Raw genomic sequence first — 115,343 nt, 5'->3', positions numbered from 1 at the left:
CGCGGTCCACGGGGTCGCGGTCCAGCCACGCCGCCACCTCGTCGGAGGTGCGGTAGCGGGTGGCGTCGTCGGCGTTGGTGTGCGCCTCGATGCGGTACGTCCGGGCTTCGATCAACGTCGGGCCACCCGATTCCAGCGCTTCCCGCACCACGGCGTACACGGCCGCCGCGTCGTTGCCGTCGACCAGCACCGACGGCACGCCGTAGCCGATGCCCTTGTGCGCCAGGGAAGGCGCGGCGTTCTGCTTGGACAGCGGCACGCTGATCGCGTAGCCGTTGTTCTGCACCAGGAAGACCACGGGTGCTTGCCACACCCCCGCGAAGTTCAGCGCTTCGTGCGTGTCGCCTTCCGAGGTGGCGCCGTCGCCGAGCATCACCAGCGCGGCCGTGTCCTCGCCCTTGAGGCGCGCGGCGTGCGCGAAGCCCACGGCGTGCAGGGTGTTCGTGGCCAGCGGCGTGCACTGCGGGCCCACGCGGTGCTCGTACGGGTCGTAACCGAGGTGCCAGCCGCCTTGGAGGAGGGTGAGCGTGCCGGCGGGGTCGACGCCCCGGGTCACGAGCGCGACCGAGTCGCGGTAGGTCGGGAACAGCCAGTCGTGGGCGCCCAGCGCGAGCACCGCCCCGACCTGGCACGCCTCCTGGCCGCGGGACGACGGGTAGACCGCCAGCCTGCCCTGCTTGGTGAGGGCGGTGGCCTGGGTGTCGAAGCGGCGGCCGATCACCATGCGGCGGTGCAGCTCCAGCAGGACCCCGTCGTCCGGCATCGCCAGCGGCGGGTCGGCCACCGGTGAGCCGTCCTTGTTCAGCAGCGACAGCGGCTCCGCGGTGGGCAGCAGCGAACGCTCCCTGGTGTGGACCATGGGCTCCTCCGGCGCTCGTGGTGGCGGGTGACGGCATGATCCGGCTCACACCGGCCAATGTTCCAGGTCCGGGGCGCAAACCTGGACGTTCGGCCGCGCAAGCGGGTTAACCTCGACCGCATGAAGTCCGGACCTGGACATTCGGCACCGCTGGACGAGACGGATCGGCGCATCGTGGAGGAGCTGCGCGCCGACGGCCGCCTGTCCATGCGCGCCCTCGCGGAACGGCTCCACATCTCGCGGGCGAGCGCGTACTCACGCGTGGAGCGCCTGCACCGCGACGGGGTCATCGCCGGGTACACGGCCGTCGTCGACCCGGAGCGGTACGGGTTCGGCATCTCGGCCTACGTGTACCTGAAGATCAGCCAGCACTCGTGGAAGGCCGTGCGGCAGCGCGTGCTGGAGATACCCGAGGTCTGGCACGGCGCGCTGGTGTCCGGTGACTACGACCTCGTGCTGCTGGTGCGCGCGCCCGACGCGCACAGCCTGCGCGACCTCGTGCTGTCGCGGCTCCAGACGATGCCGGACGTGACGTCCAGCCACACCGTGCTGATCCTGGACGAGCTGCCGACCGACGGCCACCAGCCGAGGTTCTGACTACCAGCCGAACGCCTGCGTCCAGTACACCCCGTACGCGCCGCCGCGGGCCATGCCCACACCCAGTGCCCGCAACCCGCAGTTGAGGATGTTGGCCCGGTGCCCGGGTGACGCCATCCACCCGCGCACGACCTCCTCGGCGGTCCGCTGCCCGGCCGCGATGTTCTCCGCGCCCGGCGAGGGGTGGCCGGCGGCCTTGAGCCGGGCGACGAAGTCCTGCCCGTCCTTGGAGGTGTGGTCGAAGTAGTTCCGGGTGGCCATGTCCTCGCTGTGCGCACGAGCCGCCCGCCCGAGCCGCTCGTCCGCCGCGAGCGCGGGACACCCGTTGGCAACCCGCTCGGCATTGGTCAGGTCGAACACCTCCCCTTCCACCGCCTCCACCGAGCCACGCACCCCTGCCGACCCGACATCGCCTTCCCCGGCTCCGGCCTCCGGCACCGGCAGACCGGTCGCCACGGTGGTCGTCGGAATACCCGATTGGGGAACGGCGCGGAATTCCATCTCCCCGCAGCCCGTCAGCACCAGGCAGCCGACAACGCAGCACAGGGCGAGGCGGACGAGGACACGGCTCTTGCGCGGCACGCGGTAACCCCTGCTCCAACGGCGGCGGATGGTGCTGGGCAATGCGGGGATGATGTGGTGACCGCCCGTGCTTGGCGCAGGGTAAGCACGGGCGGTCACCGCACCGATCGAGGAACCGGGCGGCCGGGCAGGAGGGGAGAGCGCTGCGGTCGACCTCAATTCCGAGAATCGACCTTAGCCACGTCACCACAATTGTCAACACACCGTTTATTTAAGGAACATTTAAAGTTCGCACAAGGTGGCCGAAAGAAATCGCGGGCTAGCCTTGCTGCTCCGGCAGCCGGGTCAGGTGCAGTTGGACCCGGGTGCCGCCGAGCGGGCCGCGGTCGACGACCAGCGAGCCCCCGGTGGACTCGGCCGCGCGGCGGGCGATGTCGAGTCCGAGACCGGTGGAGCCGGCGCTGCTGCTTCCACGGCGCAGCGCCGACTCCAGGTCCTCGATACCCGGCCCCGCGTCCTCGATGACGATCACCACGTACCCCGGCCGGTGGAACAACGCGACCGCGAAGCCCACGCCCTCGGGCGTGTGGCGGAAGACGTTGCCCAGCACCGCGTCCATCGCCGCCGCCAGGTCGGACCGGGTCAGCGGCACGTACGCGGGCCGTTCGGTGCCCCGCAGGTTCCAGAGCCGTTGCTGGTCGTCGGCGAGGGCCGACCAGAACACCAGCCGGTCGTGCACCACCTGCGCCGCGTCGCACCGCCCGCCCGCCGGGTCGTCCAGTTCCCGCCGGGCGGCCCGGATCAGCTCGTTGACCTCGCGCTCCAGCGCGTGCACGGCCTGCCGGACCCGGTTGGCGTTGCTGTCCGCCCCCAGGGTCTCCGAGTCCAGCCGCAACGCGGTCAACGGCGTCCGCAGCCGGTGCGACAGGTCGGCGAGCAGTTCCCGCTCGGCGGCCATCAACTGCCCGATCCGGTCGGCCATCCGGTTGAACGCGCCCCCGGCGTCCACCAGCTCCGGCGGCCCGGTGGGCGTCACCCGCGCGTCGAGGTCGCCCTGCTCCATCCGCAACGCGCCGTTCGCCAGCTCCTTCGACGCCTTGACCACCCGCGAGCCGAGGCGGTCGGCGACCAGCACGGAGCCCAGCACCAACGACACCGCAACACCGCTCAACGCCAACCACGCCGACGTCACGCCACGCGTCAGGTCGCCCTCCGGCACGTACGCCTCGACAACGACCACACGTCCCTTGTCCAACACCACGGGCTGCATGTGCACACGCCCATCCGTCACGGCCGCGGTGAACGACCGCCCTTCCTCCCGCGCCACCCTCAGCAGGTCGGGGGTGGCCTTCACCGCTCCGATCACGTCGCCGTCGGCCAGGTGCACGCCGACCCGGCCCCCGGTGGTGGCGATGGCCTGCTCCACCGCGGCGGCGTCCGAGGTGATCGCCAGCACCGGCACCAACGCCACCGCCTGCCGCTCCGCTTCGGTCAGCGCCCTGTCCTCGGCGAGCTGGCGCACCACCGTGGCCAGGGGGATCAGGAAGGCGAACGCCACCATCGACGTGACGGCGAGCGAGACCAGCGCAAGCGACCTCCTCACTCGGCCGCCGTCAACTTGAACCCGACGCCCCGCACCGTGTGCAGGTAGCGCGGCTGCGCGGCCCGTTCACCCAGCTTCCGGCGCAACCACGACAGGTGGACGTCCAACGTCTGGTCGTCGTGCCGACCGGGGAGGTTCCACAGGTTGGCCAGCAACTCGGCCCTCGGCACCACCTTCCCCGCACGCGCGGCCAGGTAGGCGAGCAGGTCGAACTCCTTGCGCGTCAGGTGCACCTCGCGCCCGGCCAGCCGCGCTTCGCGCCGGTCCAGGTCGATGGTCAACTCCCCGATCCGCAACGGCGCGGTGGACGACGCTTCCACCGCCCGCGCCCGCCGCAGGACCGCCGACAACCGGGCCGCCAGGTGCTCGCTGGAGAACGGCTTGACCAGGTAGTCGTCGGCACCGGCGTTCAACAGCCGGACGATCTCCGCCTCGTCGTCCCGCGCGGTGGCCACGATCACCGGCACGTCGCAGACCCCGCGCATCATCCGCAGGGCGTCCGCCCCATCCATGTCGGGCAAACCGAGGTCAAGCACGACAAGGTCGAACCTGGCGCCGGCAACCTCGCGCAACGCCTCAAGCGCAGTCCCCACAGGCAGCACCGCGTGCCCCAACCCGGTCAACGCGCGGGTCACCGCCGACCGCACCACCGGGTCGTCCTCGACGAGCAGCACCGACACCATGGCGCGCACCGTAACGCCCCACCCCACGACAGGGTGAACGCCACCCGCCACAGACAGCCAGACCGACCGCAAACAGACCGACCGCAAACAGACAGACCACAGACAGCCAGACCACAGATGGACAGACAGACCGGGGGCCTCGCTTCCTCCCGTATGACCTGCCCGCAGGGAACCGCATGTGTCAAGGGGGATCGCGCCGCACCGCCAACCCCGACGACCGCCGATCCCCCTTGACGCATGTGGTTGTCTTTGACCAGGTCATACGGGAGGAAGCGACGCCCTTCCCTCCCCGGAGACCTGCCGCGCGGCGAGCGCTCTCTTTTCTTTTTTCCCTTCCAGCAAGGTCATGCCACGTGCCGGGCCAATCACGACACGGGATGCCACCCACCCCGCGGCCAGGGGATGCCGCCACGGCACCCCCTAAACCACGAACCTCAGAAACCACGAACCTCAGACCACGCGCCTCAGACGACGGTCCGCCCGGCGTCCGCCATGATCAGCTCACCCGTGATGTAGCTGGACCTCTCCGACGCGAGGAACAGGATGATCTCCGCCATCTCGCGCACCTCGGCGAGCCTCTTGAGCGCGGTCGACTCGGCGACCACGTCCGCCACCGGGCCGAAGTCGTTGAGCACGCGGTCGGTCTTGGTGGCGCTGGGCGCGAGCGCGTTGACCCGGATGCCGCTGGGCCCGAACTCCGCGGCCCACGTCCGGGTCAACGACTCCAGCGCCGCCTTGGTCGCGCTGTACGCGGCGGAACCGGGCACGGCCGACACCGTGGCCGAAGTGGACACGTTGACGATGGTGCCCGCGCCCTTGGCGACCATGCCGGGCGCGAGGGCGGCGGTGAGGTGGAACGGCCCGAGGACGTTCAGCTCGAACATCTCCTGGAACCCCTCGCGCGACTGGTCGACGGTCGCCGCGAACGGGTAGATGCCCGCGTTGTTCACCAGGATGTCCACGGGACCGGCATCGGCGGCGAGGGCACGCGCACCGTCCAGAGTGGTCAGGTCGGCGGACACGAACCGGGCGCGGCCACCGTCGCCCTCGATCTCGGCGACCAGCTTCGCGCCGCGCTCGGCGTCGCGGCCGTGGACGACCACCGTCGCGCCCTGGCGGGCGAACAGCTTGGCGGTTTCGCGGCCGATCCCGGAGGTGGCACCGGTGATCAGGGCGAGCTTGTTGTGCAGTTCCACGAAGGTCCCCCAGGGGCTCGTCGGTGACATAGTTCGTATTTCGTAAAACTACGAACACCGTACCTTGATAGGGAACGTTCGCAAACTACATGAGGCGTCGCGCACCGAACTACGTGCAAACGCGGTTGTCGGCCCACTACGTCCGGTCCGAACGTCCCGACGATCTACACCGGACGGTCTACGGATCTTCGCCCGGACTGCCCACACCGCCCGCTCCGCCGCCGGCAGGATGAGCGAGGTGACCAGGGGCATCCGATACTTCGCGGCTTGGTCGGCCTCCACCGCCGTCGCCGTCGTGCTGTCCTACTGGGGCGTCCAGTCCGTGCTGGGCGCGGGCGTCCCGGAACGTCCGCAGCTGGTCGTCGGACCGCAAACGTCAACGGTCCCCACGACGACCACCGCCGCTCCCACGACCACGACAACACCCACCACGACAGAACCCACCACCACGACAACCACCACCACGACAACCACCACGACGACCACAACGGCAGCCATCCCACCGCTCCCCCCGGAGGAGGGCATGTGGACCGAAGAGGACGGCCAACGCGTCTACTTGCGCAGCTTCCGCCTCCAGGGCGGCATGGCGGCGATCCGCTTCGCCCCCCGCGCGATGGACTCGATCTCGGCGACGCCGCGCCAGGGTTACGCCGTCAACGTCGAGAAACCCGCCGACGCCGTCGTGGTCGACTTCGTCTCGGCCGGCCACCGGTCGCGGCTGGAGGCGAGCTGGATCAACGGGCCGCAGTGGCGGGTGATCGAGTCCTGACCCGGGCACGTCCGCCCGGGAGGTGGTTCGATCACGCTCATGGCGCACCCCGGTGAACCACACCACGAAGACCTGTCCGAACGCCTCAACTGGTTGCGCGCCGGGGTGCTCGGCGCGAACGACGGCATCGTCTCGACCGCCGGCCTCGTGGTCGGCGTGGCGGGCGCGACCGCGGACCGCACCACGATCTTCGCGGCGGGTGTGGCGGGGTTGGTCGCGGGTGCGTTGTCCATGGCGGGCGGGGAGTACGTGTCGGTCAGCACCCAGCGCGACACCGAGCGCGCGGCGCTGGAGCTGGAGCGGCGGGAGCTGCGGGAGATGCCGGACGAGGAGGAGCGCGAACTCGCCGACATCTACCAGGACAAGGGCTTGTCGCCCGACCTGGCCACGCGGGTCGCGCGGGAGCTGACCGAGCAGGACGCGCTGCGCGCCCACGCCGAAGCCGAACTCCAGATCAACCCCGACAGCCTGACCAGCCCGTGGCACGCGGCGTGGGCGTCGCTGGTGGCGTTCGCGGTCGGCGCGACCATCCCGCTGGTGGCGATCGTGCTGCCGCCGAACGACTTCCGGGTGTGGGCGTGCGGGCTGGCGGTCGTGGTCGGGTTGGCGCTCACCGGGGTGATCAGCTCGAAGCTGGGCGCGAGCAGGCCGTGGCCCGCGGTCCGGCGCAACGTCGTGGTCGGCGTGCTCACCATGGTCGTGACCTACTACGTCGGGCTCCTCTTCGGGGTGACCCTCGGCTGATTGACAGGTGTGAAACCCGCGCGAGCGGGGTAACCCGGGCCGACTCGTGCGCGTCGGGCGCGACGAGACCCCGGAGCGGAGGTGCCCCGCCATGGCCCCGACCACCTTCTTCGCCCCGCGGACCGTGCGTGCCGAGCGACGGCTCTGGGTGCTGCTGTCCGCGCTCTTCTCCCTGGTCGCCGGGGTCAACGCGGTGTTGGCGCTCCGCGAGGCCGAGTGGTGGCAGGGCGGGGTCGCCGCGTTGGCCGCCTTCGCCGCTGTCGGGTGCCTCAAGGTCCGGGGATAGGAACCCGCCGAGCACCCACCCGACACCTCCGGCACTCCCCCGGCACTGCTCCATCCGGCCGTAACCCGCTGGTCGGACGGATGTCAACCACCCGTGGGATTCGCCACGACGCCCTGTCGGACTAGAGCCATCACCGCGAATTCACATTATCGTCACAAGACCCCGGCAACCCCGGTGCACGGCCCCACGCGCTGACGGCCCCATCCAGGCCCCGGCGCGCGCTCTTGGAAGTGCAGTTTCCCGCACAACGGAGTGCGGTTCCCACGCCGTCGGTTCCCCGGCGTGGACCCACAGCAAGCCACGCAGGCCGCTGCCACGCGTCGACGAAGCGCGTCCCGGCAGTCGGCCATCTCCGTTTGCCCAGAAACGCCTACTCAGGCGCTGCCACGGGAGGGCCCGTCGTGACCCACCACCACAAGCCGCGGGGGCTTTACGACCCGCAGTTCGAGCACGACGCCTGCGGCGTCGCGTTCGTCGCCGACCTGGCCGGTCGGCGCAACCACGCGATCGTCGCGCAAGCGCTGGTCGCCCTGCGCAACCTGGAGCACCGGGGCGCACGCGGCGCCGAGCCGGACACCGGCGACGGCGCGGGCATCCTGATCCAGGTGCCGGACGCCTTCTACCGCGAGGTCGTCGGCTTCGAGCTGCCGGAACCCGGCGGGTACGCGGTCGGCACCGCGTTCCTCCCCCACGACCCCGGCGAGAACGCCCGCGTGCGGGCCGAGGTCGAGCGCATCGCCGCGGAGGAGGGCGCGACCGTCCTGGGTTGGCGCGAGCTGCCCGTGGACACCGCGCACGTCGGCCCGACCGCGAAGACCACGATGCCCGCGTTCGCCCAGCTCTTCCTCGGCGGCGAGGAGGGGCTGGAGCTGGAGCGCCTGGCGTTCGTGGTGCGCAAGCGCGCCGAGCACGCCACCGACGTGTACTTCCCGAGCCTTTCCGGGCGCACCGTCGTCTACAAGGGGATGCTCACCGAACCCCAGGTGGAGAAGTTCTTCCCCGACCTCACCGACGGGCGGGTGACCAGCTCCATCGGCCTGGTGCACTCCCGGTTCTCCACCAACACGTTCCCGTCGTGGCCGCTGGCCCACCCGTACCGGTACGTGGCGCACAACGGCGAGATCAACACGTTGCGCGGCAACCGGAACTGGATGGACGCGCGTGAGTCGACGTTGCGCACCGACCTGATCCCGGGCGACCTGGAGCGGATCTTCCCGGTGATCACGCGTGGCGCCAGCGATTCCGCCTCGTTCGACGAGGTGCTGGAGCTGCTGCACCTGTCCGGGCGGAGCCTGCCGCACGCGGTGCTGATGATGATCCCCGAGGCGTGGGAGAACCACACCGGGATGGACCCGCAGCGGCGGGCGTTCTACGAGTTCCACGCCACCCTCATGGAGCCGTGGGACGGACCGGCGCTGGTGTCGTTCACCGACGGCACCCTGATCGGCGCGGTGCTGGACCGCAACGGCCTGCGTCCCGCGCGTTACTGGGTCACCGAGGACGGCCTGGTGGTGCTCGGCTCCGAGGCGGGCGTGCTGGACCTCGACCCGGCGACCGTGGTCCGCAAGGGCCGCCTGGAACCGGGCCGGATGTTCCTGGTGGACACCGCGCGCGGCCGGATCGTCGACGACGAGGAGATCAAGGGCGAGCTGGCCGCCGAGCACCCGTACCGGGAGTGGGTGGCGGACGGCGTCCTGCACCTGGCCGACCTGCCCGCGCGGGAGCGCGAGGTGCCGACGCACGCGTCCCTGGTGCGCCGCCAGCAGGCGTTCGGCTACACCGAGGAGGAGCTGTCGCTGCTGCTGCGGCCGATGGCGCTGACCGGCGCCGAGCCGATCGGCTCGATGGGCAACGACGCGCCGTTCGCGCCGCTGTCGGACCGGCCGCGCCAGCTCTTCGACTACTTCACGCAGCTGTTCGCCCAGGTGACCAACCCGCCGCTGGACGCGATCCGCGAGGAGCTGGTGACCAGCCTGCACGCGACGCTGGGCGCGGAACCCAACCTGCTGGCCGCCGACGCGTCGTCGTGCCGCCGGATCGCGCTGCCGTTCCCGGTGCTGGACAACGACGAGCTGGCGAAGCTCGTGCACGTGGACGACGACGGCGAGCTGCCGGAGTTCCGGACGCACGTCGTGCGCGGCACCTACGAGGTGGCGGGCGGCGGTGACGCGTTGATCGGGCGGCTCGCCGAGATCAGGGTGGAGGTGTCGGCCGCGATCCGCGCCGGCGCGCGCCTGGTCGTGCTGTCCGACCGCGGTGTGGACGCCGCGCACGCGCCCATCCCGTCGCTGCTGCTGACCGGCGCGGTGCACCACCACCTGGTGCGGGAGAAGACCCGCACCCGGGTGGACCTGGTGGTGGAGGCGGGCGACGCCCGCGAGGTGCACCACGTGGCGCTGCTCATCGGGTACGGCGCGAAGGCCGTCAACCCGTACCTGGCGATGGCGTCCGTGGAGGAGATGCCGGAGCTGGACGCGAAGACCGCCACCCGCAACCTCATCAAGGCGCTCGGCAAGGGCGTGCGGAAGACGATGTCCAAGATGGGCGTGTCGACCGTCGCCTCCTACACCGGCGCGCAGATCTTCGAGGCCATCGGCCTGGGGTCCGAGGTGGTCGACTCGTGCTTCACCGGCACCACGTCGCGGCTCGGCGGCATCGGGTTCGACGTGATCGCCGAGGAGGTCGCGCGGCGGCACCGGCTCGCGTTCCCGCCGGACGGCGTCCGCGCGCACCACCGGGAGCTGGAGGTCGGCGGCGACTACCAGTGGCGGCGCGAGGGCGAGGCCCACCTGTTCAACCCGCGGACCATCTTCAAGCTCCAGCACGCCACCCGCAGCGGTCGGTACGAGGTCTTCAAGGAGTACACGAAGGCCGTCGACGACCAGTCCCGCAAGCTGATGACGCTGCGCGGCATGTTCGCGTTCAAGGAGACCACGCCCGTCCCGATCGAGGAGGTGGAGCCGGTTTCCGAGATCGTGCGGCGGTTCGCCACCGGCGCGATCTCCTACGGCTCGATCTCCCGCGAGATGCACGAGGTGCTCGCGATCGCCATGAACCGGTTGGGCGGCAAGTCCAACACCGGTGAGGGCGGCGAGGACGCCGAGCGGTTCACACCGGACGCCAACGGCGACTCGCGGCGTTCGGCGATCAAGCAGGTGGCGTCCGGCCGGTTCGGCGTCACCAGCGAGTACCTGGTGAACGCCGACGACATCCAGATCAAGGTGGCGCAGGGCGCGAAGCCCGGCGAGGGCGGGCAGCTCCCGGGCACCAAGGTGTACCCGTGGATCGCGCGGACGCGGCACTCCACGCCGGGCGTGGGCCTGATCTCGCCGCCGCCGCACCACGACATCTACTCCATCGAGGACCTGGCGCAGCTCATCCACGACCTGAAGAACGCCAACCCGGCGGCCCGCGTGCACGTGAAGCTGGTGTCCGAGGTCGGTGTCGGCACGGTCGCGGCGGGCGTGTCCAAGGCGCACGCCGACGTCGTGCTGATCTCCGGCCACGACGGCGGCACCGGCGCGTCGCCGCTGTCGTCGATCAAGCACGCGGGCGGGCCGTGGGAGCTGGGGCTCGCCGAGACGCAGCAGACGCTGCTGGCGAACCGGCTGCGCGACCGGATCGTGGTGCAGGCCGACGGCGGTCTCAAGACCGGGCGGGACGTGGTGATCGCCGCGCTGCTCGGCGCGGAGGAGTTCGGCTTCGCCACCGCTCCCCTGGTGGTGTCGGGTTGCGTGTTGATGCGCGTCTGCCACCTCGACACGTGCCCGGTGGGCGTGGCGACGCAGAACCCGGAGCTGCGCGCGCGGTTCGCGGGCCAGGCGGAGCACGTCGTCAACTTCTTCGAGTTCGTCGCGCAGGAGGTCCGGGAACACCTGGCGGCGCTGGGTTTCCGGACGCTCGCCGAGGCCGTCGGCCACGCCGAGCTGCTGGACACCGCTGCCGCGGTGGACCACTGGAAGGCGTCCGGGCTCGACCTGTCGCCGATCTTCCACGTGCCCGAGCTGCCCGCGGGCGCGGCGCGGTGCCGCACCACCACCCAGGACCACGGGCTGGCGAAGGCGTTGGACAACACGCTGATCCAGCTCGCGGAGGGCGCGATCGCGTCCGGCGACCGGGTGCGGCTGGAACTGCCGGTGCGCAACGTGAACCGCACCGTCGGCACCATGCTCGGCTCGGCCGTCACCAAGCGGTGGGGCGGCGCTGGGCTGCCGGACGACACCGTCGACATCACGTTCACCGGCACCGCCGGGCAGTCGTTCGGCGCGTTCCTGCCGCGGGGCGTCACGTTGCGGTTGGTCGGCGACGCCAACGACTACGTCGGCAAGGGCCTGTCCGGCGGGCGGATCACGGTGCGGCCCGCGCCGGGCGCGCAGTTCGCCGCCGAGCACCACGTGATCGCGGGCAACGTGATCGGCTACGGCGCGACCGGCGGCGAGGTCTTCCTGCGCGGCAAGGTGGGCGAGCGGTTCTGCGTGCGCAACTCCGGCGCGCTGGCCGTCGTCGAGGGCGTGGGCGACCACGGCTGCGAGTACATGACCGGCGGCCGGGTGGTCGTGCTCGGGCCGACCGGGCGCAACTTCGCGGCGGGCATGTCCGGCGGTGTCGCCTACGTGCTCGACCTGGTGGCGCGGCAGGTCAATCCGGACATGGTCGACGTCGACCCGCTGGACGAGGAGGACCGCGAGTTCCTGCGCTCGGTCGTGGAGCGGCACTACGCGGAGACGGAGTCGGCGGTCGCGCACGCGCTGCTGGCGGACTGGGACCTGAACGCGGACCGGTTCGCGAAGGTCATGCCCAAGGACTACAAGCGGGTGCTGGTGGCGCGGGCGAGGGCCGAGCGCGAGGGCCGGGACATCGACGAGGCGATCATGGAGGCCGCTCATGGCTGACCCGCGCGGTTTTCTCACCACGGAGCGGGCGACGCCCCGCAGCCGGCCGGTGTTCCTGCGGCTGCGGGACTGGCGGGAGGTGTACGAGGAGTTCGAGCGGCCCCGGCTGGAGGGTCAGGCCGGGCGCTGCATGGACTGCGGCGTCCCGTTCTGCCACCAGGGCTGCCCGCTGGGCAACCTGATTCCGGAGTGGAACGACCTGGTGTGGCGGCGGGACTGGCGGGCCGCCGCCGAGCGCCTGCACGCCACCAACAACTTCCCGGAGTTCACCGGGACGCTGTGCCCCGCGCCGTGCGAGGCGGCGTGCGTGGTCGGGATCAACGGCGACCCCGTCACGATCAAGCGGGTGGAGATCTCCATCGTGGACCGCGCCTGGGACGAGGGCTGGGTGACGCCCCAGCCGCCGGTCACCCGGACCGGCAAGCGCGTCGCCGTGGTGGGCTCCGGTCCCGCCGGGTTGGCCGCCGCGCAGCAGCTCACCCGCGCCGGGCACGACGTGGTGGTGCTGGAGCGGGCGGACGCGATCGGCGGCCTGCTCCGCTACGGCATCCCCGAGTTCAAGATGGAGAAGTGGCGGCTCGACCGCCGCCTGGAGCAGATGCGCGCCGAGGGCACCGAGTTCCGCACCAACGTCGACGTCGGCGTGGATCTGCCGGTGGAGGACCTGCGCGCGTCCTACGACGCCGTGGTGCTGGCGGGTGGCGCGACGGCGTGGCGCGAGCTGCCCGTGCCGGGGCGCGAGCTGGCCGGCGTGCACCAGGCGATGGAGTACCTGCCGTGGGGCAACCGGGTCGCGCGCGGCGAGGTCGACGTGCCGCCGATCACCGCGGCGGGCAAGCACGTGGTGGTGATCGGCGGCGGTGACACCGGCGCGGACTGCGTCGGCACCGCGCACCGCCAGGGCGCGTTGTCCGTGACGCAGCTGGAGATCATGCCCCGGCCGCCGCGGGTGCGCGCCGCGCAGCACCCGTGGCCGACCTACCCCGCGTTGTTCCGGGTGACCTCCGCGCACGAGGAGGGCGGCGACCGGCTGTACTCCGTGTCCACGGTGGAGTTCCTGGGTGACGGCGACGGCGCCGTGCGCGCGTTGAAGCTGGTCGAGGTGGACGACCGGTTCCAGCCGGTGCCGGGCACCGAGCGGGAGATCCCGGCGCAGCTCGTGACGCTCGCCATGGGCTTCGTCGGTCCGCAGCGGGCCGGGTTGCTCGCGGAGCTGGGCGTCGAGCTGGACGCGCGTGGCAACGTGGCGCGGGACGAGTCGTTCGCGACGTCCGCGGCCGGTGTGTTCGTGGCGGGCGACATGGGTCGCGGCCAGTCGCTGATCGTGTGGGCCATCGCGGAGGGCCGCTCGGCGGCGGCCGGCGTCGACGCGTACCTGACCGGTCGGCACGTGCTCCCGCGGCCGATCGAGCCGACGGACCGGCCGATCTCCTGAGACCCCCGGCGGGTGCGGACGACGGGGTCCGCGCCCGCCGGGTCCTCAGCCGGCGGCGGTGAGCCTGATGTCCACCACCCGCAGGGGTTTGCCGAGCAGGTCGTGCGCCGACCACCCCGGGTCCGCGCCGGTCCACGACACCGACCCGCAGCCGAGCACCACGCCGCCCACGTCGGGTGGCAGCGCGCCGGGGAACGCGACCGTGTGGCGCACCGCCGCGCCACCGCCCGGCACGTCCAGGAAGAACCGCTCCCGCACGACCTCGAACAACCCGTCCAGCCGCAGCTCCACGCCGTCCGTGCCCATCAGGCGGCAGGAGTCGACCACGCTGACCTTCGCCGCCAGCGCGCTGCGGTTCACCGCGGCCACGGTGACCTTGGTGAAGTGCGCCGTCACCGCGACCTGCTCGACGGTGACCACCAGCGGGCCGATGCCGCCGGTGGCGGGTGAGACGAGCCGGTCCGCGACGACCGCTTCCCGCGCCGTGACCCGGTCGACCGCGGCGGTGCCCAGGTAAGCGCCCGCGCCGCACACGAGCAGCAGCACGAGGGCCGCCCGCACCACCGGGGCACGCCGCTCGCGCAGCACGCGCACGAGCAGCGGCACCACGCCCATCGCCACCGCGCACCCCGCGGCGGTCAGCGGCGTCGCGGTGGGTTCGACGACCTCGACCACGGCCGTCACGACGAGGGACAGCACCAGGAAGCGCAGGGCCCGGCCCGTGGTGAGGAGCCGGCCACGCGGGCGGGGCGGCGGCCCGGTCCGGCGGGGCGCGCGGCGGGGTTCCCGACGCGGCTCCCGGAACGGTTCCCGGAGCGCTTCGCGGTGGGCGTCCCGGTAGGACTCCCACTGCCGCTCCCGGTAGTCCGGGTCCGCGACCTGGTGCGGCGGGTGCTTCGGGACCGATCCGCCCCGGGAAGTGCTCATCACGGCCCCCACGTCGTGTCCGCAACGGTGGCACCCCACAGCGTGCCGACCACCGCGGCCCGCGGGCCGACGCACACGCCGGGAACCACTCGGTCGTGGGAAGTCCCGCCCCCTGCCGCCCAGCACCCCGAGCCGTTCAACACACCGAGCCGTTCAACACACGTCGCGGAACGGCACAGGCCGCCGTTCAACGCGATCCGGTCGGGCAACCGGGCCGGGCAGCCGCGCGTCTGCCCGGCCCGCCGCGCCACGTCACCGGCCGGTCGGCCGGTCCGTCGCTAGCGGCAGACCTTCCACGCGAGGTGGTAGATGGTGTCGAAGTTGCCGTCGGTCGAGTCCATCGTGATGAAGCTCGTCGTGGTCGCGGGGTTGGAGGTGCCCGCGTTCGCCCGCAGTTCGGTGTTGATGTTGAAGTTCCGGCGCTCGCCGCACGGGTGGTAGACGATCGCCGCCAACTCGGTGGTGTCGGTCGCCTGCCAGTCGTCGCTCAGCGGGCCGTTGTAGGTGTGGGTCTTGTAGTTCGTCGGCGACATGCCCTGGAAGTAGTAGTTCGCCCGCTCCACCCCGGACGCGCCCTTCTCCAGGTGGGCGAACCCGCGGTAGTCGGCCTGCGCTATGCCGTAGGTGAACCCCGACGGCACGTTGACTCTCAGGTTCAGCTGGCAGTTCTTCCGGAAGTCGGTGGGCGACGCGCCGACTCCGACCTTGGCCGTGAACTCGCTGTAGGTGACGGTGAACGCCTTGTTGTCCGGCGAGACCGCCACGGCCGCGGTGCCCGTGGGACACCCCGAGCCGTTGACGGTCACGACGTCGATGGTGATGTGGTCGGTCGGCGGGGTGGTGCCGGGCGCGCCTCCCGGGGGAAAGACGATCACCGACGCCGCCAAGGCGGTCGCTGCCGCGAAGTTGAGCATGAAAGCACCTTCCGACTAGTTCTGCGCGACGGCGGCAACTGGTGGTGCTGTGCCCGCGGCGGCGGTTGTCGGGAAAGCGCTAGCAGCGCTTCCAGGAGAAGTGGTATCGAGTGCTGACGTTGCTGTCGGTCGAGTCCATCACCATGAAACTCGTCCCACGTGAACTGCCCGCCGAGACGCGCAGCTCGGTGTTGACGTTGAACAGGCGCCGCTCACCGCACGGTGCGTAGACGATGGCGTCCCACTGCGTGGTGTCGGTGGCCTGCCAGTTGTCGCTGAACGGGCCGTGGTACGAGTGGCTCTTGCGCGCGGTCGGCGACATGCCGGTGAAGTAGTAGTTGCCCTGCTCCAGCCCGGTCGCGCCCGACTGGAGGTGCGCGAAGCCCCGGTAGTCGGCCTGGGCGATGCCGAACGTGAAGCCCTGCGGGTAGCTCAGTTGCAGGGTGAGCTGGCAGTTCTTCCGGAAGTCGGTCGGTTCCGCGCCCGCGCCCGCCTGGGCGAGGTACTCGCTGTAGGTCACGGTGAACGACGTGCGGTCCTCCGACGCGGCGACCGCCGCGGTGCCCGCCGGGCACCCCGAGCCGTTGACCGTCAGCACGTCGACCCGGACGTAATCCGGCGCGGTCTGCTCCGCCGCGGTGCCCGCGGGAACGACCGCGGCCAACGCGAGGGCGGCCGCCGCCAATGTGGTCAGCATGGATGGCCTTTCTGCTGCGTGGTGACGCGGCGGCGCGCCGAAAATGTAGCGCAAATTTAACGCCGGCCCGTTCCGCCAACCGGGTGGCGAGCCGTTTTCAAACGTTCGCGCACGGCCGGCGGAATTTCCCACGACATCCGATGACCACATCTCGGGCGACTGCGGTTTCGGAGGTGACCACAGATTTCCGGAAAAACTGTTCCTCCTGTTCGGACGCGACCCGCGCGGATTAATCGGGACGGGCCGCCACCACCCGGCGGATCAGTTCCACCATTTGCGCGCGCTCGGCGGGGTCGAGCACGTCGAACCACCGCGCTTCCCGCGCGTTCTGGTGGGGGAACACCCCGGAGACCGCCGTGCGCCCCTCCTCGGTGAGCGCGACGAACACGACCCGCCGGTCGTGGTCGTCCCGCCGCCGCTCCACCAGCCCGGCCCGCTCCAGCGTGTTGATCAGGTTCGACATGGCCGACCTGGTGGTGCCGGACAGGTCCGCCAGCCGCGCGGGCTGGGTCGGGCCGAGGATCCACAGCTTGAACATCAACCGGAAGCCCGGCATGGTCCAGCCCTGCTCGCGGTGCACCAGCGCCTCGTAGTCCGTGATCATCACGTACGCGAGGTGGAGCACGTTGTACGAGAGGCCGAACGCCTCCGCGTCACCACCTATCTCCGCGATCCGGTGCCGGGCGAACCGCTCGTAGTCCTGTTCCGTCGCCACGTCGTCGGCGACGGGCAATTCCTGCTCTGCCACCTGCGCATCCTCGCAGGGCGGGCCGGTCCGCGGGACGTGAATGCGGCACACTTGCCGACGTGCTGGGGAGGAAGCGGTTCGGCGTGACGGCGGCGGTGGCGCTCGCCCTGGCCGCCGCTGCCTCGCTGGCCGCGAGCTTCGACCTGGTCACCGGGGACGCCGCCGTGGCGCTGGACGACCTGGCGCAGCTCGCCACCGGTCTGTTCGCGACCACCGCGTGCTGGTGGACGGCGCGCCGGGCGAGCGGCCCCGACCGGGCCTGGCGGGTGCTGACCGGTTTCGGCGCGTTCGGCTGGTCGGTCGGGCAGGCGCTGTGGACGTGGTACCAGCTCGTCGAGGAGCGGGCCGTGCCGTCGCCGTCACCGGCGGACGCGGGTTACCTCAGCATCGTGCCGTTCACGTTCGCGGCGCTGCTGGTGATCGGCTCCCACCGCCGCTCGGGCACGCCGGACGCGTTGCTCGACCGGCGGTCGCGCAGCGCGCGGGTGGTGCTGCTGCTGGACGGCCTGATCGTGGTCGGCTCGCTGTTCCTGCTCACCTGGACCACCTCGCTGGGCGGTCTGGTGGCGGTGGGCAACCCGAGCACGGCGGCGTTCCTGGTGGCCATCGCCTACCCGCTGACCGACCTGGTGCTGCTGGTGATCGTGGTGGTGCTCAGCGCCGACCGGAAGGTGGTGCTGCGCCCGCAGCTGCGCCTGCTGGGGCTCGGCGTCGTCGGGCTGGCCGCGTCGGACCTGGCGTTCGCCTACCTGGTGAGCGTGCGGGCGCCGGAGGTGCCGCCGCTGGCCAACGCGGGTTTCGTGGTCGGCCCGGTGCTGATCGGGCTGGCCGCCCTCGCGCCGCCACCACCGCGTGCCGCGCCCGTGCGCACCACCCGGTCGTGGCAGTGGGCGTACCTGCTGATGCCCTACGTGCCGCTGCTGGTGAGCAGCGTGCTGGTGCTGCGGCGCACGGTGATCGGCGACCTCGCGCCGTTGGACGCGGTGGAGATCGGGTGTGGTTTCACGGTGTTCGTCGCGGTGATCCTGCGCCAGCTCGCGACCATCGTGGACAACACCCGGCTGGCCGCGATGCTGCGGGAGTCCGAACGGACGCTGGCCCACCAGGCGCACCACGACCCGTTGACCGGGCTGGCCAACCGGGCGTTGTTCGAGCGCCGGCTGGAGGAGGCGATGGCCGACCGCCACTCGCCGTTCGGCTTGCTCTTCGTGGACCTCGACGACTTCAAGTCGGTGAACGACGAGGCCGGCCACGCGCGTGGTGACGAGCTGCTGGAGCAGGTCGCGCACCGGTTGCGGGGGTGCGTGCGGGACACCGACGTGGTGGCCCGCCTCGGCGGTGACGAGTTCGGGGTGCTGGTGGAGGGCGTGGACGAGCCGGAGAAGGTGGCGTTCCGCATCCTCGACGCGCTCGGTGACGAGATCAGCGCCAGCGTCGGCGTGGTGGTGTGCGCCGACCCGGGCCCCGAGGACACCGCGCAGTCCGTGCTGCGACGTGCGGACCAGGCCATGTACGAGGCCAAGCGCGACGGCGGCCGGGGCCTGGTCATCCACCACCCCTGACTGGGACCGGGCGTCAGCGGCGGCCGGCGTCCGGCGGCGGCCGTGTGACCGGCGGGCGGCCGTCAGCGGCGGCGGGGCACGAAGGCGTAGACGCTCGCGGGTGAGCCGGAGCCGCGGCGGTTGATCGTGCCGCCGACCAGCAGGTGCGCGCCGGTCGCGGGCAGTTCCGCGAGGTTCGCCAGCACCTCCAGGCTGATCCGGTGCTCGCGGTAGAGCAGCTTGGACACCGCGTACTCGGCGTCCACCGCGGGCTCGGGGCTGAACGTGTCGGTGCCCAGCGCGCCGCGCCTGCCCAGCCGCCCGGTGCGGACCAGCCAGCGCACGGCGTCCAGGGAGAACCCCGGCTGGTGCATCTGCCCGGCGGCGTCGTAGTTGTAGAACGCGGGGGTGCCCCAGCGGTCCTCCCAGCCGGTCCACAGCACGACCGCGGCCTGGTCCGGGATGCGCCCGTGCCGCTTCTCCCAGCGCTGCAAGTCGGCGACGGTCACCTCGTAGTCGGCGTCGCGCCGGGCCTGCTCGCGGATGTCGACCTTGACCGCCGGGAGGAACAGGTCCTCGGCGTCGAGTTCGTCGGCGTGCGGCTGGTCGGCGTTGAAGTGCGCGGGCGCGCCCCAGTGGGTGCCGGTGTGCTCGCCCTGCCGCGCGTACTGGAGGTAGAACCCGTCGTCGGGCACCGTCGTCACGGTGGTGAGGGTGAACTCCGGGTCGCCCGGGTAGATGTTGGTCCGGGCCGGGTCGTTGACGTGCGCCAGGTTCACCAACCGGTAGTCGCGCAGCCCGAGGGGCGCCGCGCCCGCCGTGCCCGCTCCCGCGACGGCCATGCCGCCCACTGTCGAAACCACACCCGCGAGCATCGACCGCCTGCGCACCGCCGACCACTCCTCCGCCTAGCCGTCACCCGATCCGGGCAACCTTAACGGCTGAGCGAGGACAAAACGACGTGCTGACCGACCACCGCGCAACGGGCTGTCCGGGTGAACCCGGCGCGCATGGCGGTGGTTCCGGACCGCCGACGCACGGCCCGGCGGTGCCCGGACAGCAACCCGGCGCCGCCGTCCAGTGGCGAGCGCCACGGCCACCCGAAGGGAGAGCGGACGTCAACCGCGCGGCCCCCGGGGTTCTCTCTGCGTGACCGTCCCGAGCACTCGGACACGCAGCGCGGCGGGGCACTACCACCGGGAGGAGAACGCCGCAAACCGCTCTCCGCATCCCTGCGTCGCCGTTACCGCAGTCGAATGATCTTGACACCGCACATCTGCGGTATTGCGCACCCAAAGCAATGCAACCCTACGTCAACCACCCCATCGAGTGGTTTTGACTGATGCGAAAGGGTTACATATTCCATATGGTAACGAATATACCCCCTAACGCCGACTAAAATCACCCGTAATTGCTTGCACCGGTCACCACCTGCACGGCGTGTGCACGAATACCTGCCGGATAGCTCTATGGGAGGTCGCCGTGTTGGCCGCTTCCCGCCGCGCATTCGGCGTCACTACCGTCAACGCGGCCCAGTGAACAAACCCGATTGGCGGTGTATCCGGTGACTGTGACCGATTCGGACGTGGAGACCGACCAGCCCAGGCGCAGCCTCGCCACAGCCGCGGCGCGCAACCTGGCCACCACGACCAAGTCCGTCCCGCAGATGCAGGGCATCTCGTCGCGGTGGCTGCTCAAGGTCCTCCCCTGGGTGCAGGCCGCGGGCGGCGCGTACCGGGTCAACCGCCGGCTCAGCTACGCGCTCGGCGACGGGCGGCTCACCTTCACCAACACCGGTGCGGACGTCCAGGTGATCCCGCAGGAGCTGACCGAGCTGCCCCTGCTGCGTGGTTTCGAGGACGTCGAGGTGCTGACCGCCCTCGCGGGCCGGTTCGAGCAGCGCGAGTACGGCGTGGGCGACGTGATCGTCGAGGCGGGTCGGCCGCAGGACGAGGTCTACCTGATCGCGCACGGCAAGGTGAACAAGGTCGGCCGCGGCGAGTACGGCGACCAGACCGTGCTCGGCGTGCTGGCCAACGGCGACTACTTCGGCGACCGGGTGCTGGCCGGGCCGCAGGACGAGTGGGACTTCACCGCCAAGGCCGTCACCCCGGTGATCGCGCTGGTGTTGAGCTGGTCGGACTTCGAGGCCCTCAACGGCAACGCGGGCGGCCTGCGCGCCCACGTCCAGCGGCAGCACGCGGGCGGCGAGCAGCGGCAGAACGCGCACGGCGAGGCCGAGATCGACATCGCCTCCGGCCACGCGGGCGAGCCGGACCTGCCCGGCACCTTCGTGGACTACGAACTCGCGCCGCGCGAGTTCGAGCTGAGCGTCGCGCAGACCGTGCTGAAGGTGCACTCCCGCGTCGCGGACCTCTACAACCAGCCGATGAACCAGGTGGAGCAGCAGCTCCGGCTGACCATCGAGGCGCTGCGCGAGCGCCAGGAGTACGAGCTGGTGAACAACCGCGAGTTCGGCCTGCTGCACAACGCCGACCTCAAGCACCGCATCCACACCCGGTCCGGCCCGCCCACCCCGGACGACCTGGACGAGCTGCTCGGCGTGGTGTGGAAGGAGCCGACCGCGTTCCTCGCCCACCCGCGCGTCATCGCCGCGATCGGGCGCGAGTTCAACAAGCGCGGCCTGTACCCGTCGAGCGTGGACCTCGGCGGCCACCAGGTGCCCGCGTGGCGCGGCGTGCCGATCCTGCCCTGCGGCAAGATCGAGATCAGCCCGACCCGCACCAGCTCGATCATGCTGCTCCGCGCCGGCGAGCAGAACCAGGGCGTCATCGGCCTGCACCAGACCGGCCTGCCCGACGAGTACCAGCCCGGCCTGAGCGTGCGGTTCATGGGCATCGACGACAAGGCGATCATCTCCTACCTCGTCAGCGCGTACTACTCGGCCGCGATCCTCGTGCCCGACGCCCTCGGCGTGCTCGAACACGTGGAGATCGGCCGCGAAGACTAGTCCCCACAACGAGACAGGGAACCCGAAGTGACCGTGACGGACCCCGGCCCCATCGCGGAAGACGAGGCCGAGCACCAGCGGCAGAGCCTGAGCACCGCGGGCGCGCGCAACCTGGCCACCACGACCAAGTCCGTGCCGCACATGCAGGCCATCACCCCCCGGTGGCTGCTGCGCAAGCTCCCCTGGGTGCAGACCCAGGCGGGCACCTACCGGGTCAACCGCCGGCTCACCTACGCGGTGGGCGACGGGCGGGTGACGTTCACCGGCACCGGGGCGGACATCCGCGTCATCCCCCAGGAGCTGCGCGAGCTGCCCGCTCTGCGCGACTTCCCGGACGACGACGTCCTGGCCGCGCTGGCGGACCGGTTCGAGCAGCGCGAGTACGCACCCGGTGACGTGGTGGTCGAGAAGGACCGCCCGGCCGACGAGGTCTTCCTCGTCGCGCACGGCAAGGTCAACCGCGTCGGCCGCGGCGAGTACGGCGACGAGACCGTGCTGGACACCCTCGCCAACGGCGACCACTTCGGCGGCGCGGTGCTCGCCGGCGAGGAGACCACGTGGGACTACACCGTCAAGGCGGTCACCCCCGTGATCCTCCTGGTGCTGCCGCGGCGGTCGGTGGACCAGCTCGACGCGCAGGCCGAGGCGCTGCGCGAGCACGTCGCCGAGCTGGCGCGGCGGCACGACAAGCCGCAGAACAAGCACGGCGAGGCGGCGATCGAGATCGCCTCCGGCCACGCGGGCGAACCGGACCTGCCGACCACGTTCGTGGACTACGAACTCGCGCCCCGCGAGTACGAGCTGCACGTGGCCCAGACCGTGCTGCGGGTGCACTCGCGCGTCGCCGACCTCTACAACCACCCGATGAACCAGACCGAGCAGCAGCTCCGGTTGACCGTCGAGGCCCTGCGCGAGCGGCAGGAGCACGAGATGATCAACAACCGCGAGATCGGGCTGCTGCACAACGCCGACCTCAAGCAGCGCATCCACACCCGGTCCGGGCCACCCACCCCGGACGACCTGGACGACCTGCTCAGCAGGCGCCGCAAGACGGCGTTCATGCTGGCGCACCCGAGGGCGATCGCCGCGTTCGGGCGGGAGGCGTCGCGGCGCGGCGTCTACCCGGGCACGGCCGACGTGGACGGCACGCGCGTCATCACCTGGCGCGGCGTGCCGCTGCTGCCGTCGAACAAGATCCCGATCAGCGACCAGGGCACCAGCTCGATCATCGCGATGCGCATCGGCGAGCAGGACAACGGCGTGGTCGGGTTGCACCAGACCGGCATCCCGGACGAGTACCAGCCGGGCCTGAACGTCCGGTTCATGGGCATCGACGAGAAGGCGATCATCTCGTACCTGGTGAGCGCCTACTACTCGGTGGCGGTCCTCGTGCCCGACGCCCTCGGCGTGCTGGAGCACGTGGAGATCGGCCGCTACTAGCGGTCCACCGGTGCGCGGCGGCCGGGTCGGACCCCGGCCGCCCGCACACTCCCGCGCGCCACGCGGCCCGCCAGGGCCCGCCGGGCGCTCCCCCCGACCCAGGAGTCAGCCCATGACCGACCTCGACGTCACACCCGCGCACCGGTCCGCGCGCGAGGTGCTGAGCTGGAGCCGCACGGGCGTGGACCCGGCTCTGCGCAACGCCGTGGACCGGCTGCCGGACTCGATGCGCACCATCGCGGGCTACCACTTCGGGTGGTGGGACGAGCACGGCCACCCGACCGGCGCCGACCCCGGCAAGGCCATCCGGCCGGCCCTGGTGCTGCTGGCCGCGCGAGCGGTGGGCGGCGCAGCGGCGACCGCCGTGCCCGCCGCCGTCGCGGTCGAGCTGGTGCACAACTTCTCGCTGCTGCACGACGACGTGATGGACGGCGACGCGACGCGCCGGCACCGGCCGACCGCGTGGAGCGTGTTCGGCGTGAACGCGGCGATCCTCGCGGGCGACGCGTTGCTCACCCTGGCGCTGGACCAGCTCGCCGGCAGCGGGCACCCGGCGGCGGCGACGGCGATCCGCGTGCTGTCCGAGGCGACGCAGCGGTTGCACGACGGGCAGGCGGCGGACCTGTCGTTCGAGGAGCGCGGCGACGTGCGGCTGGACGAGTGCGTGCGGATGGCCGAGAACAAGACCGCGGGCCTGATCGGGGCGTCGTGCGCGCTGGGCGCCCTGTTCGGCGGCGGACGGGCCGACCAGGTCGACCAGTTGCGGCTGTTCGGCGAGCGCATCGGGTTGGCGTTCCAGTTCACCGACGACCTGCTGGGCATCTGGGGCGACCCGGGGCTGACCGGCAAACCGGCGTACTCGGACCTCCAGAACCGGAAGAAGTCGCTGCCCGTGGTGGCGGCCCTGACCTCCGACACCGCGGCGGCGCGGGAGCTGCACGCGCTCTACCACACCGAGGGCACGCTCTCCGGTGCGGACGTGGCGCACGCGGCCGAGCTGATCGAGGCGGCGGGCGCGCGGGCGTGGAGCGCCGGCCGCGCCGACGACCTGCTGGCACAGGCTTTGGTGCACCTCCGCGCGACCGACCCCCCGGTACGGGCGGAACACGAACTGCGCGTCCTGGCCGAACTCGCCACCAACCGCGACCACTGAAGCCCGGCCCCCACCGCCGGCCACCCCACCGGCTCATCCGCTCCCGGAACTCCCCTCGCACGCCGGCCCCGGCTCGACACCCGCCTTCAGGGCAGCCCGATCCACCAGCAACCCCCGCCGCGCACGGTCCGAACCCGGCGCGGAAAGCGTTTTCCGGGGAACTCGCCAGACCCTCGGACCGCTGGAAAGCGCTTTCCGACCCGGCGGACCGCGCGCCGCACCTCGCGGAAAGCGCTTTCCGCGCCGCCCCCTCCCCACACTCGCCTCCCGCCGCCACCCACCGCCACCCGCCACCGCCCGCCACTCGCCGCCACTCGCCGACGCCCGCCACCCGCCACTCAGCACCCGCCACCGCCTGCCATCGCCCACCACCCGCCGCCACCCGCCATCCCGCCGACGCCCACCACCCGCCGCCACCCGCCGCCACCCGCCGCCACCCGCCACCGCCCGCCACCGCCCGCCACCGCCCGCCGCCGCTCGCCACTCAGCACCCGCCACCCGCCACCCGCGGGCTGGGAAAGCGCTTTCCCGCCCTCGCGCGAGAACCAAGTCCGGCCGGGAATGCGCTTTCCCAACCCGAAGCAACACCTACCGCTCGACCCCGGGTCCGCCACCCGGCCGCGGTGCTCATCCGACCGGCCGGCCCGACCAGCCCACCCGAGACGGCCACCCGGCGGCACGAGGGGCGGGCACCGACTGACAGGAGACCGGCATGGCCCTTCCCGTTGTGCTGCTCGCTTCGCCCCGGTCGTTCTGCGCCGGGGTCGAGCGGGCCGTGGAGATCGTGGAGAAGCTGCTCGCACAGCGCGGCGGGCCGATCCACGTGCGCAAGCAGATCGTGCACAACACCCACGTGGTGGCCGACCTGGAGGCGCGCGGCGCGGTGTTCGTCGACGAGTTGGACGCCGTGCCCGACGGCGCGACCGTGGTGTTCTCCGCGCACGGCGTCTCGCCCGCGGTGCGCGCCGAAGCCGCGCGGCGCGGGCTGGACGTCGTGGACGCCACCTGCCCCCTGGTGACGAAGGTGCACGCGGAGGCACGGAGGTTCGTCGCGCGGGGTGACACGGTGGTGCTGATCGGGCACGCCGGCCACGAGGAGGTGGACGGCACGCTGGGCGAGGCGCCCGACCGGATGCTGCTGGTGGAAACGGTGGCCGACGTGGCGCGGCTGGAGGTGCCCGACCCGACCCGCGTGTCCTACCTGACCCAGACGACCCTGGCCGCCGACGAGACGGCCGAGCTGGTGGCCGCGCTGCGGGCCCGGTTCCCGCTGCTGCGCGGCCCCGCGGCGGCCGACATCTGCTACGCCACCACCAACCGGCAGGACGCGGTGCGGGAGGTGGCGCGGGACGCCGACGTGGTGCTGGTGGTCGGTTCGGCGAACTCGTCGAACTCCGTGCGGCTGGTCGAGCTGGCCCGCCGCCAGGGCACGCCCGCGCACCTGGTCGAGGACGCGGCGGACATCCGGCCGGAGTGGCTGGTCGGCGCACGGGTGGTGGGCCTGACCGCGGGCGCGTCCGCGCCGCCACGCCTGGTGGACGAGGTGGTGACGGCCCTGGGCGCGCAGGACGTGCGGGTGCGCGAGACCACGCGGGAGACGATCACCTTCACGCTCCCCGCCGCGGTGAGGCCGCGATGACGCTCCTGGACGACATCTCGAGCCCGGCGGACGTCCGCGCGCTGCCACCGGCGGCGCTGCCCGCGCTGGCCGACGAGATCCGGCGGTTCCTCGTGGAGCGGGTGACCCGGGCGGGCGGCCACCTGGGGCCGAACCTGGGCGTGGTGGAGCTGACCATCGCCCTGCACCGGGTGTTCGACTCGCCGCACGACGTGCTGCTGTGGGACACCGGGCACCAGGCGTACGTGCACAAGGTGCTCACCGGGCGGGCCGCGGACTTCGCGGCGCTGCGCCGCGCGGGCGGGCTGTCCGGCTACCCGTCGGCGGCCGAGTCGCCGCACGACGTGATCGAGAACTCGCACGCCTCGACCGCGTTGTCCTACGCGGACGGCATCGCCAAAGCCCTGCGGCTCAAGGGTTCCGCTCGGCGGGTGGTGGCGGTGGTCGGTGACGGCGCGCTCACCGGCGGCATGGCGTGGGAGGCGTTGAACAACCTCGCCCGCAGCGGTCCGGTCGTGGTGGTGCTCAACGACAACGGCCGCTCCTACGCGCCGACGACGGGCGGGCTGGCGGCGCACCTGGCCGCGCTCCGGTCGGGCGGGCGCGCCACGTTGTTCGAGGCGCTGGGCCTGGCCTACGTGGGCCCGGTGGACGGGCACGACACCGCCGGGCTGGAGGACGCGCTGCGCACCGCGGCGGCACTGGGCCGCCCGGTCGTCGTGCACTGCGTGACCACCAAGGGCAAGGGGCACCCGCCTGCCGAGCAGGACGAGGCGGACCGCCTGCACGCGGTGTCCGCCGCCGGCGCCAACGGCGGTCGCACGTGGACCGACGTGTTCGGCGCGGAGATCGCCGAGATCGGCGCGGAACACTCGGACGTGGTGTGCGTGACGGCCGCGATGCGCGGCCCGACGGGGCTGGACGCGTTCGCCACGCGCTTCCCGGACCGGGTGTTCGACGTGGGCATCGCCGAGCAGCACGCGGTGACGTCGGCGGCGGGGCTCGCGCTGGCCGGGCTGCACCCGGTGGTCGCGGTGTACTCGACGTTCCTGGGCCGGGCGTTCGACCAGGTGCTGCTGGACGTGGCGCTGCACCGGCTGCCGGTGACGTTCGTGCTGGACCGGGCCGGCGTGACCGGTCCGGACGGGCCGAGCCACCACGGCATGTGGGACGCGTCGGTGCTGCCGGTGGTGCCGGGGCTGCGGCTGGCCGCGCCCCGCGACCCGGCGCGGTTGCGGGAGCTGCTGCGGGAGGCGGTGGCGGTCGCCGACGGGCCGACCGCCGTGCGCTACCCGAAGTCGGCGGCGGGCGCGGACGTCCCGGCGGTGCGCCGGGTCGGGCGGTGCGACGTGCTGCGCGCGGCGCCGGACGCGGTGGGCCTCCTGGTCGCCGTCGGGCCGATGGCGCGGGCGTGCCTGGACGCCGCCGACGAGCTGGCCGCGCAGGGCGTGCCGGTGGACGTGGTGGACCCGCGCTGGATCGCGCCGCTGGACCCGGCCCTGGTGAAGCTGGCGGGCGCGCACCGGCTGGTGCTGGCGGTGGAGGACACCGCGACCACCGGCGCGCTCGGCGGGCGGCTCGCGCAGGCGCTCGCGGTGGTCGGCGCGCCGACCAGGGTGGGCACGTTCGCGCTGCCCACGAACTTCCTGCCGCACGGCTCCCGCGCGGAGGTGCTGCGGGCGCACGGGTTGGACTCGGCGGGCATCGTCACCACCGTCCTCAAGCGACTCAAGGAGCACAGTTGACCGCACTGCAACTGCACCCGCCCGCACCGCGGCGGCGGGTGTCCCGCAAGCTGTCCGTGGGCGGAGTCGAGGTGGGCGGCGGCGCGCCGGTCACCGTGCAGTCCATGACCACCACGCCGACCGCGGACGTCGAGGCGACGTTGCGGCAGATCGCCGAGCTGACCGCAGCCGGGTGCGAGATCGTGCGGGTCGCGGTGCCGTCGCAGGACGACGCGGACGCGCTGCCCGCGATCGCGCGCAAGTCGCCGATCCCGGTGGTGGCGGACATCCACTTCCAGCCGCGGTACGTGTTCGCGGCGATCGACGCGGGCTGCGCGGCCGTGCGGGTGAACCCCGGCAACATCCGGCGTTTCGACGACCGGGTGCGGGAGATCGCGCGGGCGGCGGGCGACGCGGGCGTGCCGATCCGGATCGGCGTCAACGCGGGCTCGCTGGACCAGCGCCTCTACCGCAAGTACGGCACGGCCACGCCGGAGGCGCTGGTGGAGTCGGCGCTGTGGGAGTGCTCGCTGTTCGAGGAGCACGGTTTCACCGACCTGAAGGTCTCGGTGAAGCACCACGACCCGATGGTGGCGGTGGCCGCGTACCGGCAGCTCGCCCGGTCCTGCGACTACCCGCTGCACCTGGGCGTCACCGAGGCCGGCCCGCTGGTGCAGGGCACGGTGAAGTCGGCGGTGGCGTTCGGGCTGCTGCTGGCGGAGGGCATCGGCGACACGATCCGGGTGTCGTTGTCCGCGCCGCCGGTGGAGGAGGTGAAGGTGGGCGCGCAGATCCTGGCGTCGCTGGGGTTGCGGCCCCGGAAGCTGGAGATCGTGTCGTGCCCGTCGTGCGGTCGGGCGCAGGTGGACGTGTACCGGCTGACCGAGCGCGTGACGGCGGCCTTCGAGGACTTCCCGGCGCCGTTGCGGGTGGCCGTGATGGGGTGCGTGGTGAACGGTCCGGGCGAGGCGCGCGAGGCGGACCTGGGCGTGTCCTCGGGCAACGGCAAGGGGCAGATCTTCGTGCGCGGCGAGGTGGTGCGCACGGTGCCCGAGTCGCGGATCGTGGAGGCGTTGCTGGAAGAGGCGGTGAAGCTGGCGCCGACCGGCTGAGCGGGGTCGGTTCACCCGCCGGAAACGTGAGCACTGATCGCGGTTCACCACGCGGACAGGTCGCCGGGTGATCATGTGCGGGTTCCCGGGCCAACCTCAAACCTTGGTCAACAACCGTTGTGAGAGCGCTCTACCACGCCCTACCTTGGGTTCCGGCCACGAGCCGGTGTGGGCTCATCGCCGGGAACACGTCCCCCAGCGTCAGGCGAGGTTCGGCGTGCACGTGAATCCGACACCCATCGGGTGACCACTTCGGATGATCATCCGATGGCTACCGACGAGTTCAGACACCCTGGGGAGGCAACAGGACACGGACCGTCGCGGTCGGGCGGGAATCGTCCCGCATTCCGGGAAAATCGAGACAGCGCGGCACGCCGCCCGTAGGGTCGGGCGTCGTCAGCGAGCCTGATCACCCGGCCGAGAAGAACTCCCGACCGCTTGAGGAGCTGGTGGTGTCGACGCCCCTGGTGCGCCCCTATGCCAGAACCGGCGGCCGGACCCGGTCCTCGACCGCGTTCGCGATCGAGACGATCGTGACCACCAACGAGCGCGCCGAGCCGGACGCGCTGACCTCCACCGCCGAGCACCGCGTCATCAGCGACCTGTGCCGCCACCCGCACTCCGTGGCGGAGGTCGCGGCACGGCTGCGGATGCCGCTCGGCGTGGTGCGCGTGCTGCTGGCCGACATGTCGGACCTGTCGCTGATCAACGTGCACGAGCAGATCGGCGCGGCGGCCGACGGTCGCCCGTCGATGGCGTTGATGGAACGCGTCCTGGTCGGCCTGCGCCGGATGTGACGGCGTGGTCAGCCGGCGGGCAGGCGGACCAGCGTCGCGCCGGACCCGGCGTCCCGCACCGCGAACTCGGCGATCTCGGCCCACCGCAACCCCACCGACGCCCCGAGCTGCACCGGCTCCCCGTCACCCGGCGCCAACCACGACCCGATCGTGGCCGTCGCACCGGCACGCGACCGGACCACCAGCTCACAGCGCGCCACGCCCTTGACGCCCTTGACCTCCAGCGCGAGCGCGGTGCCCCACGACTCGTCGGTCGGCACGACCCGCGCCCACACACCGGTGACCAGGTCCGTCCGGGTGACGGCGGTGAAGTCGTCGGGCGAGTTGTTCGCCACCGCCGTCGGCCCCGACACCGAGGGCGCCGCCGCACTGGGCTGCTCGTCGTCCTCGGGCGTCCACCGGGTGCGCACCACGGCGGTCGTCAGCACCACGAGCAGCACGGCCGCGGCGGCGGACCGGAGCACCGCGTTGCGCCGCCGGCGGGACCGGTCTCGTGCGACGGTGTCCAGCATCGCCCGCACGGAGCGGCCGTCGGGGCGCTCACCCGCGTTCGCGCGCAGCAGGCAGTTCGCGTCGGCTTCGTCCAGCAGGTCGGGCAGCACGGCGAAATCGCGGAGGTCCAGGGCGCAGCGGCGGCACTGGGCGAGGTGGTTCTCGAACGCGTCCACCTCGTCCTCGTCCAGGACACCGAGGACGTAAGCCGCCACGTCGACGTGGTCCGGCCGCGCAGTCACCCCTGTCAGCCCCGATCCTGAAGTGCCCGTCGCAGGGCGCGGAGCGCGTAGTAGACCCTCGACTTCACCGTGCCCGGCGGCACGCCGAGCACCGCGGCCGCTTCCCCGACGGTCCGATCTCTCAGGTACGTCTCGAGAATAGCTTCCCGGTGCTCCTCGGTCAGCGCGTTCATCGCCTCGGCGACCACGATCGCCGCCAGGGTGCGGTCCGCCTCGTCCCGCACGGGTGACTCGTCGGACGGCGTCAACTCCGACTCCTGCGGGCGGGCGCCGCGCTTGCGGCGGTCGTCGATGACCAGCCGCCGGGCGACGGTGAACAGCCAGGAGCGCAGCAGGACCGGGTCGCGCTCCAGCTTCTCGGCGTTGCGCCACGCCCGCACCAGGGTCTCCTGCACGATGTCCTCGGCCCACTGCCGGTCACCGCCGGTCAGCCGCATGGCGTGCCCGAGCAGCGCGCCCCCGAACTCCTGGTAGAGCCTGCGGATCAGCTCGTCCTCCAGCCCGGCGCCCGGCAACGCCCGGTCACCGGTCGGTCGAGTGCTGCGTCTGTGCCGCGCCACGCCGTGAATCCAAGCGCGGGAACGGGTGGGAAGTCGAGGGGTCGGCGGCAGAAAAAAGTGGTCGATCCGTTCGTGAACCGTCACCGCATCGTGTCCGTACCGGCGGGTATCCCCCATCCGGCCCGAGCCGGGAGTCCCGGCGGCTGCGCCCACCGGCGGAGCGGCCCGGACACCGTTCCACCCACGACGCGGACCGCGGTCCGCGACCCCGGTGGGCTGCCCGGCGGACGCCGTGTTTCCGTAATGCCGTGCACCCAGCATTCGGAACCACGGCGAATCGCGGGCCGGTCACCGTCGTCGGCATCCCGGCCCGCGACGAGGCGCGCACCGTCGCCGCGGTGGCCACCGCCGCCGACGCCGGCCTGCACCAGGCGTTCCCGCACGGGCTGAACGCGGTCGTGCTGGCGGAGAACGGCAGCACCGACGGCACCGCCGAGCGGTTCGCCGAGACACCGCTGCGGTCCCGCAAGGTGGTGGTCCGCTCGCCCGGCGAGGGCACCGGCAAGGGCACCAACGTGTTCGCCGTCGTGGATCGCGCGCTGGCGCTGGGCGCGGAGCGCGTGGTGCTGCTGGACGCCGACCTGAGGTCCGCCGAACCGGGCTGGGTGGGACTGCTCGCGGACGCCGTGGCGGGCGCCGAACCGGTGCTGGCGGTGCCGTCCTACCGCCGCGACCGGTACGAGGCGAACACCACCAACCACCTGGTCAGCCCGCTGCTGGCGGCCGTGTACGGCGTCCACGTGCAGCAGCCGATCGGCGGCGAGTTCGCGTTCAACCGGGCGTTCCTGGACCGCGCCCGCGCGTGGTCCCGACCGGACAGCGCCCACCTGTACGGCATCGACGTGTGGCTGACCGCGAACGCGCTGCGCGAAGGGCTGCGGGTGGTGGAGGTGCCGCTGGGGCGCAAGCTGCACAACTCGCCGTTCCCGAAGATCCTCCGCTTGCCGCAGCAGGTGCTGGACTCGCTGTTCCACGTCGTGCTGCGCACCGACGGGGTCCGCCCGCAGACGGGCGGCGCACGGGCGCGGACCGCCGTGGACGAGGTGGCCGTGCCGCAGGACCCGGCGGTGGTGGCGCGGGTCGTCGCGGCCGTCGGGCGGTACCTGTCCGCGCACGGCGACGACGTGCGGCTGCTGTTCCCGTCCGCGCGGGCGGCCACCGCGCCGTGGGGACTGCGGCTGACCGCGGACGACTGGCCGAACGTGCTGGCGGACGCGCTCACGGCGCTCGCCGCGGGCCGGTTCGAGGCGGCGCGGGACCACCTGGTGGCGTTGTACGTGAACCGGGTGCTGACCTTCTGGGAGGAGGTCGACGGGTTGCCCGGCGGCGAGGTCGACGCGCTGCTCGACCGGCAGGCGGCGCGCACCGCGACCGCGGTGCGCGCGCGGGGCCTGGTGTTCGGGGACGTGACCCCGCCCGACCGGTTCGACGTGCGGCACTGGGCCGGGTTCGCCGACGAGCCGGTGGCCGTCCCGTGACGCCGCCCGCGACACCTGCCGGGCCGCGATCGCACCGTGCCGGACCGCCCGGAGTCGATACCATGGTGCGGTGATCTTCTTCGGCATCATGCTCGCCGCGATCGGGGTGTCCACCCTGGTCTGGCGCGATGCCGACGTGCTCGGCCTGCCACCGGTCGCGGTCGGCGTCGCGCTGCTGGTGCTCGCCGCCGCGTCGGTCGTCCTCGGCCTCGGGCGGCGCAGGCGCAGGCGGGTCGCCCGCGGCGAGCCCGAGCCGGTGGGCTCGGTCCTCGACCGCGTGAAGGCCGTGCCCCGGTTGCTGCGGCACCGCAAGGCGTACGGGCTGCCGACGTCGCGGCTGGCCCAGTGGGGTCTCGCCCTGGTCTACCTGGTGTCCCCGATCGACCTGCTGCCGGAGCTGCTGCCCGTGGTCGGCATCACCGACGACGCGGGCGTCGCGGTGTGGTTGCTCACCAGCCTCTCCACCGCCGCGGGCCAGTACCTGGGCTGGGAGCGCTCGAAGCGGCCCGACGAGGTCCGCTCAGAAGAGCAGGACCGCGAGCCCTAGCGCGGCCACCACGTTCACCCCGGTCGACGCGGCGAACACGCCCACCGGCCGCCACCCGGCCTGCTTCAGCGCGCCCACCCGGAACTCCAGGCCGATGCTGACGAACGCCAGGATCAGGAACCACGTGCGCAGGTCGTTGACCACACCGATGGCGGCCTTGCCGGACGGCACCCACGCCAGGTACGCGGTGGCCGCGATGGACGTGACGAGGAAGCCGAGCACGAACTTAGGGAACCGCTGCCACAGCTGCCGCCCCGCCGACACCCCGACCGGCCTGCGCTCGACCTTCAGCGCGAAGTACGCGGTCAGCGCCACCGCCACCACGCCGAGCAGCGCGTTCTGCGTGACCTTGACGATGGTGGCGATCTGGAGGGATTCCTCGCCCGCGAGCGCGCCCGCCGCCGTGACGGCCGCGGTCGTGTCTATGTTCCCGCCGAGCCACGCGCCGGTGACCCGCGCGTCCAGCCCGAGCGCGGTCGCGGCGACCGGCAGCACGAAGATCGACGGCAGGGCGAACGCGATGACCAGGCTCGCGCTGTACGCGAGCTGCTCCCGCTTGGCCTGCACCGCGCCCGCCGCCGCGATGGCCGCGCTCACGCCGCAGATCGCCACCGCCGCCGACAGCAGCGCACGCAGCTTGTCGTCCAGGCCGAGCCGCCCGCCCAGCCACCACGAGAACCCGAACACCAGGCTGATCAGCACCACCGACTGCACGACGGCGGGCCCGGCCGCGGACACGATCACGCCGAGGTTGATCGACGCGCCGAGCAGCACCAGGCCCGTCTTGATGAAGAACTCGGTGCGGAACCCGCCGGACAGCCGCTCCCGCACGCCGGTCGCGGTCAGCACCGCGTTGCCCAGCAGGCCCAGCGCGATCGCGTAGATCGGGAACTCCACCGACGCGCCGATCCCCGCCAGGGCCGTGCCCCCGGTGGCGTCGGGCACCCACTTCGACAGGTACCGCGCCACCCACGCCAGGACGACCACCACCAGCACGCCCGCGGCGGCGTTGGCCACCGACCGCCCGGTCCTCGCCGACGTCGTCATCACGGCACCAGACCCGGGGTGAGCACACCGGCCAGCGCCAGCGCGAACAACGCCAGGCCGACCACCACCGCCAGCCAGTCCTCGTCGGGCCCCTTGCGCGCCGGTTCCTCGCTCATCGCTCACGCTCCACGATGCGGGAGATCAGGAGGTGCAAAACGCTAGCGACCCCAACGCAAAGCGTCACCGGCTCCCAGGATGTGGGAGTTCGCGGACACCGACCAGCAGGGTGGTGACGGCCGCCATGATGCGGGCGGTCGCCTCGTCCAGCACCGGTTTGGTCGGCTCCAGCCCGTACAGGTCCGACAGGTCGACCGGCGCGCCCGCCACCACGTGCACCTTCGTCCACGGCCGCGGCACGAACCGGCCGGGCGGCAGCAGCCGACGCGTGCCCCACTGCGCCACCGGCACCACCGGCGTCCGCGTCGCCAGCGCCAACCGCGCCACGCCGTTCTTGCCGCGCATCGGCCAGCCGTCCGGGTCGTTGCTGAACGTCCCCTCCGGGTAGACGATGACGCACTCGCCGTCGTCCAACGACGTGCGGGCCGCGTCCAGCGACCGCCCGGCACGCACCGACCCCCGGTCCACCGGGATGTGCCGGCCGGACGCCATCACCCAGCCCACCACCGGTGCCCGCCACAGGCTCGCCTTCGCGAAGTACCGGGGCACCCGGCCCGCGGCCAGGGTGAACGCCGTCAGCGTCACCGGGTCGGCGAACGACAGGTGGTTCGACGCCAGCAGCACCTTGCCCCGCTTGGGGATGTTCGCCTCGCCCGACATCCGCAGCCGGACGAACAGGACCACCAGCGGCCACAGCACGTCGATCGCCACCGAGTACCAGAAACCCCGGCCGCGCCTCGGCAACCGCCCGGTCAACACCACCATCCGCGTGAAACCCACGGCGTGATCTTCGGGCATCGGGCGCCATCGCACGCCCCGACCCGCCGAACCGGCACGCCGAGGCGTGATCTCCGTTCGGCTAGGGTCCCTCCCGTGACCGGGTTCAGCGGACCGAGTGCGGCGGAGAGCCGCATCACCGTGCTCCTCGTCGAGGACGACGAGGGTGACGCGGTGCTGGTCGAAGCGCTGCTGGAGGAGGTGGGCGCGGATTTCGCGCTGCGCCGCGCCCGAACGCTGCGCGAGGCGGTGCCCCTCGCGGCGAAAGTGGACTGCGTGCTGCTGGACCTCGGCCTGCCCGACACCACCGGGCTGGACGGGCTGACCAGGCTGCTCGCGCTCGACTCGCGCGCCGCGATCATCGTCCTCACCGGACTCGACGACGAGCGCCAGGGCGAGCGCGCGGTGGCCGCCGGCGCGGAGGACTTCCTGGTCAAAGGGCAGGTGGACGGTTCGGCGCTGCTGCGCGGCATCCGCTACGCGGTCGGCCGCAAGCACGCCGAGGAGACCCAGCGCCAGCTGCGTGACGAACAACTCCTGGCCGCCGAGAAGACCCGCCTGGAACGCGGCCTGCTGCCCTCGCCGATCCTGAGCCGGGGCGAGGGGCTGGGCCTGGAGTTCCGCTACCGGCCCGGCGGCAGCCGGATGCTGCTCGGCGGCGACTTCTTCGACGTCGTGCGCACCCCGGACGGCACGCTCCAGGCCATCGTGGGCGACGTGTGCGGGCACGGCCCGGACGAAGCGGCCCTCGGCGTGTTCCTGCGCATCGCGTGGCGGGCGCTCGTGCTGGCCGACCAGGAGCCGTCGCGGGTGCTGCGCACCCTGCACGAGATCCTGGAGCACGAGCGGCACCAGCCGGGCCTGTTCACCACCGCGTGCATGGTGACCGTGTCGCCGGACCGCCGCTGGGCACGCGTCTACCTGGCCGGGCACCCCGAGCCGATGCTGCTGGTCGACGACCGCGTCGTGGAGCTGCCCCGGGACCGCGCGGGCCTGCCGCTGGGCGTGCTGCCGGACAGCACGTGGAGCGGCCTGGACGTGCCGCTGCCACCCGGCTGGTCGCTGCTGATGTACACCGACGGACTGGTCGAGGGCCGCGTGCGGGGCGACACCGAGCGGCTCGGGTCGGAGCGGCTGATCGAGCTGATCAAGCAGGTCGCGCGGATCCGCCCGGACTGGCCCGACGCGCCGGACGTGCTGCTGGACGACCTCATCGCCCGGGTCAAGGACCTCAACGGCGGCGAACTGGACGACGACATGGCCGTGCTGCTCATCTCGGACGAGGGCTGAATGGACTACCGCACGCGATGGCCCGCGAGCAGGCTGCTGGTCGCCGCCGTCGCCATCCTGATCCTGGTGTGCGCGAGCGCCATCGGCGCGCTCGCCGTGGCGCTGAACGGCCTCACCGACGCGCGGGTCCGGCTGCTGGACCAGGTCGGCCCCGGCCGCCGCATCGTGCTGTCGCTGGACACCGCCCTGATCGACCAGGAGACCGGCGTCCGGGGTTTCGCGCTCACCGCCAACGACGACTTCCTGGAGCCCTACCGGTCCGGGCAGGCCACCGAGCGGGAGGCGGTGGCGAGCGCGCGGGCCGCGATCGCGCCCGTGCGCCCGGACCTCGCCGCCGACCTGGACCGCATCGCGGTGCTGATGGCCGAGTGGCGCTCCGGGTACGCCGAGGGCGTGGTCGCCGCGGTGCGTGCCGCCGGCTGGCCGTTGACCGACCAGGTGCGCGCGAACCGCGGCAAGGAGCTGTTCGACGAGGTGCGCGGCGCCGTCGGCACGCTCAAGGAGCAGCTCGACGTCGAGGCCGCGGACGCGCGCACCGAGCTGGACACCGTCGCCGACCAGGTGCTGTACCTCGTGGTCGGCCTGGGCGTGCTGCTGGTGGTGATCATCGCCGGGGTGGCCGTCGTGCTGCACCGCATCCTGATCCGGCCGCTGGCCGGTCTCGCCGACCAGGTGCGGCAGGTGTCGTCCGGCGATTTCGAGCACGCCGTGGAGACCGGCGGGCCCCGGGAGACGGTCATGCTGGGCCAGGACGTCGACCTCATGCGCACCCGCATCCTGCGTGACGTGGAAGACCTGCGCCGGTCCAACTCGGAGCTGGAGCAGTTCGCCTACGTCGCGTCGCACGACCTCCAGGAGCCGTTGCGGAAGGTCGCGAGCTTCTGCCAGCTGCTGGAGCGGCGGTACTCCGGCCAGCTCGACGAGCGCGGCGAGCAGTACCTGCGGTTCGCCGTCGACGGCGCGAAGCGGATGCAGGTGCTGATCAACGACCTGCTGGCGTTCTCGCGGGTCGGCCGCATCACCCGCGAGCGGGTGCCCGTCGACCTGGACGAGACGGTCGCGCAGGTGCTCGACAGCTACTCCGAGGTGATCGAGCGGACCGGCGCGCAGGTCGAGGTCGCGGACCTGCCGACGGTGCGCGGCGAGGCGTCGCTGCTCGGCGGCGTGTTCGGCAACCTGATCGGGAACGCCCTCAAGTTCCACGGCGAGGAGCCGCCGGTCGTGCGCGTCGCGGTGGAGCGGACCGGTGAGTTCTGGACGTTCACGGTGAGCGACAACGGCATCGGCATCGAGCCCGAGTACGCTGAGCGGATCTTCGTGATCTTCCAGCGCCTGCACCACAAGGACGACTACCCGGGCACGGGCATCGGACTCGCGATGTGCCGGAAGATAATCGAGTACCACGGCGGGGCCATCTGGTTGGACACGGGTGAAGACGTCGGCACCACTTTCAAGTTCACCCTGCCGGTAGTGGCGGGCGACGAAGGCACCGAGGACACCGATGAATGATTCGCTGAACGTGGTCGACGTCCTGCTGGTGGAGGACGACCCGGGCGACGCCCTGATGACCCAAGAGGCGTTCGAGCACCACAAGATCCGCAACCAGCTGCACGTGGTGCGGGACGGCGTGGAGGCCCTGGAGTTCCTCCGCCGCGAGGGCGGGCACGCCGACGCGCCCCGGCCGGGGCTGATCCTGCTCGACCTGAACCTCCCCAAGATGGACGGGCGGGAGGTGCTGGCCGAGGTCAAGGCCGACGCCGACCTGCGGACCATCCCCGTGGTGGTGCTCACCACGTCGGAGGCGGAGGAGGACATCCTGCGCAGCTACAACCTGCACGCCAACGCGTACGTGACGAAACCGGTCGACTTCGACCGCTTCATCGAGGTGGTCCGCCAGATCGACGACTTCTTCGTGACGGTGGTCAAGCTCCCCCGCTAGCGCTCGCTCCCCCGCGGCGTCATGCCCGCGGCTCCGCCGCAGACATGACGCCGCCGCTCGCGCAGCCGCTCTCGCGCAGTCGCTCTGTCGGTACTCGCTACCGGTACTCGCTGCCGGCCAACGCGCTCCGTCAGCCCACCACCCGGGCATCCTCCGGGTGCCGCTCCAGGTAGGCACGCACGAAGGGACACTGCGGAACCACGTCGAGGTCCCGCTCCCGAACCTCCGCGAGGGCCTGCTTGACCAACGCGCTGCCCAGCCCCTTGCCCTCCACCGACACCTCGGTGTGAGTGAACGTGATGCGGCCGGGCGCCAGGTCGTACTCCGCGAACCCGCCCAGTTCCCCGTCGAGGAAGACCTCGAAGCGGGACTTGGCGGCGTTGTCGGACACGGTCACACTCACGTAGCTACCCCTTTGTTCCGTCGTGCACATGGCTTGGTGCTCGCTTTATCCATCATTCCCAGCGTTACACCGGATGTGAAATCGAGCGCCCAAGCCCCGTTCGCGCTACTCTGCCCATACTCCCGAACATGCAGGTAGAACCCCCTGCCCCCACCTCCCCGCGTCACACTTACGGGCGAAGGTCGTGCGTTTCGGGCACTTCCGAGATACAGATTTCGTTGCCGTGAACAAGGAGCGCGGCACGGCGGCGAACCATGCGAGCCCACCCCAGGCCCCGCCCGCTCCAGGCCCACCACCACACCCACCGCCCTCCGCCCAGTCCCAGACACCCACTCAACCCGACGACCCCAGCCCAGCGACCCCTGCACACCCCACCCTGCCCCGTCCCAGCCCGCCCCTGCCACCCGCCCACCTGGCCCCGCCCCTGCCAACCGCGCACCCAGCGCGGCCCCAGGCACCCGGGCACCTCCGGCCACCGGACACCCCCAGCCACGCGACCCTGCCCCACACGGACACGCCTCCACGCCCTCGCCGGCACCACCGCAGCAACCCGCCACAGCACCCACCCCACCGACACCGCCACAGCACCGCAACGACCAGCCGAACCGGGACTCACAGCGCCCACCGCAAACCCGCGGTGCAAGATTGCGCGATGGACGTCTACCTGCTGATCCTGGGCGACCACCTGCCGGACCCGACGTCCGGCCGAGTGGTCACCGAGTCCGAGCGGCTGCGTGCGATCGTCGAGCAGGCCGTGGTCGCCGAGGAGGCGGGATTCACCGGCGTGGCGATCGGCGAGCACCACTTCACCAAGTACATCGTCAGCGCCCCGGAGCTGCTGCTCGCGACCATCGCCGAGCGCACCTCGACCCTCCGGCTGTCGACGGGCGTCACGCTGCTCGCCCACCACGACCCGGTGCGCGTCGCCGAGGAGCTGGCCATGCTCGACGTGCTGTCGGGCGGGCGGGCCGAGATGATCGTGGCGCGCGGCGTGTCGCAGCGGACGGACCTGGCGTTCGGCGTGCAGGACGACCTGCGCGCGAGGTTCGACGAGAACCTGCGCCTGCTGCTGCGCCTGCTGGAGGAACCCGACGTCAGCTGGTCCGGCCGCTTCCGCAGCCCGCTGGTGGACGTCACCACCACACCGCGCCCCCTCCAGCAGCCGCGGCCGATGGTGTGGATCGGGAGCGGCTCGGCGGTGTCGGCGGATTTGGCGGTGGAGTTGGGGTTGCCGTTGATGCTGCCCAGCACCCTGCGCGACCCGAGCACGCACCGCGCCGTGGTCGAGCGCTACCGGGAGGCGATGGGCGGGGGCGGGCGGGTCGCGTTGCCCAGCCACGTGTTCGTCGCCCCGACGGCGGCCGGTGCGCGGGCCGCCTGGCGGCCGCACCTGGAGGCGTACGCGCACTTCGCCGACCCGTGGCGGGGTGACGGGGACGTGGACGTGGCCGCGTTGATGGAGGGTGCGGCCGTGTGCGGGGATCCCGCGGAGGTCACCGGGCGGCTCAACGAGCTGGGCGCGTTGCTGGGGCTGGACGCCCAGCTCGTGATGGTGGACATCGGCGGGTTGCCGCATTCGGCCGTGCTGGACGCGATTCGCCTGTTCGGGGCCGAGGTGCTGCCCGGGTTGGAGAGGCGGCCGGCCGAGCGGTTGGGCTGAGCCGGCACCGGACGCGGGCGGCGCCGGCTGGTCGGAGCCCCCGGGCATCGCCTCGCCGCCGTCGAGGCACGTCAGGCCGGGTCCGGCAACCGGATCGCGGCGAGCTTGGCCGGATCGACCACGATCCGGATACCGGTGATCCGGCCATCGGCGACCGTGAAGGCGATGACGGAGAGCGGGGTGCCGTCGGAACGCCAGGACATGTGGCCGGGAACGCCGTCGACCAGCACGGGCCGGTGCCGCGCGGCCTCACCGGAGAACATGCGGGCACCGGAGGCGACCGCCGTGGCGCCCAGGGTGACGACCACGCCGCCGGCGGTGTCGACGGTCAGCTTCACGTCCGGGTCCAGGACGCGCAGGAGCGCTTCGAAGTCACCGCCGAGGGCGGCGGCGCGGAACGCCCGGACGGCCTCCCGGTGCTCGCGATCGGCACCGCCCACCGGCCGGTCCGCGGCCCGCACCTTGCGGCGCGCGCGGCTGGCGATCATCTTGGTGGCGTCGGCGGACTTGCCGAGGATCCGGCCGATCTCGTGGAACGGCACCGCGAACATGTCGTGCAGGACGAACGCCAGGCGCTCGCCCGGCGCCAGCGAGTCGAGCACGACGAGCAGCGCGAGCCCGACCGAATCACCCAGCACGGCCTGCTCGTCCGGCGCGAGGTCGTCGGCGGGTGTCACCACGAGTCCGCAGGCGGTCTCGGAACGGGCCTGGCGGGAGCGCAGGAGGTCCAGGCTGAGGCGGCCGACGACGGTGGTCAGCCAAGCCGCCGGGTTCGCGATGGTCGCCTGGTCCTGGCGGGCCAGGCGCACCCACGCTTCCTGGACCACGTCCTCGGCGTCGGCGTGCGAGCCCAGCACGCGGTATGCGACGGCGCGCAGCCGATCGCGCTGGGTCTCGAACGCCTCTGTCACGACTTGCGCTGCTGACGCAGCGAGATGCGGTTGCCGTCGGGGTCCACGGCCTCGATGCGGACCCCGAACGGGTACTCCACGGGTTCGGGCTCGTCGAAGGTGACGCCACGCCGGCGCATGACCTCGAAGTCCTCCCGAAGGTCGTCGGACTCGAGGACCACCGGGCCCGGCCGCCCCGCCGCGGACGACCACAGGATGACCTGCACCGGGCTGGAGGGAACGCCGACGGTCAGGAAACGCCCGTCCGGTCCCGCGAAGTCGATCCGCTTCTCCAGCCCGAGCCCCTCGGTGTAGAACTCCAGCGCGCGGTCCTGGTCGGTGACGTGGACCGTCACGTACATGATGTTGGTCAGCATCGGGCTTCCCCCTGCACTCGTCCGTGTTGGTGCGACGACCTCGGCGGTCGTCGTCCCTATGACGAGTGGCGGCGCGAGAAGGTAACAGGCGGCTCAGACGAGGGCGGCGCGCTGCCTGCGCAACGGCACGATCAGCGGCGTTTCGGTCTCCGGGTCGGGAATCACGCGACACGGCAACCCGAACACGTCCTCCACCAACTCCGCCGTCACGATGTCCGCGGGCCGCCCCTGGGCGACCACGCCCTCACCGGGCTTCATGGCGATCAGGTGCGTGGCGTACCGACACGCCTGGTTCAGGTCGTGCAACACGGCCACAAGCGTGCGCCCACCGTCCTCGTGCAGCTGCGCGCACAGGTCAAGTACCTCGATCTGGTGAGCGATGTCCAGGAACGTGGTGGGCTCGTCGAGCAACAGAATCGGCGTCTGCTGCGCAAGCACCATCGCGAGCCACACGCGCTGCCGCTGCCCACCGGACAACTCGTCCACCAGACGGTCACCGAGGTCGTGCACGCCGGTGAGCCGCATGGCGTTGGCGCTGACCTCCTCGTCCTCCACGGACCACTGCCGCAGCAGCCGCTGGTGCGGGTACCGGCCACGGGCGACGAGTTCGGCCACGGTGATGCCGCCGGGCGCGATGGACGACTGCGGCAGCAGCCCCAACCGCCGTGCGACCTCCTTGGAGCGATAAGAGGCGATGGCCGCACCGTCCAGGTACACGGTGCCCGTGCGGGGCTTGAGCATCCGTGCGAGCGCTTTCAGCACGGTGGACTTGCCGCACGCGTTGGGTCCGACGATCACCGTGAACGACTCGTCCGGGATCACCACGTCGAGACCGTCGGCCACAAGCCGCTCGTCGTACGCCAGAGTCAGGTCATTGGCGCGCAGACGAGTGCCTTCCAGGGGCACCAAGGTCACCACGGCGTTCCCCTCTCCAACGTTTAGGTGAGGCTAACCGAAGGAATTGCGGAGGTCGACCGGCAGTCGGGGAAGCGGTGAACATCACATGAACTCGATTCGGTCAACCCCACGACCCTGACACGCTGCGGGCGCACCGACCCCGGCCCGGAGGGCGACATGGAAGAGTTCCCGTGGGACGTGCTCATCGGTTGCGTCGCGCTCGCGGTGGCGTTGTTCGCGTTCTTGTGGGAGTTCGTGTTCATCGGCCGGAAGAGCCTCGGCTACCGGTGGCAGATGGATACCACCACCAGCGGGTTGGTGACACCCGATGACGCGCAGGTGTCGCTGCTGACCACGCGCGGGGGCAACGGCGGGCAGGTGAACGACCCCTCCATCGCCCTGCTGCGCATCGAGAACACCGGGATGAGCAACATCACCCCCAGCGACTACGCGGGCATGCCGAGCGACGAGGAGGAGGACCGGGAGACCGCGCTGCGCGTGGAGTTCCCGGGCCGACGCGTGGTGGGCCTGGTGGTGACGGAGATCAGCCAACCGCACATCACCACGATGGTCACCCGGCAGGCCGGGCTGCGGATCGCCAACCGCCGCAACGGGGAGGACCACGTCGGCGTCATCGAGCTGCCCGCCGTGCCGCTGAACCGGCGCGACCACTACAAGCTCCTGATCGCCCTGGAACGGGGCGCGGGCGCACCGCCCCGGTTCCCGCCGCCCCTGGTGGTGGGCGGTATCCAGGGCGGGCGGATGCGGCAGACGCGCAACCGCATCGGACCGTCGTGGAAGAGCACCGCGCTCGCCGCGACGCTCTCGCTGGCGCTGGCGACCCTGGTGGTCATCTCCCTCAACCGCGAGGACCCGGCGCCGCTGGACTGCGCGCGGGGCGACCTCACCGTGGTGGGTTCGACGGCGTTCCAGCGGGTGGTGGAGCAATCCGCGGCGATGTACCGGAAGACGTGCCCGGAGGCGCGGATCCAGGTGGAGGCGGCCGGCAGCGGCGCGGGTCTGCGGCGGTTGGACGAGCAGGGGCGGCAGGGGCGGGGTTCAGCGCTGGTCGCGTTCTCCGACGGGCCGAAACCGGACGGGTTCCCGGGCCTGCTGCCGAGGCCGACCGCGTTCTCCCTGTTCAGCCTGGTGATTCACCCGGACGCGGGTGTGCAGGACCTGTCGACGGACCAGATCCGGCGGCTGTACGAGGGCGGCATCGCGAACTGGAACGAGGTGGGCGGCGCGGACGTGCCGGTGGTGGTGATCAGCCGCGAGCCGGGTTCGGGCACGCGCACCGCGTTCCAGCGCCGGGTGCTGGGCGGTGAGCGGGAGCCCGCGACGAACTCCGACGACTGCCGCACCCTGGACCCGGGTGGTCGGCCGGGTGCGGTGCGGTGCGAGCGTGCCACCACGGAGGAAGTGCTGAACACGGTGGCGCACACGCGTGGCGCGATCGGCTACAGCGAGGCGAAGGCGGCGGCCGAGCGGGCGGACCTGCGGCTGGTGCGGATCGACGGCCACCCGGCGACGCTGGACGGCGCGGACCGCGGCGCCTACCCGTTCTGGGAGACCGAGTACGCGTACACGTACGGCGAGCCGCCCGCCGACTCGGTGGCGGCGAGTTTCCTGCGTTACCTCACCAATGAAGTGGGCAAGGACATCATCCGCACCTCGGGGAACCGGCCGTGCGCGGAGCTGGAGAACCCGCAGCGGTGCGCGCCCGCGCAGTAGCTCCGATGTGGACGGTCAGCCGAGCGGTGCGGCGGTGACGGCGTAGGCGGCCTGGGAGGGCACGTTCGGGCCGCGGTGGTCGAGCACGGACCGGAGGATCTCACCCACGCGCACGGACGTGTTGGACAGCAGCGAGGACGAGATGCCGTGCGTGTGCTCGGTCCCGCCCTGGAGGTAGATCCCGCCGACGACGTCGTCACCGGTGGCCAACCGGTAGTCGCGGTCGACGCGCAACCGGCCGCGCTCGTCCCGCGCGCAGCGGCCCGCGAGGTCGCCGAGCAACGCGGTGGGGTCGGCTTCGCGGTAGCCGGTGGCGTAGACGACGGCGTCCGCGTCGAGCGTTTCACGGCTGCCGTCGGCGAGGGATTCGACGGTGACGCGCACGCCGTCGGGGTGTTCCTCCTGCCTGGCCACGCGGGACATGTTCAGCAGACGGAGACGTTGCTCGCCGAGCACCTTCTCCCGGTACACACGGCGGTACAGGTCGGCGATGAGGTCGTTGTCCACCACGGCGTAGTTGGTGTTCGCGTGGTACTCCATGAGCTTGCGCTTGACCTCTTCCGGGGCGCCGTAGAAGTCGTCGACGGCGTTCGGGTCGAAGATGCGGTTGGCGAAGGAGCTGTCGTCGGCGGGGCTGTAGCCGTAACGGGCGAACACCGCGCACACCTCGGCGTCGCGGAACCGGTCGTGCAGGAACGCCGCGACCTCCGCGCCGCTCTGCCCCGCGCCGACCACGACGAGGCGCTTCGGGTTCTCCAGCGCGGTCACGCGGTGCAGGAAGTCGCGGTTGTGCCACACCCGGTCGGTCTGGGTGACGCCTTCGGGCAGGCAGGCGCGCAAACCCGTGGCCAGCACCAGGTTCCGGGCGCGCCGCACCTCCCGTTCACCGCTCGCGGTGGTGGACGTGACGTCGAAGTGGGTCACCGCGCCGTCCACGACCACGGGCGCCACGGACACGACGTCATGGCGGTAGGACACCAGGTCGTCCACGCGGTCGGCGGCCCACTCGAAGTAGTCGTGGAACTCGACGCGCAGCGGGAACAGGTTCTTGTGGTTGATGAAGTCGACCAGGCGACCTTTGCCGTGCAGGTAGTTGAGGAAGCTGAAGGAGCTGACGGGGTTGCGCAGCGTCACCAGGTCTTTGAGGAACGAGACCTGCATCGTGGCGTCGTCGATCAGCATTCCCCGGTGCCAGCCGAAGGCCGCCTGCCGCTCCAGGAAGTGGGCGGTCACCACGTCTTCGGGTCGCGCGGTGGCGTTGTGCTCGGTGACGGCGATCGCCAGCGCCAGGTTCGACGGACCGAAGCCGACGCCGAGGACGTCGAAGACAGGTGGCTGTGGCATGACTGTCCCATCGGTGCGACAACAGGGAGTGATCGAACTTCGGTTACCCTAACCTAAGTTCAGCACACGTGGGAGTGATCCGGACCTCTCCGCGGCCCAGGCTAGCCCCGCCCGGGAACACGGGGAAGGAGGTCGCACGGGCTCCACCGCGGCCCCGTCGCCACACGACTTCGGACCCGGACTCCCGACAACCACTCGAACGGCGCAGCCGACACCGCCGGGTGGCGTAGGACGAGGACCCGATCGGGCGCACACCCCATGCCGAAACAGCACAAACCATCCATAAAGGACAGGATCGCTCCAGGTCCGATGTGGACTCACCGGGTGCGCGACAGCCGCCGCGCACCGATCAGGCGAGCAAGGCGCGCCCGGCCGGGGTCAACTCGGCCGGCGACCACTGCCCGTGACCACCGGACGGGGCCGGTCGGAGCAAGCCGGCGTGGGCGAGTTGACGTGCGACCGCCTGATCGCTGCACAGGAGGCCGTCCACCCGGAGGTCGGGTTCCCGGCTGAGCGTTACTTCGGCGCGGCCGGCCGCGATGGCGCGCAACACCGCGCGCGCCCGATGGGACAGTTCGTCCATGATCTTCACCGTTGTTCCGCAGTGCTTCCACCGCGTTTATCGCCGCGACCCCCTGAAGTCTTACCGGTTAGGGTCGGGTACATGGGAACAGTCGCGGCCGTCAGTCGTAGCGCGGAGTACACGTTCACCAAACCCGTACAGGATCGCATCCGGCTGGTGGTCGGGCTCGGCGTGGAAGGGGACGTTCACGCGGGAGTGACGGTCAAGCACCGTTCCCGGGTGAGGCGTGACCCTTCGCAACCGAACCTGCGCCAGGTGCACCTCATGCACGCCGAGCTGCACGACGAGCTGAACGACCTCGGCTTCGCCGTCGACGCCGGTCAACTGGGCGAGAACGTCACCACGCGCGGGATCGACCTGCTCAGCCTGCCCACCGGCGCACTGCTGCGCATCGGCGACACCGCCGTGGTGGAGGTGACCGGGCTGCGCAACCCGTGCGCGCAGATCGAGGCGTTCCGGGAGGGCCTGCTGCGGCACGTCGTGCACCGCGACGACCACGACGAGGTGGTGCGTCGCGCCGGGATCATGTCCGTCGTCCGCGTGGGCGGCGACGTGCGGCCCGGCGACGCGATCCACGTCGAACTGCCCGCCGGCCCGCACAGCCCGCTGCGGCCGGTGTGACCGCGGACCTCGCCGGCGCGGTCGTCCTGGTGACCGGCGCGAGCGGCGGCATCGGCGCGGGTGTGGCCCGCCGGTTCGCCGCCGCCGGGGCGCACGTGGTCGCCCACCACCACCGGGGCGAGGTGGACCTCGCCGACGTGCTCGCCCTGCGTGCCGACCTGGCCGACGAGCACGGGTGCCGGCGGCTGGTCCAGGAGGCCGCGGCGTGGCGCGGCCGGCTCGACGCCGTGGTGAACTGCGCGGGCGTGCAGCCGGTGCGGGCGTTGGAGGGCATGACCGCCGACGAGTGGCGCGCGGTCGTGGACACCAACCTGACCATGGCGTTCAACTGCACGCAGGCGGCCGTGTCGGTGCTACGCGGGACCGGCGGGTCCATCACGCACATCGCCTCCATCGAGGGCACGCACCCGGCGCCGGGCCACGCGCACTACGCGTCGGCCAAGGCGGCGCTGATCATGCACGCGCGGTCGGCGGCCCTGGAGTACGGCGGGTACGGCGTCCGCGTGAACACGGTGTCACCCGGCCTGGTCGACCGGCCCGGCCTGGCGCGGGACTGGCCGGACGGCGTGCGCCGCTGGCACGACGCCGCGCCGCTGGGCAGGCTCGGCACGCCCGACGACATCGGCGACGCGTGCGTGTTCCTCGCCTCGCCGATGGCGTCGTTCATCACCGGTCACGACCTCGTGGTGGACGGCGGTGTCGGCGCGCGCCCCACGTGGTGAGCGCGTCAGTCCTCCGCGAGGATCGGCTGGGCGACCGCGAACGCCCGGTTCGCCGCCGGCACGCCCGCGTAGACGCCCACCTGCAACAAGACCTCCTTGATCTCGTCGCGGGTCAGGCCGTTGCGCAGCGCGGCACGCACGTGCATCGCCAGCTCCGCTTCGTGCCCGAGGGTCGCGAGCATCGCCAGCGTCACGCACGACCGCGTCCGCCGGTCCAGGCCCGGCCGGGTCCAGATCGAACCCCACGCGTACTCGGTGATCAGCTCCTGGAAGTCCGCGGTGAACGCGTCGGTCCGCGCCACCGCGCGGTCCACGTGCTCGTCGCCGAGCACTTCACGCCGCACCCGCATCCCGTCGTCGTACCTGCTCATCCCAAATGCTCCCGCATGATTGCGGACACCTCGTCCGCCGCCTCCACGTTCGCCAGGTGCGCGGCCTCCACCACGTGCAGCCGCGCGCCGGGCACGGCGTCCGCGATGGCGCGCAGGCACTCCGGCGGCGTCGCCTCGTCACGCGCGCCCGCGATCACCGCGGTCGGCGCTTCGATCGCGGGCAGCACGGACCGCAGGTCCAGTGCCGCCAACGCCTCGCAACAACCCGCGTAGCTCTCGTCGTCCACGCTCGCCAGCATCTCCTCGAACCGCGTCACCGTCTCCGGCGAGCGCTCGCGCAGAGCGGGCGTGAACCAGCGGTCCACGACGGCGGCGGCGATGGAGCCGGTGCCCGCGGCACGCACGGCCGCCGCGCGCTCCAGCCACGGCGCGGCGGCCGTGTAGGTCGCCGCCGTGCAGCACAGCACCAGCCGGTCGACGCGCTCCGGCGCGTGCCCCGCCAGGTACATGCCGACCATCGCGCCCATCGACACGCCGCAGTACGACACGCGTTGGAAGCCGAGGCCGTCCAGCAGCTCCAGCACGTCGTCGGCCAGGTCGTCGATCCGGTACGGGCCGGGCGACGCGGGGCTGCCGCCGTGCCCGCGGTGGTCGTAGCGCAGCACCCGGAACCGCTGCTCCAGCTCCGGGGCCTGCCGGTCCCACAGCCGGGTCGTGGTGCCCAGCGAGTTGCCGAGCACGACGACCGGCGCGTCCTCCGGTCCGCTCAACTCGTAGTGCAGCTTCACCGCGCGCCCCTCCCCCGGCTCGTCCGCACCGGGGCGGTCGGGCGGAACGGCTCAGACGTCGAAGAAGACGGTTTCATGCTCCCCTTGCAAGTGGATGTCGAAGGTGTAGCCGGTCGGGTTGCGCGTGGCGATGAGCGTGCTCCGCGCGGCCGGGTCGTCGATGGCGCACAGCACCGGGTCGTCCGCGTTGGCCTCCTCGTCCGGGAAGTAGATCCGGGTGACCAGCCGCACCAGCATCCCCCGGCAGAACACCGAGACGTTGAGGTGGGGCGCTTCCAGCCCGTCCGCGGCCGGCAGCGGGCCGGGTTTCACGGTGAGGACACCGTAGCGGCCCGCCTCGTCGGTGGGACACCGGCCGAAGCCCCGGAAATCCTTCCAGCGCACCGCGCCACGCGGGTCGTCGGGGTGGTCGAAGCGGCCGTCCGGATCGGCCTGCCAGGTCTCCACGACGGCGTCCGGCACCGGGACGCCTTCGCCGTCGAGCACGCGGCCTTCGATGCGGAACGCGCCGGGCGTGCCTTCGGGCACCACGAACGGGCCGTCGTCCCACGGCAGGCCGATGGCGAAGAACGGCCCGACGGTCTGCGACGGGGTGGTCTGGAGTTCAGTCATCGTCGTCCTCGTCCTCCAGCGGCGTGGGGTTCTTGCCCCGCAGCACGATGTCCCACTCGTAGCCCAACGACCACTCCGGCACCGTGCGGTCCATGTCGAACCGGGCGACCATGGCCGCGCGTGCCTTCGGGTCGCGCACCGAGTTGTAGATCGGGTCCTGGAAGAACAACGGGTCGCCCGGGAAGTACATCTGGGTGATCAGCCGCTGCGTGAACGCCGTGCCGAACAGCGAGAAGTGGATGTGCGCCGGCCGCCACGCGTTGTCGTGGTTGCGCCACGGGTACGCGCCGGGCTGGATCGTGGTGAACGTGTAGCGCCCCTCGGCGTCGGTGATGGTGCGGCCGACGCCGGTGAAGTTCGGGTCCAGCGGCGCGGGGTGGCGGTCGCCGTCGTGCCGGTACCGGCCGCCCGCGTTGGCCTGCCACACCTCCAGCAGGGTGCCCGCGACCGGGCGACCGTCACCGTCCAGCACGCGACCGGACACGGTGATCCGCTGGCCCTGCGGCTCGCCCGCGTGACCGACCGTGAGGTCGTTGTCGTGCGGGCCGACGCGGCCCTCGCCGAGCAGCGGGCCGGTGATCTCGCCGAGCCGCTGCGGCAGCAGCGCCAGCGGCCGGTGCGGCGACCGCAGCGCGTTGGACCGGTAGTCCGGCCAACGCACCGGTGGGTGCGACCCGGTGTCCCGCCGGTAGTGCGGCGTGGTGGTGTCCAGTGGCACCGCGCCCTCCTGTTCCTCCGCCGTGGGGTGGGTCCGCCGGGCGGCGCGCGCGGGCCGCCGGGGGTGGTCGGACCGTAGGTGCGGCCGTTTCGACGGGTCAACGGTCACTTCCACTGAACGGAAGCCGGGGCGGGCGGGCCTCCGCGCCGCGGCGGGCTAGGGTGGGTGGGCCACGCTCGGGGGAGTCCGACGCCGGGTTCCACTCGCCCACGAGGACGGCTGACATGCCCGAACCGCCGAACACCGGCCCGATCCGGATGCTGCTGGTCGAGGACCACGACATGGTGGCCGAGGCGATCGGGCTGGCACTCCAGCGGGACCCGGGAGTGGTCGTGGTGGCCACCGCGCGGTCGGTCCGGGAGGCCCGCGACGCGACCGCCCGCCACCGGCCGGACGTGGTCGTGCTCGACCGCCGCCTGCCCGACGGGGACGGCGTCGCCCTCATCCCCCACCTGCGCGGGCTCGGCGCACGGGTGCTCGTGCTGACCGGCGAGGCGACCGCGGCCGTGGCCACCCGGGTCGCCGACGCGGGCGGTTCGGGGCTGGTGCTCAAATCGGCGCGGCTGGACCACCTGGCGGACGCCGTGCGCCGCGTCGCGCGTGGTGAGGCGGTGTTCGACGGGAACCTGCTCACCGGTGTGCTGGACCGCCTCACCGGCCGGGTCCGGGCCACCGGGACGTCGCTCACCGCGCGGGAGCGCGAAACGCTGGAACTGCTCGCCGACGGCGCGTCCACGGACGAGATCGGCCACCGGCTCGGCGTCACCCGCAACACCGTGCGCAACCACGTGCAGCGGGTGCTGGACAAGCTCGGCGCGCGGTCGAAGCTGGAGGCCGTCTCCATCGCCCGCCGGGAGGGCCTGGTCGACTAGGGGTAGTGCATACGCACCAGGCACGCCGGCACGGGTGCGTCTCGTCCCCCGGCCTCCGGTGCTCCAGAGTGCCGACGTGGATGTCCCTGCGACGGACCTGGTGGCGGACTTCAGCCCGCCCGGCGGTCCCGGCAGCGCCGCCCTCGCCCGTGACTTCACCCGTCGAACGCTGACCGGTTGGGGCTACCGCGGCGCGCACGACGACGTGGTGCTGGTGGTGTCCGAGCTGGTCGCGAACGCCGACCGGCACGGCGGCGGCCTGGCCGTGCTGCGGCTGACCGGCGGCGTGGAACGCGTGCTGGTCGAGGTCTCCGACGGCAGTGCCCTGCGCCCGTGGCCACGCCCGCGGGGCACGACCGGCGGTTGGGGGCTGCCCCTGATCGGGAGGCTGGCCCGGCGCTGGGGCGTCCTGCCTCGCGGTGACGGGAAGGTCGTGTGGTGCGAGCTGGCCTGACCGCGGTGCACAGTGTGCCCATGCCCCACCCACGGCGGTCACCCGACCGCATGCCTGAATCGGCCTTTCAGCTCCTCGTCGAGGGCGTGCTCGACTACGCGATATTCATGCTCGACCCGGACGGGCACATCGTGAGCTGGAACATCGGCGCGGAGCGGATCAAGGGCTACACCGAGGCCGAGGTGCTGGGCAGGCACTTCTCGGTGTTCTACCCGCCGGAGGACATCGCCGCGGGCAAACCGGAGCGCGAGCTGGAGTCCGCCGTCGCGGACGGGCGGCTGGAGGACGAGGGCTGGCGGCTGCGCAAGGACGGCACCCGGTTCTGGGCGAACGTCGTCATCACCGCGTTGTTCGACGGCGACGGCCGGTTGCGCGGGTTCGGCAAGGTCACCCGCGACATGACCGAGCGCCGCCGCGCCGAGCAGGCCCTGCTGGAGCGGCGGCGGCTGGTCACCCACCTGGTCGAGGCGCAGGAGCTGGAGCGGCGGCGGATCGCGTGGGACGTGCACGACGACTCCATCCAGTCGATGGTGGCCGTCGGGATGCGGCTGCAACTGCTCGCGGACCGGCTGGGCGAGGAGCACGCGCCGACCGTGCGGCGGCTGGACGACGCGGTGCGCACCGCGGTCGACCGGTTGCGGTTGCTGGTGTTCCGGCTGCGCCCGCCCGAGATCGCGGACCGCGGCCTGGTACGCGCCATCACCGCGTACCTGGCCGACGCGGCGCCCGCGTTCGGCCTGGACCACGTGGTGCGCGACGAGCTGGAGCGCGAACCACCCGCCGACACCGCCGTCACCATCTACCGCATCTTCCAGGAAGCCCTCGCCAACGTGCACAAGCACGCCCGTGCCAGCACCGTCGAGGTGCGGCTGTCCACGGTGGACCGGGGGACGTTGGTGGAGGTGTCCGACGACGGGGTGGGCGTCGTCATGTCCGCCGACCTGCAAGCCGGCCTGGAGCACTTCGGCATGATCGAGATGAGGGAGCGGGCGGAGACGGCGGGCGGCTGGTGGACGTTCGCCGCACGTCCGGGCGGCGGCACCTCGGTCCGGTTCTGGCTGCCCACCACCCCATGACCACGGTCCTGATCTGCGACGACGACGCCTTGATCCGCGAGGCGCTGCACGAGGTGCTGACCGCCGAACCGGACCTGACCGTGGTGGCCGCCGCCCGCAACGCCACCGACGCCGTCGACCTCGCCGAGCGGCACTCACCCGATGTGGTGGTTGTGGATATTCGGATGCCCGGCGGTGGCGGCATCCACGTGGCCCGCGAACTGCGTCATCGGTGCCCGTCGGCACGCATCATGGTGTTCTCCGCGCACGCGGATCCGGCGGCCATCGCCGAGATGCGCCTCGCGGGCGTCACCGAGTACCTGGTGAAGGGCGTGCCGAACCGGGAGATCGTGGCGACGGTGCGCAAGCTGGCGCGCCCGCGGGAGTTGTGACCGGTCCCGACCTGCCGTAACGTCAGTTGCCAGCCAGCCCACGGCATCGGGAGTGCGGGCATGGAGCAGCCGCTGATCACCGTCGACTCCGCCCGGTGGGGTGACGTCCTGGTGGTCTCCGTCGCGGGTGAGGTCGACCAGGACACCGCGCCCCGGGTACGCGCCGCGCTGCGCGGGCGGGCCGCGGCGCTCGTGCTGGACCTCAGCGCCGTCACGTTCTTCGGCTCCGCCGGCATCCGGGTACTGCTCGACGCCCACCGCGAGGTGGCCGCCTTCGCCGTGGTGGCCGCGAACCGCCCCGTCCTGCGCCCGCTGGAGGCCACCGGCCTCGACTGCCACCTGCCGCTGTGCCCGTCGCCGGCCGCGGCACTCGACCGCGTCCGGCGCACGGGCACCCGCGCTTAGCCGTCGAGCCGCCCGCCACGCACCGCGGCCAACAGCGCACCAACCGCCCCACCTTCCCGGAAACCCAACACCGGACCATCGGGGTTCTTCGAATCCCGCACCGCCACCAACCCGCGCGCCACCTCCACACACGAATCGGTGTTGGTGCTACGCGTCGACTTCCGCCACTCGCTCATCGGAACTCCCTCACCTAACCGTCGAACCGCCCGCCGCGCACCGCCACCAGCAGCGCGCCAACCGCCCGTCCCTCCCGAAAACCCAACACCGGACCATGAGGGTTTTTCGAATCCCGCACCGCCACCAACCCGCGGGCCACCTCCACACATGAATTCGTGTTGGTGCTACGCGTCGACTTCCGCCACCCGCTCATCCGAACTCCTTCACCCGATCGGCCTCACGTGCGATCAATTGCGTGGTCTCGTCCGCGTCCAACGCGATTTCCCGCAGTTGGTCGACGGCTTCCCGGTACGCCGCCATGTCCTCGACGTCCTGGTAGAAGAGCCCGCTGCGCCGGTTCTCGACGTGCACGACGCTCAACGCCTCGGTGTCCAGGACCATGAAGGCGCCCTCCAGCGCGGGGTGCCAGCCCACCGCCTCCGGGATCACGTGCAGCTCGACGTTGGGCCACTCCGCCACCTTCACCAGGTGGTCGAGCTGCTCCGCCATGACCTCCGGGCCACCGATGCCCGCCCGCAACGCCGGTACGCCGATGAACGCCGTGTACCGCACACGGTCAACACGCTTGAGCACGTCCTGCCGCCCCAGCCGGGTGGCGACGCGGATCTCGACGTCCTCCGGCGGCACCCCGCCCGCGCGCATGACCGCCCGCGCGTACCCGCTGGTCTGCACCAGGCCGGGGACCAGCAGCGGTGAGACGTCGGTGATCCCGGTCGCCACCTGCTCCAGGCTCAGCAGGGCGGACAGCTGCGAGCGCAGGTCCGGGATCGCCACCGCCATCCAGACGGCGTCGTCGGGCACGCGCGACATGTCCACGATCCGCTCGCGCTCGGCGCCCTCGACCCCGAGCGCGCGGAGGATGGCGAGGACCACGTGCGGCGCCGGTGGCCGCTCGCCGGACTCCGCCCGGGACAGCGAGCTGTGGTCGACGCCGAGGCGTTTGGCCAGCTCGCGCAGCGTCACGCCGGCGTTGTCCCGGGCCGCGCGGAGTTCGGCCCCGAGCGCCACGGATTTCGGACTGGTGCGTCCCATGACCACAGCATAGGGCCCACCGCACCCCGCTCGATGACCACTCGATCGGGGAATTGACGAAGGTGGTGCGCACCGAGAATTCTGGTGCGCACCGGAATTCTCGAATCGGAAGGCAGCCCATTCCATGACCGCGACACCCATCAGCGGAGAACTGTGCAGCTGGGTCCACTACGACGCCGCGACACCGATCACCTACGCGCTCCAGGCGGATTCCGTCGCGCTGTCCTTCGGGCGGGGCGAGCTGGAACTGGCCCTGACCGAAGCCGCGCTGGAGCGCCTGGTCGCCGTCGGCGGCGCGGCGCTGCGCGCGTTGCGCGACGGCACCGTCAGTCCTGCTCCAACCCCAGGTAGAAGGCAATGAGGCGGAGCAGATGATCAGTGTCCACCGGCTTGGTCACGTAGTCCGTCGCCCCGGACGCGAGGCTCTTCTCCCGGTCACCCTTCATGGCCTTCGCCGTCACCGCGATCACCGGCAGGTCCTCGTACCGCGCCATGGCGCGGATAGCGGCCATCGTCGCGTTGCCGTCCAGCTCCGGCATCATGATGTCCATCAGCACCAACGACACGTCGTCGTACTGCTCCAGCGCACGCACGCCGGTGATCCCGTTGTCCGCGTAGATCACCTCCAAGCCGTGCAGCTCCAGCACGCTGGTCAGCGCGAACACGTTGCGCAGGTCGTCGTCCACGATCAGGACCTTCTCGCCGTGGAACCGCATCGGCGCGGGCGGCAGGTCGGCGGGCGCCGGCGGCGCCTCCGCCGCGGGCGTCGCGACCGGGAGCCGCGGCTGGGGCGCGGCGGGTGGCGCCGGGAGTTCCGGCTCCGCGGGCAGCGGCACCAGCGCCTGGTCGGCCAGCGGCAGGTAGAGGGTGAACGTGGAACCCGCGCCGGGTTCGCTGCGCACGTCCAGGCGGCCGTCCAGCAGCGCCGCCAGCTCCCGGCTGATGGACAGGCCGAGGCCCGTGCCGCCGTACTTGCGCGACGTCGTGCCGTCGGCCTGCTGGAACGCCTCGAAGATCACCGACAGCTTCTCCGCCGGGATGCCGATGCCGGTGTCGTGCACGTCGAACGCCACCGCGTTCTCGGCGTGCCGGATGCGCAGCCGGATCTCGCCGTCGTGGGTGAACTTCACCGCGTTGGACAGCAGGTTGCGCAGGATCTGCTGCAACCGGTGCTCGTCGGTGTGCAGGGTGGAGGGCACGTCCGACTCCACGACGACGTCGAACGACAGCCCCTTCTCCGCCGCCAGCGGCAGGGTCAGCGCCTCCACGTAACCCACGACGTCGGACACCCGCACCGGGTCGGTCTGCACCTGCATGTGCCCCGACTCGACCTTCGTCAGGTCCAGGATGTCGTCGATCAGCTGCAACAGGTCCGTGCCCGACGAGTGGATGGTGCGCGCGAACTCGACCTGCTTGGGGTTGAGGTTGCCGTCCAGGTTGTCCGCGAGCAGCTTCGCCAGGATCAGCAGCGAGTTCAGCGGCGTGCGCAGCTCGTGCGACATGTTGGCCATGAACTCCGACTTGTACTTCGAGGCCGACGAGAGCTGCCGCGCCCGTGCCTCCAGCTCCACCGAGCCCGCGCGCAGCTCCTCGGTGAGCCGCTGCGACTCGACCAGCAGGCTGTCCGTGCGGGCGTTGGCGAGCATCGTGTTCACGTTGACGCCGATGTTCTCCTTGAGCTGGTCCAGCAGGTCCAGGTGCACCTCGGTGAACTCGCCGAACGAGCCCAGCTCGATCACGCCCAGCGTCTCGCCCTGGAACACCACCGGCAGGATCACCAGGTTGACCGGCGGCGCGGAGCCCATGCCCGACCCGATCTCCACGTAACCCGGCGGCACGTCCCGCACCAGGACCGTCTTCTTCTCCACCGCCACCTGGCCGACCAGCGACTCGCCGCGGGAGAACCGGGTCGGCCGCCCGCTCGGCTGGTAGGCGTAGGTGGCGGTCAGCTCCAGCGCGTCGGACTCGCCGTCGACCAGGAAGAACGCCCCGTGCTGCGCGGACACCAGCGGCGTCAGCTCGCTCATCACCAGCGACGCCATGGCGTGCAGGTCGCGGTGCCCCTGCATGAGACCGGACAGCCGGGCCAGGTTCGTCTTCAGCCAGTCCTGCTCCTCGTTGGCGCGGGTCGTCTCGCGCAGGTTCAGGATCATCCGGTTGACGTTGTCCTTCAGCTCGGCGACCTCGCCGGACGCGTCCACGGTGATCTGCCGGGTCAGGTCGCCCTCGGTCACCGCGGTGGCCACCACGGCGATCGCCCGCACCTGCCGGGTCAGGTTGCCGGCCAGCTCGTTGACGTTCTCGGTGAGCCGCTTCCAGGTGCCGGACACGCCCTCCACCTCGGCCTGGCCGCCGAGCTTGCCCTCGGTGCCGACCTCGCGCGCCACGCGCGTCACCTCGTCCGCGAACGACGAGAGCTGATCCACCATCGTGTTGATCGTCGTCTTCAGCTCCAGGATCTCGCCCCGCGCGTCCACGTCGATCTTCTTCGACAGGTCCCCACGCGCGACGGCGGTGGTCACCTGGGCGATGTTGCGCACCTGGTTGGTCAGGTTGTTCGCCATGAAGTTGACGTTCTCGGTGAGGTCCTTCCAGGTGCCCGCCACGTTCGGCACGCGGGCCTGGCCGCCGAGGATGCCCTCGGTGCCGACCTCGCGGGACACGCGGGTCACCTCGTCGGCGAACGCCCGCAGCGTGTCGACCATGCCGTTGATGGTGTCGGCGAGCGCGGCGATCTCGCCCTTGGCCTCCACCGTGATCTTCTTCGACAGGTCGCCGCCCGCGACCGCCGTCGCCACCGCCGCGATGCTGCGGACCTGGGTGGACAGGTTGTCCGCCATGACGTTCACGTTGTCCGTGAGGTCCTTCCAGGTGCCCGCCACCCCCGGCACGCGGGCCTGGCCGCCCAACCGGCCGTCCGTGCCGACCTCACGCGCCACGCGCGTCACCTCGTCGGCGAACGACGAGAGCTGGTCCACCATCGTGTTGATGGTCGACTTCAACTCCAGGATCTCGCCGCGGGCGTCCACGGTGATCTTCTGCGAGAGATCGCCGCCCGCCACGGCCGTGGTCACCTGGGCGATGTTGCGGACCTGCGCCGTGAGGTTGTTGGCCATGAAGTTCACCGAGTCGGTGAGGTCACGCCACGTGCCGCCGACACCCGGCACCTGAGCCTGACCACCCAGCCGACCATCCGTGCCGACCTCGCGCGCGACCCGCGTCACCTCGTCGGCGAACGACGAGAGCTGATCCACCATCGTGTTGACGGTGTCCTTCAGCTCCAGGATCTCGCCCCGCGCGTTCACGGTGATCTTCTGCGACAGGTCGCCGCGGGCCACCGCCGTCGCCACCTGGGCGATGTTGCGCACCTGGGAGGTCAGGTTGCCCGCCATGAAATTCACCGAGTCGGTCAGATCACGCCACGTCCCCGCGACACCCGGCACCTGGGCCTGACCACCCAACCGGCCGTCGCTGCCGACCTCCCGCGCCACGCGCGTCACCTCGGCCGCGAAGGACGACAACTGATCCACCATCGTGTTGATCGTCGTTTTGAGCTGGAGGATCTCGCCCCGCGCGTCGACGTCGATCTTCTGCGACAGGTCGCCCTGCGCCACGGCCGTGGTCACCTGGGCGATGTTGCGCACCTGGGAGGTCAGGTTGCCCGCCATGAAGTTCACCGAGTCGGTCAGATCACGCCACGTCCCCGCGACACCCGAGACCTGGGCCTGACCACCCAACCGGCCCTCGGTGCCCACCTCGCGCGCGACCCGCGTCACCTCGTCGGCGAACGACGAGAGCTGGTCCACCATCGTGTTGATGGTCGACTTCAGCTCCAGGATCTCGCCCCGGGCGTCCACGGTGATCTTCTGCGACAGGTCGCCCTGGGCCACCGCCGTCGCCACCTGGGCGATGTTGCGCACCTGGGAGGTCAGGTTGTTCGCCATGAAGTTGACGTTGTCGGTGAGGTCGCGCCACGTGCCACCGACACCAGGCACCTGGGCCTGACCACCCAACCGGCCATCCGTGCCGACCTCGCGCGCCACCCGCGTCACCTCGTCCGCGAACGACGAGAGCTGATCCACCATCGTGTTGACGGTGTCCTTCAGCTCCAGCATCTCGCCCGCGACGGTGACCGTGATCTTCTGCGACAGGTCGCCCTGCGCCACCGCCGTCGCCACCTGGGCGATGTCGCGGACCTGCGCGGTCAGGTTGTCGGACATGAAGTTCACCGAGTCGGTGAGGTCCTTCCAGGTGCCCGCCACACCCGGCACGGTGGCCTTGCCGCCGAGCCGGCCGTCCGTGCCGACCTCGCGCGCCACCCGCGTGACCTCGCCCGCGAACGTGCGCAGGGTGGCGGTCATCGAGTTGAAGCTGTCCACCAGGTTGGCGACCTCGCCGCGGCCCGCGACGGTCAACTGCTGCGACAGGTCGCCCCGTGCCACGGCCGCGAGCACCCGGCTCAGCTCCGTGGTCGGCCGGGTCAGGTCGTCGATGAGCCCGTTGACGGCGTCGGCGGCCATCTCCCAGCCCATCGGCCCCGCACCCGGGCCGAGTCGCTCGCCCAGTCTGCCCTCCTGGCCCACCGCCTGCCGGACCCGCACCAGCTCGCCCACCAGCCACTGGTTGCGCTCCGCGATCTCGTTGAACGTGCGGGCGAGTTCGCCCGGCACGCCTCGCGACACGACGAGGCGGCGGCGGAAGTTGCCGTCCCGCATCTCGCGCATCGCGGTCAGCAGCCGGGCGAGGGTCACGTCCGTGTCGTCCTGCGCGGTCGTCACGAGGGCCTCCAACGTCAGCGGATCTGGGCCAAGCCTGCCACTGTCTGTGGTGGCGTGTCCGCTAGGTTGGGCACGACCCGACACACAGGAGCCGCGATGGCCCAGGGCTACCGGCAAGGTTCCGAGGCGGGCCTCGACCTCGACACGTGGCGCCGCCTCGTCGACGGCTTCCACGAAGCCGTGGTGGTGGTCGACCCCGACGGGGTCGCCCGCTTGGCGAACCGGCTTGCCTCCGTGCTGTTCCCCCAGGTCCAGGTGGGTTCACGGGCGGCCGTGTCGGGCCGGTCGCGTGATCTCGGCGGCGGGTGGACCGCCTGGTTCCGCAGCCCCGAGGACTACCTCCAGGCGGCGTACCGCACGTTCGACGCCATCACCGATCGTGCCGAAACTTTACGGAACGTCGTCGGATCCGCACCCGCGCACCACGCCGTGGCGATCGTGCCGGGCGGTCGCGGACGGCTGGAGTGGTGGCGGCGCGGTCCGGACGGCGTGGTCGCCGCGGCCCGCACCGCGCGGCAGGTGGCGTTCGGCACGCCCGGCCTGGCGGACGTGCTCGACGGCCGGGTGCGGCACGTCGAGGTCGCCGGTCCCGGTGACGGGCCGTGGGGCGGCGCGACCGGGCGCGGGGTGGCCACGGGGCTGACCGGTGGCGGCGCGTTGGTGTGCTTCGGCGGGTACGACCTGGAGCTGTTGCTGCGTTACGCGGACCGCGCGTCGGAGGCGTTGGCGGTCAGCACGCTGCTGCACGAGCGGGACCGGACGGTCACCGTGTTGCGGACACCACTGCTGCCCGGTCCGCTGCCGGAGGTGGCCGGGGTGCGGTTGGCGCAGGTGTACGAGCCGGCCGATCCGGCCTTCCAGGTCGGCGGCGACTTCTTCGACGTGCACCCGCGGGAGGACGGCAGCGCGGCGTTCGTGCTCGGCGACGTGGCGGGCAACGGCGTCGAGGCGGCCGTCCACTCGGGACGGGTGCGGCAGAGCCTGCACACCCTGCTGGTGGTCGAGCAGCGGCCCGCGCAGCTGCTGGCGCTGCTCAACGCGGCGCTGCGGGCGGCGGGCAGCAAGCTGTTCACCACGCTGGTCGTCGGGAACCTGGTGCCCGTGCAGGCGGGTGGGCTGCGGGTGGCGCTCTCGGCGGGCGGGCACCCCGCGCCGCTGGTGCTGCGGTCGACCGGGCGCGTGGACGAGGTGGCGGTGCACGGCGGGATCGTGGGCGTGCTGCCCGAGGTGCGGTTCCAGCAGACCACGGTGATCCTCGGGCCGGGCGAGACGCTGCTGCTCTACAGCGACGGCGTGACCGAGGCGAGATCCGGCGCGGACCGGGCGGAGCTGTTCGGTGACAGCCGGTTGCGGGCCGCACTCGAGCGGTGCGCGGGCCTGCCCGCCGAAGCCGTGGCCGAGCACGTCCGGACCGAGGTGTTCGACTGGCTGGGGCCGGCGGAGCACGACGACCTGACCATCCTCGTCGTGCAGGCGGAGCCGTGAGCCTACGCGGTGGCGTCGGCCACCGACTCGTGGATGTGCATCACCTCGGTCAGCTCGGTGAGCCGGAACAGCTTGTGCACCGACGGTTGCAGCGACGCCATCCGGAACTGCCCGCCCGCACCGTCCAGCCGCCGGTGCCAGTCGAGCATGAGGGACAGCCCGGTGGTGTCCATGAACGGGACACCGCTCAGGTCGAGCACCACCCGCTCCCCGGACGTCCCGTCGAGGTGGTCCGAGAGCACGGGCACGGTGTCCGCGTCCAGCTCGCCCGACACCGCGACGACCGTCCAGCCACCGCGCTCCTCGCTGCGCACCTGCAAATCCATCGCGTCGTCGCCTCCCCGCACGGCGGGTGCCGTGCCGGTACAGATCGTGCAGCACGGGGCCGTTGGACGCGACCACTGGGTGGTCCAAGCGACAGGATGTGCGACGATGCGGTAACGGCCGATCAACGGGAGCGGATTGTGCGCAACGAGCCAGCGACGCCGGTGGCCGTGACGCTGCCTGCCACCGCAGGCGCGTCCGCGCAGGCACGCCGCATAGTCGGCGAGGCAGGCGCGGCCTGGGGCGTGTCGGCGGACGTGGCCGAGGATGCCGCGTTGGTCGTCACGGAGCTGGTGTCCAACGCGGTGGACCACGCCACCGGCCCCTTGGAGCTGACGGTGAGCCGGAGCGGTACCGGTATGAGGATCGAGGTGGCGGACCAGTCGACCACCCTGCCCCAGCCAAGACCTGTGGAAGTCGACTCGGCCCGCGGCCGAGGCTTGATCATCATCAACGCTCTGAGCCGTTCGTGGGGCACCACCCCCACCGCCAACGGCAAGGTCGTGTGGGCCGAACTGGGCTGATTCCACCGCGCCGCCCACCACACGTGGCCGGCCTCACACAGCTCAATCGGCCGGGCCCGAAATCACCCACGCGGGCGAGCCCCCGCCCCACTCACGCCCTACACACGCGCCCGCGAACAGCCCACACCCACCGCTCCCCACCACCCGCTCCCCCACCCACGCGCGGCACCCACTCCCGACTCCCGGCTTGACCCTCGCCCGGGATTCCACCCTGTCATCGCCCCCGGCCCTGCCGCCCCGCATCCCGGCACCGGCCGCAGCCCTCATCCCGGTGCCGGTCTCGCGCCGGGACCCGCTCCGACTCCGGTCTCAGCCGCGACCCTGGCTCGGCATCGACCTCAAGCACGCCGACGTCGGCTCCGGCCGGAGGTCCGACCCCGCCGGGGTCCGGGCACGGCGGAAACCCCGACCGGGGGGAGAAAGCCGGTCGGGGTCCGGGGAGGGGCGTGGTGCCCGCCTGCTATGCCACGCGCATCCCGAACGAGCCCCACCGGGTCACGGTGAGGGTGAGCGTCGCGGTGCCCACCTTGCCGTCCGCCGCGACGGCGGTGATGGTCAGCGGGTAGGTGCCGGGCGGCGTCTGGAGGTCGGTGCTCAGGAACACCCCGCTGCTACCGCCCTGGGCGATGGTGGGCGGGTTGAACGCCAACCGCGTGCCCGCCGGCGCTCCGGTCGACGTCAGGGCGAGGTTGCCCGTGCCACCGGACGCGGTCACCTGGAACTGGGCGAAGAAACCCTGCCGCACCGACACCGACGCCGGGTCGACCTTGACCGCCACCTCGCCGCCGCCGGGATCACCGCCCTCCACGGTCAACGACAGCTTGGCGGTAGCCGTCTTGCCACCGGCACCTGTCCCGGTGACCGTGACCTCGTACGTGCCGGCCGGGGTCGACCCACCCGCCTCGACCGTCAACTTGGCATTGGCCCCGGCCCGGATCGACGTCGGCTGGAACACCGCCTTCGCCCCACCCGGCAACCCGGCCGCGGACAACCGGACATCCTCCGCACCACCCGAACCAGCCACCGACGTCACCGTCGTGGAGGCGAACCCACCAGCCGCCACCTTCACGTTCGCCGGAGCCAGACCAAGCGTGAAGTCACCGGGCTGCTGGTCGCCCTCCACGGTCAACGACAGCTTGGCGGTAGCCGTCTTGCCACCGGCACCCGTCCCGGTGACCGTCACCTCGTACGTGCCGGCCGGGGTCGACGCACCCGCCTCGACCGTCAGCTTCGCATTGGCCCCGGCCCGGATCGACTGCGGCTGGAACACCGCCTTCGCCCCACCCGGCAACCCGGCCGCCGACAACCGGACATCCTCCGCACCACCCGAACCGGCCACCGACGTCACCGTCGTAGAAGCGAACCCACCGGCCGCGACCCGCACGCTCGCCGGGGACACACCCAGCGTGAAGTCCGACTGAGGCGTGCCGACCTCCTGCTGGACCCAGTCGCCCATCTCGTTGGTCAGCCGCCCGTAGACGCTGTACCACTTGAAGTCGCTGCGGCTCCACGACGCGACGCCCACGATCTTCCCGTCCACGACCAGCGGCCCGCCGCTGTCGCCGGGCAGGATGGTGGTGCGGCCGTCGGCGTACCCGGCGCAGATCATGGTGGCGGACCGGAAGCCGGCACCGACGCCCCGGCACACCGAGTCGCCGTCGACGATCGGCAGGGTCGCCTTGTCCAGCGTGACGTCGCGCCGGACGTCGTCGAAGTCCTTCTTCCCGTAGCCGAAACCGAGGCCGTTCTTGCCGGGGGTCGCGAGACCGGCGTCGGCGGACGTGGCGAACCGGGCGTACCGGCCGCCGCGGACGGGGATGTCGTCGGCGACGGTGACCACCGCGACGTCGTAGCCCTGGTCGAAGTTGACGTACTTCGGGTGCTTCTTGTACTCGACCACCTCGGTGCGGAACCCGCCGCCCGCGTTGAGGTCGTCCAAGCCGTACAGGAAGCTCTTGTCACCCTGGGCGTCGGCGCAGTGCGCGGCGATGAGGATCTTGCGGGGCGCGACGACGGAACCGGTGCAGGACTGGCCCTGCGGGCGCGAACCACCCGCGCGCAGGCCCGCGATGATCGCGGGGAACTCGTCGACGGTGGCGTCCTGGCCGTTGTGGAACGAGGTGGTGGCGTCGGATCTCGTCGGTACCGTGCCGCCCTCGAAGTTCGCGGCAGGGGCGTTCCCCGACCCGGCGACGGCAGCCGCGGGCAGTACCGGCAACAGCATCGCCGCCGCGACGAGGGACGCGAAACCCTTGGGACGTAGTCGTTTCACAGTGCTTCCCTTCCAGGCGAACAGCCGCTCCAGCAGGGGGTGGAGCGGCACGGTCCACTGTCGGTCGGCACCGGGCGCGGAACAATCAGGGACGTGATCCGTAGGGGTACGGCACTTATTCGCGGTGACCGCCCCAGAGGCAGAACAAGGGCCGCGGGCGGCTCGCGCGTGGAACAGCGGAACAGCGGCGCGGGGCCACTGGGGCAGGTCGTGCGCGGGATGGCCGCGGGGCTGCCTTCAACCGGTGGCGGCCCCGCGGTCGTCACCGCCGGTCAGGTCAGCAGCTTCTCCAGCACGTCCGCCGCCGCCGGCGCGCCACCCGCCCGACGAGCCAGGTCGCCGAGCGCCACCGCACCCGCACGCAACCCACGAGCCTCCTCCACAGCCGCCCGCAGCGACTCCGCCGTCACCTCCGCCGGCACCCGCGCCACGCCCAGCTCCTCCGCCCGCCGAGCGACCGCCCGCTGCTCCGGGATCCGCGGCACGGCCACCACCGGCACACCGTGCAGCACGGCCTCCATCAGCGAGTTCATCCCGGCATGGCTGACGAACGCGGTGGCGTGCCGCAACACCGCCACCTGCGGCACGCGGCGCGCCGCCCACACGTTGCCCGGCAACGGCCCGAGCAGGGACGTGTCCAGCTCACCCGTCGACATCACGACCTGCCACTCCGTGTCGCCGAACGCCTCCACGCACGCCCGGTACACGTCGGGCCGCTGGTTGAACACCGTGCCCAGCGACACCAGCAGCACCGGCCCGTCGCCGTCCGGGGACCACTCCCCCGCGTCCGCCACGGTGGGCCCGACGAAGTGGAACCGGTCGTCGAACGTCTCGCCGGCGAGCTGGAACTCCCGCGGGATGAACACGATGCTCACCGGCGCGACGTAGCCGAACATCAGGTTCGGGTCGGCCAGGAACTCGTGCCCGGCGGCGAACTCGCCCATCGCCCCGATCGCCGCCACCAGCCGCGGGTGGGTGTGGTCGAACGACGCCGGCAGGTAGACCTGCGTGGCCGAGAAGCGCTCGTTCTCGGCGAACGTCGGCACCAGCGCCACGTCCGGCACGCCCAGCAGGTTCGCCAGCATCCGCCCGGTGAACGTCACCGAGTCGTAGCACACGACCTCCGGCCGGTCGGCCGTGAAGTGCTCGGCCAGCACCGGGAACGACACACGCGCGTCGGCCAGGAAGTGCTCCAGCGTCACGGCGAGCTGGTCGGCGGTGAACTCGCCCCGCGCGTCCATGTCGGGCGGCAACCGGGACGGCAGCACGACCGGCGCCGCGCCGGCCGCGACCGCGCCATCCACAGTGGACGGTCCGGTGGCGTAGGAGACCCGGTGGCCCCGCCGCACGAGTTCCGCCACCAGCGGCAGGGTGGGGTTGACGTGACCGGGCGCGGGTGCGCTGACGAACGCGAAGTGGGCCACGTCAGTCCTCCAGGACCACGGGCAGCGCCTGGTGCCCGTTGGTGAAGAACGAACCCAGCGGCGCGAGTTCGTCCGGAGCGGCCAGGCGCAGGTTCGGGAAGCGGGCGAACAGGGCGGGCAACGCCGACGTCGCCTCCAGCCGGGCCAGCGGGCTGCCCAGGCAGTAGTGCACGCCGTGGCCGAACGCGAGGTGGTCGTGCCGCGACGGCCGCGTGATGTCGAACTCCTCGGCGTTGGGCCCGTGCTTCGCCGGGTCGCGGTTGGCGCCGCCGAACGACACCAGGATCGCGTCGCCCTCGGCGATCCGGACCCCGTCCACCGTCACGTCCCGCACCGCGTACCGCAGCGGCAGGTTCGGCACGGGCGGCTGCCAGCGCAGCGTTTCGTCCACCACGTCGTCCCACGTGCTGGTGCCCGCCGTGACGAGGCCGAGCTGCGAGGGGTGCGCGGCCAGGGCGTGCACGGCGCTGTCGATCAGGTTCACCGTCGTCTCGAACCCGGCGCTGATGGTGAGCAGCAGCGTGTCCAGCAGCTCCTGCTCGCTCAACCGCGTGCCGTCCTCCTCGCGCGCGGCGATGAGGTCGCTGGTGAGGTCGTCGCCCGGCTCGGCGCGCTTGGCCGCCACCAGGTCCTTCAGCAGCAGGTACAGCTCACCCGACGCGGCCTGCACGCCGTCCGGGTCGGCGTCCAGGCTGAACACCGCGTGCACCAGCCGCCGCAGGTCCGCGCCGATCGCGTCGGGCACGCCGAACAGCTCGCTGATCACCCGGATCGGCAGCGGGAAGGCGAACTCGGCCCGCAGGTCGACCACCTGCCCGCGCGGCACCGCCGCCAGGGCGTCCACGAGCTGCGTGGTGATCTCCTCCACGCGGGGCCGCATGGCGTCGATGCGGCGTGCGGTGAACGCCCGCGCCACCAGGCTGCGCAACCGCTTGTGGTCCTCGCCGTAGGCGGTGAACATGTTCTTCATCGCTACCCACATGATCAGCGGCCAGTCCGGCGGGATCTCGCCGCGCCGCCAGGTCGGCCAGTGCCGGTTGGCGTCCTTGGAGACGTTCGGGTCCAGCAGCAGCTCCTTCACCGCGTCGTGCCCGGTGACGGCCCACGCGGGCACGCCGCCCGGCAGCTCGACGGGCGTCGCCGTGCCGCGTGCGCGCAATTGCGCCGCCTCGCCGAAGATGTCCGCGCCGGTCGGGTCGATGACGTGCCGGTCGACCGGCGCGGGCGCGGGCGCGGCGGTGTCGAGCACGGTGGCGCGCGGCTTGGGCTGCTCGGTGACCTCCAGCAGGGCGGCCGTGAAGCGCGAGCCCATGCCCAGGCCCACCACCATGATCGTGTCGCCGGGGCGCAGGGTGTCGTCGTGCAGCAGGTGGTCGACGCCGAGCAACTGGTCGCACGGCCCGACGTGCCCGAGTTCCCGCAGGAACGACCACGTGGTGCGGTCCAGCGACACGCCCAGCGGCTCCAGCACGACGACCTGGAGCTGCGCCAGCCCGAGGCCGGTGACGACGAACCGGGTGATGTCGGAGACCGCGGTGTTGGCCTCCTTCGCGGCCTGCTCGACCGCGCTCACCAGGGCCTCGCTCATCAGCGTCAGGTAGGGCGCGAGACCGGTGACCTCGATCGGCGTCTTGTCGCGGTGCCCCAGCGGGTCCGGGATGGTCGGCGTGGCCAGCACCTCCATCTGGGTGGCGGAGCTGTTGGCGGTGGCGACCAGGCGGGCCCGGCCGCCCTCGCGGGTCAGCACCGCGGACACCGCGCCGTCGGCGAGGAAGATGCCGATGGTGGGCTGCCAGCGCTCCCAGCGCGGCGGCCGGAACCGGGACGTGGCGGTGACCAGGGTGGCGCCCGCCGCCGGGTCGGCAACCAGGTGCGCGGCGGCCGACTGGAGCGCGGCGGAACCGCCGTTGCTGGTCGCCTCCACCTCGTACACCAGGGCGTGCCCGAGGCCCAGCACCCGCTGGAGGTGGCAGGACGGCGCCATGTGGTCCTGCGAGTCCATCTGCGCGTAGGCGGCCATCGAGATGTCCGCGCCGGTCAACCCGGACTCCTGGAGCGCGCCGATCGCCGCGCGCACCGCCATCGCGTGCTCGGTGACGTCCGCGGACTGGGTGAAGGAGGTGAAGTCGGACAGCGCGAGCAGCCGCCGCATCGTCTCGGTGTCCGGCACGGCGTCGGTCGCGCGGGTGCGTGGCGGCAGGTACCGACCGGTGCCCCCGATGTACACGTCATCCCAGATCATGGGTGTCCCTCTCCCTGAGTTCGGCGAGCCCGGCCCCGTAGCCGTGGAAGTCCAGCAGCCACGTGCTGACCGCGAGCGCGGTTTCCGCGGAGTGCTTCTCCAGCGCGGTGAAGTGGTCGCCCCGGACGGTGAGCACGTCCTGGGCGGTGGTGGACAGCGTCGGCCACGCGCGTTTCCGGGTGCCGACCACGAGCACCGGCGCGGTCACGGTCCCCGGTTCCGGGGCCAGGTCGGCGTAGCGGCCCATCGCCAGCAGCCGGTGGTCGTCCACCGGCCGCACCTGGTGCTCGGCACGCAGCACGCCGTCGAGCACGGCGGCCAGGTCGCCCGGGTACCCGTCGACCAGCACGACGGCCGCCGGGCTCGTGCCCCGCTCCTCCAGGTGCCGCGCGACCGCCACGGCCAGCCACGCGCCCAGCGAGCGCCCGACCAGCACCGGGTTGTCCACGGTGGACGCGGCCTCCGCGAGCGCGGCCACCAGCTCCTCCGCCGACGACGGCAGCGGGTCGCCCGCGAACCCGGGCAGCGGCAGCGCGGTGACGTCGCGGGTGCCCTCCAGCGCCGCCGCGAACCGCCCGTACTCCTCCACCGCGGCGAAACCCAGCGCGGACGGCAGGCACACCAGGGCGGGCCGCAGGAAACCCGACGCCAGCCGCACCGGTTCGACCTCCGGCGGCGCGGTCGGTTCGAGGCGGGCGGCGGTGGCCAGCAACGCCAGGCCGTCCTCGGCGCGGTTCGCGTCGAGCGCCTTGCGCAGCAACGCTTCCACCGGGCCGGCCGCGCGGGGCGCGCTGCCGCACAGCTGACCGTAGAGGTGGTTGGCGAGCTGCGCGGGTGTCGGGAAGTCGAACACCGCGGTCGCCGCGAGCTGGAGCCCGGTGGCGGCGTTGAGGCGGTTGCGCAGGTCGATCGCGGTCAGCGAGTCGACGCCGTGGTCGCGGAACGCCTGCTGCGGGTCCTCGACGATCCGCGTGCTGTGGCCGAGGACGTGCGCGCTGTGCGTGTTGATCACGTCGAGCAGCAGCGCGCGCTGCTCCGGCTCGGCCAGGCCCGCGAGCCGGCCCGCCAGGTCGGCGGGCTCGACCCGGTCGGCCTTCGGCCGCACCAGGCCGCGCAGCGGGGCGGGCGGCGTGCCGATCGCGGCCAGGTCCAGGTGGATCGGCACCAGCAGCGGCCGGTCGGCGGTGAGGCCGACGTCGAACAGGGCCAGCGCCTGCTCGGTGGTCAGCGGTCGCATCCCGGTCCGGGCCAGGCGGCGGTGGTCGGTCTCGGTGAGGTGACCGGTGATACCGCTGGGTTCCGCCCAGTAGCCCCACGCCAGCGACACCGCCGCCAGCCCGGCGGCGGCGCGGTGGGCGGCCAGGGCGTCCAGGAACGCGTTGGCCGCCGCGTAGTTCGCCTGGCCGGGGCTGCCGAACGTGCCGGCCGCCGACGAGAACAACACGAACGCCTGAAGGTCCAGGTGCTTCGTGGCCTCGTGCAGGTTCCAGGCGGCGTCCACCTTGGGCCGCAGCACGTTCGTCACCTGCTCCGGCGTCATGGCGTCCACCACGGCGTCGTCCACGACACCGGCCGCGTGCACGACCACCGCGAGGTCGGGGACGGCGTCGACCAGCGAGCGCACGGCCGCCGGGTCCGCCACGTCGCACGCCACCACGTCGACCCGCGCGCCGAGCCCGGCCAGCTCCGCCACGAGTCCCGCCGCGCCGCCGCGCCTGCCGACCAGCACCACGTGCCGCGCCCCGCGCGCGGTGACCAGGTGGCGTGCCACCAGACCACCCAGCACGCCGGTGCCGCCGGTGATCAGGACCGCGCCCTCGACCACGCCCGGCCGCCCGTCCGCCGCGGCGCGCGCGAGCCGGGGCGCGAACACCCGACCGCCACGCACCGCGACGTGGGGTTCGTCCGCCGCCACCGCGGTGCGCACGGCGGCGTCCAGGTCACCGGAGCCGTCGGTCTCCACCAGCACGAGCCGGCCGGGGTGCTCGGCCTGGGCGCCGCGGGTGAAACCACGTGCCGCGGCGGACGGCAGGTCGTCGCCGGTCACCACGACCAGCCGGGTGTCGGCGCCCCGGACGGCGGCCAGCAGCTCGGCGACCACCGCGTGCGTGCGGGCCACCGGGTCTCCCCCGCCGTCGACGTGGTGGAACACCGCGTCCACCGGCGGACCGTCACCGGCGACCTCCGCCCACTCCACCGCGAACAGGGCGTTCGGGTGCCGGTTCACCGCCAGGTCGGCCAGCGCCACCGGCCGCAGCACGAGTCGTTCGATCGCGGCGACCGGCTCGCCCGCCTGGTCGGTCAGCCGCACGGCGTAGGTGTCGGGCGCGGTCGGGGTGAGCACCACCCGCGCCGCCGTGGCGGAACCCGTGACCGACACGCCGGAGAACGAGAACGGCAGGCGTGCCAGGCCGTCGCCGGGCTGGTCGGCGGTGATGCCGGTGAGCAGCGTCAGCGGTTGGACGGCCGCGTCGAGCAGGGCCGGGTGGACGCCGTAACCGGCGAGCGCGCCGCCGTCACCGGGGAACGCCACCTCGGCGTGCAGTTCGTCGCCGCTGCGCCAGATGCCGGTCAGACCCCGGAACACGGGCCCGTAGGCGTACCCGGCGGCGTCGAGCGTGTCGTAGAGGGAGCCGATGTCCAGCGGACGGGCGTCCGCCGGTCGCTCGGCACCGGGCCGCGGCGCGGTGGTGGCCGGCGCCAGGGAACCCGTCGCGTGCCGCGTCCAGTCGTCGGGTTCGGCGGCCGTGCGGGAGTGCACCGCCACCGGCCGGTGGCCCTCCTCGTCCGCCGCGCCCACGGTGACCTGGATGTGCACCGCGTCCGCGAGCACCAGCGGCGCTTCCAGCACCAGTTCCGCCACCACCGGGCACCCGACGTGCTCGCCGGTGCGCACGGCCAGCTCCAGGAAACCCGTGCCCGGCAACAGGGGCACGCCCGCCACCACGTGCTCGGCGAGCCACGGCGTCGTGGCCGCCGACAGCCGACCCGTCGCCACCACGCCCTGCCCGTCGGGCAGCCGCACCACGGACCGCAGCAGGGGGTGCCGCACGTCGTCCGGCCCGTCGCCGTTCACGGTGGGCGTCAACCAGAACCGCTCGTGCTGGAACGGGTACGTCGGCGCCGCGACCGGTCGCCCGGACGCCGGCGTCCACCGCGCGCCGTCCACCCACAGCCCGCCCAGGGCGGCCTGGAGGCGTTCCGGCGCGTCGTCGTCCCGACGCAGCACGGCGTCCGGCACGAGCGTCGGGTGCGGCCCGATCTCCAGGAACCGCACCACCCCGTGGTCACGCAGCCACGCCACGCCGTCCGCGAACCGCACGGTCTCCCGCACCTGCCGCGCCCAGTGGCCGGGTGCGCCGATCTCGCCGTCCCGCACCGTCGACACCACCGGGATGACGGGCTCGTGGTGGGTGATGCCGGCGGCGGTCCGGTCGAACTCGGCCAGGACCGGGTCCATGTGCGCGGAGTGGAAGGCGTGGCTGACCGCGAGCCGCCGCACCCGCCTCCCCTGCCGCCGCCAGTGCTCGGCGACCGCCGACACCGCGTCCTCGTCACCCGACAACACCACGGCGTCCGGGGCGTTCACGGCGGCGACGGACACGCCGGGGCGCAGCGTCGGGAGGACGTCGTCCTCGGCGGCCCGGATCGACACCATCGCCCCGCCGGGCGGCAGTTCACCCATCAGCCTGCCGCGCGCGGCGACCAGCCGGCACGCGTCCGGCAGGTCCAGCACGCCCGCCACGTGGGCGGCGGCGATCTCGCCGACGGAGTGCCCGATCACGAAGTCCGGCACGAACCCCAGGTCCGCCACCAGCCGGTAGAGCGCCACCTCCAGGGCGAACAACGCGGTCTGGGTGTGGAACGTCCGGTCCAGCACGCCGTCCTCGTCGGCGAACAGCAGGTCGCGGGAAATGCCGAGCAGGCCGCAGTTCTCGTCCAGGGACCGCGCGAACACCGGGAACGCGTCGTACAACCGCCGCCCCATCCCGACCCACTGCGATCCCTGCCCGGAGAACACGAACGCCGTCTTCCCCTCCCGCGCGACACCCGTGACCAGGCCGGCGGCGTCCCGCCCGGCGGTGAGCGCGTCCAGCCCGGCACGCAGGTCGTCCGGGCCGCCCACCACGGCCGCCCGGTGGGCGAACCGCGCCCGGGACGCGAGCGTGATCGGCCGCGACACGTGGTCCCGCAACCGCCGCGCCTGGTCCCGCAACGCACCCGCGGTGCGTGCCGAGAACGCCCACAGCGCCGGGCCGGTCACCTCCTCGACCGGCTCCGGGTCGGGCGACTGCTCCAGGAGCACGTGGGCGTTGGTGCCGCTGATGCCGAACGCGGACACACCGGCCCGGCGCGGTCGCCCGTGCTCCGGCCACGGCGTGGGCTCGGTGAGCAGCCGCACCTCGCCGTCGGTCCACTCGACGTGGGGCGTCGGCGCGTCCACGTGCAGGGTGCGCGGCAACTCGCCGTGCCGCATGGCCATGATCACCTTGATCAGCCCGGCGACACCGGCCGCCGCCTGGGTGTGACCGATGTTCGACTTCACCGAGCCCAACCACAGCGGCTCCGACCGGTCCTGGCCGTACGTGGCCAGCAACGCCCGCGCCTCGATGGGGTCGCCGAGCGCGGTGCCGGTGCCGTGCGCCTCCACCGCGTCCACTTCGGACGGACGCAGGCCCGCGTTCGCCAACGCCTGCCGGATCACGCGTTCCTGCGACGGACCGTTCGGCGCGGTCAGGCCGTTCGACGCACCGTCCTGGTTCACCGCCGAACCACGCACCACGGCCAACACCCGGTGCCCGTTGCGCCGCGCGTCGGACAACCGCTCCAGCACCAGCAGACCGGAGCCCTCGCCCCAGCTCGTGCCGTCCGCCGCCGCCGAGAACGGCTTGGCACGCCCGTCCGCCGCGAGCCCCCGCTGCCGGGAGAACTCGATGAAGCTCGCGGGCGTCGCCATCACCGTGACGCCACCCGCCAACGCCAGCGAGCACTCACCCGAGCGCAACGCCTGCGCCGCCAGGTGCACCGCGACCAACGACGACGAGCACGCCGTGTCCACCGACACCGCGGGGCCTTCCAGACCGAACACGTACGACACGCGGCCGGAGGTCACGCTCGTGGCGGTGCCGGTGGACAGGTACCCCTCCACGTCCCGGGAAACCTGCTCCACGCCACCCGCGTAGCCCGATGCCCAGATGCCCGTGAACACACCGGTCTCGGTGCCGCGCAACGAGGTCGGGTCGATCCCGGCGTGCTCCAGCGCCTCCCACGCGGTCTCCAGCACCAGGCGTTGCTGCGGGTCCATCGCCAACGCCTCGCGTGGCGAGATGCCGAAGAAGTCGGCGTCGAAACCCGCCGCGTCCGCCAGGAAGCCGCCGTGCCGCGTGTAGGTCGTGCCGGGAGCGCCGTCCGGGTCGAACCGCACGTCCCAACCCCGGTCGGCCGGGAAGCCGCCGATCGCGTCCACGCCGTCGGCCACCAGCCGCCACAGGTCGTCCGCCGAGGCCACCCCGCCGGGGTAGCGGCAGCCGATGCCCACCACGACCACGGGGTCGTCCGTGACCGCGGCGGCGACGGGGGTCGCCACCGCCCGTCGCGTGCCGAGCACGACCTCCCGCAGGTGGCCGGCCAGCAGCTCGGGCGTCGGGTGGTCGAACACCGCGGTCGCCGACAGCCGCGCACCGACGGCCGCGGACAGCCGGTTGCGCAGCTCGACGGCGGTCAGCGAGTCGAACCCGAGTTCCTTGAACGCCCGGTCCACCCCGACCGCCGCGCCGTCCGCGTGCCCGAGCACCGCGGCGGCGTGCCCGGTGACCAGCTCCAGCAACGCGGCGTGCTGCTCGGCCGCCGGCAACGCGTCGATCTCGCGGGCGAAACCACTGCGCCGCACCGGCTTCCGGCCGCGCACGAGACCACGCAGCACCGGCCGGTCGCCGAGCGCCGCGACGTTCAACCGGGCCGCGAGGACCGCCGGGTCCGCCACGCGCAGCCCGGCGTCGAACAACGCGAGGCCCTGCGTGGCCGACATCGACGCGATGCCCGCGCGGGCCAGCCGCCCGGTGTCGGCCCGCTCGGTGAGCGCGCTGGTCACCGCCCAGTGGCCCCAGGCCAGCGAGACCGCGGGCAGCCCCTCGGCCCGCCGCCGCGCCGCCAACCCGTCCAGGTGGGCGTTGGCGGCGGCGTAGTTGGCCTGCCCCGGCGAGCCCAGCACACCGGCCGCCGACGAGAACAACACGAACGCCCGCACGTCCAGGTCCCGGGTCAGCTCGTGCAGGTGCTCGGCCGCCAACGCCTTCGGCCGCCACGCGGTGTCCAGCCGCTCCGGCGTCAACGAGGCCACCAGGCCGTCGTCCAACGCGCCCGCCGCGTGCACGACGGCCGTCAGCGGCGCGGGCACTTCCGCCAGGACGGCGGCCAGCGCGGTCCGGTCCGCCACGTCGCACGCGACCACCCGCACGTCCGCGTCCAGCTCGCGCAGCTCCTCGGGCACCTCGCCGCCGGACCGGCCCACCAGCACCAGCCGCCGCACGCCGTGCTCGACCACGAGGTGCCGGGCCACCAGCCGCCCGAGCGCGCCCGTGCCGCCGGTGATCAGCGCGGCGCCCTCGGGGTCCAGCGGCGCGGGCACGGTCAGCACGACCTTCCCGACGTGCCCGCCCTGGCTCATGTGCCGCAACGCCGCGCGGGCCTCCCGCACGTCCCGCGCCCGGACCGGCAGGCCCGCCAGCTCACCGGCCACGAGCAGCCCGACCACGTCGGCGAGGACCTGCCCCAGCCGCTCCGGGCCGGCCTCGCCGAGGTCGAACGCCCGGTACCCGGCGACGTCCACGCGCACGTCGGCCTTGCCCATCTCGATGAACCGGCCGCCGGGTGCGAGCAGCCCCAGGGACGCGTCCACGAACTCACCGGCCAACGAGTTCAACACCACGTCCACCGGCGGGAACGCCTCGGCGAACCCGAGATCACGCGAGGACGCGATGTGGTCGTCCGGCAAACCCAGGTCCCGCAACACACCCCACTTCGCGGGGCTCGCGGTCGCGTACACCTCCGCGCCCAGCCGCCGGGCGAGCTGGACGGCCGCCATGCCGACACCACCCGCACCCGAGTGGATCAACACCCGTTCACCCGCCCGCAGCCCGGCCAGGTCCACCAACCCGTACCAGGCGGTCAGGAACACCACCGGAACCGCCGCCGCCCGCGCGAACGACCACCCGTCCGGCACAAGCGCCAACACCCGGTGGTCAGCCACCGCTTCCGGCCCGAACGCGCCGGGCAGCAGCCCCAGCACGCGGTCGCCCGGCACGAACCCGGTGACCTCCGCGCCGACCTCCACCACGACACCGGCGCCCTCGCTGCCCAGCACGGCCGGGCCCGGGTAGACGCCCAGGGCGATCAGCACGTCCCGGAAGTTCACGCCGGCCGCCCGCACCGCCACCCGCACCTCGTGCGGGCGCAGCGGCTGCCGCGGCTCGGCGACGAACGCCATGTCGTCCAGGCTGCCCGTGTCGGACTGGACCAACCGCCCGGTCACGGGTTCGGCCGACACGCGTGCCAACCTCGGCACGTGCGGCACGCCGTCGCGGACGGACACCTGGTCCTCGTCACCGATGAAGGCGGGCAGCTCGCCGTCGGTGTCCACCAGCACGAACCGGCCGGGGTGCTCGGCCTGCGCGGACCGCACCAGGCCCCACACGCCCGCCGCCACCGGATCGCCGGCGGGCAGACCGCGGGTGCGCACCACGAGCCGGTCGCCGTCACCGGCGAGGAAGTCCTGGACCACGCGCAACGCGTCCGGCACCGACTCCGGTGCGACCACCGCGTCCGGCACCGCGCCCGCCTCGGCGGTCAGCGGGACCCAGTCCAGCCGGAACAACGAGTCGTCACCCAGCGGGCGGGTGGTGAGCCGGTCCACGGACACCACCGGCGCGCCCGTGTCGTCGGCGACCAGCACCCGGTACGCGCCGGGTTCCGGTTCGGTCAGCCGCACCCTGGCGTGGTCGACACCGGTGCGGTGGACCACGACACCGCCCAGGGAGAACGGCAGCCGAGCCTCGCCGGACGCACCGGCCAGGACCGCGAGCGGTTGCAACGCCGCGTCCAGCAACGCCGGGTGCACGCCGAACCGGCCCGCGTCGGCCACCTCGACCTCGGCGAACACCTCGTTGTCCCGCCGCCACACGGCACGCACGCCCTGGAACGCCGGACCGTGCTCGTACCCGGCGGCGGCCAGCACGTCGTACAGGCCGTCGACCGGCTCCGCGCCGCGTGGCGGCCACTCGGTGATCGGGTCGGGCGTGGCGGGAGCGCCGCCGACCACACCGGACGCGTGCCGCTGCCACTCGCCGTCGCGTGACCGGACCTCCACCGTCCGCCGACCGCCCTCGTCGGGCGCGCCCACGGCGACCCGCACGGCCACCGACCCGGTTTCCGGCAGCACCAGCGGCGCTTCCAGGACCAGTTCCTCCACCACACCACCCACGTGGGCGGCCAGTTCCGCGAACACCGCCGCCGGCAGCAGCACCCGTCCCAGCACGGCGTGCTCGGCCAGCCACGGCTGGTCGGCACGCGACAGGCGGCCGGTCCACACCGCGCCGCCGTCGCCCAGGTCGACCGCGGCGCCCAGCAGGGGGTGGTCGGCCCGGTCCAGCCCGGCCGCCGTCACGTCACCCGCGCCACCGGGCGGCAGCCAGTACCGCTCCCGCTGGAACGGGTAGGTCGGCAACGCCACCGGCGGCCCGGCCGGGAACTCCCAGCGGATCTCCACGCCGTGCGTGAACAGCCTGCCCGCCGCCGCCAGGAACTCGGCCCGACCGCCGCGGTCGCGACGCAGCGTCCCGGTGGCCGTGCCCTCCAGCACGGGCGTCAGCACCGGGTGCGGGCTGACCTCCACGAACACCGCGTCGTCCGGCAGGCCGCGCACGGTGTCGGCGAACCGCACCGGCTCACGCAGGTTCCGGTACCAGTAGTCGGCGTCGAGCACGTCGCCGGACACCGGTCCGGCGGTCACCGTCGAGTGGAACGGGACCTCGCCCGGCACGGGTCGCACGTCCGCGAGGTCGGCGAGCAGCCGGTCCCGGATCTCCGCCACCTGCGCGGAGTGCGCGGCGTAGTCGACCGGCAGCCGCCGGGCCCGCACCCCGGCCGCCTCGCACGCCGCCAGCAGCTCGTCCAGCGCGGCGAGGTCGCCGGACACCACCACCGAACCCGGCGCGTTGAGCACGGCGACGGTCAGCCGGTCACCCCACCGCCGCACGTGCTCCTCGGCGTCTTCCGCCGAGAGGGCGACCGACACCATGCCACCGCGGTCGGTCAGCGTGCGCAACGCCTTGGCACGCAACGCGACCACACGCGCGGCGTCATCCAACGACAACGCGCCCGCCACGTGCGCCGCGGCGATCTCACCCTGCGAGTGCCCCACCACCACATCAGGCACCACACCGTGCGACCGCCACAGTTCCGCCAACCCCACCATCATCGCGAACAACGCGGGCTGCACCACATCAACCCGCTCCAAACCACCACCCCGCAACACATCCACCAACGACCACTCGACATACGGCGACAACGCCACCGCACACCGATCAACCGCAACCCGAAAAACCTCCGACTCGGCATACAACCGCCGACCCATACCCACCCACTGCGCACCCTGACCCGGGAACACGAACACGGTCTTGCCCGGTCGCCCGACCACACCCGGCTCGTACTCGGCAGCGAGCAGTTCGTCCCGGTCCGCGCCGACCAGCACCGCCCGGTGGTCGAACCTGGTCCGCGTCGCCAGCGCCCGCCCGACCGAGGCCACCGGGACGTCGGGGTGCGCCGCCGCGAACTCCCGCAGCCGCGTCACCTGCTCGTGGACGGCGTCCGCCGCGTGCGCGGACACCACCCACGCCACCGGCCCGTCCGCCGCCACCTCGGCGACGTCGGCGTCCGGCGACTGCTCCACGATCACGTGGGCGTTGGTGCCGCTGATCCCGAACGACGAGATCCCGGCCCGCCGGGGGTGACCGTTTCGCGGCCACGGCACGGCATCGGTGAGCAGCCGCACGTTGCCGCTGTCCCAGTCGACGTGTGGTGTCGGCGTGTCGACGTGCAACGTGCGGGGCAACACGCCGTGCCGCAACGCCAACACCATCTTGATCACACCGGCCACACCCGCCGCCGCCTGCGTATGACCCAGGTTCGACTTCACCGAACCCAACCACAACGGCTCCGACCGGTCCTGGCCGTAGGTCGCCAACAACGCCTGCGCCTCGATCGGATCACCGAGGGTTGTACCCGTGCCATGCGCCTCAACCGCGTCCACATCTCCAGCCGACAACCCGGCACTCGCCAACGCCTGGTTGATCACCCGCTCCTGCGACGGGCCGTTGGGCGCGGTCAGGCCGTTGGACGCACCGTCCTGGTTCACCGCCGAACCACGCACCACGGCCAACACCCGGTGCCCGTTGCGCCGCGCGTCGGACAGCCGCTCCAGCAGGACGAGCCCCGCGCCCTCGGACCAGCTCGTGCCGTCCGCCGACGACGAGAACGACTTGCACCGACCGTCGGCCGACAACCCGCGCTGCCGCGAGAACTCGGTGAAGCCGACGGGCGTGGCCATCACCGTGACCCCGCCCGCCAACGCCAACGAGCACTCACCGGACCGCAGCGCCTGCGCCGCCAGGTGGATCGCCACCAGCGACGACGAGCACGCGGTGTCCAGCGACACCGCCGCGCCCTCCAACCCCAGCAGGTAGGCGATCCGACCGGACGTCACGCTCGTCGCCGCGCCCGTGCCGAGGTAGCCCTCCACCTCGGCGGTCGGGTTGCCGTAGCCGGACGCCCAGATGCCGGTGAACACCCCGGTCCGGCTGCCGCGCAACGAGGTCGGGTCGATCCCGGCGTGCTCCACCGTCTCCCACGCGGTTTCCAGCAGGACGCGTTGCTGCGGGTCCATGGCCAACGCCTCGCGTGGCGAGATGCCGAAGAAGCCCGCGTCGAAATCGGCCGCGCCACGCAGGAAGCCGCCGTGCCGCGTGTACGACGTGCCGGGGTGGTCGGGGTCGGGGTGGTAGAGGCGTGCCACGTCCCAGCCCCGGTCGGTCGGGAAGCCGCCGATCGCGTCGACGCCGTCCGCCACCAGCCGCCACAGGTCGTCCGGCGACTCCACGCCACCCGGCAGGCGGCACCCCATGCCGACGATGACGACCGGGTCGTCGTCGACCCGGACCACCGGGACAAGCGCGGTCGGCGTGCTCGCACCCGACGACTCGGCCAGCAGGTGGTCCGCCAGCCGCCGGGGCGTCGGGTGGTCGAACGTCACGGTCGCGGGCAGCCGCACACCGGTGGCCGCGCCGAGCCGGTTGCGCAGCTCGACCGCGGTCAGCGAGTCGAAACCCAGCTCCTTGAACGCCTGGTCGGCGCGGATGGCGGCGGTGTCGCGGTGGCCGAGCACGGTCGCCGTGTTGGCGACCACCAGGTCCAGCACGGCGGCGCGGCGCTCGGCCTCGGGCAGCGACCGCAGCCGGTCCGGCAGCAGGCCGCGCCGCGTGCGCCCCGGCGGCCGGCCGAAGTCCCGCAACGCGCTGGGCAACCGCGTCGACCGGCGCAACGCGGCCGTGTTCCACGCGACCGGCGCGACCACCGCCCGGTCCACCGCCAGGGCGGCGTCGAACAGCTCCAACGCGTGCCCGGTGGTCAGCGGCACGACGCCGGCGCGGCCCAGCCGCTCCCGGTCCGCGTCGCCGAGGTGCCCGGTCATCCCGCTGGACTCGGCCCAGTAACCCCACGCCAGGGACGTGGCGGGCAGCCCCAGCGAGCGGCGGTGGACGGCCAGCGCGTCGAGGAACGCGTTGGCCGCGCCGTAGTTCGCCTGGCCGGGGCTGCCGAACGTGCCGGCCGCCGACGAGAACAACACGAACGCCCGCAGATCACGCGTCAACTCGTGCAGGTGCCAGGCCGCGCGTGCCTTGGGCGCGAACACCTCCGCGACCCGGTCCGGCGTCAGCGTGGCCACCAGGCCGTCGGCCAGCACACCGGCCGCGTGCACGACCGCCGACACCGGCCGGTCCCGGAGCAGCGCGGCGACCGCGTCCCGGTCCGCCAGGTCGCAGGCCACCACCTCGACCCGCGCGCCGGCCGCTTCGAGTTCGGCACGCAGCTCCGCACCACCACCGCGGCGGCTGACCAGCAGCAGGTCGCGGACGCCGTGCGTGGCGACGATGTGCCGCGCGACGATGCCGCCCAACGTGCCCGTGCCGCCGGTGATGAGCACCGTCCCGGTCAGCTCGGCCGGCATGTCGAGCACGATCTTGCCGATGTGGTTGGCCTGGCTCATGTGCCGGAACACGGCCACGGCGTCCCGCACGCCACGCACGTCCAGCGGGAGCGGGGTGAAACCGCCGTCCGCGAACGCCGCCAGCACCTCGCCGAGCAGCACGCCGAGCCGGTCCGGTCCGGCGTCGGCGATCTCGAACGCCCGGTACGCGACGTCGGTGCGGTCGATCCCGGCGCGGATGTCCGTCTTGCCCATCTCGATGAACCGGCCGCCGGGTGCGAGCAACCCCAGCGACGCGTCCACGAACTCGTCCGCCAACGAGTTCAACACCACGTCCACGGGCGGGAACACCTCGGCGAACGCCAGGTCCCGCGACGAAGCGATGTGGTCGTCGGGCACACCCAGCTCCCGCAATACCTCCCACTTCGCGGGGCTCGCGGTCGCGTACACCTCCGCACCCAGCCGCCGGGCCAGTTGGATGGCCGCCATGCCGACACCACCGGTGCCCGCGTGCACCAGCACCCGTTCACCGGCCCGCAGCCCGCCCAGGTCCACCAGCCCGTACCAGGCGGTCAGGAACACGACGGGTACCGCCGCCGCCCGCGCGAACGACCACCCGTCCGGGATGCGGGCCAACACCCGGTGGTCGGCGATCGCGACCGGTCCGAACGCACCGGGCACGAGGCCCATGACCCGGTCGCCGGGCCGGAGGTCCACGCCGGGGCCGACGTCGAGCACCACGCCCGCGGCCTCACCGCCCATCAACGCCGCGCCGGGGTACACGTCCAGGGCGATCAACACGTCCCGGAAGTTCAGGCCCGCGGCACGCACGGCGAGGCGGACCTGTCCCGGCTCCAACGGCGCCGTCAGCTCGGGTCGCGGCACGAGCGCCAGGTCGTCGATGCCGCCGGTGCCGACGTCCTCCAGCCGCCACGGCCCGGCCGGCGGCCGGAGCGCCCGCGCGACCCTGGTCAGGCGCGGCACCCGGACCACTCCCCGGCGCACCGCGAACTCCGACTCCGCCGAGCCCGCCACCCCGTCCGGCACCACGTCGCCGGGCCGCGCCACGTCGACCACCGCGAACCGCTCGGGGTGCTCGGCCCGTGCCGAGCGCACCAGGCCCCACACCGCCGCGTGCGCGAGGTCGACCACGTCACCGGCCACCGCGGCGACCGCGCCGCTGGTCACCACCACCAGCTTCCGGTCCCCGGCCAGGTGTTCCCGGAGCACGCCGAGCACGTGCCCGACCGCCGCCTCCGCGGCCCGCGCCGGATCACCGGCGAACTCGGGCACGTGGTGCACCACCACGTCCTCCACGGTGCCCGTCTCGGTCAGGGGCACCCAGTCGAGCTGGTACAGGCTGTCCGGACGTGCGGCAGGCGCACGCACGGCCAACGACCCGATGCGGGCGACGGGACGGCCTTCGTCGTCCACGACCGACACCGCGTAGGTGTCCGGGCCGGTGGCGACGACCTCCGCGCGGACGGTCCGCGCGTCGGTGGGCCGCAGCGCGACGTCGTGGAACGCGAACGGCAACCGCGCCGACCCGTCGTGCAGGAGGGAGACGGCGTGCAGGGCGGCGTCGAGCAACGCCGGGTGCGGGCCGAACCGCTCCACGGCGGGCACCGCGACCTCGGCGTGCACCACGTCACCGGACCGCCACGCGGCCGTGACGCCCTGGAACGCCGGTCCGTACTCGAACCCGGCCGCCGCGAAGTCCTCGTACAAGGCCGCCACGTCCACGGGTTCACCGGCCGCGTCACGCGGGGTGCCCCAGGACGGCTCGCCCGACAGCACGCCCGTCGCGTGCCTGGTCCACTCATCGCCTTCACGCGAGTGCACGGCAACCGAGCGGCGGCCGTCCTCCTCCGCGCCGACCACGACCTGCACGTGCGCGTCGTCGACCGTGAGCGGGACTTCCAGCACCAGTTCGTCCACCGCCGGCGAGCCGACCACGCCACCCGCGTACGCCACCATCTCCAGGAAAGCCGTGCCGGGCAGCAGGACGGAGCCCAGCACGGTGTGGTCGGCCAGCCACGGCTGCGTCGCCACCGAGAGCCGACCGGACAACACGGCACCGCCGTCCGGCAGTTCCACGCGCGAGGTGAGCACCGGGTGGTCGCCGCCACCGGCCACGACGGGCCGCAGCCAGAACGGCTCCCGCTGGAACGCGTAGGTCGGCACGCCCTCCGCCACCGGCCCGTCCGGGATGCGCCAGTCCACCGCCACGCCCCGCACGTGCAGGGCGGCGAGGGAATCGGCGAAGTCGCCGTCCCGCCGCAGCGTCCCGACGACCACCGCGTCCACGGTCCCCTCGATCGCGGACACCAGCACCGGGTGGGGGCTGACCTCCACGAAGACCTCGTGCCCGCTCTCCCGCAGTGCGCGGACCGCGCCGTCGAACAACACCGGTTCCCGCAGGTTCCGGTACCAGTAGGCGGCGTCGGCGACCGTCACCGGCTCACCGGTGACGGTGGAGTGGAAGGGAATCCGGGGCGGTCGCGGCGTGATGTCGGCCAGGTCGCGGAGCAGCCGGTCGCCGATCGCCTCGACCGCCGGCGAGTGGGCCGCGTAGTCCACGGGCAGCCGCCGCGCGCGGACGCCGTCCGCCTCGCACGCCGCCAGCAGCTCGTCGACGTCGTCGCGGTGGCCGGAGACGACGACCGCGCCGGGCGCGTTCACCACGGCGACGGTCAGGCGACCGGACCACCGCGCCAGGTACTCCTCCGCCGCCTCCGCGGAGAGCGCGATCGACACCATGCCACCGGGTCCGGCCAACTCCGCCAAGGCCAGGCTGCGCAACGCGACGACCTTCGCGGCGTCCTCCAACGACAACGCGCCCGCCACGTGCGCCGCGGCGATCTCACCCTGCGAGTGCCCCACCACCACATCAGGCACCACACCGTGCGACCGCCACAGTTCCGCCAACCCCACCATCATCGCGAACAACGCGGGCTGCACCACATCAACCCGCTCCAAACCACCACCCCGCAACACATCCACCAACGACCACTCGACATACGGCGACAACGCCACCGCACACCGATCAACCGCAACCCGAAAAACCTCCGACTCGGCATACAACCGCCGACCCATACCCACCCACTGCGCACCCTGCCCCGGGAACACGAACACGGATTTCCCGCCCGCGGCCGTGCCCGTGACCAGGTTCGGCGCGTCACGTCCCGCCGCCAGCGCCGCCAGGGCCGCCGGGTCGCCCACCACCGCGCGGTGCGCGAACACCGGGCGGGCCGCCAGCACGCGGGCCACCGCCGGCACACCGACGTCCGGGTTCGCCTTCACGTACGCGTGCAGCCGACCCGCCTGTTCCCGCAACGCTTCCGGCGTCTTCGCGGAGAGCACCCACGGCGTCGGACCGGCGGTCTCCGCCGGAACTTCCCCCACCGGTGCGGATTCGACGATCACGTGGGCGTTGGTGCCGCTGATCCCGAACGACGAGATCCCGGCGCGGCGTGGCCGGTCGACCTCGGGCCACGGCCGGGACTCGGTGAGCAGCCGCACGTCCCCGGCCGTCCAGTCCACATGCGACGTCGGCGCGTCGACGTGCAACGTGCGGGGCAACACACCGTGCCGCAACGCCAACACCATCTTGATCACACCGGCCACACCCGCCGCCGCCTGCGTATGACCCACATTCGACTTCACCGAACCCAACCACAACGGCTCCGACCGGTCCTGGCCGTAGGTCGCCAACAACGCCTGCGCCTCGATCGGATCACCCAACGTCGTACCCGTGCCGTGTGCCTCAACGGCATCCACGTCCGACGGCTCCAGCCCCGCGCCGGCCAACGCCTGCCGGATGACCCGCTCCTGCGACGGACCGTTGGGCGCGGCGAGGCCGTTGGACGCACCGTCCTGGTTGACCGCCGAGCCGCGGACGACCGCGAGCACCCGGTGCCCGTTGCGCCGGGCGTCGGACAGCTTCTCCAACAGCAGCAGGCCCGCGCCCTCACCCCAACTGGTGCCGTCGGCGGCGTCGGCGAACGCCTTGACCCGGCCGTCCGGGGCCAGGCCGCGCTGCCGCGAGAACTCCACGAACCCGGCGGGGGTGGCCATCACCGTCACGCCACCCGCCAACGCCAACGAGCACTCACCCGCACGCAACGCCTGCGCCGCCAGGTGGATCGCCACCAACGACGACGAGCACGCCGTGTCCACCGACACGGCCGCGCCCTCCAACCCCAGCAGGTAGGACACCCTGCCGGACGTGGCGCTGGTCGCGATACCGGTGGCCAGGAAGCCCTCCAGGTCCGGCGGCGGCTGGGAGCCGTAGCCGGAGGACCACACGCCGGTGAACACGGCGGTGCGGCTGCCGCGCAGGGACGTGGGGTCGATGCCCGCGCTTTCGAAGGTTTCCCAGGCGGTTTCCAGCAACACCCGCTGCTGCGGGTCCATCGCCAACGCCTCGCGTGGCGAGATGCCGAAGAAGCCCGCGTCGAAACCCGCGCCGTCCGCGAGGAAACCACCCGAGGTGGTGTAGGTCGTGCCGGGCCGGTCCGGGTCGGGGTCCACCACCACCTCCCACCCGCGGTCGGCGGGGAACCCGCCGATGGCGTCGACCTCCTCGGTCACCAGCCGCCACAGGTCCTCGGGCGAGGCGACACCGCCGGGCAGCCGGCAGCCCATGCCGACGACGGCGATCGGCTCGCGGGCCGCCTCCTCCGCCTCGGCCAGCCGCTTGCCCATCAGTCGCAGGTCCGCGGTGGCGCGCTTGAGGTAACTGCGGAGCTTCTCTTCGTCGGACATGGCTACTCCCCAGCTTCGCGGTAGGCGCGGGTCCTGCGGTGTTCGTCGTCGAGGATGCTGAACAGCTCGTCGTCGGTGGCCTCGGACAGCCCGTCGTCGTCCGGCGTGCGACGTGCCGACCACGTGGCGAGCAGCGCTTCCAGGCGTGCCGCCACGGCCTCGTGGTCCGCGTCGGCCGCCTGCTCCAGCACGGAGCCCACCCGGTCGAGTTCGGCGAGCAGCGGGTCCGGCCCGGCGGTCGCGGCACGCAGGAAGTCCGCGAGCCGCGCGGGTGTCGGGTGGTCGAACGTGAGCGTGGCGGGCAGCCGGAGCCCCGTCTCGGCGCTGAGCTGGTTGCGCAGCTCCACGGCGGTGAGCGAGTCGAACCCGAGGTCCTTGAACGCCTCGTGCGGGCTGATCGCGGCGGGCGAGGCGTGGCCGAGCACGGTCGCCACCCGGTCCAGCACGAGGTCCAGGACGTCCACCGGGCCCGTGGCGGCGGGTCGCCGCGTGGTGCGGACGAGCCCGCGCAGCAACGGGTGCGGGTCGCCGGCGCGGCGCAGCGCGGTCAGGTCCAGCTTCACCGGCACCAACGCGGGTTCACCCGCGGTGAGGCCGAGGTCGAGCAACGCCAACGCCTCCTCCGTCGTCATCGGCAGGACGCCGTTGCGCCGCAAGCGATTGCGGTCGGCCTGGGTGAGGTCTTCCGCCATGCCGCCCTCCTCGCTCCAGTGGCCCCACGCCAGCGACACGGCGGGCAGGCCACGCGCGTGCCGCTGTTGCGCCAACGCGTCGAGGTAGGCGTTGGCCGCGGCGTAGTTCGCCTGCCCCGCACCGCCGAACACGCCCGAGGCGGACGAGAACAACACGAACGCCTCCAGGTCGCCGGTCAGCTCGTCGAGGTGCCGCGCCGCCGACGCCTTCGCGGCCCACACCCGCGCGAACTGCTCGTCGGTCAGCGTCTGCACGACCGCGTCGTCCAGGACACCGGCCGCGTGGACCACCGAGGTGACCGGGTGCTCGGCCAGCAGGCGTGCCACGGCGGCGCGGTCGGACACGTCGCACGCGACCACCGCGACCGTCGCGCCGAGCGCGGTGAGTTCGGTGGTGTCCGCCGTACCGCTCCGGCTGACCAGCAGCAGGTTCCGCACGCCGTGCCGCCGCACGAGGTGGCGTGCGACCACGCGGCCGAGCGCGCCCGTGCCGCCGGTGATCAGCACCGTGCCGGCGGGGTCGAGCGCGGTGGGCAGCGGCTCGGCTTCGGCGCGCTCCAGGCGGGGCACGTGGACCCGGCCGGCGCGGACCGCGATCTGGGGCTCGTCACCCGCGACGGCCGCCGCGCCGTCCACGAGCCGGATGCGGCCGGGGTGCTCGGTCGCCGCGGACCGCACCAGGCCCCACGCGGCGGCGGCGTCGGGGTCGACCTCGTCGCCGGGTAGCACGGCCACCGCGTCACGCGTGGCCACGACCAGCGTCGAACCGTCGTCGCGGCGCAGGAAGTCCCGCACCACGCGCAACGCCTCCAGCGGCCCGGTGACGTGGTGCGCGTCCTCGGCCGCCGTGACCGGCAGGTCCGCTTCCCGCCACGCCACCCGGTACACCGGTGGCGCGGCGACCGCCGGCGCGCGCAGCACCAGCGACGCGACCTCGGCCACCGGTCGACCCCCGTGGTCGGCGAGGCTGAGCGCGTAGGTGTCCGGGCCGGTGGGGGTCAGCCGGACGCGGGCCCGGTTCCCGCCACGCCACAGGGAAACACCGGAGAACGAGAACGGCACCTTCGCGCGGTCGTCGACCACCGTGACCGCCTGCACGGCCGCGTCCAGCAACGCCGGGTGCACCGCGAAGCCGCTCTCCTCGGGCACCTCCACCTCGGCGAGCACGTCGGCGCCCTCCCGCCACACCGCCCGCAGCCCCTGGAACGTCGGCCCGTACGCGAAACCGGCGTCGGCCAGGCCCTCGTAGAACCCGTCGAGGTCCACGGCCTCCGCGTCGGACGGCCACCGCCACCCGGCCGGTTCGGCGGTGGCCGGGCCGAGCGTGCCGGACGCGTGCCGCACCCACTCACCGCCCTCCTGCGAGTGCACCACGACCGAACGCCGTCCGCCGTCGTCCGGACCCACGGTCACCCGCAGCCTGCTCTCGGCCACCACCAGCGGCGCCTCGATCGCCAGCTCCTCCACCACCGGGCAGTCGACCTGGCGACCGGCCCGCACCGCCAGCTCCACGAACGCCGTGCCGGGCAGCAGGACCGAGCCGCGCACGACGTGCTCGGCCAGCCACGGCCGGGCCGCGGTCGACAGCTTCCCGGTGAGCACCACGCCACCGTCGGGCAGCTCGACCGACGCCGTCAGCAGCGGGTGGTCGACGCCGCCGAGACCCGCGCCGGACAGGTCCGCGGGCGTGGGGAGCAGCCAGAACCGGTCGTGCCGGAACGGGTAGGTCGGCAGGTCGACGTGGGCGGGCGGCAACGACATGCGTGCGCCGTCGACCCAGAGCCGGGCGAGCGCGGTCAGCAGCCGCTCCGGCTCGTCGTGGTCGCGCCGCAGCAGGCCCTGGGCCACCAGCGCCGGGTGCGGGCCCACCTCCACGAACCGCACCACCCCGTTGGCCCGCAGCCACGCCATGGCGTCCGCGAACCGCACGGTCTCACGCACCTGCCGCATCCAGTGCTCCGGATCGGTCAGGTCGGCGGGTTCGCCGTGCATCGCCGACACGACCGGGATCACCGGCTCGTGGAACGTCAGCCCGCGCACCACCTGCCGGAACTCGTCCAGCACCGGGTCCATGTGCGCGGAGTGGAACGCGTGGCTGACCGCGAGCCGCCGCGTGTTCGGCCACGCCGCCGCCATCTCCAGCACCGCGGACTCGTCACCCGACACCACGACGGAGTCCTCCGCGTTGACGGCGGCGATCGCCACACCGGGCCGCAGCGCCGCGGCGACCTCGTCCGCACCGGCCCGGATCGACACCATCGCGCCACCCGGCGGCAGCTCCTGCATGAGCCTGCCGCGTGCCTCGACCAGGGCGCAGGCGTCGGCGAGGTCGAGCACACCGGCGACGTGCGCGGCGGCGACCTCGCCGATCGAGTGGCCGACCAGGAAGTCCGGCCGGAAGCCCAGGTGCGCGACCAGCCGGCTGAGCGCCACCTGCAACGCGAACAACGCGGACTGCGTGTACCTGGTCTGGTCGAGCACGCCGTCCGGGTCCTCGAACAACACCTCCCGCGCCAGCCCCAGCCGTGCGCACACCTCGTCCAGGGCCGCGGCGAACACCGGGTAGGCGGCGTGCAGGCGGCGCCCCATCCCGGCCCACTGGCCGCCCTGCCCGGAGAACACGAACGCCGTGCCACCGGGGCGTGCGACGCCCGTGACGGTGTCCGCGCCGGGGAGGAGCACCGCCCGGTGCGTGAACGCGGCCCGGTGCGCGAGCGAGCGGGCGACCGCCACCGGGTCGGCGTCGACGCCGCGGAGGCGGTCGACCTGGTCCGCCAGCGCCTGCTCGGACTTCGCGGACACCGGCCACGGCACGGGACCGTCCACGACCGGCTCGGCCGGCTCGTCGGGGTGCTGCTCGACGATCAGGTGCGCGTTGGTGCCGCTGATGCCGAACGACGACACGGCGGCCCGCCGGGGCCGTCCGGTCTCCGGCCACGGCACGGGTTCCGCGAGCAGCCGGACCTCGCCCGCCGTCCAGTCCACCTTGGTGGTGGGCGCGTCCACGTGCAGGGTGCGGGGCAGCTCGCCGTGCCGCATCGCCTGCACCACCTTGATCACACCGGCGATGCCGGCCGCGGCCTGGGTGTGGCCGAGGTTCGACTTCACCGACCCCAACCACAACGGCTCCGACCGGTCCTGCCCGTAGGTCGCCAGCAACGCCTGCGCCTCGATCGGGTCACCGAGCACGGTGCCGGTGCCGTGCGCCTCGACGGCGTCCACATCGGACGGACGCAGGCCCGCGTTCGCCAACGCCTGCCGGATCACGCGTTCCTGCGACGGACCGTTCGGCGCGGTCAGGCCGTTGGACGCGCCGTCCTGGTTCACCGCCGAGCCGCGGATGACCGCGAGCACCCGGTGCCCGTTGCGCCGCGCGTCGGACAGCCGCTCCAGCACGACCAGGCCCACGCCCTCGCTCCACGCCGTGCCGTCCGCCGCGTCCGCGAACGACTTGATCCGACCGTCCGGGGCGAGGCCGCGCTGCCGGGAGAACTCGACGTACCCGGCCGGGGACGCCATGACCGTGACACCGCCCGCCAGCGCGAGCGAGCACTCGCCCGACCGCAGCGCCTGCGCCGCCAGGTGGATCGCGACCAGCGACGACGAGCACGCCGTGTCCACGGACATGGCGGGGCCTTCCAGCCCGAGCAGGTAGGACACGCGGCCGGACGTCACGCTGGTCGCGTTGCCGGTGGAGAGGTAGCCCTCCAGGTCGTGCGGTTGCGCGCCCGCACCGTAACCGGAGGCCCAGATACCGGTGAACACCCCGGTCCGGCTGCCCCGCAACGAGGTCGGGTCGATCCCGCCGTGCTCCAACGCCTCCCACGCGGTCTCCAGCAGGACCCGTTGCTGCGGGTCCATCGCCAACGCCTCACGCGGCGAGATGCCGAAGAAGCCCGCGTCGAAACCCGCCGCGTCGTACAGGAAGCCGCCGTGCCGCGTGTAGGTCGTGCCGGGTCCGCCTTCCGGGTCGAACCGCACGTCCCAACCCCGGTCGGCCGGGAACTCGCCGATCGCGTCGACGCCGTCCGACACCAGCCGCCACAGGTCGTCGGCCGACCGGACACCACCCGGGTAGCGGCAGCCGATGCCCACCACGACCACCGGGTCGTCCGCCACCGGGACCGCGACCGGCGTCTCCACCACGCGGCGGGAACCGGAACGCAACTCCGCCAGGTGCGTGGCGAGCGCCGCCGGTGACGGGTGGTCGAACGCCAGCGTGGCGGGCAGCCGCAGCCCGGTGGCGGCGGCGAGCCGGTTGCGCAGCTCCACCGAGGTCAGCGAGTCGAACCCGAGATCGCGGAACGCGCGCTCCGGGTCGACCCCGTCCTCCCGTCCCAGCACCACGGACGTGTGACGCACCACGAGGTCCAGCAGCCGACCCGCCGGTTCCGGCGCGGGCGGGCGCACGCGGCCGAAGCCACGCAGCAGCGACGACCCGGCGTCCGGGTCGAGCTTCGCCGCCAGCAGGACCGGTTCCACGCCGCCGAGCCCGATGTCCAGCAGCCGCAACGCCTCCGCCGTCGTCATCGGCCGCACGCCGGAGCGCGCCAGCCGCCGCTGGTCGGCGTCGGTGAGCCGACCGGCCAGACCGCCCTCCTCCGCCCAGTGCCCCCAGGCGAGCGACACGGCGGGCAGCCCCTCGGCCCGGCGGTGCGCCGCCAAACCGTCCAGGAACGCGTTGGCCGCCGCGTAGTTCGCCTGCCCGGGACCACCCAGCACACCGGCCGCCGAGGAGAACAACACGAACGCGGCCAACCCGGCGGTCAGCTCGTGCAGGTGCCAAGCGCCGTCCACCTTGGGGCGCAGCACGTCCGCCACGCGCTCGGGCGTCAACGCCGTGACCACCCCGTCGTCCAGCACACCGGCCGCGTGCACGACCGCCGTCAACGGGTGCTCGGCGGGCACGGACGCCAGCAACGCGGCCACGGCGTCGCGGTCCGCCACGTCGCAGGCCACCACCCGCACGTCCGCGCCGGGCACCACCACGTCCCGCGTGCTCCGCCCGACCAGCAGCAGGTGGCGGATGCCGTGCCGCGTCACCAGGTGCTCGGCCACGCGTCGTCCCAACGCACCCGTGCCGCCGGTGATGAGCACCGTGCCGTCGGGGTTCAACGGCGTGGCGGGCGCACCGGACGTCCGCGCCAGCCGGGCCGCGAACACCTGCCCGTCACGCACGGCCACCTGGGGTTCATCCGCCGCGACCCGCGCTTCGCCGTCCACCAGCACGAACCGGCCCGGGTGCTCCGACTGCGCCGACCGCACCAGGCCCCACACGGCCGCCGCCGCCGGGTCGACCCGCTCGTCCGGCCGGACCGCGACCGCGCCACGCGTCACGATCGCCAGGCGGGCGTCCCCGGCCAGGTTCTCCTGGAGCACGCGGAGGGTTTCGCCGACCACGGCGTGCGTCGCCCGCACGACATCGCCCTCCGGCACCACCACCTCGTGCACGGCGACGGGCTCGTCCGCGGTCGGCACCGGCGCCCAGTCCGGGCGGAACAGCAGGTTGCCGCCGCCGAGGAAGTCACCGGTCATGGGCCGCACGGTCAACGTGCCGACCTCCGCGACCAGCGCACCGCCGTCGTCCGCCAGCGCCACCCGGTAGGTGTCGGCGGCGGTCGGCGTGAGCCGGACGCGTGCGGCGGCGACCGGTCGGTGCACCACGACACCGCCGAACGAGAACGGCAACCGGCCGCCACCCAGCAACGTCAACGGCTGCAACGCCGCGTCGAGCAACGCCGGGTCCAGCCCGAACCCGTCGCGGGCATCCACGGTGTCCACGGAGACCTCGGCGAACAACTCGTCACCACGACGCCACACCGCCCGCACACCCGCGAACACCGGGCCGTACTCGTAACCCCGCACGGCCAGCCGGTCGTAGAAGTCGGCCAGGTCGACGGACTCGCCGGGCGGCGGCCACTCCGCCGCCCACGCCGCCGCCACCGGTTCACCGGCCGAGGACAGCACACCGGTGGCGTGCTCGACCCACGTACCGCCCGAGCGCGAGTGGATGGCCACCCGCGTCCCGTCGGTCACCGTGACCTGCACCAGCACCGGCTCGGCCGACAACACCAGCGGGTTGTGCAGCACCAGCTCGTCCACGGCGGTCAGGCCGACCTCGCGGCCCGCCCGCATCGCCAGCTCCACGAAACCCGTGCCGGGCAACAACACCGAGCCGAGCACCGCGTGATCGGCCAGCCACGGGTGGGACGTCGTGGACAGCCGGCCGGTCAACACCGCGCCCCGCCCGTCCGGCATCGCCACCGCCGCGCCGAGCAGCGGGTGGTCCGCCGCCGCCAGGCCGGCCGCCGTCACGTCCGCCGAGGCGACCTGCGGCAGCCAGTAGTCCTTGCGCTGGAAGGCGTACGTCGGCAGATCGGCCGTGCCACCGGGTGCGAAACCCCAGTCGACGTCGACCCCGGCGACGTGCAGCCGTGCCAACGAGGTCAGGAAGTCCTCCACCGACCCGTGATCCCGACGCAACGTGCCCACCGCCACCACGTCCGGCAACGACTGCACCAACACCGGATGCGGACTCACCTCGACAAAAACACCATGACCCGAACCGACCAGACTCTCCACCGCCCAGTCGAACCGCACCGGCTCCCGCAGATTCCGGTACCAGTAATCCGCGTCCAACCGCTCGACCGGACCACCCGTCACCGCCGACACAAAAGCAACCTCGGCCGGACGCCACACGACATCCGCCAAATCCGCCAACAACCGCTCCCGCACCAACTCCACCTGAGCCGAATGCGCCGCGTAGTCCACCGGCAGCGTGCGCACCCGGACACCGTCGGCCTCGCAGGAAGCGACCAGTTCCGCCAGTGCCGCGGGCTCGCCCGAGACCACCACGGCACCCGGGCCGTTCACCACCGCGATCGTGACCCGCTCACCCCACCGCGCGGTGTACTCGGCAGCGGCCTCGGCGGACAGCCCCACGGAAACCATGCCGCCCTGGCCCGCGATGGCGACCAACGCCTTGCTCCGCAACGCGACAACCTTCGCCGCATCACCCAACGACAACGCACCCGCAACCACCGCCGCCGCGATCTCACCCTGCGAATGCCCCACCACCGCATCCGGCACCACACCACGAGACCGCCACACCGCCGCCAAACCCACCATCACAGCCCACAACACCGGCTGCACCACATCCACCCGATCCAACACACCACGCTCTAAAACCTCGACCAGCGACCACTCCACAAACGGAGCCAACGCCACCGCACACTCATCGACCACACCCCGAAAAACCGGATCAGCGGCATACAACGCACCACCCATCCCCACCCACTGCGCACCCTGACCCGGAAAAACGAACACCCGCTTACCCGGCTCCACCACCGACCCGGTCACCAGGTGCGGCGACTCACGCCCTTCAGCCAAAGCCTCCAACCCGGCCACATCACCGACCACCACCGCGCGGTGCTCGAACTGCGTGCGCCCGACCAACGCCCGACCGACGGCCGCAGCACCCACATCCGGGTGCTCGGCGACATAACCACGCAGCCGCTTGGCCTGCTCCCGCAACGCCTCCGGCGACTTCGCCGACAACGGCCACACCAGCGGCGCGTCCGAACCGCTCGCGGCGGGCTCCTCCGGGTACTGCTCCACGATCAGGTGCGCGTTCGTGCCGCTGACACCGAACGACGAGATCCCCGCCCGGCGGGGCCGACCGACCTCGGGCCACGGCGTGTTCTCGGTGACCAGGCGGATGTCACCGGAAGTCCAGTCCACGTGCGGCGTAGGTGAATCGACGTGCAACGTGCGGGGCAACATCCCGTGCCGCAACGCCAACACCATCTTGATCACACCGGCCACACCCGCGGCGGCTTGCGTGTGGCTGATGTTCGACTTCACCGACCCCAGGTACAACGGCTCGGCACGATCCTGCCCGTAGGTCGCCAACAACGCCTGCGCCTCGATCGGATCGCCGAGAGTGGTCCCGGTCCCGTGCGCCTCGACGGCATCCACGTCCGACGGCTCCAACCGCGCGTTCGCCAACGCCTGCCGAATCACCCGCTCCTGCGACGGACCATTCGGCGCCGTCAAACCATTCGACGCACCATCCTGATTCACCGCCGAACCACGCACCACCGCCAACACCCGGTGCCCATTCCGCCGCGCATCCGACAACCGCTCCAACAACACGAGGCCCGCGCCCTCGCCCCAACTGGTGCCGTCCGCCGCCGCCGAGAACGGCTTGCAGCGGCCGTCCGCGGCCAGGCCGCGTTGGCGGGAGAACTCGGTGAAGCCGAGCGGGGTCACGATCACCGTCACGCCACCGGCCAGGGCGAGCGAGCACTCGCCGGACCGCAGCGCCTGCGCCGCCAGGTGGATCGCCATCAGCGACGAGGAGCAGGCCGAGTCGACCGACACGGCCTGACCACGCAGGCCGAGCAGGTAGGCGACGCGGCCGGACGTGACGCTCGGCGAGATGCCGGTGGCGAGATAGCCCTCCGCGTCCCGCGGCGCCTGCTCGGCGCTGCCCACGTAGCCGGACGACCAGAGGCCGGTGAACACACCGGTCTGGCTGCCGCGCAACGAGGTCGGGTCGATCCCGGCGTGCTCGAACGTCTGCCACGCCGTCTCCAGCAACACCCGTTGCTGCGGGTCCATCGCCAACGCCTCGCGTGGCGAGATGCCGAAGAAGTCGGCGTCGAAACCCGCCGCGTCCGCCAGGAACGCGCCGTGCCGCGTGTACGACGTGCCGGGGTGGTCGGGGTCGGGGTGGTAGAGCGCGTCCACGTCCCAGCCCCGGTCGGTCGGGAACTCCCCGACCGCGTCCACCCCGTCCGCCACCAACCGCCACAGGTCGTCCGGCGACTCCACGCCACCCGGCAGGCGGCACCCCATGCCGACGATGACGACCGGGTCGTCGTCGACGGGCGCGGCGGGCGCGGGCGTGCTGGTCTCCACGCGCGCGCCCGAGATCAGGTTCTCCAGGTGCGCGGCGAGTTCGGCGGGCGTCGGGTGGTCGAACACCAGGGTCGCGGGCAGCCGCAGGCCGGTGGCGGTGTTGAGGCGGTTGCGCAGCTCCACCGCGGTCAACGAGTCGAAACCCAGGTCGCGGAAGCTCTGCCGCGGGTTCACCGCGGAGGCGTCGTCGTGGCCGAGCACCGCCGTGGTGTGGGTGGTGATGACGGTCAGCAGGTCGGCGGCGGGTGTCACACGCGGTCGGGGCGTGGTGGTGTGCAGGTGGGCGGTGGTCAACGCCGGACGCCCGGAGGCGAGCGCGGCGTCGAACATGGCCAGCGCCTGCTCGGTGGTGATGGGCCGGATGCCCTTGCGCGCCAAGCGCTGCTTGTCGGTCTCGGTGAGGTGCGCGGTCATGCCGCTCGGCTCGGCCCAATAGCCCCACGCCATCGACACGGCCGGCAGTCCCCGTGCCTGGCGGTGCTCCGCCAGCGCGTCCAGGTAGGCGTTGGCGGCGGCGTAGTTCGCCTGGCCCGCGTTGCCGATCACCCCCGCCGCGGCCGAGAACAACACGAACGCGCGCAGGTCCAGGTCCCGGGTCAGCTCGTGCAGGTGCCAGGCCCCGTCGACCTTGGGCCGCAGCACGCGGTCCAGTTGCCCGGCGGTCAGCCGCTCCACCACGGCGTCGTCCAGCACGCCCGCCGCGTGCACGACCGCGGTCAGCGGCCGGTCGGCGGGGATGGTCGCCAGCAGGGCGGCCAGCTCCGCCCGGTCGGCGACGTCGCACCGGGCGACCACGACGTTCGCGTCGAGGTCGGGCACGTCACCGCCGGTGCGGCTGACCAGCAGCAGGTTGCGCACGCCGTGCCGGGCGACCAGGTGGCGGGCGACGGCGCGACCGAGCACGCCGGTGCCACCGGTGATCAGCACCGTGCCGGCGGGGTCGAGGTCGCGCGGGATGGTCAGCACCAGCTTGCCGGTGTGCCCGCCCTGGCTCATCAGGCGCAGCACGTCCGCCGCCTGGCGCAGGTCGCGCGCGGTGTGCGGCAGCGGCGTCAGCACACCCGCCGCCAGCAGGCCACGCACCTCGGCGAAGATCTCCGCGACCCGCTCGGGGTCCACGTCGTTGAGGTCGAACGGGTGGTACACGGTGTCCGGCAGCGAGCGCAGGTCCGTCTTGCCCATCTCCACGAACCGCCCGCCGGGCGCGAGCAGGCGCAGGGACGCGTCGGTCAGCTCACCGGCGAGCGAGTTCAGCACGACATCCACCGCGGGGAACCGGTCGGCGAACGCGGTCGTGCGTGACGACGCGATGTGGTCGTCCGGCAAACCCTGCGCCCGCAACACGTCCCACTTCGCGGGGCTCGCCGTGGCGAACACCTCCGCGCCGAGGTGCCGCGCGATCCGCACCGCCGCCATCCCGACGCCACCCGCGGCGGAGTGCACCAGCACCCGGTCACCGGCACGGAGGCCGCCCAGGTCGACCAGGCCGTACCACGCGGTGAGGAACGCGACCGGCACGGACGCGGCGAGCACGTCGTCCCAGTCCGCCGGCACCGCGGTGAGCAGCCGGTGGTCGGTCACCGCACGTGGGCCGAACGCGCCGGTCGCCAACCCCGCCACCCGGTCGCCAGGCCGCCACCGGGTCACGCCCGGTCCGACCTCCAGCACCGTCCCGGCCGCTTCACCGCCGAGCAGTGCCCGGTCCGGGTAGACGCCGAGCGCGATCAGCACGTCCCGGAAGTTCACCCCGGCCGCCCGCACCGCGATCCGGACCTGACCCGCCGCCAACGGCGGTTCGTCGTACCCGGCCAGGCCCAGGTCGTCGAGGCTGCCGGTGCCCGACTCGGCGAGCCGGTACGCGCCGCCCGGCGGGACCAGCTCCGGCCCGGCCCGGCGTTGCCGGGGCACCAGGACGTCCCCGCCACGCAGGGCGAGTTCCGGTTCGCCACCCGCCACGGCCGCCGCCGCGAGGCCCTGCTCGGCGGTGGCACGCTCGTCCAGGTCCACCAACACGAACCGGCCCGGGTGCTCGGCCTGCGCGCTGCGCACCAGGCCACGCACGGCCGCACCGGCGACACCACGCGTGAGCACCGCCAGCTTCCCCTGCCCGGTGGCCAGGAAGTCCTGCACCACCTCGCGGGCCCGCTGGGTCAACGCGTGCACGGACGCGGCGTCCTCGGGCGCGGTGAGCAACGGCCCGGCGGTGACTTCTTCCCGGGTGCCCGGTGTGAGCGGCGCCCAGTGGGTGCGCAGCACGGTCGCGGACGCACCGGCGGGTCGCACGGTCAACGTCCCGATGGTCGCCACCGGTTCGCCGTCCAGCGTGGCGAGGGCGGCCGCGTAGGTGTCGGTTCCGGTGCGGGACAGGCGTACCCGCGCGGCGGCGACGCCGGTTCGGTGCACCGCCACCCCGGCGAACGAGAACGGCAACCGCACCCGCGCGTCGGGGCTGAGCAGGATCACCGGCTGCAACGCCGCGTCGAGCAGTGCCGGGTGCACGCCGAAGCGGTCGCCCTCGGGCACCGTCACCTCGGCCACCAGGTCGTCACCCGACCGCCACAGCGCCCGGACGCCCTGGAACGCCGGGCCGTACTCGTACCCGAGGTCGGCGAGGTGGCGGTAGAAGTCCGCCGGGTCGAGCCTTTCCGCGTCGGCGGGCAGGGCGACCGGTCGCGGTTCGACGTGGCCGCCGAGCGTGCCGGACGCGTGCTTGACCCACGTCTCCCCCGTGCGGGAGTGGATGGCGATGCTCCGGCGACCCCCGTCCGGCGGGCCGACCGAGACCTGCACCAGTGTGGGTTCCGCGGACAGCACCAGCGGGGTGTGCAGCACGAGGTCTTCCAGCGGCCCGGAGCGCGTGGCGAGTTCGAGGAAGGCCGTGCCGGGCAGGAGGACCACGCCGTCGACCGCGTGGTCGGCGAGCCACGGGTGCGTGCGGGTGGAGAGCCTGCCGGTCGACACGGACCCGCCGTCCGGCAGCTCCGTGACCGCGCCCAGCAGCGGGTGGTCCGGCGAGCCGAGCCCGGCCGCCGCCACGTCGGGCGCCGACGTGGACAGCCAGAACTCCTTGCGCTGGAAGGCGTACGTGGGCAGGTCCACCACGACACCCGCGCCGGACGGCCACTCGACGTCGACTCCGGCGACGTGCAGTCGTGCCAACGAGGTCAGGAAGTCCTCCACCGACCCGTGATCCCGACGCAAAGTGCCCACCGCCACCACGTCCGGCAACGACTGCACCAACACCGGATGCGGACTCACCTCAACGAAAACACCATGACCCGAACCGACCAGGTGCTCCACCGCCCAGTCGAACCGCACCGGCTCCCGCAAATTCCGGTACCAGTAATCCGCGTCCAACCGCTCGACCGGACCACCCGTCACCGCCGACACAAAAGCGATCTCCGCCGGACGCCACACGACATCCGCCAAATCCGCCAACAACCGTTCCCGCACCAACTCCACCTGAGCCGAATGCGCCGCGTAGTCGACGGGGATTCGCCGGGCGTGGATGCCGTCCCGCCGGCACGACTCGAACAACTCGTCCAAGGCTTGCGGCTCACCGGACACGACGACGGTGTCGGCCGAGTTCACCACCGCCACGGTCAACCGCTCGCCCCACGGTGCGAGGTAGTCGGGATCGGACAGGTTGACCGACATCATCCCACCCTGGCCCGCGATGGCGACCAACGCCTTGCTCCGCAACGCGACGACCTTGGCCCCGTCCGCCAACGACAACGCACCCGCCACCACCGCCGCCGCGATCTCACCCTGCGAATGCCCCACCACCGCATCCGGCACCACACCACGAGACCGCCACACCGCCGCCAAACCCACCATCACAGCCCACAACACCGGCTGCACCACATCCACCCGATCCAACACACCACGCTCTAAAACCTCGACCAGCGACCACTCCACAAACGGAGCCAACGCCACCGCACACTCATCAACCACACCCCGAAAAACCGGATCAGCGGCATACAACGCACCACCCATCCCCACCCACTGCGCACCCTGACCCGGAAAAACGAACACCCGCTTACCCGGATTCACCGCCACACCGGTCACCAGGTGCGGCGACTCACCGCCCTCGGCCAAAGCCTCCAGCCCGGCCACATCACCGACCACCACGGCACGGTGCTCGAACCGGGTACGCGTGGCCAACGCCCGGCCAATCGCACCCGCACCCACGTCGGGGTGCTCGGCCACGAAAGCCCGCAACCGCTCGGCCTGCTCCCGCAACGCCTCCGCCGACTTGGCCGACAACGGCCAGAGCACCGGGCCGTCCGCCGCTTCCGGGACGCTTTCGGGTGACTGCTCGACGATGACGTGGGCGTTGGTGCCGCTGATCCCGAACGCCGACACACCCGCCCGCCGCGGCCGTCCGCTGTCCGGCCACGGCCGGTTCGCCGTCAGCAGGCGCACGTCCCCGGCCGTCCAGTCCACATGCGACGTCGGCGCATCGACGTGCAACGTGCGGGGCAACACGCCGTGCCGCAACGCCAACACCATCTTGATCACACCGGCCACACCCGCCGCCGCCTGGGTGTGGCCGAGGTTGGACTTCACCGACCCCAACCACAACGGCTCCGACCGGTCCTGCCCGTAGGTCGCGAGCAACGCCTGCGCCTCGATCGGATCACCCAACGTCGTACCCGTGCCGTGCGCCTCAACGGCATCCACGTCCGACGGCTCCAACCGCGCGTTCGCCAACGCCTGCCGAATCACCCGCTCCTGCGACGGACCATTCGGCGCCGTCAAACCATTCGACGCACCATCCTGGTTCACCGCCGAACCACGCACCACCGCCAATACCCGGTGCCCATTCCGCCGCGCATCCGACAACCGCTCAAGCAGCAGGAGTCCCGCGCCCTCGGACCAGCCCGCGCCGTCGGCGGAGGCCGCGAAGGACTTGCTGCGCCCGTCCGGCGCGCTCGCGCCCTGCCGCGACATCTCGGTGAACAGGGAGGGCGTGGAGTTGAGCGTCACGCCGCCCGCGAGCGCCAGCGAGCACTCACCCGACCGCAGCGCCTGCGCCGCCAGGTGCAACGCCACCAGGGACGACGAGCAGCCGGTGTCCAGGGACAACGCGGGACCGAGCAGGCCGAACAGGTACGACAGGCGTCCGGACCCGATGCTGGTCGCGGTTCCGGTGACCTGGTAGCCCTCCAGGTCGTCGGGGATCGCGCCCTCCGCGTAGCCGGTGGACCAGATACCGGTGAACACACCGGTCCGGCTGCCCTCCAGGGACGTCGGGTCGATCCCGGCGTGCTCGAACGTCTGCCACGCCGTCTCCAGCAACACCCGCTGCTGCGGGTCCATGGCCAGGGCTTCCCGTGGTGAGATGCCGAAGAAGGCGGCGTCGAAACCACCTGCCCCGTCAAGGAACCCTCCCTTACTGGTGACCGAAGAACGGGGTCGCCGCCCCTCCGGGTCGTGCAGGCGCGCGAGGTCCCAGCCCCGGTCGGTCGGGAAGTCCCCGACCGCGTCCACCCCGTCCGCCACCAACCGCCACAGGTCGTCCGGCGACTCCACGCCACCGGGGAACCGGCAGCCCATCCCGACGATGGCGATCAGGTCGTCGTCCACCGCGGTCGGCGTGACCTCCGTCGGCGCGGCCTCACCCGCGAGGTGCGCGGCGAGCCGCGCGGGCGTCGGGTGGTCGAACACCAGCGTGGTCGGCAGCGGCACGCCCAGCACGGCGACCAGCCGGTTGCGCAGGTCCACGGCGGTGAGCGAGTCGAAACCCAGTTCCTTGAACGGCAGCTTCGGGTCCAGCGCCCGCGGCGAGCTGTGCCCGAGCACGGCCGCCACCTGTGCCGTGACCGTCTCCAGCAGGTCGGTGCGGTGTTGTGGCGTGACGGTTTCGACGCGACGCGCGGCGGGCAGGTCGGCGAGCAGCCGACTGGGCCGGGCGTGCGTGAAGGCGGCGGCGAACACCGGCCAGTCCACGTCGGTGACGATCGCGTGCGCCACGTCCTGGTCGAGCACGTCGCCCAACGCCGCCAACGCGTGGTCCGGCGACAACTCGCCCAGGCCGAGCAGGGTCCGCTGGCGCTGCACGGTGTCCAGCGCCGCCATACCGCCCTCGGCCCAGATCCCCCACGACACCGAGGTCGTGGCGCGGCCCTGTGCCCGGTGTTGCGCGGCCATGGCGTCCAGGAACGTGTTGCCCGCCGCGTAGGCCGCGCCGTGCCCGTCACCCCACACGCCGGCGGTGGAGGAGAACAACACGAACGCGTCGAGGTCGGGCAGCAGCTCGGCCAGGTTGACCGCGCCGAGCACCTTGGCGGCCAGCACGTCGACGAACGCGGCGGGGTCGGCGTCGGCCAGGCGGGTCGCCCGGATCGCGCCCGCGGCGTGGAAGACCGAGCCGATGTCGTGGCGGGCGACCAGGTCGCGCACCTGCGCGAGGTCCGCCACGTCGCACGCCTCCACGGTCACGCCCGGGAGGTCCCGCACCGCGGCGGCGCCCGGCGCGTCGGTGCCGCGGCGGCTCACCAGCACGACGTGCTCCGCGCCCCGTGACACCAGCCAGCGGGCCACCCGGCCGCCGAGCGCGCCCGTGCCGCCGGTGACCAGCACCGTGCCACGCGGTCGCCACTCCCGGGCCGCCGGGCGGTGTGCCGCGCGCCGCAGTCGGCGGCCGAACACGCCGGTCGCGCGGACCGCCACCTGGTCCTCGTCACCCGAGGGCACGCCGAGCAGCAGGCCGATGGCCGCGTCGTCCGGCGTCGCGGGCACGTCCACCAGCCCGCCCCAGCGCTCCGGGAACTCCAGCGCGGCGGACATGCCGACGCCCCAGGCCATCGCCTGCCCGGGATCGACCGGGTCGGCGGCGGAAGTGGCGACCGCGCCGCTGGTCACGCACCACACCGGCACGGCCACCCGCGGCAGCAGGTCCAGCAGCCGGACCACGCCGGGCGGCAACGCCTCCCCCGCCACGCCGGTCGGCAGGAAGACGAGCACACCGGCCACGCCCGGCAACTCGTCGGGCAGCGTGGCGGTGACGCGGAAACCCAGCTCCCGCAACGCTTCCGGCCACGGCGACCCGGCCTCACCGAGCACCAGCCAGCGGTCCGGGTCGATCGGCTCCGCGCCGACGACGGGCGTCCAGCGCACCTCGTACCGGTCGTCGGCGGGTGCGGTGGTGGTGGGCGCGAGCCAGAAGTCCTCGTGCTGGAACGGGTACGTGGGCAACGCGACGCGATTCGTGGTGCCGAGCACCGACGTCCAGTCGACCGACCCGCCGAGCGCGTACAGGCGGCCCGTGGCGGAGAGGAAGTCGGTGAGGTCGCCGTGGTCGCGACGCAGCGTGCCGGTGGCGGGCGCGTCCAGGGCGGGCACCAGCACCGGGTGCGGGCTGACCTCCACGAACACCGCGCCCGTCGCCGCCAGCGCGTGCGACGGCACGTCGAACCGGACGGGCTCACGCAGGTTGCGGTACCAGTAGTCGGCGTCGGCGGTGTCCACGAGCGTGCCGGTGACGGTGGAGTGGAACGGGATGCGTGGCGGGCGCGGCTCGATGCCCGCGAGGTCGGTGAGCAGCCGGTCCCGGATCTCCGCGACCTGCGCGGAGTGCGCGGCGTAGTCCACGGGCAGCAGGCGGGTGCGGATGTCGTGGTCCGCGCAGTGCGCGGTCAGCTCCGCCAACGCGTCCGGGTCGCCGGAGACGACGACCGCGCCCGGTCCGTTGACCACGGCCACGGTGAGCCGGTCGCCCCAACGCGTCACCAGCGCGGCGGCCTGGTCCACCGGCAACGCCACGGACAGCATCCCGCCCCGCCCGGACAACGCGGCCAACGCCCTGGCCCGCAAGGCGACCACCCTGGCCGCGTCGTCCAAGGACAACGCGCCGGCGACGTGCGCGGCGGCGATCTCGCCCTGCGAGTGGCCGATCACGGCGTCGGGCTCGACGCCGAACGAGCGCCACAGCTCGGCCAACGCCACCATCACCGCGAACAAGGCGGGCTGCACCACGTCGACGCGGTCCAGCGACCCGCCGGCCAGCACGTCGGCGAGCACGAAGTCCACGTGCGGCGCGAGGGCCGCGCCACACCGGTCGATCGCGGCCCGGAACACCGGGGACCCGGTGTAGAGCCGGTGGCCCATCCCGATCCACTGCGCGCCCTGGCCGGGGAACACGAACACCGTCGGGCCGGTCCGCGCGGGCGTGCCCGGCGGGAGCGCGGCGAGCCCGGCCAGCAACGCGTCCCGGTCGCCCGCGACGGCGGCGCGGAGCGGGAAAGCACTGCGCCGCAGCAGTTCCCGCCCGATGTCGGTGACCGGCACGTCCGGGTGGGCGAGGGCGAACCCACGCAGCCGGGCGGCCTGCTCGGCGAGCGCTTCGGGCGTTTTGGCGGACAACGCCCACACCGCGGGACCTTCCGCGCCACCCGGGGCAGGCAGGTCGGGTGACTGGGCCACCACCAGGTGCGCGTTGGTGCCGCTGATGCCGAAGGCGGACACGGCGGCGCGGCGTGGTCGTCCGGTGTCCGGCCATGGTCGGCTCGACGTCAGCAGTCGCACGTCGCCCGCCGTCCAGTCGACGTGCGGGGTGGGCGCGTCCACGTGCAGGGTGCGCGGCAGCACGCCGTGCCGCAACGCCAACACCATCTTGATGAGCCCGGCGACACCCGCCGCGGCCTGGGTGTGGCCGAGGTTGGACTTCACCGAGCCCAACCACAGCGGTTCCGCGCGTTGCTGCCCGTAGGTCGCCAGCAACGCCTGCGCCTCGATCGGGTCACCGAGCGCGGTTCCGGTGCCGTGCGCCTCCACCGCGTCCACTTCGGACGGACGCAAACCCGCGTTCGCCAACGCCTGCCGGATCACGCGTTCCTGCGACGGACCGTTCGGCGCGGTCAGACCGTTGGACGCACCGTCCTGGTTGACGGCCGTGCCGGCGATGACGGCCAACACCTCGTGGCCGTTGCGGCGGGCGTCGGAGAGGCGTTCCAGCAGCACCAGGCCGACGCCCTCGGACCAGCTCGTGCCGTCGGCGGCCTCGGCGAAGGGCTTGCTGCGGCCGTCCGGTGCGAGACCGCGTTGCCGGGAGAACTCGGTGAAGCCCAGCGGCGTGGCCATCACGGTGACGCCGCCCGCCAGCGCCAGCGAGCACTCGCCCGACCGCAGCGCCTGCGCCGCGAGGTGCACGGCGACCAGCGACGAGGAGCACGCCGTGTCCACGGACAGGGCCGGTCCGCGCAGGCCGAGGTGGTAGGCGACGCGGCCGGACGTGACGCTGGTGGCGGTGCCGGTCACGAGGTAGCCCTCGACGTCCTCGGGCACCGGCTGGTTCACCGCGTAGCCGGACGACCAGATGCCGGTGAACACACCGGTCTCGGTGCCGCGCAACGCGGTCGGGTCGATCCCGGCGTGCTCGAACGCCTCCCAGGCCGTTTCCAGCACGAGTCGCTGCTGCGGGTCCATCGCGAGCGCTTCGCGGGGCGAGATCCCGAAGAACGCGGCGTCGAAGCCCGCCACATCGTCAAGGAACCCTCCCTTACTTACGTACGTGGTACGCCCACCACGCAGATCCGGGTCGTGCAGGCGGCCCACGTCCCAGCCCCGGTCGTGCGGGAAGTCGCCGATCACGTCGACCTCGCCCACCACGACCCGCCACAGGTCCTCCGGCGACCGCACCCCGCCGGGGAACCGGCACGACATGCCGACGACCACCACGGGGTCGTCGGCGACCACGTGCGCGACCACCTCCCCGCCCGTCGACCCGGAGCGCAGGTGCTCGATCAGCTCCGCGGGTGTCGGGTGGTCGTAGACCAGGCCGGACGGGAGGTTCGCGCCCAGCGCCGCGTTGAGCCGGTTGCGCAGCTCCACGCCGGTCACCGAGTCGAACCCGAGTTCCTTGAAGGTGAGCGCGTGGTCGACGTCGCCCGGGTCGGCGTGGCCGAGGACGTGCGCGATCTGCGCCGCCACCACCTCGGCCGGGTCCGCGCCGGTGACCGGCTCCTCCACGTCGCCGTCGGCCAGCCAGTGCGAGCGGCGCTGGAAGGCGTAGGTGGGCAGGTCGACCAGCCCCGTGCCGGCGGGGAACGCGGGCGTCCAGTCCACGTCCGCGCCCGCGGTGAACAGGCGGCCCAGCGCGGTCAGGAACTCGACGTGGTCGCCGTGGTCGCGACGCAGCGTGCCGGTGACGGCGGCGGGCGAGCCGGCCTCCTCGGCGGTCCGCTCGACGCTCGGCGCCAGCACCGGGTGCGGGCTGACCTCCACCACCGCGCCGTGCCCGGCGGCGAGCAACGCGGCCGACGCGAGGTCGAACCGCACCGGGTCCCGCAGGTTCCGGTACCAGTAGTCCGCGTCCAGCGCCGTGGTGTCCAGTGCGGTCCCGGTGACCGCCGAGTAGAACGGCACCTCCGCCGCGCGCGGCCGGACGTCGGCCAGGTCGGCGAGCAGCCGGTCCCGGATCTCCGCGACCTGCGCGGAATGGGCGGCGTAATCAACCGGCAACGCGCGCGCTCGAATTCCAGCGGCGGCGGAGGCGGTCAGCAAATCACGCAGCGACGCCGGGTCGCCGGACACGACCACCGCGTCCGGCGCGTTCACCACGGCGACCGTGAGCGAATTTCCGGAAGCGTTGAGAAAATCTTCCGCCGCGGCCACCGGAAGGGCCAGCGAGACCATTCCGCCACGGCCGGCCAGCGCTTTCAGCGCCCGGCTGCGCAGGGCGACCACGCGGGCCGCGTCGGCCAGGGACAACGCGCCGGCCACGTGCGCGGCGGCGATTTCGCCCTGGGAGTGCCCGACGACCGCGTCCGGGACCACCCCGAACGACCGCCACAGCCGGGCCAGCGCCACCATCACCGCGAACAACGCGGGCTGCACCACGTCCACCCGGTCCAGCGGGCCGGCGGAGGTGAGCACGTCGACCAACGACCAGTCGGTGTGCGGCGCCAACGCCGCACCGCACTCGTCGATCGCCACGCGGAACACGTCGGACGACGCGTACAGGGCACGGCCCATGCCCTGCCACTGCGCACCCTGGCCGGGGAACACGAACGCCGTGCGACCCGGGTCGCCCGCCCGGCCGAGGGCGACCGGCTCACCGGGCGCGTCCGACCGCAGCACGGCCCGGTGCGGGAACAACGCACGCGTGGCCACGAGGGACCGCCCGACGGCCGCCGGGTCCTGCTCCGCCGCGTGCTCGCGGAGCCGGGCGACCTGCGCCCGCAACGCGGCGGCGGACTTCGCGCTCACCACCCACGGGACGGGTTCGGCGGGCGGGCTCGACACCCCGGGGGCGGGCATCGGCGGGGCCTGTTCCACGATCACGTGGGCGTTCGCGCCGCCCATGCCGAACGACGACACCCCCGCGAGGCGCGGCCCCTCCGGCCACGGCGTCAGCTCGGTCTGCACCCGCAACCGCAACTCCGCCAACGGGATCGCGGGGTTGGGCGTGGTGAAGTTCAGGCTCGGCGGCAGTTCGCCCTCGTGCACGCTGAGCAGCACCTTCAGCAGCCCCACGAGGCCGGCCGCGCCCTCCAGGTGGCCGACGTTGGTCTTGGCCGAACCGACCGCGAGCGGTGTGGTGCGGTCGTGGTGCGCGGCGCCCAGACCGGCCGCCTCCACCGGGTCGCCGACCGCGGTGCCGGTGCCGTGCAGCTCCACGTACCCGACCTCGTCCGCGTGCACGCCCGCCCGGTCCAGCGCGGCCCGGATCACCTGCTCCTGCGCCGCCGCGTCCGGCACGGTCAGGGCCGCGCCGGCACCGTCGTGGTTGACCGCGCTGCCCCGGATCACGCCGTACACCCGGTCACCGTCGGCGAGCGCCGCCGCCAGCGGCTTCAGCACGACGACACCGCCGCCCTCGCCACGCACGAAACCGTTGGCACGCGCGTCGAACGTGAAGCACCGCCCGTCCGGCGACAGCCCGCCGAACTCGGCGGCGACCTGCTCGCGCGCGGCGGAGAGGTTGAGGTTCACCCCGCCCGCCAACGCCACCGACGACTCGCCGCGCCGCAGGCTCTCCACCGCCAGGTGCACGGCGACCAGCGCGGAGGACTGGGCCGTGTCCACGGTGAGGCTCGGCCCGCGCACGCCCAGGAAGTGCGACACCCGGTTGGCGAGCACGCCGCGGTTCGTGCCGGCCATGGTGTGCGGGGTGATGTGCGCCGGGAGGCTCAACGTCGTGTAGTCGTCCCAGGTCGCGCCGATGAACACGCCGGTGCGCCCGTCCGGCTCGACCACGCGGGCGTCCTCCAGCGCCTCCCAGGCCAGTTCCAGCACCAGGCGCTGCTGGGGGTCCATCGCGGCGGCCTCGCGCGGGGACACCCCGAAGAACGCCGCGTCGAACCCGTCGACCCGGTCCAGCCAGCCACCGGGCCGCGTGCCCGCCCGGCCGGCGGGCGGCGGCGCGATCGCGTCCACGCCGTCCCGCAGCAACCGCCAGAAAGCACGTGGATTCGCCGCCCGCGGCAAGCGGCAGGACATTCCGACGACCGCGATCCGGTCCTCGTCCGATGCGTTGGTCGAGCCCATCGAGGCAACCTCCCGCGAAGCCGGAGAAAGCAGTCGGGTCCGGATGCCGACGGCGCTGTCGGAATTCCTGGCAGACCGGTTGGGGCATTCGCTCCCCAGGTGGCGAATACCCCAACCGGGAACGTACCTCGGGCCCTGCCCGCCGGCTACGGCCGCCCAGCGTGTTCCGGGCAACCGCATCGGGAAACCGATTGTTGGGCTGGCCCCGGCCGGCGAGTTCGGCTTCAATGCCCCGCACCCGCGACCGGTCCGCGGCACCGCTGCGCTTTCCGGCCGCGCGCCGTGCGCCCACCCGCCCGAACGTCCGGAGTGGACGGTCGCGATCCCGGTAGCCGCACCGGTTGCGCCCATCGGCGCACACGCGGTGCCACCGGCCCGGCAGACCCTCCTTGTGACGCCGGCTGGGCCCGTTCCCGGCCATTACCCTGCGATCACCACACGGGTCCGGCGGAGGGGGCAGCGTGACGGACGAGCAGCTCGCGGAGCTGGCGGAGGACTACTTCCGGGACGGCTTGGCGGCCGACCCGTTCGAGGCGACGGTCTGCGGGGTGCCCGGCCACGACGGCGACGTGCCGGACCCGAGCCGGGACGCCGACCGGCGCAGGCTCGACCGGCTCGACGGCTTCCGGCGGCGGCTCGACGCGATCGACCCCGTCCGGCTCGACGGCCAGGACGTCGTCACGCACGAGATGCTGGACCGGCTGCTGCGGGACGTGCGTGCGGAGCTGGCGAGCGGGTTCGGCCTGGGCACCGCCGAGATCGCGGTGTCCGCGAGCCTCGTGGGCGTGCAGAACGTGGTGTTCGGCACGGTGCCCGCCGTGGCGTTGCGCACCGCCGACGACACCGCGAACTACCTGCGGCGGCTGGAGGGCCTGGGCGGGTACTTCGACGCGGTGGGCACGCGGTTCCTGGAGGCGAAGGGCGACGGCCGGTTCCCGACCGCCACCGGCGTGCGGCAGGCGGTGGCGCAGTTGCGCGGCTACGTGGCGTCCGACCTCGAGGGCGACCCGTTCCTGCGGCCCGTGTCGCCCGCCGACGCGCAACGCGTCGGCGACGTCGTGCGCGGCACCGTGCGGCCCGCGCTGGCGCGGTTGGCCGAACTGCTCGCCGACGAGTTGCTGCCGGTGGCGCGCGATGACGCGCACGTCGGCATCTGCCACGTGCCGGGCGGCGAAGCGGCGTACGCGGCGGCGGTCGGCACGCACACCACGACCGAGCTGTCGCCGGACGAGATCCACCGGATCGGCCTGGACCGACTGGCCCGCGTGCACGAGGGTTTCGCGGAACTCGGCTCGGAGCTGTTCGGGACGTCCGACGTGCCCGAGGTCCTGCGCCGCCTGCGTGACGACCCCGGGCTGCGGTTCGGCGGCGCGGACGAGATCGTGGCCGTCGCGCGGGCCGCGCTGGACCGGGCGAACGCCGCACTCCCGCGCTGGTTCCGGGAGTACGAGCTGGCGCCGTGCGTGGTGGAGGCGATGCACCCGGTGGAGGCCGAGGGTTCCGTGCTGGCGTACTACCGACCGCCCGCCGACGACGGCTCCCGGCCCGGTGCGCACGTGCTGAACACGCACGACCCCGTGACGCGGCCTAGGTTCGAGTACGAGGCGCTGGCGTTCCACGAGAGCGTGCCCGGCCACCACCTCCAGTTCGCGCTGGCGTTGTCGGTGAAGGCGTTGCCCGACTTCCGGCGGTTCTCGTACATCACGGCGCACGCCGAGGGGTGGGGCCTGTACACCGAGGGCTTGGCCGACGAGATGGGTCTGTACACCGACGATCTCGCGCGCATGGGGATGTTGTCGTTCGACGCGTGGCGCGCGTGCCGGTTGGTGGTGGACACCGGGATGCACCACTACGGCTGGTCGCGGGACCGGGCGCTCGCGTTCCTGCGGGACAACACCGCGGCGACGGAGTCCAACGTGCGCAACGAGATCGACCGGTACATCGCGTGGCCGGGGCAGGCGTTGGCGTACCTGCTCGGCCGGTTGCGCATCGAGGAGTTGCGGCGGAAGGCGGAACGCGCCCTGGGAGACCGGTTCGACATCCGCGAGTTCCACCACCGGGTGCTCGCCAACGGCGCGGTGCCGCTGGAGACGTTGTCCCGCATCGTGGACCGGTGGATCGGCTGAGCCGGGCCGAGTGGTGGGGCGCGCGGGTTGCCGGGCGGGTTGGCGGGGCACGCGGATTGCCAGGTGGGTTGGCGGAGCACGCGGCACGCGGCACGCGGATCGCGAGGCCGCGTGGCGGCGCGCGGGGTGCCGGCGCGGCGCGCGGGGTGCCGGGCGGCGCGCGGGGCGGCGGGTGCGGGGGGTGCCGGGCGGGGCGGATGCTCGGCCGGTTGGTGGCGCGCGGCCGTGTGGATTACTCGGTCGAGTGGTGGCGGGCGTGGGGCCAGTCGTCGGGCCGCGGGGCGGCGGGCGCGGCGCGCGGGATGCGCGGTCGGGTAGCGGCTGCCGGGCCGCGCGGCGGCGGCGCGGTGCGCGGATAGCGCGGTCGGATGGTGGGGGCACGGGTGCCGGGCGCGAATGTTGCGCGGGCCGGTGCGCGTGCGCCGTGCGGGGCGGCCGGCCACCTCCATCCACCGTCCGTGAGAGCGCTCCCACCAGATCTCCGCAGCGGCAGGCCGGTGGGAGCGGGTGGATCGGGAGGCGGGCGGGACGTAGGGTCCGGGGCAACGACACCTCGGAGGTTTGCGGATGAGCGGGGATTCCGTCCCGGTCGGCGTGATCGGGCTCGGTGACATCGCGCGCAAGGCGTACCTGCCGGTGCTGTGCGCGCAGCCCGACGTCGAGCCGCGGCTGCTCACGCGTGACCGGGCCAAGTTGGACCGCGTCGGCGACGCCTACCGCGTCCCCCACCGGTTCACCGACCTGGACGAGCTGATCGCCTCCGGCATCCGGGCGGCGTTCGTGCACACGCCCACCGATACCCACCACGACATCGTGACCCGGCTGCTCGAAGCCGACGTCGACGTGTTCGTGGACAAGCCGCTGGCCTACACGTTGGAGGAGTCCCGCGCGCTGGTCTCCCTCGCGCGGGAACGCAACCGATCGCTCGCGGTCGGCTTCAACCGCCGCCACGCACCCGCCTACGCGGTGACCGGACCGTGCGAACTGGTCATGCTCCAGAAGGACCGGCGCGGTGGCGCGGAGAACGTGCGGACGGCCGTCATGGACGACTTCATCCACCTCGTGGACACGCTGCGCGCGCTCGCACCCGGCACCGCCCGGGAAACGCACGTCCACGGGTCCGTTGTGGACGGTCTGCTGCACCACGTCGTGCTCCAGCTCACCGGCCCCGGGTTCACCGGGCTGGCCGTGATGAACCGCGACAGCGGAACCGCGGACGAACTGCTCCAAACAGCCGGGGCCGGTCGTCGGCGCGAGGTGCTGAACCTGGTGCACGTCACCGAGGACGGCGTGCCGCGCCGCTCCGACGACTGGGCGTCCGTCGGCCACCGCCGGGGTTTCGAGCCGATGTGCCGGTGGTTCCTCGACGCGGTCCACGCCGGCACCCGGCTCGACGCGGGCGACGCCCTGCTCACCCACGAGCTGTGCGAAGAGGTGATCACCGCGCTGACGGGGCCGGTGCCCGGGAGGACACCGGCCCGCGGGGATCAGAACGAGATCGACCAGCCGTCGATCTTGCCGGTGTCGTAGGAGTACACGTCGGTCACGCGCAACTTCCACGTGCCGTTGCGGCTCTCACCCGACGTGTCCACCGTGAACGTCTCGTGCACACCCGAAGCCGAACCCACGCCACCCGGCTTGCGCAGCACGAACACACCGCCACCCGGACCGACCAGGTCGATCGCCAGGTCACCCGAGTAGGAGTGATCCACATCCACCTTCACCGACGTCGCGGCCGAACCCCGGCCCTCGCAACCGCTCACCACCACCGGACTCGTCACCGCCGAACCCGCGTCCGGGATCGCCACGTCGTCGCCGTTCGAACCGCCGGCGCACGGGCTTCCACCGCCGCCGATGAAGCCGGTGTTCAGCAGCTTGTTCGGCGACCCCGCGCCGGGGTTGCGCACCACGCCGTTGGACGTGTTGTCGACCAGCGCCTTGCCGACCTCGGCGGGCGACGCGGACGGCTTGCCCGACAGGTACAGGGCGGCCACGCCCGCCACGTGCGGCGTCGCCATGGACGTGCCGCTGATGGTGTTGGCGCCGCCGTTGTTCCACGTCGAGGTGATATTCGTGCCAGGCGCGAAAATGTCGGTGCACGAGCCGTAGTTGGAGAACGTCGACCGCGTGTCGCCGCTGTCGGTCGCGTTCACCGTGATGGCCTCGGGCGTGCGCGCGGGCGACGTGCCGCACGCGTCCTTGTTGTCGTTGCCCGCCGCCACGGCGAAGGTGACACCGGACGCGACGGCGCGCTTCACCGCGTTGTCGACCGACGAGTCCGCGCCGCCGCCGAGGCTCATGTTCGCCACGGCGGGCTTCACGGCGTTCTTCGCCACCCAGTCGATGCCCGCGATGACCTGCGACCACTCGCCCTGGCCCTGGCAGTTCAGCACGCGCACGCCCACCAGCTTGACGCCCTTGGCCACGCCGTAGGTGTTGCTGCCGATGGTGCCCGCGACGTGCGTGCCGTGACCGTTGCAGTCCTGCGCGACCGAGTCGTTGTCGATGAAGTCGTACCCGTCGACCGCGCGTCCGCCGAAGTCGTTGTGCGCCTTGTGGATGCCGGTGTCCACGACGTACGCGGTGACGTTCGGCGCGGTGTTGGGGTAGGTGTACTTCTTGTCCAGCGGCAGGTTCTTCTGGTCGATCCGGTCCAGGCCCCACGTGGGGTTGTTCTGGTCGCCGGTCGCCGTGGCGGTGCCGTCCTGCTCGACGTACTCGACCGCGGGGTCGGCGGCCAGCTTGCGTGCCTGCGCCTCGCCCAACGCGACCGCGAAACCACGCAACGCGGCCGTGTAGGTGAACTTCAGGCGACCGCCGTACCGGCTCGCCAGGTCGGCGGCCTTGGCCGGGGTCCGCTGCGCGTCGACCGCGCCGTCCTTGAGCACGACGATGTAGGCGTCCTTGACCGCGCCGGGCGCGTCGGCGCCGCGGATCGCACCCTCGGCGGCGTGGCCGTACCCGTAGCCGACGCCGGTCATCAGCGCCGTCGTCGCCAGGCACGCGGTCACGACCCGTCGCCGGGTCGAGCGATCATGTCGCATCGGAGGTCTCCGTTCCACTCGGCCGCCAGGCAGGGGTGGTGAAGATCGGCGGCCACGTGGAGTCCACCTTCGGGCGACGCGGGTCGCCGAACAATCCGGGTAGTAATACGTAGTGCTACGCAAACTATGCGTGGTTTCACCCGATGTCGCCGTGGGAACCCCCGGTATCTCGTTCGGTGGCGGTTGGCGGTAACGGATGTCCGGAGGACCAGATCAGGTCGGCGTGCTCGACGTCGGCTGCTTCAGCGCGCACCTCGTCGTCGTGCGGGACACGCCCGCGCACCCCGTGGTGTCCCACAAGACCCGGCTGCGGCTGGACCGCTGCCTCGACCCGGACGGGGCGCTGACGCGAGAGGGCGTCGAGCAGGTGGTGGCCGCGGTGCGGCAGGCACGCCTGGTCGCCGAGCGGGAGGACGTGCGCGCGGTGCTGCCGTGGGCCACGTCCGTGCTGCGCGACGCGCCCAACGCACCCGAGGTGTTCGCCGAGGTGGAGGACCGCGCCGGGTTGCGGTTGCGGGTGCTGGCCGGCGAGGACGAGGCCCGGTTCGCCTACGACGCGGCCCGCCACTGGCACGGCCCCGACCCCGGTCCCCTGCTGGTCCTCGACATCGGCGGCGGGACCGTGGAGGTCGCCGCCGGCTCCGGACCCGAACCCGACGTCGTGGTGTCGCTCCCCTACGGCGCGCGTTCCCTGACCCGTCGCCCGGTCGACCCGGAGGTGGTGCGGTCCGCGGTGGTCGCCGCCGTGGGCGACGTGCGCGACCACCGCGCCGTGGGCTGCTCCAAGGTGTTCCAGCAGTTGGCGCGGCTCGCCGGCGCGAGACCCCAGCGTGACGGCCCGTGCGTGCGCCGCACGCTGCACCTGTCCGACCTTCGGCTGTGGGTGCCCCGGCTGGCCGCGATGCCCGAGCGCAAGCGGGCGCAGCTGCCGGGCATCTCCCGGCACCGGGCCGGTCAGTGCGCGGCGGGCGCGCTCGTGGCGGAGGCGTTGATGACCGCGGTCGGCCACGAAGAGGTGGACATCTGCCCGTGGTCCACCAGGGAGGGGCTGCTGCTCGCCCTGACCAAGGCGGGCGACATGACGTGTCAGGTGGCGTGAAGGGACCAGGGATGCTGGCGTTGTCGGTCGAGGCCCACCGGACGGGGTGCGCGGTGGTCGTGGCGACCGGGGAGCTGGACCTCGCGGGCGCGCGCCGGGTCCTCGACAAGCTGGACCGCCTCGTCACCGAGGGCCGCGACCGGATCGTGCTGGACATGTCCGGGGTGGCGTTCTGCGGCGCGCAGGCGATGAGCGCGCTGGTCCGCACCAGGGCGCGGGCGCAACGCGCGGGCGGCTGGCTGCGGCTGGCCGCCGTGCCGCCGCACGTGCGGCGGGTGTTCGGCAAGATGGACCTGGACCGGCTGTTCCCGCACTTCCCGGACGTGGCCGCCGCGGCGGCCGGCCGGGCGATACCCGACCAGCGGGTCCGCGGGGAAGCCGCTGGTCCCAGGCATGGCCGTGACCGGGACGGGTAACCGGACCGGGTGACCACCGTGCGACGTGACATCCCGGCCCTGCCCGATCTCGTGTTCGCGACGGCCCTCGAACCGGAACGCCTCGCGACGTGGCTGCCCGCACCGCTGGAACTGGTCGGCGTCAACGACGACGTCCTGATCCTGCGGCACGGGGGCCGGCTCACCCAGGTCCGGGTGACCGGCGACGTGGACCACCTGACCCTCAACTGGACGCCGCTCGCCGACGACGGCGGCGCGACCGTCGTGCTCCGGCTCTCCCTGCTCGGCGCCGACCGCACCGCGGCCGAACTCGATCACCCGGACGAGGCGTTCGCCACACGGCTCCTCGACGCGCTCGCGAACGGGGTTGAGAACGCCTTCACCGCCGGCTGATCATGCGCGGGTGGAGATCCGACCAGCACGACCCGACGAGTACCCGCTCCTCCAGGCCATCGAGGTCGCCTCCGGCGAGCCGTTCCACGAGCACGGGATGCCGGAGATCGCCGACGACGACCCGATGTCGGTCGACGTCATGCGGGGGCTGCACGTGTGGGTCGCCGCCGACCCCGGGCCCGTCGCGTGGATCGCGGCCGAGCCGGTCGCCGGTTTCGCCCACGTGGAGCAGGTCAGCGTCCACCCGGACCACGCGCGGCGCGGTATCGGGGCGGCGTTGCTGGACCACGTGGAGTCCTGGGCCCGGGAGCGCGGGTTGGCCGGGCTGACCCTCACCACGTTCCGGGACATCCCGTGGAACGCGCCCTACTACCGGCGGCTGGGGTTCACCGATGTCGACGAGCCGTCGCCGGCGTTGGCGGCGATCGTCGCGGAGGAGGCGGCCCGCGGCCTCGACCCGGCGCGACGGGTGTGCATGGTCCGCGTGCGCCAGGGGTCGTGAGGCCGGCGGCGGGGTGCCGCGGGAACCCCTGAGCGGAGATGCCGCGACCGACGCGCGGCACCCGGCGGCGGGAGCCGCGGAACCGGCGCGCGGGCACCGCGGCCGGGGCGCGACAAGTCGGGGCGCGGCAAGTCAGGCGCGGCAAGTCAGGCGCGGCAAGTCAGGCGCGGCAACTCGGGGCGTGGCGGGGGCCGCGAGCGGGATGCCGCAGTCCGCGCGCGGGAGGTGGTGGCGTTCGCCCGGCACAATCGGGAGCTGTGACCTCAGCACTCCTGTTGGCCCACGGCGCGGGCGGCAACGCGCGCGCCAACTTCAACCCGATCATCCCCGCCCTGTCGCGCAGGTACGCCGTGCGCGCGGTGGACTTCCCCGGTTCCGGCACGACGCCGCGGTCCGCCGGGCCGCTGGCGCTGGACGACCTCGCCGACCAGTTGGTGGCCGCGGCGGACGACGGGCCGTTCGCGGTCCTCGGTTACTCGATGGGGTGCGCGGTCGCGGTGCGGGCCGCGGTGCGCTACCCCGACCGGGTCACCAAGCTGGTGCTCACCGCCGGGTTCGCGCGCATCGACGACGAGACCCGCGCGCGCACCGAGCGGTGGCGGCGGTTGCTGGTCGGCGACCGGGAGGAGCTGGCGCGCTTCGTCCTCTCGGTGGTGGTGGGCGAGCCGTTCCAGCGCGCGATGACGCCGGACCAGGTCGACGGGTTCCTGGAGATCATCGCGGCGACCGTGCCGGTCGGCACGGACGAGCAGGTGGACCTCGTGCAGCGGATCGACCTGACCGCCGAGCTGCCGCGGCTGGCCGTGCCGACGCTGGTGATCGGCACCAAGCACGACCGGCTCATCTCGCCCGCCACGACGCGCGCGCTGGCCGACGCCATCCCGGGCGCGTGGTGGGCGGAACTGGACAGCGGCCACGCGCCCGCGCTGGAGGCGCCCGCCGCGTGGGCCCGGCTGGTGGAGGGCTTCCTCGGCTGAGGCCACCGGTTTGCGGCTGCTCCGGTCGGGTTAACCACCAGCACATGAGCGGCACCCTGGTCCTGGACGTGGACGGCACGCTGGTCGACACCAACTACCACCACGCGGTGGCGTGGTTCCGCGCGTTCCGGCGGTTCGACGTCACCGTGCCCGTGTGGCGCATCCACCGGGCCATCGGCATGGGCGGAGACAAGCTGGTCGCCGCCGTCGCCGGCGACCACGTCGAGGAGTCCCGCGGCGACGACCTGCGTGCCGCGTGGGAGGAGGAGTTCGAGCCCATGCTGGACGAGGTGCGGCCCCTGGCGGGCGCGCACCGGCTGGTGACCACGGCCCTGGAGCTGGACTTCGCGGTCGTGCTCGCCTCGTCCGGCAAGCGCAGGCACGTGGACCGCTACCTGGAGCTGGTGGACGCGCCCGACGTGGAGTCGACGTCGTCGGACGACGTGGAGCAGTCCAAGCCCGCACCGGACCTCGTGGAGACGGCGTTGCGGCGGGTCGGCTCGGAGGGGCGCGCGTGCGTGGTCGGCGACTCGGTGTGGGACTGCGACGCGGCGGCCCGCGCGGGCCTGCCGGTGGTGGCGTTGCGCACCGGGGGCTACGGCGAGGCGGAGCTGCGGGAGCGCGGCGCCTCGGCGGTCTACGACGAGCTGGACCTGTTGCGGGCGGAGCTGACCGACCTGCCGATGGCACAGGCCGCGAGGGAGGGCGCATGCGGATCGGGTACACGCTGATGACCGAGCAGGCCGGGCCGAGGGCGCTGGTGGAGCACTCCGCGCGGGCCGAGCGGGCCGGTTTCGACTTCGAGGTGATCAGCGACCACTACTCGCCGTGGCTGGCGGAG

At 72.9% G+C, this 115,343-nt stretch carries 75 protein-coding genes and 1 pseudogene (2 of these 76 cut by a window edge); 40 read left to right on the top strand and 36 right to left on the bottom strand.

What is annotated here, in order from left to right; genetic code table 11:
- On the bottom strand, positions 1-859 hold the 5' portion of the coding sequence (locus tag KZQ38_RS29320) for a thiamine pyrophosphate-dependent dehydrogenase E1 component subunit alpha (RefSeq protein ID WP_219446490.1). It extends 209 nt beyond the left edge of the window; only the first 859 of its 1,068 coding nucleotides appear in the window; it begins with the start codon at positions 857-859; its stop codon lies off the left edge, out of view.
- Positions 860-979: 120 nt separating this feature from the next.
- On the opposite strand from KZQ38_RS29320, the gene KZQ38_RS29315 reads away from it, so the two are divergent.
- The gene (locus KZQ38_RS29315; RefSeq protein WP_219446489.1) at positions 980-1,456 is read left to right on the top strand and encodes an Lrp/AsnC family transcriptional regulator; all 477 of its coding nucleotides are present in this window, start codon (positions 980-982) and stop codon (positions 1,454-1,456) included.
- Here KZQ38_RS29315 and KZQ38_RS29310 read toward each other — a convergent pair whose 3' ends face one another.
- The 4 genes from KZQ38_RS29310 to KZQ38_RS29295 all read right to left on the bottom strand — a co-directional run bounded on the left by KZQ38_RS29310 (position 1,457) and on the right by KZQ38_RS29295 (position 5,460).
- A complete protein-coding gene (locus KZQ38_RS29310) occupies positions 1,457-2,080 on the bottom strand; it encodes a CAP domain-containing protein (protein WP_257902506.1) in 624 nt (207 codons plus the stop codon).
- 217 nt (positions 2,081-2,297) lie between these two features.
- On the bottom strand, positions 2,298-3,581 hold the full coding sequence (locus tag KZQ38_RS29305) for a sensor histidine kinase (protein WP_219446487.1): 1,284 nt from the start codon (positions 3,579-3,581) through the stop codon (positions 2,298-2,300).
- A complete protein-coding gene (locus tag KZQ38_RS29300; RefSeq protein ID WP_219446485.1) occupies positions 3,578-4,264 on the bottom strand; it encodes a response regulator transcription factor in 687 nt (228 codons plus the stop codon). The genes KZQ38_RS29305 and KZQ38_RS29300 overlap by 4 nt, the downstream gene beginning before the upstream one ends.
- Positions 4,265-4,728: 464 nt before the next feature.
- On the bottom strand, positions 4,729-5,460 hold the full coding sequence (locus tag KZQ38_RS29295) for an SDR family NAD(P)-dependent oxidoreductase (protein ID WP_219446483.1): 732 nt from the start codon (positions 5,458-5,460) through the stop codon (positions 4,729-4,731).
- Positions 5,461-5,698: 238 nt separating this feature from the next.
- Here KZQ38_RS29295 and KZQ38_RS29290 point away from each other — a divergent pair, with 238 nt between their 5' ends.
- The 5 genes from KZQ38_RS29290 (at position 5,699) to KZQ38_RS29270 (ending at position 13,586) form a co-directional block, all read left to right on the top strand.
- Positions 5,699-6,229, top strand: coding sequence for a hypothetical protein (locus KZQ38_RS29290; RefSeq protein WP_219446481.1), 531 nt, complete (start codon positions 5,699-5,701; stop codon positions 6,227-6,229).
- A gap of 39 nt (positions 6,230-6,268) precedes the next feature.
- Positions 6,269-6,973 carry a VIT1/CCC1 transporter family protein gene (locus KZQ38_RS29285; RefSeq protein WP_219446479.1) on the top strand — a complete coding sequence of 235 codons (705 nt, stop codon included), beginning with the start codon at positions 6,269-6,271 and terminating at the stop codon, positions 6,971-6,973.
- 91 nt (positions 6,974-7,064) lie between these two features.
- Positions 7,065-7,259, top strand: a complete 195-nt coding sequence (locus tag KZQ38_RS29280) for a hypothetical protein (protein WP_219446477.1) — start codon at positions 7,065-7,067, stop codon at positions 7,257-7,259.
- Positions 7,260-7,660: 401 nt separating this feature from the next.
- The gene (gltB, locus tag KZQ38_RS29275) at positions 7,661-12,151 is read left to right on the top strand and encodes a glutamate synthase large subunit (RefSeq protein ID WP_219446475.1); all 4,491 of its coding nucleotides are present in this window, start codon (positions 7,661-7,663) and stop codon (positions 12,149-12,151) included.
- On the top strand, positions 12,144-13,586 hold the full coding sequence (locus tag KZQ38_RS29270; protein WP_219446473.1) for a glutamate synthase subunit beta: 1,443 nt from the start codon (positions 12,144-12,146) through the stop codon (positions 13,584-13,586). The genes gltB and KZQ38_RS29270 overlap by 8 nt, the downstream gene beginning before the upstream one ends.
- Positions 13,587-13,631: 45 nt before the next feature.
- On the opposite strand, the gene KZQ38_RS29265 is transcribed toward KZQ38_RS29270, so the two are convergent.
- From KZQ38_RS29265 to KZQ38_RS29250, 4 genes are all read right to left on the bottom strand, one after another.
- Positions 13,632-14,513: a hypothetical protein gene (locus KZQ38_RS29265; protein WP_219446470.1), complete on the bottom strand. Its 882-nt coding sequence runs from the start codon at positions 14,511-14,513 to the stop codon at positions 13,632-13,634.
- Between the two features lie 278 nt (positions 14,514-14,791).
- Entirely contained in the window at positions 14,792-15,427 is a 636-nt protein-coding gene (locus KZQ38_RS29260; protein WP_219446468.1) for a DUF4360 domain-containing protein, read from the bottom strand.
- Positions 15,428-15,506: 79 nt separating this feature from the next.
- Positions 15,507-16,124, bottom strand: a complete 618-nt coding sequence (locus KZQ38_RS29255) for a DUF4360 domain-containing protein (RefSeq protein ID WP_219446467.1) — start codon at positions 16,122-16,124, stop codon at positions 15,507-15,509.
- A gap of 229 nt (positions 16,125-16,353) precedes the next feature.
- Positions 16,354-16,872 carry a MarR family winged helix-turn-helix transcriptional regulator gene (locus KZQ38_RS29250; RefSeq protein WP_219446466.1) on the bottom strand — a complete coding sequence of 173 codons (519 nt, stop codon included), beginning with the start codon at positions 16,870-16,872 and terminating at the stop codon, positions 16,354-16,356.
- 59 nt (positions 16,873-16,931) lie between these two features.
- Between KZQ38_RS29250 and KZQ38_RS29245 the strand changes: the two genes are divergently transcribed.
- Positions 16,932-18,434 (top strand): GGDEF domain-containing protein, encoded by a 1,503-nt coding sequence (locus tag KZQ38_RS29245; RefSeq protein WP_219446464.1) that lies wholly within the window; start codon positions 16,932-16,934, stop codon positions 18,432-18,434.
- A 62-nt stretch (positions 18,435-18,496) separates the two neighbouring features.
- On the opposite strand, the gene KZQ38_RS29240 is transcribed toward KZQ38_RS29245, so the two are convergent.
- Positions 18,497-19,255, bottom strand: a complete 759-nt coding sequence (locus KZQ38_RS29240) for a cyclase family protein (RefSeq protein WP_257902504.1) — start codon at positions 19,253-19,255, stop codon at positions 18,497-18,499.
- Between the two features lie 722 nt (positions 19,256-19,977).
- Here KZQ38_RS29240 and KZQ38_RS29235 point away from each other — a divergent pair.
- The 3 genes from KZQ38_RS29235 (at position 19,978) to KZQ38_RS29225 (ending at position 23,977) form a co-directional block, all read left to right on the top strand.
- A complete protein-coding gene (locus KZQ38_RS29235; protein WP_219446462.1) occupies positions 19,978-21,384 on the top strand; it encodes a family 2B encapsulin nanocompartment shell protein in 1,407 nt (468 codons plus the stop codon).
- A gap of 27 nt (positions 21,385-21,411) precedes the next feature.
- Entirely contained in the window at positions 21,412-22,824 is a 1,413-nt protein-coding gene (locus KZQ38_RS29230) for a family 2B encapsulin nanocompartment shell protein (protein ID WP_219446460.1), read from the top strand.
- Between the two features lie 112 nt (positions 22,825-22,936).
- On the top strand, positions 22,937-23,977 hold the full coding sequence (locus KZQ38_RS29225; protein ID WP_219446459.1) for a family 2 encapsulin nanocompartment cargo protein polyprenyl transferase: 1,041 nt from the start codon (positions 22,937-22,939) through the stop codon (positions 23,975-23,977).
- Positions 23,978-24,315: 338 nt separating this feature from the next.
- On the opposite strand, the gene KZQ38_RS29220 is transcribed toward KZQ38_RS29225, so the two are convergent.
- Positions 24,316-24,468, bottom strand: a complete 153-nt coding sequence (locus KZQ38_RS29220) for a hypothetical protein (protein ID WP_219446457.1) — start codon at positions 24,466-24,468, stop codon at positions 24,316-24,318.
- A 221-nt stretch (positions 24,469-24,689) separates the two neighbouring features.
- Here KZQ38_RS29220 and ispH point away from each other — a divergent pair, with 221 nt between their 5' ends.
- From ispH to KZQ38_RS29200, 4 genes are all read left to right on the top strand, one after another.
- Positions 24,690-25,616 carry a 4-hydroxy-3-methylbut-2-enyl diphosphate reductase gene (ispH, locus tag KZQ38_RS29215; RefSeq protein ID WP_219446455.1) on the top strand — a complete coding sequence of 309 codons (927 nt, stop codon included), beginning with the start codon at positions 24,690-24,692 and terminating at the stop codon, positions 25,614-25,616.
- The gene (locus KZQ38_RS29210) at positions 25,613-27,340 is read left to right on the top strand and encodes a 1-deoxy-D-xylulose-5-phosphate synthase (RefSeq protein WP_219446453.1); all 1,728 of its coding nucleotides are present in this window, start codon (positions 25,613-25,615) and stop codon (positions 27,338-27,340) included. Before ispH ends, KZQ38_RS29210 begins: the two co-directional genes overlap by 4 nt.
- Positions 27,337-28,431: a flavodoxin-dependent (E)-4-hydroxy-3-methylbut-2-enyl-diphosphate synthase gene (gene ispG / locus KZQ38_RS29205; RefSeq protein WP_219446451.1), complete on the top strand. Its 1,095-nt coding sequence runs from the start codon at positions 27,337-27,339 to the stop codon at positions 28,429-28,431. The genes KZQ38_RS29210 and ispG overlap by 4 nt, the downstream gene beginning before the upstream one ends.
- A 452-nt stretch (positions 28,432-28,883) precedes the next feature.
- Complete coding sequence (locus tag KZQ38_RS29200; RefSeq protein WP_219446449.1) at positions 28,884-29,228, top strand: DUF742 domain-containing protein; 345 nt, start codon at positions 28,884-28,886, stop codon at positions 29,226-29,228.
- An 8-nt stretch (positions 29,229-29,236) separates the two neighbouring features.
- Here the strand turns inward: KZQ38_RS29200 and KZQ38_RS29195 are convergent, their stop codons facing one another.
- Positions 29,237-29,962 (bottom strand): anti-sigma factor family protein, encoded by a 726-nt coding sequence (locus KZQ38_RS29195; protein WP_219446447.1) that lies wholly within the window; start codon positions 29,960-29,962, stop codon positions 29,237-29,239.
- 5 nt (positions 29,963-29,967) lie between these two features.
- Positions 29,968-30,522 carry a sigma-70 family RNA polymerase sigma factor gene (locus KZQ38_RS29190; protein ID WP_372452298.1) on the bottom strand — a complete coding sequence of 185 codons (555 nt, stop codon included), beginning with the start codon at positions 30,520-30,522 and terminating at the stop codon, positions 29,968-29,970.
- A 248-nt stretch (positions 30,523-30,770) separates the two neighbouring features.
- Between KZQ38_RS29190 and KZQ38_RS29185 the strand changes: the two genes are divergently transcribed.
- Together KZQ38_RS29185 and KZQ38_RS29180 are read left to right on the top strand one after the other, a co-directional pair.
- A complete protein-coding gene (locus KZQ38_RS29185; protein ID WP_219446445.1) occupies positions 30,771-32,000 on the top strand; it encodes a glycosyltransferase family 2 protein in 1,230 nt (409 codons plus the stop codon).
- 70 nt (positions 32,001-32,070) lie between these two features.
- Positions 32,071-32,547 carry a YkvA family protein gene (locus tag KZQ38_RS29180; protein WP_219446443.1) on the top strand — a complete coding sequence of 159 codons (477 nt, stop codon included), beginning with the start codon at positions 32,071-32,073 and terminating at the stop codon, positions 32,545-32,547.
- On the opposite strand, the gene KZQ38_RS29175 is transcribed toward KZQ38_RS29180, so the two are convergent.
- A complete protein-coding gene (locus KZQ38_RS29175) occupies positions 32,521-33,594 on the bottom strand; it encodes a YeiH family protein (RefSeq protein WP_219446441.1) in 1,074 nt (357 codons plus the stop codon). The genes KZQ38_RS29180 and KZQ38_RS29175 overlap by 27 nt on opposite strands.
- A 180-nt stretch (positions 33,595-33,774) precedes the next feature.
- Entirely contained in the window at positions 33,775-34,509 is a 735-nt protein-coding gene (locus KZQ38_RS29170; protein WP_257902503.1) for a lysophospholipid acyltransferase family protein, read from the bottom strand.
- A 75-nt stretch (positions 34,510-34,584) separates the two neighbouring features.
- Between KZQ38_RS29170 and KZQ38_RS37310 the strand changes: the two genes are divergently transcribed.
- The 3 genes from KZQ38_RS37310 to KZQ38_RS29155 are packed head-to-tail and all read left to right on the top strand — an operon-like array spanning position 34,585 to position 37,717.
- Complete coding sequence (locus KZQ38_RS37310) at positions 34,585-35,778, top strand: PP2C family protein-serine/threonine phosphatase (RefSeq protein ID WP_219446439.1); 1,194 nt, start codon at positions 34,585-34,587, stop codon at positions 35,776-35,778.
- Positions 35,779-37,287, top strand: a complete 1,509-nt coding sequence (locus tag KZQ38_RS29160) for a sensor histidine kinase (RefSeq protein ID WP_219446437.1) — start codon at positions 35,779-35,781, stop codon at positions 37,285-37,287.
- Positions 37,280-37,717: a response regulator gene (locus KZQ38_RS29155; protein ID WP_219446435.1), complete on the top strand. Its 438-nt coding sequence runs from the start codon at positions 37,280-37,282 to the stop codon at positions 37,715-37,717. Before KZQ38_RS29160 ends, KZQ38_RS29155 begins: the two co-directional genes overlap by 8 nt.
- A gap of 130 nt (positions 37,718-37,847) precedes the next feature.
- Here KZQ38_RS29155 and KZQ38_RS29150 read toward each other — a convergent pair whose 3' ends face one another.
- A complete protein-coding gene (locus KZQ38_RS29150) occupies positions 37,848-38,120 on the bottom strand; it encodes a GNAT family N-acetyltransferase (protein WP_308258650.1) in 273 nt (90 codons plus the stop codon).
- Between the two features lie 652 nt (positions 38,121-38,772).
- Between KZQ38_RS29150 and KZQ38_RS29145 the strand changes: the two genes are divergently transcribed.
- A complete protein-coding gene (locus KZQ38_RS29145) occupies positions 38,773-39,780 on the top strand; it encodes an LLM class flavin-dependent oxidoreductase (protein ID WP_219446431.1) in 1,008 nt (335 codons plus the stop codon).
- A gap of 71 nt (positions 39,781-39,851) precedes the next feature.
- Here the strand turns inward: KZQ38_RS29145 and KZQ38_RS29140 are convergent, their stop codons facing one another.
- The 3 genes from KZQ38_RS29140 to KZQ38_RS29130 all read right to left on the bottom strand — a co-directional run bounded on the left by KZQ38_RS29140 (position 39,852) and on the right by KZQ38_RS29130 (position 41,962).
- Entirely contained in the window at positions 39,852-40,691 is an 840-nt protein-coding gene (locus tag KZQ38_RS29140; protein ID WP_219446430.1) for a sigma-70 family RNA polymerase sigma factor, read from the bottom strand.
- Positions 40,688-41,047: a VOC family protein gene (locus KZQ38_RS29135; RefSeq protein WP_219446428.1), complete on the bottom strand. Its 360-nt coding sequence runs from the start codon at positions 41,045-41,047 to the stop codon at positions 40,688-40,690. Before KZQ38_RS29135 ends, KZQ38_RS29140 begins: the two co-directional genes overlap by 4 nt.
- A gap of 93 nt (positions 41,048-41,140) precedes the next feature.
- Entirely contained in the window at positions 41,141-41,962 is an 822-nt protein-coding gene (locus KZQ38_RS29130) for an ABC transporter ATP-binding protein (RefSeq protein ID WP_308258649.1), read from the bottom strand.
- A 159-nt stretch (positions 41,963-42,121) separates the two neighbouring features.
- Between KZQ38_RS29130 and KZQ38_RS29125 the strand changes: the two genes are divergently transcribed.
- A complete protein-coding gene (locus KZQ38_RS29125) occupies positions 42,122-43,678 on the top strand; it encodes a PstS family phosphate ABC transporter substrate-binding protein (RefSeq protein WP_219446424.1) in 1,557 nt (518 codons plus the stop codon).
- Between the two features lie 15 nt (positions 43,679-43,693).
- Here the strand turns inward: KZQ38_RS29125 and KZQ38_RS29120 are convergent, their stop codons facing one another.
- Together KZQ38_RS29120 and KZQ38_RS29115 are read right to left on the bottom strand one after the other, a co-directional pair.
- A complete protein-coding gene (locus KZQ38_RS29120; RefSeq protein WP_219446422.1) occupies positions 43,694-45,022 on the bottom strand; it encodes a lysine N(6)-hydroxylase/L-ornithine N(5)-oxygenase family protein in 1,329 nt (442 codons plus the stop codon).
- A 349-nt stretch (positions 45,023-45,371) separates the two neighbouring features.
- Positions 45,372-45,605 (bottom strand): hypothetical protein, encoded by a 234-nt coding sequence (locus KZQ38_RS29115; RefSeq protein ID WP_219446420.1) that lies wholly within the window; start codon positions 45,603-45,605, stop codon positions 45,372-45,374.
- Positions 45,606-45,824: 219 nt separating this feature from the next.
- On the opposite strand from KZQ38_RS29115, the gene KZQ38_RS29110 reads away from it, so the two are divergent.
- Complete coding sequence (locus KZQ38_RS29110; RefSeq protein WP_308258648.1) at positions 45,825-46,226, top strand: MOSC domain-containing protein; 402 nt, start codon at positions 45,825-45,827, stop codon at positions 46,224-46,226.
- Positions 46,223-46,948 carry an SDR family NAD(P)-dependent oxidoreductase gene (locus KZQ38_RS29105; RefSeq protein WP_219446416.1) on the top strand — a complete coding sequence of 242 codons (726 nt, stop codon included), beginning with the start codon at positions 46,223-46,225 and terminating at the stop codon, positions 46,946-46,948. Before KZQ38_RS29110 ends, KZQ38_RS29105 begins: the two co-directional genes overlap by 4 nt.
- Positions 46,949-46,953: 5 nt before the next feature.
- On the opposite strand, the gene pcaC is transcribed toward KZQ38_RS29105, so the two are convergent.
- Genes pcaC through pcaH form a run of 4 tightly spaced genes read right to left on the bottom strand, consistent with a single transcriptional unit; the run spans position 46,954 to position 49,398 of the window.
- Positions 46,954-47,319, bottom strand: a complete 366-nt coding sequence (pcaC, locus tag KZQ38_RS29100) for a 4-carboxymuconolactone decarboxylase (RefSeq protein WP_219446414.1) — start codon at positions 47,317-47,319, stop codon at positions 46,954-46,956.
- The gene (gene pcaD / locus KZQ38_RS29095) at positions 47,316-48,068 is read right to left on the bottom strand and encodes a 3-oxoadipate enol-lactonase (RefSeq protein WP_219446412.1); all 753 of its coding nucleotides are present in this window, start codon (positions 48,066-48,068) and stop codon (positions 47,316-47,318) included. The genes pcaC and pcaD overlap by 4 nt, the downstream gene beginning before the upstream one ends.
- A 51-nt stretch (positions 48,069-48,119) precedes the next feature.
- On the bottom strand, positions 48,120-48,680 hold the full coding sequence (gene pcaG, locus KZQ38_RS29090; RefSeq protein ID WP_219446410.1) for a protocatechuate 3,4-dioxygenase subunit alpha: 561 nt from the start codon (positions 48,678-48,680) through the stop codon (positions 48,120-48,122).
- Positions 48,673-49,398, bottom strand: a complete 726-nt coding sequence (gene pcaH / locus KZQ38_RS29085; protein WP_219446408.1) for a protocatechuate 3,4-dioxygenase subunit beta — start codon at positions 49,396-49,398, stop codon at positions 48,673-48,675. Before pcaH ends, pcaG begins: the two co-directional genes overlap by 8 nt.
- 224 nt (positions 49,399-49,622) lie before the next feature.
- Here pcaH and KZQ38_RS29080 point away from each other — a divergent pair, with 224 nt between their 5' ends.
- From KZQ38_RS29080 to KZQ38_RS29060, 5 genes are all read left to right on the top strand, one after another.
- Positions 49,623-50,270, top strand: a complete 648-nt coding sequence (locus KZQ38_RS29080; RefSeq protein ID WP_257902502.1) for a response regulator transcription factor — start codon at positions 49,623-49,625, stop codon at positions 50,268-50,270.
- 76 nt (positions 50,271-50,346) lie between these two features.
- Positions 50,347-50,724: an ATP-binding protein gene (locus KZQ38_RS29075; RefSeq protein ID WP_308258647.1), complete on the top strand. Its 378-nt coding sequence runs from the start codon at positions 50,347-50,349 to the stop codon at positions 50,722-50,724.
- A gap of 50 nt (positions 50,725-50,774) precedes the next feature.
- Positions 50,775-51,800: a PAS domain-containing sensor histidine kinase gene (locus tag KZQ38_RS29070; protein WP_257902501.1), complete on the top strand. Its 1,026-nt coding sequence runs from the start codon at positions 50,775-50,777 to the stop codon at positions 51,798-51,800.
- The gene (locus tag KZQ38_RS29065) at positions 51,797-52,171 is read left to right on the top strand and encodes a response regulator (RefSeq protein WP_219446404.1); all 375 of its coding nucleotides are present in this window, start codon (positions 51,797-51,799) and stop codon (positions 52,169-52,171) included. Before KZQ38_RS29070 ends, KZQ38_RS29065 begins: the two co-directional genes overlap by 4 nt.
- A 60-nt stretch (positions 52,172-52,231) precedes the next feature.
- The gene (locus KZQ38_RS29060) at positions 52,232-52,576 is read left to right on the top strand and encodes an STAS domain-containing protein (protein ID WP_219446402.1); all 345 of its coding nucleotides are present in this window, start codon (positions 52,232-52,234) and stop codon (positions 52,574-52,576) included.
- Here the strand turns inward: KZQ38_RS29060 and KZQ38_RS29055 are convergent.
- Genes KZQ38_RS29055 through KZQ38_RS29045 form a run of 3 tightly spaced genes read right to left on the bottom strand, consistent with a single transcriptional unit; the run spans position 52,573 to position 53,785 of the window.
- Entirely contained in the window at positions 52,573-52,752 is a 180-nt protein-coding gene (locus tag KZQ38_RS29055; protein WP_219446400.1) for a DUF397 domain-containing protein, read from the bottom strand. The genes KZQ38_RS29060 and KZQ38_RS29055 overlap by 4 nt on opposite strands.
- 14 nt (positions 52,753-52,766) lie before the next feature.
- Positions 52,767-52,946, bottom strand: coding sequence for a DUF397 domain-containing protein (locus tag KZQ38_RS29050; RefSeq protein ID WP_219446399.1), 180 nt, complete (start codon positions 52,944-52,946; stop codon positions 52,767-52,769).
- Complete coding sequence (locus tag KZQ38_RS29045) at positions 52,943-53,785, bottom strand: helix-turn-helix domain-containing protein (protein WP_219446397.1); 843 nt, start codon at positions 53,783-53,785, stop codon at positions 52,943-52,945. Before KZQ38_RS29045 ends, KZQ38_RS29050 begins: the two co-directional genes overlap by 4 nt.
- A 124-nt stretch (positions 53,786-53,909) precedes the next feature.
- Between KZQ38_RS29045 and KZQ38_RS29040 the strand changes: the two genes are divergently transcribed.
- Positions 53,910-54,146 carry a hypothetical protein gene (locus tag KZQ38_RS29040; protein ID WP_219446395.1) on the top strand — a complete coding sequence of 79 codons (237 nt, stop codon included), beginning with the start codon at positions 53,910-53,912 and terminating at the stop codon, positions 54,144-54,146.
- Here KZQ38_RS29040 and KZQ38_RS29035 read toward each other — a convergent pair.
- The gene (locus tag KZQ38_RS29035; protein WP_372452297.1) at positions 54,112-58,563 is read right to left on the bottom strand and encodes a hybrid sensor histidine kinase/response regulator; all 4,452 of its coding nucleotides are present in this window, start codon (positions 58,561-58,563) and stop codon (positions 54,112-54,114) included. The two genes, KZQ38_RS29040 and KZQ38_RS29035, sit on opposite strands and share 35 nt — an antisense overlap.
- Before the next feature lie 96 nt (positions 58,564-58,659).
- Between KZQ38_RS29035 and KZQ38_RS29030 the strand changes: the two genes are divergently transcribed.
- The gene (locus tag KZQ38_RS29030; protein ID WP_219446393.1) at positions 58,660-60,048 is read left to right on the top strand and encodes a PP2C family protein-serine/threonine phosphatase; all 1,389 of its coding nucleotides are present in this window, start codon (positions 58,660-58,662) and stop codon (positions 60,046-60,048) included.
- A 2-nt stretch (positions 60,049-60,050) separates the two neighbouring features.
- Here the strand turns inward: KZQ38_RS29030 and KZQ38_RS29025 are convergent, their stop codons facing one another.
- Positions 60,051-60,374: an STAS domain-containing protein gene (locus tag KZQ38_RS29025; RefSeq protein ID WP_219446391.1), complete on the bottom strand. Its 324-nt coding sequence runs from the start codon at positions 60,372-60,374 to the stop codon at positions 60,051-60,053.
- A gap of 138 nt (positions 60,375-60,512) precedes the next feature.
- Between KZQ38_RS29025 and KZQ38_RS29020 the strand changes: the two genes are divergently transcribed.
- Positions 60,513-60,896 carry an ATP-binding protein gene (locus KZQ38_RS29020; RefSeq protein WP_219446389.1) on the top strand — a complete coding sequence of 128 codons (384 nt, stop codon included), beginning with the start codon at positions 60,513-60,515 and terminating at the stop codon, positions 60,894-60,896.
- Between the two features lie 460 nt (positions 60,897-61,356).
- Here the strand turns inward: KZQ38_RS29020 and KZQ38_RS29015 are convergent, their stop codons facing one another.
- The 5 genes and pseudogenes from KZQ38_RS29015 to KZQ38_RS28965 form a co-directional block, all read right to left on the bottom strand.
- Entirely contained in the window at positions 61,357-63,168 is a 1,812-nt protein-coding gene (locus tag KZQ38_RS29015; protein WP_308258646.1) for a trypsin-like serine protease, read from the bottom strand.
- Between the two features lie 272 nt (positions 63,169-63,440).
- On the bottom strand, positions 63,441-64,592 hold the full coding sequence (locus KZQ38_RS29010; protein WP_219446388.1) for a macrolide family glycosyltransferase: 1,152 nt from the start codon (positions 64,590-64,592) through the stop codon (positions 63,441-63,443).
- A gap of 1 nt (position 64,593) precedes the next feature.
- Positions 64,594-66,834, bottom strand: a complete 2,241-nt coding sequence (locus KZQ38_RS37305; protein ID WP_219446387.1) for a cytochrome P450 — start codon at positions 66,832-66,834, stop codon at positions 64,594-64,596.
- A pseudogene (locus KZQ38_RS36585) lies at positions 66,821-83,860 on the bottom strand (type I polyketide synthase); the annotation flags it as partial. The gene KZQ38_RS37305 and the pseudogene KZQ38_RS36585, both read right to left, overlap by 14 nt.
- Before the next feature lie 2 nt (positions 83,861-83,862).
- Positions 83,863-105,966, bottom strand: coding sequence for a type I polyketide synthase (locus KZQ38_RS28965; protein ID WP_219446378.1), 22,104 nt, complete (start codon positions 105,964-105,966; stop codon positions 83,863-83,865).
- Between the two features lie 461 nt (positions 105,967-106,427).
- On the opposite strand from KZQ38_RS28965, the gene KZQ38_RS28960 reads away from it, so the two are divergent.
- Positions 106,428-108,092, top strand: a complete 1,665-nt coding sequence (locus KZQ38_RS28960) for a DUF885 domain-containing protein (protein WP_219446374.1) — start codon at positions 106,428-106,430, stop codon at positions 108,090-108,092.
- Between the two features lie 567 nt (positions 108,093-108,659).
- Positions 108,660-109,622, top strand: coding sequence for a Gfo/Idh/MocA family protein (locus tag KZQ38_RS28955; RefSeq protein WP_219446372.1), 963 nt, complete (start codon positions 108,660-108,662; stop codon positions 109,620-109,622).
- Here the strand turns inward: KZQ38_RS28955 and KZQ38_RS28950 are convergent.
- Positions 109,580-111,136, bottom strand: coding sequence for a S8 family peptidase (locus tag KZQ38_RS28950; RefSeq protein ID WP_219446370.1), 1,557 nt, complete (start codon positions 111,134-111,136; stop codon positions 109,580-109,582). The two genes, KZQ38_RS28955 and KZQ38_RS28950, sit on opposite strands and share 43 nt — an antisense overlap.
- A gap of 196 nt (positions 111,137-111,332) precedes the next feature.
- Between KZQ38_RS28950 and KZQ38_RS28945 the strand changes: the two genes are divergently transcribed.
- From KZQ38_RS28945 to KZQ38_RS28915, 7 genes are all read left to right on the top strand, one after another.
- Positions 111,333-112,235 (top strand): Ppx/GppA phosphatase family protein, encoded by a 903-nt coding sequence (locus KZQ38_RS28945; protein WP_219446369.1) that lies wholly within the window; start codon positions 111,333-111,335, stop codon positions 112,233-112,235.
- Between the two features lie 11 nt (positions 112,236-112,246).
- Entirely contained in the window at positions 112,247-112,651 is a 405-nt protein-coding gene (locus KZQ38_RS28940) for an STAS domain-containing protein (protein WP_219446367.1), read from the top strand.
- Positions 112,652-112,660: 9 nt separating this feature from the next.
- Positions 112,661-113,023, top strand: coding sequence for a hypothetical protein (locus tag KZQ38_RS28935; protein ID WP_219446365.1), 363 nt, complete (start codon positions 112,661-112,663; stop codon positions 113,021-113,023).
- A 10-nt stretch (positions 113,024-113,033) separates the two neighbouring features.
- Positions 113,034-113,525 carry a GNAT family N-acetyltransferase gene (locus tag KZQ38_RS28930; RefSeq protein WP_308258645.1) on the top strand — a complete coding sequence of 164 codons (492 nt, stop codon included), beginning with the start codon at positions 113,034-113,036 and terminating at the stop codon, positions 113,523-113,525.
- Positions 113,526-113,782: 257 nt separating this feature from the next.
- Positions 113,783-114,502, top strand: a complete 720-nt coding sequence (locus KZQ38_RS28925) for an alpha/beta fold hydrolase (protein ID WP_308258644.1) — start codon at positions 113,783-113,785, stop codon at positions 114,500-114,502.
- A gap of 44 nt (positions 114,503-114,546) precedes the next feature.
- Positions 114,547-115,233 (top strand): HAD family hydrolase, encoded by a 687-nt coding sequence (locus tag KZQ38_RS28920; RefSeq protein WP_219446362.1) that lies wholly within the window; start codon positions 114,547-114,549, stop codon positions 115,231-115,233.
- Positions 115,212-115,343 carry the start of a TIGR03557 family F420-dependent LLM class oxidoreductase gene (locus KZQ38_RS28915; RefSeq protein ID WP_219446360.1) on the top strand. The gene runs 825 nt beyond the window's last position, so only the first 132 of its 957 coding nucleotides appear in the window; it begins with the start codon at positions 115,212-115,214; its stop codon lies off the right edge, out of view. Before KZQ38_RS28920 ends, KZQ38_RS28915 begins: the two co-directional genes overlap by 22 nt.

The organism is Saccharothrix obliqua (genome assembly GCF_019375475.1).
In the GTDB taxonomy this organism is placed as follows: domain Bacteria; phylum Actinomycetota; class Actinomycetes; order Mycobacteriales; family Pseudonocardiaceae; genus Actinosynnema; species Actinosynnema obliqua.
The sequence above is the reverse complement of the archived record's forward strand: the minus strand, read 5'-3'. Positions and strand labels throughout refer to the sequence as shown.

Coding starts and splice junctions, on each gene's coding strand:
- ispH (WP_219446455.1), top strand. CDS start 24,690: ATGGCCCTTCCCGTTGTGCTGCTCGCTTCGCCCCGGTCGTTCTGCGCC.
- KZQ38_RS29125 (WP_219446424.1), top strand. CDS start 42,122: ATGGAAGAGTTCCCGTGGGACGTGCTCATCGGTTGCGTCGCGCTCGCG.
- KZQ38_RS29155 (WP_219446435.1), top strand. CDS start 37,280: ATGAATGATTCGCTGAACGTGGTCGACGTCCTGCTGGTGGAGGACGAC.
- KZQ38_RS29050 (WP_219446399.1), bottom strand. CDS start 52,946: ATGAGCGGGTGGCGGAAGTCGACGCGTAGCACCAACACGAATTCATGT.
- KZQ38_RS29045 (WP_219446397.1), bottom strand. CDS start 53,785: ATGGGACGCACCAGTCCGAAATCCGTGGCGCTCGGGGCCGAACTCCGC.
- KZQ38_RS28945 (WP_219446369.1), top strand. CDS start 111,333: ATGTCCGGAGGACCAGATCAGGTCGGCGTGCTCGACGTCGGCTGCTTC.
- KZQ38_RS29260 (WP_219446468.1), bottom strand. CDS start 15,427: ATGCTCAACTTCGCGGCAGCGACCGCCTTGGCGGCGTCGGTGATCGTC.
- KZQ38_RS29315 (WP_219446489.1), top strand. CDS start 980: ATGAAGTCCGGACCTGGACATTCGGCACCGCTGGACGAGACGGATCGG.
- pcaG (WP_219446410.1), bottom strand. CDS start 48,680: ATGACTGAACTCCAGACCACCCCGTCGCAGACCGTCGGGCCGTTCTTC.
- KZQ38_RS29175 (WP_219446441.1), bottom strand. CDS start 33,594: ATGACGACGTCGGCGAGGACCGGGCGGTCGGTGGCCAACGCCGCCGCG.
- KZQ38_RS29055 (WP_219446400.1), bottom strand. CDS start 52,752: ATGAGCGAGTGGCGGAAGTCGACGCGTAGCACCAACACCGATTCGTGT.
- KZQ38_RS28920 (WP_219446362.1), top strand. CDS start 114,547: ATGAGCGGCACCCTGGTCCTGGACGTGGACGGCACGCTGGTCGACACC.
- KZQ38_RS29265 (WP_219446470.1), bottom strand. CDS start 14,513: ATGAGCACTTCCCGGGGCGGATCGGTCCCGAAGCACCCGCCGCACCAG.
- KZQ38_RS29070 (WP_257902501.1), top strand. CDS start 50,775: ATGCCTGAATCGGCCTTTCAGCTCCTCGTCGAGGGCGTGCTCGACTAC.
- KZQ38_RS29210 (WP_219446453.1), top strand. CDS start 25,613: ATGACGCTCCTGGACGACATCTCGAGCCCGGCGGACGTCCGCGCGCTG.
- pcaC (WP_219446414.1), bottom strand. CDS start 47,319: ATGAGCAGGTACGACGACGGGATGCGGGTGCGGCGTGAAGTGCTCGGC.
- KZQ38_RS29060 (WP_219446402.1), top strand. CDS start 52,232: ATGGAGCAGCCGCTGATCACCGTCGACTCCGCCCGGTGGGGTGACGTC.
- KZQ38_RS29240 (WP_257902504.1), bottom strand. CDS start 19,255: ATGGCCGTCGCGGGAGCGGGCACGGCGGGCGCGGCGCCCCTCGGGCTG.
- KZQ38_RS29300 (WP_219446485.1), bottom strand. CDS start 4,264: ATGGTGTCGGTGCTGCTCGTCGAGGACGACCCGGTGGTGCGGTCGGCG.
- KZQ38_RS29025 (WP_219446391.1), bottom strand. CDS start 60,374: ATGGATTTGCAGGTGCGCAGCGAGGAGCGCGGTGGCTGGACGGTCGTC.
- KZQ38_RS29145 (WP_219446431.1), top strand. CDS start 38,773: ATGGACGTCTACCTGCTGATCCTGGGCGACCACCTGCCGGACCCGACG.
- KZQ38_RS28965 (WP_219446378.1), bottom strand. CDS start 105,966: ATGGGCTCGACCAACGCATCGGACGAGGACCGGATCGCGGTCGTCGGA.
- KZQ38_RS29120 (WP_219446422.1), bottom strand. CDS start 45,022: ATGCCACAGCCACCTGTCTTCGACGTCCTCGGCGTCGGCTTCGGTCCG.
- KZQ38_RS29285 (WP_219446479.1), top strand. CDS start 6,269: ATGGCGCACCCCGGTGAACCACACCACGAAGACCTGTCCGAACGCCTC.
- KZQ38_RS29170 (WP_257902503.1), bottom strand. CDS start 34,509: ATGCCCGAAGATCACGCCGTGGGTTTCACGCGGATGGTGGTGTTGACC.
- KZQ38_RS29030 (WP_219446393.1), top strand. CDS start 58,660: ATGGCCCAGGGCTACCGGCAAGGTTCCGAGGCGGGCCTCGACCTCGAC.
- KZQ38_RS29065 (WP_219446404.1), top strand. CDS start 51,797: ATGACCACGGTCCTGATCTGCGACGACGACGCCTTGATCCGCGAGGCG.
- KZQ38_RS29135 (WP_219446428.1), bottom strand. CDS start 41,047: ATGCTGACCAACATCATGTACGTGACGGTCCACGTCACCGACCAGGAC.
- KZQ38_RS29280 (WP_219446477.1), top strand. CDS start 7,065: ATGGCCCCGACCACCTTCTTCGCCCCGCGGACCGTGCGTGCCGAGCGA.
- KZQ38_RS28940 (WP_219446367.1), top strand. CDS start 112,247: ATGCTGGCGTTGTCGGTCGAGGCCCACCGGACGGGGTGCGCGGTGGTC.
- KZQ38_RS29115 (WP_219446420.1), bottom strand. CDS start 45,605: ATGGACGAACTGTCCCATCGGGCGCGCGCGGTGTTGCGCGCCATCGCG.
- KZQ38_RS28955 (WP_219446372.1), top strand. CDS start 108,660: ATGAGCGGGGATTCCGTCCCGGTCGGCGTGATCGGGCTCGGTGACATC.
- KZQ38_RS29040 (WP_219446395.1), top strand. CDS start 53,910: ATGACCGCGACACCCATCAGCGGAGAACTGTGCAGCTGGGTCCACTAC.
- KZQ38_RS29160 (WP_219446437.1), top strand. CDS start 35,779: ATGGACTACCGCACGCGATGGCCCGCGAGCAGGCTGCTGGTCGCCGCC.
- KZQ38_RS37305 (WP_219446387.1), bottom strand. CDS start 66,834: ATGATCTGGGATGACGTGTACATCGGGGGCACCGGTCGGTACCTGCCG.
- KZQ38_RS29225 (WP_219446459.1), top strand. CDS start 22,937: ATGACCGACCTCGACGTCACACCCGCGCACCGGTCCGCGCGCGAGGTG.
- KZQ38_RS29080 (WP_257902502.1), top strand. CDS start 49,623: ATGCCCGAACCGCCGAACACCGGCCCGATCCGGATGCTGCTGGTCGAG.
- KZQ38_RS29255 (WP_219446467.1), bottom strand. CDS start 16,124: ATGCTGACCACATTGGCGGCGGCCGCCCTCGCGTTGGCCGCGGTCGTT.
- KZQ38_RS28950 (WP_219446370.1), bottom strand. CDS start 111,136: ATGCGACATGATCGCTCGACCCGGCGACGGGTCGTGACCGCGTGCCTG.
- KZQ38_RS29270 (WP_219446473.1), top strand. CDS start 12,144: ATGGCTGACCCGCGCGGTTTTCTCACCACGGAGCGGGCGACGCCCCGC.